Genomic DNA, 111,872 nt, shown 5'->3' with positions numbered 1-111,872 from the left:
CCGATGGAGGCGTAGGCGTTCTGCATGTCGACGACGATCAGCGCCGAGTCGCTCGCGTGCAGCGCCAGCGGTTCGGGCCGCGCGGGCAGTATCAGCGGCGCGGGTGCACCGGGCGCGCGCGGCGCGCCGACGGGCGTGTTCGAGGTGAGGGTGGTGTTGCGTGCGGGAGTGGTCACGTGGCGCTCCTTCCGCTCAGGCCGCGAGGCGCTCGGGTTCGACCTGCGAGGGCACGGGGCTGTGCACGTGCGCGCGGCTCTTCATCAGCGGCTGGATGCGCTCGCCGAAGGCCTCGACGCCCTGCACGAAGTCGTCGAAGGTCAGCAGCACGCCTTCGGTGCCGGGCACCTCGGCCACTTCGTCGAGCATGCGCGCGACGCTCGCGTAGGAGCCGACCAGCGTGCCCATGTTGATGTTCACGGCGGAGGTCGGGTCGGCCATCTGGCGCACGTTGGTGTCGGCGCCCGACTTGGTGTCGGCCGCGCCCTGCTGGCCCAGCCACGCGATGGCCTCGTGGTCGGCGCCGGCCTTGTAGTGCTCCCACTTGGCGCGCGCGGCTTCGTCGGTCTCGTCGGCGATCACCATCATCAGCACGTAGGTGGTGACCTTGCGGCCGGTCTTCGCGGTAGCCTCGATGAGCTTGTCGGCCGCGGGCGCGAAGGCCTTGGGCGTGTTCACACCCTTGCCGAAGCAGAAGTTGTAGTCGGCGTACCTGGCCGAGAAATCCATGCCTGCGTCGCTCTGGCCGGCGCAGATCACCTTCATGTCGGCCTGCGGGCGGGGGCTGAGGCGGCAGTCGTCCATCTTGAAGTGGTCGCCCTTGAAGTCGGACGAGCCCTTGCCCCAGAGGTCGCGCAGCACCTGGATGTATTCGGACAGGTATTGGTAGCGCGTGCCGAAGAACTGGTCGCCGGGCCACATGCCCATCTGCGAGTACTCGGGCCGCTGCCAGCCGGTGACGAGGTTCAGGCCGAAGCGGCCGTTGGAGATCGAGTCGATGGTGGAGGCCATGCGCGCCACGATGGCAGGGGGCATCACCAGCGAGGCGGCGGTGGCGAAGAGCTTGATCCTGCTGGTGACCGCGGCGAGGCCGGCCATGAGCGTGAAGGACTCCAGGTTGTGGTCCCAGAACTCCGTCTTGCCGCCGAAGCCGCGCAGCTTGATCATGGACAGCGCGAAGTCGACGCCGTAGCGCTCCGCCTTCAGCGTGATCTCCTTGTTGAGCTCGAAGCTGGGCTTGTACTGCGGTGCGTTCTCGGAAAGCAGCCAGCCGTTGTTGCCGATGGGGATGAAGATGCCGACGTTCATTGGAAGGGCTCCTGTTGCGGGTTCGGGAGGCTCCATGCATGCGGCGTGCCAGTTGGATAAATCCTTTCAAATCAAAGACTTGCGAAAAACAGGCGTTCCGGGTTTGACCATTTGGTCCAAAACGGAGCATGCGATCCGCCCGAAGTGCGGCCGACCGGTGCGGCAAGGACCAAAGCGGTGCAGTGCCCGCGTCACGGAGGGCGGGGCAAAATCACGCCATGCCCAAGACCCCACTCCGTGCCGCAGCGGCCATCGGCGGCACCGCCGACGACGTCGAGACGGCTTTCTACGAAGCGCTGCAGCGCGGCGACATCGATGCGCTGATGGCCTGCTGGGCCGACGAGGACGAGGTGTTCTGCGTGCACCCCGGCGGCCCGCGGCTGGTGGGGGCCGTGGCGATCCGCGCGGCCTTCGAGCAGATGTTCGGCAACGGCGCGATCCATGCGATGCCGGCGCGGGTGCGCAAGATCGAGTCGCTCGCGAGCGCCGTGCACAACGTGCTGGAGCGCATCGAGGTGCTCACCGCCGAGGGCCCGCGCCATGCCTTCGTGCTGGCCACCAACGTCTATCACAAGACCGCGCAGGGCTGGCGCATGGTGGCGCACCATGCGAGCCCCGGCACCGCGCGCGAGCCGGACGACGCGAACGATCCGCCCCAGGTCCTGCATTGATTGACGATCGATCGATGCTCTCCCCGGTCGCTTCCTTCTCCCCGGCCGCCGCGGCCGGAACTTCTTCCCTCGAGGCGATGGGCTACGCCGCGCCGCGCTGGCTGCCCGGCGGCAACCTGCAGACCATCTGGCCCGCGCTCTACGCCCGCCGCTTCGACGGGCCGGCGCCGGTCTACCGCCGAGAGCGCTGGTCGACCCCCGACGGCACCGACTTCATCGACGTCGATTTCGTCGACGCCGCGATGCCCGGGGCGAGGCCGCTGCTGGTGCTGTTCCACGGGCTCGAAGGCTCCTCGCGAAGCCACTACGCAGAGGCCTTCGCCGCCTTCGCGGCCTCGCGCGGCATGGCCTTCGCGGTGCCCCATTTCCGGGGCTGCAGCGGCGAGATGAACCTCGCGCCGCGCGCCTACCACTCCGGCGACTTCGAGGAGATCGGCTGGATCCTCGCGCGCATGCGCGAGCAGCACGCGAGCAAGGGCGGCGGGCCGGTGCTGGCGGCGGGCGTGTCGCTGGGCGGCAATGCGCTGATGCGATGGGCTTGCGAAGCGGGCGAGACCGCCTCCGGCGTGGTGAGTGCCGTCGCCTCGGTCTGCGCGCCGCTCGACCTCGCCGCGGGCGGCGAGGCCATCGGCAAGGGCTTCAACAGGCTGGTCTACACGCGCATGTTCCTCTCGACCATGAAGCCCAAGGCGCTGGCCAAGCTGGCGCAGTTTCCGGGCCTGTTCGACCGCGAGCGGCTGGTGTCGACGCGCAACCTCTACGAGTTCGACAACGTCTTCACCGCGCCGCTGCACGGCTTCCGCGATGCCGACGACTACTGGGCGCGGGGCTCGGCGAAGCCGCACCTTGCCTCGATCCGGGTGCCGGCCCTCGTGGTGAACGCGCGCAACGACCCCTTCATTCCGGCCTGCAGCCTGCCGAAGCCCGGCGAGGTCGGCTCGTACGTCACGCTGTGGCAGCCCGAACACGGCGGGCACGTCGGCTTTCCGATGGGGCTGCCGCCGGGTCATGTGCGGGGCATGCCGGAACAGGTCGGCGGCTGGCTGCAGCTGCACGGCGGCGCTTCCGCTGACGGTGGGGGCTTGCCGCCAGGAAGAGAATGACGCCATGGATGACATCGTCAAGCAAGCATTGGCCAAGTGGCCCAACGTGCCGCACTGCTACGGCTGGCTCGGCCTCGACGCGCGCGGCAACTGGTACATGCGCGACGACCGCACCCAGGCCCAGGGCCCGTTCCGCACCGCCAAGGGCTCGATGCTGCGGCACGACAAGCTGATCGAATTCATCCACCGCAACTACGAGCACGACGACGAGGGCCAGTGGTTCTTCCAGAACGGCCCGCAGCGCGTGTACGTGGAGCTGGAGGCCGCGCCCCTCGTGTGGCGCGTTGCCGAGGAGGCGGATGGTGGCGGCTTCAGCGTCACAGCCCACACGGGCACGGCAGCCAAGGTGTCGGGCTGCCTCCTCGACGAGGACGGCAGGCTCTATCTGGCATCGCCGATGGGGCTCGGGCTCGTGCACACGCAGGACGTGGGCATCGCCGCAGAGGCCGTCGAGCGGGGCATCTGGACGCCCGAGCCGGTGCAGGCAAGCGAACTGCCCCTGCGCTTCGGCCACGTGCTGAGCCCGGCCGAGCGCCACGCAGCCGCCTCGCACGCCTGAGGCCGAATGCAGAAAGAACAAAGCCGGCGCTGGGCCGGCTTTGTTCTTTCATGAGGAGATCAGGGAAAACGCTTACTTGGCTGGAGCGCTCGCCGCTGCAGATGCAGCAGGAGCCGCACCCGCAGCGCCTTCGGCAGGCGCTGCGCCGGAAGCACCTTCGGCCGGCGCCCCGGCCGCAGCAGCGGGGCGATCGGGCACCGGGAACTTGGCACCGCCGGCATTGGCCATGTAGACCACGGCACGGCCCACTTCGAGGTCTTCGAAGTCGCCGCCGCCCTGCGGAGGCATGGCGCCCTTGCCCTTCAGTGCATGTTCGAGGAGCGTCGGGTAGCCCTGGCCGATGCGCGGGCCCCAGGCTGCGGCGTCGTTCAGGTGGGGCGCGCCGGGAATGCCGGGAGCGCCGTGGCAGGCGACGCACTGGGCCTTGAACACGGCCTCGCCGGTGGCCAGCGGACGGTTGGCGTCACGGATCTCGATGGTGCCGACCTTCTTGAGGCGCTCGGCCACTTCGCGGTCGCGCGCTTCCTTGGTCACGCCGTAGAGCGCCATGTTGTCGCCTTGCGCGGTACCTGCGGGCTTGTTGCCCGAGGCCACGTAGGAGACAAGACCCATGATGATCAGGATCGGGGCAATGAAGGAAAAAAATACCGCGAGCAGCAGTTGCTTCGGGTTCTTGATCGGCCCGGTGTGGGCTTCTTCTGTGGCCTGGTAATGCGGGTCTGCGCTCATTCGCGTCCTCAATTATCGGGGGCTCGTCGGGGGGCTTTTCCTAACCAACCGGCGATTATAGAGAGAGCCCCCGCCGACAGGGGCAAGGGACCTCCCTTATGGGACGCCTAGGCGTCTCGACCCCTGCCGGGGCTTCGAGGACGCCCTCGAGGCTCAGCCCTTGCCGCCGTCGCCTTCGCGCGTGGCCCAGCCGCCGCCCAGCGTCTTGTAGAGCGTGACCTGGTTCTGCAGCTGCAGCAGGCGCGTCGTCACCGCCGACTGCTGCGCGGTGAACAGCGAGCGCTGCGCGTCGAGCAGGTCGAGCGCGCTGGCGATGCCGTTGCGATAGCGCAGGTCGGAGAGCTTGAAGCGCACCGCCTCCGCATCGGCCTGCGCACGCTGCGCGCGCACCTGCTCGCCGAGCGTGGCGCGGCCCGCGAGCGCGTCGGCCACTTCGCGGAATGCCGTCTGGATCGACTTCTCGTACTGCGCCACCGCGATCTCGCGCCCGGCCTTGGCCGAGTCGAGCGTGGCGATGTTGCGGCCAGCATCGAAGATCGGCAGCGTCACCGTGGGCGCGAAGGACCATGCCTTGGAGCCGCGGTCGAACAGGCCCGAGAACTCGCTGCTCGCGGTGCCGATCGAGCTGGTCAGCGACACGCGCGGGAAGAAGTTCGCGCGCGCCGCGCCGATGTTGGCATTGGCCGCGATCAGCTGCTGCTCCGCCGAGCGGATGTCGGGCCGCTCGGCCAGCAGGTCGGAGGGCAGGCCGGCCGGCACGTCGGGCATCGGCTTGATGCCGTCGAGGCCCCTGGCGCCACCCGCCAGTGCATCTGCAGGCACCGGCGCGCCCAGCAGCAGGGCGAGGGCGTTCTCGTCCTGCGAGCGGGTGCGCTGCTGCTGCGCATAGGAGGCGCGCGCCGTTTCCAGCAGCGAGTTCGCGGCCTGGAAGTCGAGCTCAGAAGACACGCCGTTGTCGAAGCGCATCTTCGTGAGGCGCACCGATTCCTCGCGCGTGACCATCGTCTGCCGCGTGATCTCCAGCAGCTCGTCGTCGGCCAGCAGCGTGAGCCAGCCGTTGGCGACCGACGCGATCAGGCTGATCTGCACCGCCTTGCGGGTCTCGTCCGTGGCGAGGTACTGCGCCAGCGCCTGGTCCTTCAGCGCGCGGATGCGGCCGAAGAAGTCGATCTCCCACGAGGTGAAGCCGAAGTTGACGCTGTATTGCGAGGCCACGCTGCCCTGGCTCGGGTCGATCGCCTGGTAGGCGTTGGGGCTCGAGCGCGAGCCCGCGCCCGTCAGGCCGAGCGCGGGGAACAGGTTCGAGCGCTCGATCTGGAACTGCGCGCGCGCCTGCTCGATGTTGAGCACCGACACGCGCAGGTCGCGGTTGTTCGCGAGCGCCGTGCGGATCAGGCCCGCCAGGCGCGGGTCGGTGAAGAAGTCCTGCCACGGCAGGTTGGCCGCGGCCTGGCCCGGCGGCTGCGACGGGTCGCCCGGGTAGGTGGTCGGCACCGGCGCCGCAGGGCGCTCGTAGGTCGGGATCAGCGAGCAGCCGGCCAGCAGCATCGCCGCCGCCAGGGCTGTGGGAATGAATTTCGTCATTGTCATTGCGACTCCATGGCCGTTCGCGCTGCACGCACTGCGCGGCCTGTTCGGGAAACACCGCGGAACCGGCCATGCCGGGCCGCAGGTGTCGCCCCCTGCAAGGGGGTTGGCGAAGCGACACGCAGTGCGCGAAGCCTGGGGGTGTGCCCGAGTTCAGTCATGCTTGGTTTCCTCCGGGCCGATCCCGGCGGCTTCGGCATGCCGCTTGTCGGCTTCTTGCTGGCGCTTGCTGCCCTTGAACAGGCTGCGAACCACCACGAAGAACACCGGCACGAAGATCACGGCGAGCGCGGTGCCCGTCAGCATGCCGCCGAGCACGCCGGTGCCGATGGCACGCTGGCTGGCGGAGCCGGCGCCCGAGGCGATCGCCAGCGGCACCACGCCCAGGCCGAAGGCCAGCGAGGTCATGATGATCGGGCGGAAGCGCAGGTGGGCGGCGGCCAGGGCCGACTCGATGACGCCCTTGCCCTGCGCCTGCAGGTCCTTCGCGAACTCGATGATCAGGATCGCGTTCTTCGCCGACAGGCCGATGATCGTGATCAGGCCCACCTGGAAGTACACGTCGTTCGAATACGCACGCAGCATCGTCGCCAGCAGCACGCCCAGCACGCCCAGGGGCACCACCAGGATCACCGACAGCGGGATCGACCAGCTCTCGTACAGCGCGGCCAGGCAGAGGAACACCGCCAGGATCGCGAAGCCGTACAGGATGATGGCCTGCGAGCCGGCGAGCTTTTCCTCGCGCGACTGGCCGGTCCATTCGTAGCCGAAGCCGGCGGGCAGCTGCGATGCGAGCTTCTCCATCTCGGCCATCGCCGCGCCGGTGCTGTAGCCCGGTGCCGCGTCGCCGCTGATGCGGATGGCCGGATAGCCGTTGTAGCGCACCGTCTGCGTGGCGCCCGTGACCCACTTGGTGGTCGCGAAGGCCGACAGCGGCACCGGCTGGCCCTGCGTGTTGCTGGCGTTCAGCTTGAGCAGGTCGTCGGGCTGCATCCGCGCCGGAGCGTCGGCCTGCACCACCACGCGCTGCAGGCGGCCGCGGTTCGGGAAGTCGTTGATGTAGCTCGAACCCAGAGCGGTCGACAGCGTCGCGTTGATCGCGTCGAAGCTCACGCCCAGCGCGTTGGCCTTGTCGCGGTCGATGTCGATCTGCAGCTGCGGCGCGTCTTCCAGGCCGTCGGGACGGACCTGCGCCAGCACCTTGCTCTGCGAGGCCATGCCCAGCAGCTGGTTGCGTGCGGCGATCAGCGCGTCGTGGCCGGCGCCGGCACGGTCCTGCAGGCGGAAGCTGAAGCCGCTGGCGTTGCCCAGTTCGGGAATGGGCGGCGGGCTCAGCGGGTAGATGAAGGCGTCGCGGATGCCCGAGAGCGCACCGAAGGCACGGCCGGCGAGCGCGCTGGCCGAGTGGGCCGGGTCCTTGCGCTCTTCCCAGTCCTTCAGCGTCACGAAGGCGAGGCCCGCGTTCTGGCCCTGGCCCGAGAAGCTGAAGCCCATCACGCCCACCATGCTCTGCACCTCGGGCTGCTTCAGGATGAAGCCCTCGACCTGCTGCATGACCGACAGCGCACGCTCCTGCGTCGCACCCGGCGGCAGCTGCACGTTCACGATGATGTTGCCCTGGTCTTCCTGAGGCAGGAACGAGCTCGGCAGGCGGGTGTAGGTGAACACCACCGCGGCGATGATCGCCACGTAGATCACGAGGTAGCGTGCGGCGCGGCGCAGGATGCGCGCGACGAAGCCTTCGTAGCCCTTGGCGGTGCGTGCGAAGCCGCGGTTGAACCAGCCGAAGAAGCCGGTCTTCTCATGGTGATGGCCCGCCTCCACCGGCTTGAGCAGCGTGGCGCACAGCGCCGGCGTGAGCGACAGCGCCATGAAGGCCGAGAAGGCGATCGAGGCCACCATCACCGCCGAGAACTGGCGGTAGATGTTGCCGGTGGAGCCCGCGAAGAAGGCCAGCGGCACGAACACCGAGACCAGCACCACGGTCACGCCGATGATGGCGCCCGAGATCTGGCGCATCGCCTTGCGCGTGGCCTCAAGTGGAGAGAGCCCCTCTTCGCTCATGATGCGCTCGACGTTCTCCACCACCACGATGGCGTCGTCCACCACGATGCCGATCACCAGCACCATGCCGAACATGGTCAGCACGTTGATCGAGAAGCCCAGCGCCAGCAGCGAGGCGAAGGTACCCAGCAGCGCCACCGGCACCACGATGGTCGGGATGATCGTGTAGCGCCAGTTCTGCAGGAACAGGAACATCACGAGGAACACCAGCGCCACGGCTTCCAGCAGGGTCTTGACCACTTCGCTGATCGAGATCTGCACGAAGCGCGAGCTGTCGTACGGAATGGCCCACTTCACGCCCTGCGGGAAGTAGCGCTCGAGCTCGGCCATCTTGGCGCGGATCGCCTTGGCCGACTGCAGCGCGTTGCCGTTGGGCGTGGGCTGGACGCCGACGCCGACCGCGGGCACGCCGTTCAGGCGCGCCGAGGTGGCGTACGACTGGCCGCCGAGTTCCACGCGCGCCACGTCCTTCAGCCGCACGGTCGAACCGTCGGTGTTGGCGCGCAGCACGATGTTCTTGAACTGCTCGACGTTGACCAGCTGGCCGTTCACCGTCACCGTGGCCGCGATGGCCTGGCCGGGAATGTTGGGCAGGTCGCCCAGCGTGCCCGAGGACACCTGCGCGTTCTGCGCGCGGATGGCGTTGTTGACGTCGGTGGCCGACAGGTTGAAGCCCTGCAGCTTGGCCGGGTCGATCCACACGCGCATCGCGTTCTCGGAGCCGAAGAGCTGCGCCTGACCCACGCCGACCACGCGCTGCAGCTCGGGCACGACGTTGCGCGCGGCATAGTCGCCGAGCGCAACCGGGTCGAAGTTCGGGTTGTCCGAGGACAGCATCACGAACATCAGGAAGTTGTTGCGCGACTTGTCCACGCGCACGCCCTGCTGCGTCACGGCGGAGGGCAGGCGCGGCGTCGCGCGCGACAGCCGGTTCTGCACGTCCACCTGCGCGAGGTCGTCGTTGGTGCCGGGCTCGAAGCTGATCGTGATGGAGCCGGTGCCGTCGGCCTGGGCCACCGATTCCATGTAGATCAGGCCCGGCGAGCCGTTCATCTCGCGCTCGATGACGGACAGCACGCTGTCCTCGAGCGTCTGCGCCGAGGCGCCGGGGTAGGCGACGTTGATCACGATGGCGGGCGGCGCCACCGGCGGGTACTGCGAGATCGGCAGCTGGGTGATTGACACGCCGCCCACCACCAGGATGAACAGTGCGATCACCCAGGCGAAGATCGGTCGGTCGATAAAGAATTTGGCCATTTGCGGGCGCGCTCCTGATTACTTCTTCTCGGCCGGGGCCTTGTCGGCCGGAGCCTTCTCGGCGGAGGCGGCTGCCGCGGGCGCGGCTGCCTCGGCGGCGGGCTTGGCTGCGCCGCCGTTGGGGTTCGGCTTGGTCCACGGGACGGCCTTCACGGGCGTGCCCGGCGGCATCATCTGCAGCTTCTGGAAGCCGTCGACCATCACCTGTTCGCCGGCCTTCAGGCCGTCGAGCACCACCCACTGGTTGTCCTTGGCGGCGCTGATCTTGACGGTGCGCTTGCTGATCTTGCCGTCCTTGTCGACCACCGACACCGTGTCGCCCTGCTGCGTGCGCGTGACGGCCTGCTGCGGCACCGTGATCGCGTTGGTGGCCTGGGCCTGCTCGAGCTTCACGCGCACGTACAGGCCGGGCAGCAGCTCGCCCTTGGGATTGGGCACTTCGGCGCGCAGCGTGACCTGGCCGGTGGTGGAGTCGACCGTGAGGTCGGAGAAGAGCAGCTTGCCTTCGAGCGGGTAGTCGGTGCCGTCTTCGAGCACCACGCGGATGGTCGCGGCTTCCTCGCCGCTCGCGCGCTTGTACTGGCCGGCGGCCACGGCGCGGCGCAGCTTCATCGCGTCGGAGGCCGACTGCGTGAAGTTCACGTACAGCGGATTGATCTGCTGCACCACGGCGAGCTCGGTGGCGTCGCCCTGGCCCACCAGCGCGCCTTCGGTCACGAGGGCGCGGCCGATGCGGCCCGCGATGGGCGAGGTCACGTCGGCATAGCTCTGGTTGATCTTGGCGGTCTGCAGCGCCGCGCGGCCCGATGCCACGTCGGCCTCAGCCTGCTTGGCGGAGGCCACGGCGGTCGCGTATTCCTGCTTGCTCACGGCATTGGCCTCGACCAGCGGCTTGTAGCGCTCGGCCAGGGCCCTGGCCTGCACCGCGTTGGCTTCGGCGCGCGCCAGCGTGGCCTGCGCGTTCTGGGTCGCGGCCACCAGCGGTGCCGGGTCGATGCGGAACAGCAGCTGGCCGGCCTTCACGTCGCTGCCTTCGCGGAATTCGCGCTTCAGCAGGATGCCCGATGCGCGGGCGCGGACCTGGGCGACGCGGGAGGCCTCGAGGCGGCCGGGCAGTTCGGTGACGAGGCCGACGTCGGTCGGCGTGGCAACGATCACGCCGACTTCGGGAGCCGGATGACCGCCGCCGCCTCCGGCGCCCGCGCCTGCGGGCGCATCGCTCTTGCCACAGCCCGCAAGGACCAGCAGGACGACGGCCGCCACGGTCGCGAGGCGCGGCGAAAAGGACGATGGGCGCGAAACATGCAGGAGGGGCATGCGATTCCTTTGAAGCGAAGACGGGAGATGGCGCGTTCGCGGCGTGAACCGGAAACCTGTACAGCCAGGGAGGCCATCGGGGAAGCCGGCTAGTTTACATACATTCATGGATGTATAGTGACAGGCCGAGCAATGGCCCCACGATACATAGAGGGCGTTGTCTTTACAAATCAGGAGACTTGGTGGCACGTCGTACGAAGGAAGAAGCATTGGCCACGCGGCATCGGTTGCTCGATGCCGCGGAGCTGCTGTTTCAGGCGCAAGGTGTTTCGCAGACCACGCTGCAGCAGATCGCGCAGCAGGCCGGCGCGACGCGCGGCGCGATCTACTGGCACTTCAAGGACAAGGCCGACCTCTTCAACGCGATGATGGAGCGCGTCATCCTGCCGCTGGAGGCCGCGCCGAGGGCGGCCGCCGCGCCTGGCGTCGACGATCCGCTGGCCGAGATCGAGGAGGGCATGGTCCACGCGCTCACCCTCATGACCACCGACCCGCAGGTGCGCCGCGTGTTCGACGTCGCCACCCACAAGGTCGAGTACACGCACGACATGGCCTCGGTGCAGCAGCGCCACCTGGACGCGCGCAACGCCTGCGTGACCGATTTCGAGAAGGCGCTGCGCCTGGCCGCGCGACGTGGCCGCATCAAGCTGCCGGTGCCGGGCCACGTGGCGGCGCAGGGGCTGCATGCGCTGATCAGCGGCCTCATCCAGAACTGGCTGCTCGACCCCGAGGCCTTCGACCTCGTGCCCACCGGAAGGCGCACCTTCAGGGTCTATCTGGCGGGTCTCGGGTTCGCCCGGCCGCAGCCGGCTGCCCCCGTCGCGGCCGAGGCGGAAGCAGCCGCCGCCTGATAGGCGATAATGTCGGACTCCGGTGCAAACCGGACCCGATTCCTCGCTGTATTTCAACGGATAGAATTCGGCCCTCCGAAGGCTGAGATCCAGGTTCGATTCCTGGCGGCGGGACCAGACACCAAGCCGGACACATTCCCATGTGTCCGGCTTTTTTGTTTTCCGGCTCCTCGTTAGCGCGGCCTGCGCGATCCGGGCGATGGGCGCCGCCGACAGAAAACCTGGGGACAGTCCCGGCACAAGTCATGCGTTATCCACAGTCGCAGCCGCTTGCCGGATGTTGTTCCCTATTCCGATGCAGCACCGAAGCACGTGCGCTCACAGCGGTACGGGGACTGCAAGTCCTTGTCGCGCAAGGAAAAAGCGGTACTTTCCACAGACAGGGTTTACCCTTATCTACTACTACTATCTTTAAATAAGAAAGAAAGTAGAGAAGAAAGGCGAGACAGGCGAAGCCGAGTCGCCGTGTTCAACGGCGACGGTGTCCGGCGCTCAGCCCGCCGCGCGCTTCATGCGCCGCGCGGTCTCGACCACCGCGGCGCGCAGCGATTGCACGGTCGGGTGCGCTTCCAGTTCCTTCAGCGTGAAGAAACTCACCGGCGGCAGGTTCCAGCTCAGGCGATGGGGCAGCGCCGCCAGGTGACCCGCGCCTTCCATTCCGGCGACCACGTCGCGCGCGAAGATGGTGATCGCGTTGGGCTCCTGGCGCAGCGCCGTCTCGATGCTGCGGATCGAGGTGGTCTCCAGGATCGGCAGCGGCGGCTGCACGCCCGCGCCGACGAAGATCGCGTTGTAGGTCCTGCGCATCGGCGTGTTCGGCGGCGGCAGGATCCAGTCGAGCTGCGCGAGCCGGGCCCAGTCCAGCGGGCCGCGCGAGAGACGCCGCACGTTCTTCGCGCCGACCACGAGGCAGGGCTCCTGCTCGTGGATCGCCTCCTGCACCAGCCCGGTCGCGTCGCCGTCGTAGGAGCGGCCGATGGCGCAGTCGAGCTCGCGCGCGATGAGGCTTGCGACCAGCTCGTCGGTGGTGCCTTCGCGCGCCATCACCGAAATGCGCGGCGTGCGGTCGAGCAGGTGCGTGAGCGCGGCCGACATCAATTGCTGGGGCACCTGCTGCGTGAAGCCCAGCCGAAGGCGGCCGGCGCGCCCCGCCTCGAGCGAGGTGAGCACGCGCGCGGTCGCCTCGAGTTCGGCGAGCCAGCGCCGCGCATAGCGCAGCACCGCCTCGCCCGCGGCCGTGGGCACCAGCCCCCTGCTGGTCCGCTCGAAAAGCGTGCTGCCGAAGATGTCTTCCACCTCGTGCAGCGCCTTGGTGATCGCCGGCTGGCTCAGCTGCATCTCGGCGGCGACGCGGCCGAGCGTGCGGTGCCGGTCGATGGCCTGCAGCAGCGAAAGCTGGCGCAGCTTGAGGCGGGAGAGCAGCGCGCGCTGCAGTTCGGCGGCGGGGTCGCGGGCGGTGGGCAAGGCCATAACTCCACGGTTATCGAGCTATCAGAAATTATTTCACTTTGGTGAATCGAGGGTCCTAGACTTTTCCCATGGACCCGACCACTGCACTGAAAACAACCTCCACCGTCGCTGCCGGCACCGCCATCACGGCCGCCTTCCTGGACTCGCTGGCCGAGGCGCAGGACGCCGGCGAGGCGATGCGGCTGATCGACCAGCGCCGGCTGCAGGTCGCGCCCGGCAGCATCTTCAGCATCCAGCAGAACGTGACGACCGATGGCGACGCCGCGGGCCAGGTCCTGCTGCGCCGCTTCTATTCGTCGGAGGCGTCGAGCTTTCCGGTGAACGGCGCGAAGCGCAAGACGCTCACGCCGTGGAGCGAATGCCTCTTCGTGCGCGGCCGCGTGTTCGTCGGCGAGGGCGAGCACGTGCTCGCGAGCAACTTCGACGACTTCGAGCAGATGCGCGAATACCGCCTGCGCAGCGTGGTCAACGTGCCGCTGATGCAGGGGCGGACCTGCTTCGCCACCTTCAACGTCTTCGGCACGCGCGAGCACTGGCTGCCGCAGGAGGTGCTGGGCATCCGCATGCTGGCGCTCGCCGCCGCGCGCTGGGTGCCCGTCGCGCCCCGACTGGCCTACAGCTTCGAGGAAACGCCATGCCTGTGACCGCCCTGCACCACTTCACGATCCGCTGCGCGCCGCACGAGCTGCCGCCGCTGCTGGACTTCTACACCCGCGTGATTCGCCTCACCGTCGGCGCGCGGCCGGAGATTCCCGCGCCCGGCGCCTGGCTGTACGCGGACGGCCAGCCGATCGTGCACCTCTACGCGCATCTCTCGACGCCCGACGAGCCTGTCGAGCCCGTCACCGGCCACGTCGACCACATCTCGTTCCGCTCCCATGGGCTTGCCGAGATGCGCGCGCACCTTCATGCACAGGGCGTCGCGTTCGCCGAGGCGCCGATCCCGGGCTGGGCGATCCACCAGCTCTTTCTGCACGACCCGCGCGGCCTGAAGATCGAGATGACTTTCTGGATGGACCAGGAAGAACGCCAAGGCGAGGAAGGGGGCGCGGCATGACCGGCTTCGTGCAGGCCGGCGAACTGCGCGTCGCCTTCGAGCGCGAGGGCGAAGGCCCGCCGCTGCTGCTCATGCATGGCGCCGAAGCTTCGCGCCAGATGTTCTCGGCGCTGGTGCCGCATCTGTCGAAGCACTTCACCGTGATCGCCTACGACCAGCGCGACTGCGGCGAGACCGAGGGGCCGCAGCGCCCTTCGACCCTGGCCGATCTTGCCGACGACGCACAGCGGCTCATCAAGGCGCTGGGCTTCAAGCGCGCGCACGTGTTCGGCTCGTCCTTCGGCGGGCGCGTCGCGCAGGCACTGGCGCTGCTTCATCCGCGCTCGGTAGACCACCTCGTGCTCGGCAGCACCTGGCCGCTGCCGAGGCCCTACGAAGAACTGTGCCCCGACGCGAAGCGCCTGGCCGAGCTGCGCAGCGGGCTGCCGGCCACCGCGGAAGAACTGGCGACACGGTTCTTTCCCGAAGTCTTCCTGCAGCAGCGGCCCGAACTGCGGCGCATCTTCGCGAGCGCGCGGCCCGGCTCGGCGCGTTCCGCTCGGCGGATGGCGACCGCGCTGACCGCCATCGAGAGGGGCGTGGCCGACATCGTCGCGCCCACGCTGGTGCTGGCCGGCGAGCTCGACCGCGTGGTGCCCGCAAGCGTGACGCTCTCGATGGCCGGCCGCATCCGCGGCGCCGATGCGGTGCTGCTGCCCGGCATCGGCCACGTCACCGCGATGCAGGCGCCGCAGATGCTGGCGCAGCACATCGTGCGCTTCCTCAAGAACTGAAACCCGAAGGAGCCAGGCCATGAGCCCGAACCACGACCGCGCGCGCGGCCGCGCCGACTACATCCGCATCGAAGGGCTGTCCAAGCACTTCGGCGACGGCGGCGAAGGCGTGCTCGCGCTGAAGGACATCGACTGCAGCATCGAGCAGGGCAGCTTCGTGACCATCGTCGGCCCCAGCGGCTGCGGCAAGAGCACGCTGCTGCGCATCCTCGCGGGCCTGCTCGACTACGGCATCGGCCGCGTGCTGCTCGACGGCCAGCCGATCCACGGCACGCGGCGCGACGTGGGCGTGGTGTTCCAGAGTTCGATCCTGCTGCCGTGGCGAACCATCCTCGAGAACGTGATGCTGCCCGCCGAGGTGCTGGGCATTCCCGCGAAGCAGGCGCGCGAGCGGGCGATGCAGCTGCTGCAGATGGTCCGGCTCGAAGGCTTCGAGCACAAGCTGCCGCGCCAGCTCAGCGGCGGCATGCAGCAGCGCGCCTCCATCGCGCGGGCGCTGCTGCACGACCCCAAGATCCTGCTGATGGACGAGCCCTTCGGCGCGCTCGACGCGATGACGCGCGAGCGCATGAACCTGGAGCTGCAGCGCATCTGGATGGAAAGCGGCAAGACGGTGGTGCTGATCACGCACTCGATTCCCGAGGCGGTGTTCCTCGGCGACAGGGTGTTCGTGATGTCGCCGCGCCCCGGCACGCTCGAGCGCGTGCTGCCCGTGGACCTGCCGCGCCCGCGCTCGATGGACGTGATGTCGCATCCCGCCTTCGCTGCCGCATCCGCGTCGATCCGTGAGCGCTTCTCGCATGCGGCTTCGTTCGACTGATTCCGTTCGATTCAAAGAGGCCACCAGATGATCACCGCCATGCTCGCCAAGTCCGACTCTCCTGCGCTATCCGGCGACCGTGCGCCGGCCCCCGCCGCCAGCCCCAGGCCGCGCCGCCGCGCCAATCCGCTCGCCTCGACGCGGGTGCAGTCGATCCTGCTGCTCGCCGCGCTGCTCGGATCGTGGGAGGCGGGGGTGCGGCTCTTCAAGGTCCCGCAGCACCTCGTGCCGCCGGTGAGCGACATCCTGGTCGCGCTGTGGCGCGGCCTCGCCACCGGACCGCTCGCGAAGGATGGCTTCTGGTATCACGGCGGCGTGACCGTGACCGAGATACTGCTGGGCTTTCTCGTCGGCAGCGGCGTCGGCCTCGCGATCGGCATCGTGGTGTCGCAGATGCCGAGGGTCGAGGCGCTGCTGGAGCCCTACGTCGCCGCGCTGCAGAGCGTGCCCAAGGTGGCGGTCGCGCCGATCATCGTGGTGTGGCTGGGTTTCGGCATCGGCTCGAAGGTGATGATCATCTGCCTGCTCACCTTCTTCCCCGTGCTGGTGACCAGCATCGCGGGCTTCAAGGCGGTGGACCCCGACCGCATCGACCTGCTGCGCTCGCTCTCGGCGACGCAGTGGCAGATCTTCCGCAAGGCCAAGTTTCCGAGCGCGCTGCCCTACATCTTCGCGGGGCTGAACATGGCCGCTGCCTTCAGCGTGGTCGGCGCGGTGGTGGGCGAGTTCGTCGGCGCGCAGGCGGGGCTGGGCGTGCTCATCCTGCAGATGGAGGCGCAGGCCGACACCGGCGGCAGCTTCGCGGTGTGCGTGGTGCTCTCGGTGATCGGCATCGTGATGACCGACCTGCTGCGCCGCATCCAGCGCCGCGTGCTGCACTGGATGCCGGCGGACACCTCGCAGCGGACGGTGAACGTCTGAACGCCGCATTCCCGCGATCCCGCAATCCCGATTCCTGTTTTTCCGTATGAAGGAGCGAGCCATGTTGACGCGACGTGATTTCGGCCTGGGCCTCGGTGCCCTCGGCCTGGCCGGGAGCCTGCCGGCGCTGGCGCAGAGTGTGCGGGTGATGAAGGTGGCGAACACCGCGGCGGTGAACGACCCGCAGCAGTGCTTCTGCACCGCGGGCCAGCACCCGAAGCTGAACTTCTACAAGCCCGGCGGCGTGGACGTGGAGTACGTCAACATGTCCAGCATGACGCAGGCGCTGCAGAGCCTGCGCGCCGGCCACGTGGACTTCGGGCCGGCGGTGCCGGGCATCCTGCTGCCCGCGATGGCGAAGGACCCGTCGCTCGACCTGGTGAGCGTCTACAAGTGGCTGCCGCGCAATGCGAACGTCATCGTGGTGAAGCCCGGCAGCCCGATCAAGTCGGCCGCCGACCTCGCGGGCAAGCGCATCGGCGTGCGCAGCCAGGGCGACACCGGCATCGTCATCACCAGGACCATGCTGGCCGAGCTGGGCCTGAAGGACGACGGCTGCGAGTACATCGCCATCGGCGATGGCGCGCCCGCCGGCGCGGCGATCGACAACGACCGCGTGGACGCGATGGTGGCCTTCGACACGGCAGCAGCCCGCATCGAGCTGGTGGGGACGAAGCTGCGCTACGTGCCGCTCACGCCCAGGTTCGCGCAGGTGGGCTCGGGCTGGATGTGCGTGCCGCGCAAGATGCTCAAGGAGGACCGCAAGTCGCTGGTGGCTCTGTTCCAGGGCATCGCGAAGTCGACCCTGTTCTCGAACGCGAACCTCGAAGCCGCGATCGACCTGCACTGGGCGGTCTATCCCGAGAGCCGGCCCAAGGGCCGCAGCGAGGACGACGCACGCAAGGAGCTCGCCTTCATCCTCAAGGACCGCAAGAACAGCTGGATGCGCCGCCCCGACGATCCCGACCAGCGCATGGGCGCGTCGTCGCCGGCCGAATGGAAGGCCAACGTCGACATGGCCGCCGAAGCCAGCAAGAACCCGAAGCTCGCCAGCGAACTCGGCGACCCGAACCGGCTTTTCACCAACGAGCTGATCGACGAGATCAACGCCTTCGACAAGCAGGCGGTGATCCAGATGGCCCGGGAATTCAAGCTGTAGCCGCAGAAGGAGGATCAGCCCATGGACGTACTCGTTTCCGGCGCCAGCATGGCCGGCCTGTCGGCCGCCTATTGGTTCGCCAGCCTGGGCCACCGGGTCACCGTGGTCGAGCGCGCCGACGGGCTGCGCCCGGGCGGCGCGCCCATCGACGTTCGCGGCCGTGCGCTCGGCACCGCGCAGCGCATGGGCATCCTGCAGAGGATCGCCGAGGAGAAGGTCGCCACCATCGAGCCGGCGCCGGTGCTCGACGGCAGCGGAACGCAGGTCGCCACGCTCGACCTGCGCTGGTTCGCCAACGAGACCGACGAGGACATCGAGATCACCCGCGACCGCCTCAACCGGATCCTGCTGGACGCCATTCCGTCGGGCGTGGAGTTCCGCTTCAGGACTTCGATCGTGTCGCTCGATGATCGCGCGGGCGGAGTGGATGTCGGCTTCACCGATGGCGCGACGGGCCGCTACGACCTTGTGGTGGGCGCCGACGGCCTGCACTCCAACGTGCGCAGGCTGGCCTTCGGGCCGGAGAAGGACTACGTGCGGCACTTCGGCCACTACGTCGCGCTCGTCGATCTGCCGCCGGGCCGGCAATGGCGACGCGCGATGCTCAACGTGCCCGGCCTCACCATCGCCGTGCGCGACGCCGGCGACGGGCCGCAGGGGATGATGATCGTCGCCAGCCCCGAGATCGACTACGACTACCGCGACCTCGATGCACAGCGCAGGCTGCTCGACCAGTTCCTCTCCCGCGTGGATGCCTGGCAGGTGCCTGCGATGCGCGCGGCCTTCATCGACCCCGATGCCAAGGGCTTCTACTTCGACTCGGTGAGCCAGACGCGCATGCCGGGCTGGATCAAGGGCAAGGTCGCGGTCATCGGCGATGCGGGGCACTGCGCAGCGCTGCTGTCGGGCATGGGCACCACGCTGGCGATGGTCTCGGCGGAGCTCCTGGCGACCACGTGGACCGAGCACGGTGGCGACATGGCGGCGGCGTCGCCGGTCTATCACGAGAAGCTGCGGCCGTATGTCGAACAGTGCCAGGCATTCGCGAGCGAAGGCGCGCCGATCATGGTGCCCGCAACGCAGGAGGCGCTCGACGAGCGCAACGCGATGTTCCGCGCCTATGCGGACAGGTTCGCGAACGCGTGATGCGCATCGGCCGAAGCTCACGCGGCTTGTGAACATTCGACATCTGCGGGTCGGCGCAGGCAGAGGCACCGTCGCCGCTGCGCGCATTCGTTCACGGTTCCGCTGACGCATTCGCCGGCGTCGAACGAAAGACGCCGAGCGCTTGGATACTCCGACGAAACATGCCGCCGACCAGAGCGGCAATGAATGATTTCAGGGAGGATCCATGTCCATCTTCGATGGCACGCGCCGGCATGTTCGCCCGGTGCCGTGCGCCGTTGCGTGTGCGGCGGTGCGATGACGCGCCGGGTTTCCATTCAGACCCCCTTGGGGGAAGCGCTTCAGTTCCACCGGCTGACCGGCCGTGAGGCGCTGAGCCAGCTCCACGACTTCGAGGTGGAACTGCTCGGCAGCAGCAACGGCATTGATCCGAAGGCGCTGCTCGGCAAGACCGCCACCGTGGCAATGCAGACCGAGAGCGGCGGCACGCGCTACCTGGGCGGTGTCGTCGCGTCCTTCGGCCTGGCCGAAGAGGACGCACGGCACAGCTTCTACCGCATGAGGCTGCGCCCGTGGCTGTGGCTCGCGACGCGGCGAAGCGACTTCCGCATCTTCCAGGGCAGGACCGTTCCGGACATCGTCGCCGACGTGCTCGAAGCCTACGGCTACGCCATGGAGAAGCGGCTGGCCCGCGAGTACCGCACCTGGGACTACTGCGTGCAGTACGGCGAGAGCGACTTCTCCTTCGTCTCGCGGCTGTGCGAGCTGGAAGGCATCTACTACTACTTCCGGCACGAGGCGCAACGGCAGGTGCTGGTGTTCGCGGACGACGTGCTGAGCTCGCACGATCCGATGCCTGGAGGAGAGACGGTGCGGTTTCATCCGCTGGAGAAGGCGGGAATGACCGGGGGTGGGGTGACGGGGAACGAACGTGTCTACGAATGGCGCACGAGAGAAGAGGTCCGCTCCGGCCTGCACTTCACCAACGACTACGACCCTCTCAAGCAAAAGGCGGATCTCTCCAGCCGACGCGAGATGCGCTGCGGCCACGCGCACGACGACCTCGAGCTGTACGAATGGCCCGGTGGCTACAGGCACTACGACGATGGCGAAGCATATGCACGCACGCGCGTTGAAGAGCAACTGAGCGGCGGCAGCGTTGCCAGCGGTCGCTCCAACAGGCGAGAACTTGCGCCGGGCTGCATCTTCGAGCTGGCGGGCCACCCGAGGGACGATCAGAACCGCAAGCACCTCGTGGTTGCCGTCGACTACGTATTGCAGGAGAACCTCCGGGCCACCGAGGGCGCCGATGCCGGCGAAGGCTCCGTCCAGCGCTTCGGCTTCGATGCGCAGCCCGTGAGCCATGCGTGGCGCCCGCCGCGCATCACTCCGAAGCCCCGCACCCGCGGCCCCCAGACTGCCATCGTCGTCGGGCCGAAGAACGAGGAGATCTGGGTCGACCAGTACGGCCGCGTGAAGGTGCAGTTCCACTGGGACCGTGTCGGGCAGCGCAACGAGAACTCCAGCTGCTGGATCCGTGTGTCCATGGCCTGGGCTGGAGAGACTTTCGGGGCGGCTGCGCTGCCGCGCGTCGGCCAGGAAGCGGTCGTCGATTTCCTCGGCGGCGACCCGGACTGTCCCATCATCACCGGCCGTGTGTTCAATGCCGAGAACATGCCCGCATGGCGGCTGCCCGAGCAGAGCAACCTCTCGGGCTTCCGCAGCCGTGAATTGAACGCGGGCGCAGCAGGCGGATCGCGCGGCAACCACCTGGTGCTGGACGATCTGCCCGGAAAGATCCAGGCGCAGCTCAAGAGCGACCATCTCTGCAGCAGCCTGAGCCTCGGCCACATCGGGCGCATCGACGGCACGGCAGGCCGCAAGGACGACCGCGGCGAGGGCGCCGAGCTGCGTACCGATGGCCATGCCGCGGTGCGCGCCGCAAGGGGCTTGCTGCTCAGCACCGAGCCGAGGCCCGGAGCCGATGCGCACATCACCGAGCTTGGGGAAACGGTTGCACGACTGGCGGCCGCGCGCGACCTGCATGAACGCCAGAGCCAGACTGCGCAGGAGGCGAAGGCGCACGAGGCGGGCGACCAGGACGCGGTCACCGAGGCCCTCAGGGAACAGAACGATGCGATCAAGGGCCGCGCTTCGCGGCAGGGAGGTTTCCCTGAACTCTGCGAACCGCATCTCGTGCTTGCCAGTGCGGCCGGCATCCAGAGCACGGCGGCGGGTGCCACCCACATCGCAAGCATGACGCACAACGCGCTGAGCAGCGGCGCGCACACCAGCATCAGCGCCGGCAGGAGCTTTCTGGTGAGCGTGAAGGAGGCTGTGCGCCTCTTCGCATACAAGGCGATCCGCCTGACGGCAGCCACGGCAGGCATCGACATCGTCGCGCTGCAGAACAGCATCAACCTGCTGGCCAGGCTCGACATCAAGCTGGAGTCCGACAGGATCAGCATCACCGCCAGGGACGAGATCGTCGTCAACGGCGGTGGCAGCTTTTCCAGGTGGAGTGCCTCGGGCATCGTCCACGGCACCCAGGGCCTTTGGCGCGAGCACGCGGCCACCCACAGCTATGCAGGGCCGATGGACATGGCCAAGCGCCGGCGCATGGAAGGCGTGAGCCACGACGACAAGTACAGCGTGCGCTTCGCGCCCCTTGGCAGCGACGAGATATTCAAGCACGTCGGCATGTCGGGGCTGCCCTACAGGATCCTCGACGAGAAGCGCCGGACGCTGGCCGAAGGCGTCATTCCCGACGACGGGCGATTGCCCCGCGTCGCGTTCGAAACGCCGGACGAGGCAGTTCTGGTAGTGGGAGAGGAAGCGTGGGACTGGACGCCCGTTCCGACGATCCGCAGCGAGCCTGGCGGCGCGGAAGACGATGACCGAACAGATGACGACGGCGAGACCGGATCGCCGGGAGCGGAAGACGCCATGTATGCGTCTGCTGCGGGTGCTTTAGACCCCGGCCACTTTCTTTCCGAGTCCGCCGTCGAAGCCCATCTGAACGGATTGGCTTGAGCAAGGGAAACACCAGCATGCCCAGACTGATATCCGCCACCTACCACCCCAACATCGAAGTCGCCGAGTTCATCTGCGAAGACGGCCGCCACCTGCTGCGCTCGGGCGGAACGCTGCCCTGGCGCATCAACAACCCCGGCGACCTGACCGCTCGGAAGGTCGCCGGCGTGCCGGAGCCCAGGAAAGCAAAGGGCTACATCGGATTCGCCACCACCAGATCGGGCAGGATCTTCCTGATCTTTCCCGATGAAGGCGCCGGCCGGGAGGAACTGAAGGCGAACCTGAAGCGCCTGCATGGCGACAGGACGATCTCCGAAGCCGTTCCCGTCTACGCCCCGAAGAAGGAAAACGACACGGAGAAATACATACGCGATCTGCTCAAGACCAGCGGCATCCCGGCTGGCAGAAAGATCGGCGAGTGCAGTGACGCCGAACTCGAAAAGATCGTGAACAGCATCGCCGAGATCGAGGGCTACCACGCGAACGCCGACACGCGGAAGGAAACCTGGGTTGCCGTGAGCAGGATCAACGCGACCGATGGCAGCCAGCCGTTGCCAGGCACGGAGATCATTCTGCAAAGAGGCGACAGGGAGGAAGTCGTCAAGTCCGATGCCGCAGGGCGATTTCCTCCCGTGATTCACCCCGCCGACAAGTCGACCGTGCACGTCAAGGTGATGGATCCGAAGAGCAAGGAGGCCGTGTCGGTCGGAGCCATCCAGGGTGACCTCGGAAAGGATTTCAACCTTCTGGCGAAATTCAAGAGGTGGAAGGGCGTCGCCGGCTCGGAAAAGATCAACAGTTCGACCCATGGGCAGAGAAAGCCCATGAGCTATGTCGTGCAGCCGGGCGACAGTCTCTGGAAGATCGCGCAGCTGTATCGCACCAGCGTGGAAGCCATCAGGGATGACAACGAGCTGGAGCGCGACAGGATCTATCCGGGTGAGGTGCTGTTGATTGCGGGGAGCGGCAAGACCAAGCCGGACCCCAGGCCTTCGACTGCTCCTTCCACCACGGCTACTGCCACTGCCAAGCCACCGACTGCAAGCGCGACGGCAAACCCGGCAGCACCGTCGAGGCCAAGAGTGGTCTTTCCTCCACCACCACCTGTTCCATCCGGAATCAGGTCATCGGACTCGGAGCGGTCGAAAGAGGGCGAAGGGAAGGTTCTGGCGCTGATCAATCCGGTGCCGGGGCGGGCTCCTTGGATGTCTGTCGCCATCGCTGAAGCGAAGACCAGATATGGCAAGAGAGAAGAAGTGTTGGAGGCGGAGATCGACTATCACGTGGAGATAGGAGATGGATCGAAACTTCTTTCTCAAAGGGCGTGGTGCGCTGCCTTCGCCAACTGGTGCTTGTTGAAGGCTGGTTATCCGGTAGACAACGTGGGATTCAGAGAGCGGCGTGCCACGCTCGGTAGAGCTCATGGCTTTTATGAAATAGATGAGGGAAGGAAGATACGGAATCCGCTGTTCGTCGAGATGGATAAACCGATATATGGCGCGATCGCGGTTGCAACGCGCAGGAACGGGCATGGTTATCACGTTGGCTTTGCGTACGGGAAAGCGGGCGGAAAAAATCTGATCCTGCTCGGTGGAAATCAAGACGATCGCATCAAGTTCTCACCTTTCAACATGGATGCCGAAAGAGTGGTTGAGGTGGTGGAAAAGAGTGGAAGGAGGAATAAAAAAACAATCAAAAGCAAAAGCTATCTGAAGTATTTCGTTCCTGTTTCCTATTACGAACAAGCCAAAAGGGATCTTGCGAGTCCTGGCTTGGAATCACTGGACGTGGACGCGTTGAACAAAATAATCGGTGTTCCTCCCGAGAAGAAGGGGGAAAAGTCGGAACCGAGAACCAACTGAAAGAAATTAGATGAAGATGGCTATTTGGAGGAAGCGAATTGAGATTGTCGTTGCCTTGGCGTTTTGTATTCTGTTCTCGATGGATTCTTTCGCCGGGGCGCGAAGTGATCATTTCGTTGCATGGAGCAGTATTGGACCCGATCCTGGCAATCGAGAGTTGGCCGAAAAAATCAAGGAGTTTGCGAATGGTGATCGCATTGATTCCATTTGTGGAATTCAATGGAAAAACAATGATTCAATCCTGTACTTCAATAATCGCGTATTGAAAATTCCAGATGATTTGCTTCGGAAGGTTTTTATCGAGCACAACACGGAATCCTTCCCTGCGTTAAGCCGGGCATTGCGCTCCTTCAGGCATCCAGAGAGAAATGTGCGCGATGGATTGGATGGAATCATTTTCTATGACGGAGAAAGATCCTTCCGCATGATGAGCTTCACGGTTGGGGCGAGAAGCGTCAAAACTTACCCTCAAGCTTTGAAGGCGTCTGCCAAAACGAAAGAAATCGAGCGTGCCTTCTGCTCGCTTCTTCCTCCAATCACTCGAGCTCCTTGAGCGTGGGGACTTGAACTCCTACCTTGATCACGGAACGCCCGTGGTGCTGATGGCCAAGTCTGTTCCCGCACTGCGAAGCCCGTGATTGCCCCCGCTCCCCTCCCGTGCCACCATCGCCTGCATGCCCTACCAACTCCATTACTGGCCCACCATCCAGGGCCGAGGTGAATTCGTCCGGCTCGCGCTCGAAGCGACCGGCGCGGACTATGTCGACGTCGCGCGCTTGCCCGAGGGTGAGGGTGGTGGCGAATCCGCTCTGGGCGAGCGGCTGGGCGACCCGGAGGCCGCGCGTCCGGCCTTCGCGCCGCCGTTTCTCGTCGATGGCGACATCGTGGTCGGGCAGACGGCCGCGATCCTGCTCTATCTCGGGCCGCGGCTGGGTCTGTCGGGTGTGGGCGAATCCGACGGGTTGTGGACGCACCAGATCCAGCTCACGATCGCCGACGCGGTGGCGGAGGCGCATGACACGCATCATCCGATCTCTGTGGGCGCTTATTACGACGAGCAGCGCGATGCGGCGATGCTGCGCGCGCGGGCCTTCCGTGAAGAGCGCATTCCGAAATTCCTTCACTGGTTCGAGCGGGTGCTTCAGCGCAATCCCGCGGGTGCGCAGCATCTGGTGGGCGACACGCTGACCTATGCGGATCTGTCGCTGTTCCAGCTCGTGGACGGCCTGCGATATGCCTTTCCGAAGGCGGCGGCCCGTGCGCTCGCTGCCACGCCCGCGGTCGAGAAACTGCATGCCAATGTGCGGCGTCGCCAGCGCGTGCATGACTACCTGCAGAGCCCGCGCCGCATCGCGTTCAACGAGGACGGCATCTTCAGGCGCTACGCCGAGCTGGACGGCTAGCGACGCAGGCATTCGGCGCACCCGCTGGCCGATCGGTCAAGCGACGAGTGCGGCGGCGTCCTTCCACGCCGGCAGCAGCACGAGCCCATCCACCGTCACCGGCTTGCGCTGCGGACCGAACAGATACCGGTTCGGCACGATGCCCTCGAGGTGGCGCAGCACGTCGCTGCGGTCGTCGATGAAGTGGGTGATGCGCAGTTCACGGCAGTGGTCGGCCTTCTGCGGGCGCTGAAGGCAGAAGCGCAGGTTCGCGGGCGGCACGCCCGTGCGCTCGAAGAAGCGGTGATGCTGCAGCCAGGCACGGCTCTTGGCCTGCACGCTCGGCCCGCACTTCGACACCAGCCAGACGCGGCCTTCGAACCTGTCGACGAGCGGCGCGACCGCCTCGAACATGCCTTCGTACGGCGGTGTGTCCAGCGCGTCTTGCAGCGAGCCGCCGATGAATGAGGTGTCCGCGCCGTCGGTGCCTTCGGCCGCGATGAGCACGCGGCCGATGTCGATGCCGAGACGGGGGAGCTCCGATGCGGATGTGTTCTTCATTTCGTGTTCCTTCCTTGTTTTGTTGCTGTCGAGTCTTTCGTCGAGCAGGCGGATCGTAGGAACGAAGGTCATCATCAGGAACTACTGATACTGGATACGCTATCCATAAAATGGATAGCGACAGGCAACCAGATGGACATTCCCCGCACCAATCTCGACGCGCTGCAGTCGTTCGCCGTGTTCGCCGACACGCTGAACTTCAGCGAGTCGGCGCGCCTTCTGCACATCAGCCAGCCGGCGCTGCACGCCAAGGTGCGCAAGCTCTCGGAGCAGCTCGATGCGAAGCTCTATGTGCGGGTGGGCGGCGCTCTCGAACTCACCGCTACCGGCGAGCAGGTCGCGCGGCACGCGCGGGAGCTGCTCGCGTTGAACCAGCGCTTCGTGAAGGGCCTGGCGCAGGGAGATGACGCGGCGGTGGTCACCCTGGCGGCCGGCGAGGGCGCCTACCTCTACCTGCTCGGCAAGGCGCTCTCGCGCTTCTCCGGCGCGGGTGCCTCACCTCATCTGCAGCTGCTCACGCGCGATCGCGACGAATCCATCCAGGCGGTGCGCTCGGGGCAGGCGCACCTGGGCATCGCGCCGCTCGGCACCGTGCCCGCCGGCCTGAGCGCCATGCGGCTGACGACCGTGGGGCAGGTGCTGGTCGTGCCGCGCACGCATCCTCTGGCCGCGCGCAAGTCGGTGCACCTGCGCGACCTCAAGGGCGCGTCGCTGATCGTGCCGCCGGCAGGAAGACCACACCGTGAGTTGCTTGGCCGGCTGCTGCAGGCCGAGTCGGTGCAGTTGCAGCCGTCGCTCGAAGCCAATGGCTGGGAGCTGATGCTGCGCTTCGCCCAGCTGGGCTTCGGCCTGACGGTCGTGAATGCCTGCTGCCACATTCCCCATGGCCTGGTGGCGATTCCGCTGCAGGGCTATCCGTCGATCGACTATCACGTGTTCCACGCGGCCGACCGGCCGCCGGCCGCGCACGTGCAGCGGGTGATGGACGCGCTGCTGGCGCACGCAGATCACTGGAAGACCCGATGACGAGGCCCGAAGACACCAGCAAGTTCATCGCCTACGTATTGCGGCACGCGCCGGAGTCCATCGGACTGAGGCTCGATGCGCAGGGCTGGGCCGGAATCGATGCGTTGGTGGCGGGGGCGGTGGCCGCAGGGCGGGTGCTGACGGCGGCAGAGGTTGCACAGGTGGTCGATTCGGGCACGAAGAAGCGCTACGAGCTGTCGCCCGACGGGCTGCGCATCCGCGCGCTGCAGGGTCATTCCACGCCGCAGGTGAACCGCAGCTTCGAGCCGGTCGAGCCGCCGCCGATTCTTTTCCATGGCACGGCCACGCGCTTCCTGGCGTCCATCCGCGCCCGAGGCCTGCTGCCTGGCTCGCGGCAGCATGTGCACCTGTCCGCCGACGAAGCCACTGCCGTGCAGGTGGGGCAGCGCCACGGCAAGGCGCATGTGCTCACCGTCGATGCGGGCCGCATGCATGCGCTGGGCCGCGTCTTCCATTGCGCGGAGAACGGCGTCTGGCTGACGGCGGCTGTGCCGCCAGAGTTTCTTCTTCCGCCGGCGGGCTAGTCCTGCTGCTCCGCCTCGTCGCGGATGCGCAGGGCGGTGTCGTACAGCGTGTTGCGCGGGGCGCCGGTGATCTCGGCGGCAAGCTTCACGGCCGTCTTCACGGGCAGCTCCGCCAGCAGCAGGCGCAGCACGCGCTCGCCTTCGGCCCCGCCGTCGCCGCTCACGGCCACGGGATGCAGCACCAGTGCGAACTCGCCGCGCGTGCGGTCGCGGTCGGCGGCGAACCAGTCGGGCAGCGCGCCCGCGGCGACGGTGGCGATTTCCTCGAACTGCTTGGTGAGCTCGCGGCCCACGGTGATGCGGCGTTCGCCCAGCGTGGCGAGGGCGCGTGCGAGGTTCTCGATGCGGTGCGGGGCCTCCAGCAGCACGACCGCGCGCGGTTCCTGCGACAGCACCTGCACGGCCGCATCGCGCTCGCCGGCCTTGCTCGGCAGGAAGCCCGCGAAGACGAAAGCGCTGCTGGCGTTGCCGTCGTTTCCGCCCTCGGCCACCAGCCCCGCCGCGCCGACCAGCGTGGTCACGCTGCTGGCGCCCGGCAGCGGCAGCACGCGCTGTCCGGCGGCGCGCACCGCGGCCGCGAGCCGTGCGCCGGGGTCGCTCACGCCGGGCGTGCCGGCGTCGCTGACGTAGGCGATGCGCTCGCCCTGCGCGAGCCGCGCGACAACCGCCTGTGCCGCCTCGGCCTCGTTGTGCTGGTGCACCGCCAGCAGCTGCGAGCCGGGCCGGTCGATGCCGTAGGCGCGCAGCAGGCTCTGCGTATGGCGGGTGTCCTCGCAGGCGACGGCGTCGACCAGCTGCAGCACGTGCAGGGCGCGCAGCGTGATGTCGGCCAGGTTGCCGATGGGCGTGGCGACGACGTAGAGCGTGCCCTGCGGATAATGCTGCGCACCCGCGGCATCATGAGCGGCCGCGAGGGCTGCGCCGAAAGAAGCGGGAGCGAGTGAAGCCAAGGGGTTTCTCCGTCGGAACGAACAGGCAGCAGGAAAAAGAAGACTCTCGAGAGCCGGCCAGGGAGGGCCATGAAGACCGACACCACAACGAAGCATCGGGGCGATGCGGCGGAAGACGCCGCGCTCGACCACCTGCGGGACGCGGGCCTCGTGCTGCTCGCCCGCAATTATCGGACGCCCGGGCGCGGCGGCGGCGAGATCGACCTGATCATGCGCGATCCGCGCCCGTCTCCCACGGGCACGCTGGTGTTCGTGGAGGTGCGGCATCGCAGCCGCGGCACGCACGGCGGCGCGGGCGGCAGCATCACGGGGCTGAAGCAGCGGCGCATCGTGTTCGCCGCGCAGCACTACCTGAGCCGGCTGCGCACCGTGCCGCCGTGCCGCTTCGACGTGGTGCTGGTGGAGGACCGGATCACCTGGCTGCAGGCGGCCTTCGATGCCGGCTGATGCGCCGTCCGGGGGAATTGAAGCCGCAATGCAGGCTCCACACTCGAACGTCTTGTTTCACAGCCCCCAGTTATCATCCCGCCCCATGCTCGAGCAACGGATTCAGCAGCACTTCATCGACAGTGCCGACCTCAAGTACCAGACCGGGCCGGTACTCAGCAAACCCATCTCCCAAGCGATGCAGGCCTTGCTGGCCTGCGTGACCAGCGGCGGCAAGGTGCTCGCATGCGGCGCCGGCGTCTCCGGCCTGCTGGCGGCCCAGTTCGCCGCGCAGTTCGTGGGCCGCTTCGAACGCGAGCGGCCCGAGCTCGGCGCCATCGCGCTGCCCGGCGATGCCACCGACCCCGCCGCCGACGGCCCCGACGCTCCGGATGCCGACCGCTTCGCCCGCCAGGTGCGCGCGCTCGGCCAGGCCGGCGACGTGCTGCTCGCCCTGAGCATCAGCGGCCAGTCGGCATCGGTGCTCGCGGCAGTGGCCGCGGCGCACGAGCGCGACATGACCGTCGTCGCGCTGCTGGGCAACGCGGCATCGGGTGCAGGCAGCACCATCGGCCGCGCGCTGCGCGAGACGGACGTACAGATCAGCGTGCCGCACGAGCGTGCGGCGCGCATCCACGAGATCCACCAGATCGCACTGCACTGCCTTTGCGACGGCGTGGACGCCCAGCTACTCGGAGAACAGGAAGCTTCCTCATGACCTTCAAGACCATGACGACGACATCGACCCAACGTTTCGCACTCGCCCTGACACTGGGCGCCGCACTGGTCACGAGCCTTTCCGCCTGCGTGCCGCTCGTCGTGGGCGGCGCGGCCGTGGTGGGCGTGGGCATGGTGGCCACCGACCGCCGCAGCTCGGGCGCACAGCTCGACGACCAGGGCATCGAGCTGCGCGCCGCGGCCCGCGTGCGCGACATCGCCAACGACCAGATGTACGTGAGCGTCACCAGCTACAACCGTCAGGTGCTGCTGACCGGCGCCGTCGGCAGCGATGCCGACCGCCGCCGCGTCGAGGAAGAGGTGGGCCGCATCGCGAACGTGCGCTCGGTGGTCAACGAACTGACCGTCGGCTCCTCGAGCACCTTCCAGGACCGCTCGAACGACCTCTACATCACCGGCAAGGTGAAGGCCTCGCTGCTGGACGCCAAGGACATCTTCGCGAACTCCTTCAAGGTGGTGACCGAGCGCGGCGTGGTCTACCTGATGGGCATCGCCACGCGCCGCGAGACCGACCGCGCGACCGAGATCGCGCGCGGCGTCTCGGGCGTGGTCAAGGTGGTGCGCATGGTCGAGGTCGTGAGCGAGGCCGACTTGGCCGCCAGCCAGGCCGCGAACCAGGCCGCGGCGCAGCGCGTCGGCACGGGTCCGGCGCCGGTCACCTCGGCCACGCCGTCCGCGCCGTCGTCGTCCGGCTCGCGCGTGCCGCTGCCGCCGATGGACCCGCTGCCCCCGGCGGGCTCGTCGTCCACGCCGTCCTCGAACGGGGTGACGACTTCTCCGGTGCGCTGAGAAAGAGGCACCGTCCACCGCCCATGAAAAAGCCCGCATCCGCGGGCTTTTTTGCTTTCTTCAGGCGGTCACTTCAGCCGCGTGATGAGGCTCGACGTGTCCCAGCGTCGGCCGCCGGCCTGCTGCACGTCGGCATAGAACTGGTCGACCAGCGCCGTCACCGGCACGCGTGCGCCGTTGCGCTTGGCCTCGTCGAGCACCAGGCCCAGGTCCTTGCGCATCCAGTCGACCGCGAAGCCGTAGTCGAACTTGCCTTCGATCATGGTCTTGCCGCGGTTCTCCATCTGCCAGCTCTGGGCCGCGCCCTTGCTGATGACGCCGAGCACGGCTTCCATGTCGAGCCCCGCGCGCTGTCCGAAGGCGATGGCTTCCGACAGGCCCTGCACCAGGCCCGCGATGGCGATCTGGTTCACCATCTTTGCGAGCTGGCCGGCGCCGCTTTCGCCCAGCAGCGTGACCGCGCGCGAGAACGCCATGGCCACCGGCTTGATGCGCTCGAAGACTGCCGCGTCGCCGCCGCACATCACGGTGAGCGCACCGTTCTGCGCGCCGGCCTGGCCGCCCGAGACGGGGGCGTCGATGAAATGCAGGCCCAGCGCCTGCGCGGCCTTCGAGAGTTCACGCGCCACGTCGGCCGAGGCAGTGGTGTGGTCGACCAGTACAGCGCCCTTCTTCATGCCGGCGAAGGCGCCGTCGTCGCCCAGGACCACCGAGCGCAGGTCGTCGTCGTTGCCGACGCAGCAGAACACGATGTCGGCGCCGTCCGCCGCTTCGCGCGGGGTGGCTGCATGGCGGCCGGGCGGGCCGAATTCGTCGGCCCAGGCCTGCGCCTTGGCGGCGGTGCGGTTGTAGACCGTGACGCGGTGGCCGGCCTTGGCCAGGTGGCCGGCCATCGGGCCGCCCATGACGCCGAGGCCGAGGAAGGCCACTGTCTGCGCGGGGATGGATTCGTAGGTGCGGGGGTTGATGCTGCTCATGGGGCCACAGCTTAAAGCCATTCCACGAGAGGTGGGATCCCCGGCCAACCTGTACGTGAACGTACAGGTTTGGCTAGGATCGACCCATCATGACCGACCAGACCCCCGCCAGCAACATCACCGTGCGCGATGCCGCGGCGCGGCTCGGCGTCACGCCGCGTACGCTCAAGTACTACGAGGAGCTGGGTCTCGTGGTGCCGATGCGCAGCGAAGGCGGCTACCGCCTCTACGAGCAGGCCGACCTCGACAAGCTCGCGCGCGTGCTGCGCATGCGATCGCTGGGCTTCTCGCTCACGGCCATCACCGCGATGCTGCAGCAGCCGATGGAAGCGCCGGCCGAAGGCGGCCGCCCGCGGCTGTCCAACGCTTCGCTCAAGACGCTGCGCGAAACGCTCACGGGCCAGCTCGCGACGCTCGATGCGCGCGTGGCGCAGGTTCGGCGCGAGCTCAAGGAAGCCGCGGCGCTGCAGGCGCAGCTCAAGCGCGACCTGGACTACGTGGAGCGCCGCCTTGCGGGCGAGCCGCTCGAAGAGGCGCTCGAGCAGCGCCGCAGGGAGCGGCCCGCGTCATGAGCACCCCGGCCCTGGCGTGGCCTTCGCGCGGCAGCACCGCCGCGGTCGCGCTGCTGCCCTGGGCCATCGGCCTCGTCACGGCCATCGACTATTTCGACAACGCGCTCTTCGCCTTCTTCGCCAGCTACATCGCCGGGGGCGTGAATGCGTCGCCCGACGAGCTCGTGTGGGCCTCCAGCGCCTACGCGCTGGGCGCCGTGCTGGGCATCCTGCACCAGCATGCGTGGATCGAGCGGCTGGGCTACAGGCGCTACCTCGCCGTGTGCATGTTCGCCTTCGCTGCCGGCGGCGCGGCCGCGGCGCTGTGCGACAGCTCGATGCAGCTCACGCTCGCGCGTGCCCTGCAGGGTTACTTCGTCGGGCCGATGCTGGGCGCCTGCCGCATCCTGATCCAGATCGGCATTCCGGCCGCGCGCCGCGCCAAGGCGCTGAAGGCGTTCATGGTGCTGATCGTCTTCGGCGGCGCGCTGGCGCCCGTCGCGGGTGCCTTCCTGGTCGCCAACTTCGACTGGCGCTGGCTGTTCGCAAGCACTGCGCCGGCGGCAGCGCTCATCGGACTGCTCGTGCTGTGGACGCTGCCCGACATCGGCGACGTCGAGCCGCACGAGCGAACCGAGCCGCACTACCTCGCCTACCTGGTGTTCGCGCTCGCGCAGGCTGCGCTGCAGGTGGTGCTGACGCGCTCGCACTTCGAGCTCTTCGCCGGCTCGCCCGCTCTCGTCGGACTTGCCATCGCCGGCGTGGCGGGGCTCGCCTGGTTCGGCTGGCAGCAGTGGCGGCATCCGGCGCCGCTGGTGCGCCTGCATGCATTGCGCAACGCGTCATTCCGCGTGGGGCTGGCGCTCTACGTCGTCTATTACTACCTCTCGACCGGCTTCAGCTACCTGCTGCCGCGCATGATGGAGGGCGGGCTCGGCTTCGCCGTGGGCAACACCGGCTACTTCACCGGGGCGGCCTCGTTCGCGACGGGGCTGCTGGTCTTCGTCTACCTCAAGTACTCTGCGCGACTGGCTCGCAAGAAGTGGCTCATCGTCATCGGTTTCGGCATCGCGGCGCTGGCGGCGTGGATGCTCTCGCGCATCACGCCGCAGGCAGGGCGCGAGGCCCTGCTGGTGCCGCTGCTGCTGCGCGGGTTGCTGATGCTCTTCGTCGTGCTGCCCGTTGCCAACCTCACCTTCAGGCCCTTCGCCGCGGAGGAGTTCGCGCACGGCTATCGGCTGAAGAACCTGGTGCGCCAGCTCGCAATCTCGTTCGCGACCTCGACCGTGATCGCGCTCCAGCAGCACCGGCTGGCGCTTCACGAGGTGCGGCTGAGCGAATCGACCAATGCCGCGAACGCGAGCTTCATGCAGGCGCTCGATTCCCTGACCCACGGCTTCGCCGCGACGGGGCATTCGGCGGGCGAGGCCCACGCGATGGCGCTGGGCACGCTGTGGCGCACGCTGGAGCAGCAAGCCACCTTCATGGCCTCGCTGGACGGCTTCACCGCGATGGCGGTGATTGCGCTGGCGGCGGGGGTGTTCGCCGCGTGGCAGAAGACGATCGACTAGATTTCCATCGCCGCCGCTGGTGCGCTAGCGGCCACAACGATCTCGCCGACGCCGTACCCGGGGTTCGTCCCCGCGATGGATTCAGTGCTCGACGACAGCCTCGGCCGAGGCCCTTCGCCATTGCTGTTCGACGCGGGCGTTGCTTGCCCGGTATCCCAACGCGATGACCACGGGGATGACCGTCCCCCGGGGAAGACCGAGAAGATCGACGACCTTCGGGGCGGAGAACCCTTCCATGGGGCATGAATCGATGCCCTTGGCGGCGGCCGCGAGCATGAGTGTCTGTGCTGCGTACGCGGAATTCCGCGCGACCCAGCCGCGTCCCCCCAGGTGGCCCACGGGCAGCAGAGAAAGCGTCGGTCGAATCAGGGCGGCGAGCGACGTAAGAAGTGTCCAGGGAGCCCAGGAGCCCGTTCCGAGAACGCGGCGGAACATCCTCAATTGTTTTCGATGGTAGTCCTTCGCTCGCTCCGGCAACTCGCTGTCGGCCGAGACGTGGGCGAGTTGCTGTGAAGCCGTGCTGAGTGCAATCTGCGGGCTGGCGGCGACGACGATCAGCGCGGCAGCCGACGCTGCGGCGCGCTGGCCGTTGCACGCGGCGGCCAGGCGCGCCCTCATGTCCGGGTCTCGAACCCAGTGGAAGCGGTACGGCTGCAGATTGCCGCTCGAGGGCGCACGCGCAGCCTCCGTGAGGATCTCGCGGACTTCGTCATCGGCCAGGACCGCGGTTCTGTCGAAATCGCGGATGGCGCGACGGCGGTGGTTGATTTCAAGAAATGCCGTCCAGAGCGACGGACTGCTTTGCGTCTTCATGAGCAAATAGTAAGCTCATGCTTTGTTTTTCGATACTTGCATTCCGGAGCCGCGAGATGAGAGCCGCCCGCAAGGCCACCGAACCCAGGAAACTCCCGCGCCAGCAGCGCTCGCATCTGACCGTCGACGCCATTACGCAAGCGGCGGCTTACATTCTGGTGAATTTCGGATGGGAGAGACTGACCACGAACGCGGTCGCGGAACGTGCCGGCGTGAACATCAGCTCGCTCTACCAGTACTTCCCGAACAAGGAGGCGATCGTCGCGGAGCTGCAGCGGCGTCACATCCTCCAGACCCAGAGCAAGTTGGCGCAAGCCCTCGTGCAGCTACCCGCCCAGCGCACCTTGCGCGAAGCTCTCGTGTTGCTCGTTCAGGCCATGGTCGACGAACACCGGATCGCTCCCGCAGTGCATCGGGCCATCGCCGACGAGTTGCCGAGGTCGGTGCGATGTGAAATCGACAACGAAGACCGGGTCGAGCAACTGCGAAAGGCTCTGGAGCCGTACGCGCGCCACGTTCCCGATCTGCGCGTGGCGATCCGGATCGGGCTGGTCGCCGCGCATGCGGTCATCCATGAGGCGACGTCGCACGATCCCGCAGTACTCGAGCGACCCCAATTCGTCGATGAAGTGGTCGCCTTGCTCTACGGCTACCTGCGCCGTCCTCGGTTGGCGGCGCCGTGAACTGCACGCAGCCCTAGACGATCGCGAAGTGCTCCGTGCCCGCAGCCAGGTCGGTGCTGCGTGCACGCTGGCTGTTGAGCTTGATCTGCAGGCGCAGGTCGTTGGCCGAGTCGGCGTTGCGGATGGCGTCCTCGAAGCTGATCGAGTGGCTCTCGAACAGGTCGAACAGCGCCTGGTCGAAGGTCTGCATGCCGAGGTTGCGGCTCTTGCGCATGATCTCCTTGATCTCGCCCACTTCGCCCTTGAAGATCAGGTCGGAAATCAACGGCGTGTTCAGCAGCACCTCCACCGCGGCCACGCGGCCCAGGCCGTCTTCGGTCGGCACCAGGCGCTGCGAGATCAGCGAGCGCAGGTTCAGCGACAGGTCCATCAGCAGCTGGGCGCGGCGCTCTTCGGGGAAGAAGTTGATGATCCGGTCCAGCGCCTGGTTGGCGCTGTTGGCGTGCAGCGTGGCCATGCACAGGTGGCCGGTCTCGGCGAAGGCCACCGCGTGCTCCATGGTCTCGCGGTCGCGGATTTCGCCCATCAGGATCACGTCGGGCGCCTGGCGCAGCGTGTTCTTCAGCGCGGCTTCCCAGCTGTCGGTGTCGATGCCCACCTCGCGCTGCGTCACCACGCAGTTCTTGTGCGGATGCACGAACTCGACCGGGTCCTCCACCGTCACGATGTGGCCGAAGGAGTTCTCGTTGCGCCAGTCGATCATGGCCGCCAGCGTGGTCGACTTGCCCGAGCCCGTGGCGCCCACCAGGATGCACAGGCCGCGCTTGGTCATCGACACGTCCTTCAGCACCTGCGGCATGCCCAGGCCGTCGATGGTCGGCAGCTTCGCGGGAATGGTCCGCAGCACCATGCCGACCTTGCCCTGCTGCACGAACGCGTTCACGCGGAAGCGGCCGATGCCGGTGGGCGAGATCGCGAAGTTGCATTCCTTGGTGCGCTCGAACTCGGCCGTCTGGCGGTCGTTCATGATCGAGCGGGTCAGCGCCAGCGTGTGCGGCGCGCCCAGCGCCTGCTGCGAGACCTTGGTGACCTTGCCGTCGACCTTGATGGCTGGCGGAAAGTCGGCCGTGATGAACAGGTCGCTGCCGTTGCGGCTCACCATGAGCTTGAGCAGGTCGTTGATGAACTGGCTGGCTTGATCGCGTTCCATGAGAGCGCTCCTTGATCTGTTTAGATAGAACCTGCTGGCGGCCGACCGCCGGGCCTTCCCAAGGCGGCCGCGCCTTCCCCAAGGGAGGAGGCGGTGCGCGCAGCGCAGCGAAGTGAAAAGCCGTGGCGCCCCATGGCTAGCCGGGGAAGTTCTCGGGAATCTTCGCCTTGCTGCGGGCTTCCGCTGCCGAGATGGTATTGCGGCGCACCAGTTCCGTCAGGTTCTGGTCGAGCGTCTGCATGCCCGAGCCCTGGCCGGTCTGGATGGTGGAGTACATCTGCGCCACCTTCGCCTCGCGGATCAGGTTGCGGATGGCCGGGGTGCCCAGCATGATCTCGTGCGCCGCCACGCGGCTCTGGCCGTCCTTGGTCTTGCACAGCGTCTGCGAGATCACGGCCTGCAGCGACTCCGAGAGCATGGCGCGGATCATTTCCTTCTCCTCGCCCGGGAACACGTCGATGATCCGGTCGATGGTCTTGGCGGCCGACGAGGTGTGCAGCGTGCCGAACACCAGGTGGCCCGTCTCCGCTGCGGTCATCGCCAGGCGGATGGTCTCCAGGTCGCGCAGCTCGCCCACCAGGATGGCGTCGGGGTCTTCGCGCAGGGCGGAGCGCAGGGCGTTGGAGAACGACAGCGTCATCGGCCCGACCTCGCGCTGGTTGATCAGGCACTTCTTCGACTCGTGCACGAATTCGATCGGGTCTTCCACCGTGAGGATGTGGCCGTACTCGTTCTCGTTGAGGTAGTTGATCATCGCCGCCAGCGTGGTCGACTTGCCCGAACCCGTGGGGCCCGTCACCAGCACCAGCCCGCGTGGCTTGAGCGCCAGTTCGCCGAAAATCTTGGGCGCGTTGAGCTGCTCGAGCGTGAGGATCTTCGAGGGAATGGTCCGGAACACGGCGGCCGCGCCGCGCGCCTGGTTGAAGGCGTTCACGCGGAAGCGCGCGAGGCCGTCGATCTCGAAGGAGAAGTCGACCTCCAGGAACTCTTCATAGTGCTTGCGGTGCGTGTCGCTCATGATGTCGTACACCATGGCGTGCACGCCCTTGTGGTCGAGCGCATCGACGTTGATGCGGCGCACGTCGCCGTTGACGCGGATCATCGGCGGCAGGCCCGCGGAAAGGTGCAGGTCGGAGGCTTTGTTCTTGACGCTGAACGCCAGCAGTTGGGTGATGTCCACGGGGCTCCTCGGCTCGGGTTTCGTGACGTTTTGATACGATTTTGGACGATTATGACGATGATTGGCGACGACCTCCAGCAAGTAAACGACCGGATCGCGAAGGCATGTGTAACGGCCGGCCGCGACCCGGCCGGCGTGCGCCTGCTGGCGGTGTCCAAGACCTTCGGACCGGATGCGGTGCGCGAGGCGCACGCGGCGGGCCAGTCGGCCTTCGGCGAGAACTACGTGCAGGAAGGGCTGGACAAGATCGAAGCCCTCGCCGACCTGCGTTCCTCCCTCGAATGGCACTGCATCGGGCCCCTGCAGAGCAACAAGACGCGGCCGGTGGCCGAGCACTTCGACTGGGTCCACAGCATCGACAGATTGAAGATCGCCGAGCGTCTTTCGGCCCAGCGCCCGGCGCACCTGCCGCCGCTGGATGTATGCCTTCAGGTTAATGTGGACGGCGGCGCGAACAAGTCCGGCGTGCCTCCTGAAGAGGCGCTGGCGCTGGCGCGCGCTGTGGCGGCTTTGCCACAACTCCGGCTGCGCGGGCTCATGGCGATTCCCGAGCCGGCCACCGGCTTCGAAGCGCAGCGCGAGCTGTGCCTGCGCGCGCATGCGGTGTACCAGTCGATCCGCGACGCGGGCATCGCGCTCGATACCCTGTCGCTGGGCATGAGCGCGGACCTCGAGGCAGCCATCAGCGCCGGCAGCACGATGGTGCGCGTGGGCACGGCGATCTTCGGCGGCCGCAACTATGCCAAGCCGGCCTGACGGGCTTGCCTCAGACCCCCAGCGGCAGCCGCGCGCTGTTCTTCACTTCTTCCATCACCGCATAGGTCCGCGTCTCGCGCACGCCGGGCAACTGCCACAGCACGGTGCCGGCGAACTCGCGGTAGGCGGCCATGTCGGCCATGCGGGTCTTGAGCAGGTAGTCGAAGCCGCCGGCGACCATGTGGCATTCCATGATCTCGTCGCGCACCTGCACGGCGGCCTTGAACTGGTCGAACACGTTGGGGGTGGTGCGGTCGAGTAGCACCTCGACGAAGACGGTGAAGCCGCGGCCCAGCTTGTGCGGATCGAGCCGCGCCTCGTAGCCCTGGATGAAGCCGTCGCGCGTGAGCCGCTGCACGCGCGCGAGCACGGCAGTGGGCGAGAGCGCCACCGCTTCGGCCAGCTTGAGGTTGGTGATGCGGCCGTCCTCCTGAAGGATTTTCAGCAGGCGGAGATCAATGCGGTCCAGGTCGAGCATCGGAGGATTATCCGGCTCGCGCATCGAATCGTGGCAAAAGATGCGGCCTATGACATCAGGTCGTAGGAGATAGAACCAAGGAACTGCCGTCGGCCTACCCTTGCTTGCCCCCAGGCAGCGCAAGGGGGGCCGGCGCGTTCCTTTCGGTCAGCGAAGCCGTGTCTGCGGCTGGGCGGCGGCCTGCTGGTTCCTGAACTGGTCGACCAGCGCGCCGTAGGCGGGGCTCGCGCGCAGCCGTGCGTACTCGGCCGCGGCCTCGCGGTAGCCGGGCTTCATCGTGTCGGCGCCGGCCTCGCTGTTCTGCTGGGCCGCCAGGCCCGAGCGGATCCACAGCTGCGTGTCGGCCGCCACTGCGGCGCGGGAGTTGGCCGAGACCGCCACCGCCTGCTGTTCGTAGCTGCTGCTGTAGCCCTGCGTGGGCGCGGTCTTCAGCCATTGCATCGCATCGGCGGCCACGGCAGCGCGCGTGGTCGACGAAACCAGCGGCACGGGACGCGGATCGCCCTCGGCGTAGTTGCCGGCGAAGCTGGGCGCTGCGATGGTGCCCAGCAGCGCGGCGAGGGCGGCGGTGCCGATGAAGCGGGTGGCGGATGCTTGCTTGCTCATTGCTCGGTGACTCCTTGATATGTGACGTTGGTTGTTTGCCTGGTGATCCGACTCTAAGAAGCGGACCTGTGAGGGCGATAACCCGTCGATGACGTTTCTGTCATCTCCGGTGAAGAGGCGCGCACCTATCGCTCGCCCGAGGGGATCGCTCCCGCCCGCATCGCCTTGATGGCATCGGCCTCCACCGCGTCGCGCGTGGATAGCTGGCCGGTGCGTGCCGCGGGCCAGGGCGCGCCGCGGCTCACGCTGTTCCATGCGGGTTGCTTCTGCGCCGTCTCCAGCTCGGCCACGACCCTGTCGCGCGACGGGTCCTGCCTCGCGTGATCGGGGTGGCGCGTGACGCCGGCCTCTGTAGGCGCGAAGTGGTACTCGCCGGCGGCGGACGCTGCCAAAGGAATCAGCGCGGCTGCGAGAAGAGCGGAAGAAACAAGAAGCGTGCGATGCGGCATGGTCGGTATCTCCTGATCGGTTGTTCGCCGTCGCCGGAAATGGCGCCGACCCAGCCAATCTAGGAAGCGAAACAGTCAGCCCGCGCTCGCCGCGATGACATCGACGCAATGTCGGCATCGCAGGCCTGCCAACCTCTCTTGCATAACCGCCTCCGCGGCGCGCATAAGCCATGGCGCAACGTGCGGCGGAGGTCTATCGTTGCGGCCACCCTCACAAACCAACAAGGGAACCCCTATGAGCGAACAACTCTCCTTCGTCAGTCCTACAGCCAACAGCCCGTGGGGCACCTATCTCTCGCAGGTCGATCGCGTCGTGCCGTACCTCGGCCCGCTGGCCCGCTGGGTCGAAACCCTCAAGCGCCCCAAGCGCGCGCTCATCGTCGACGTGCCGATCGAAATGGACGACGGCAGCATCGCCCACTTCGAGGGCTACCGCGTGCAGCACAACATGAGCCGCGGCCCGGGCAAGGGCGGCATCCGCTTCCACCCCGACGTCACCCTCGAGGAAGTCATGGCCCTGTCGGCCTGGATGACCATCAAGACGGCCGCCGTGAACCTGCCGTACGGCGGCGCCAAGGGCGGCATCCGCGTCGACCCGAAGAAGCTCTCGCCGCAGGAACTCGAGAAAGTCACTCGCCGCTACACCAGCGAGATCGGCATCATCATCGGCCCGCACACCGACATCCCCGCGCCCGACGTCAACACCAACGCTCAGATCATGGCGTGGATGATGGACACCTACTCGATGAACGTCGGCGGCACCGCCACCGGCGTCGTCACCGGCAAGCCCCTGCACCTGGGCGGCTCGCTGGGCCGCGTGAAGGCCACCGGCCGCGGCGTGTTCGTCACCGGCCGCGAAGCCGCGCGACGCCTCGGCATCGACCTGCGCGGTGCGCGCATCGCCGTGCAGGGCTTCGGCAACGTGGGCTCCGTCGCGGCCGAACTCTTCGCCGAAGCCGGCGCCAAGATCGTCGCCGTGCAGGACCACACCGGCACCATCGTCAACACCAACGGCCTCGACCTCGCCAAGCTCGTGCCCATCTCGCGCACCGACGGCGTGGTCGGCTTCAAGGCCGGCGGCGACATCGTGCCGAACGAGGATTTCTGGAACACGCCCTGCGACATCCTCATTCCGGCCGCCCTCGAAGGCCAGCTCACCGCCGAGCGCGCGCAGAAGACCACCGCCAAGCTGGTGCTCGAAGGCGCCAACGGCCCCACCGTGCCGCAGGCCGACGACATCCTCGCCGAGCGCGGCGTGCTGGTGGTGCCCGACGTGATCTGCAACGCCGGCGGCGTGACCGTGAGCTACTTCGAATGGGTGCAGGACTTCTCGTCCTTCTTCTGGGACGAGGACGAGATCAACGTGCGCCTCGACCGCATCATGATGAACGCGCTCAACCAGATCTGGGACACGGCCGACAAGCACAAGATCACGCTGCGCACCGCGACGTACGCGGTGGCCTGCGAGCGCATCCTGATGGCTCGCCAGGAACGCGGCCTGTACCCCTGATGCTTTTTTGACCCAAGGAAAAGCTACGCTCGGGGGATGACCACCACCCCCGCGCAGACCTTTCCTCCGCTTCCTCCACTCCCGCCCGAAAGCGCGGCCCGCCTGCAGGCCTTGATGGCCAGCGGGCAGCGCAGGCTGCTGGGGCTCGTCGGTGCGCCCGGCGCGGGCAAGTCGACGCTCGCGGCTGCGCTGCTGCAGGCGGTGGGGGCGCAGCGTGCCCAGGTGGTCCCGATGGACGGCTTCCACCTTGCCAACGTCGAGCTGCAACGGCTCGGCCGCGCCGCACGCAAGGGCGCGCCCGACACCTTCGACAGCGCCGGCTACGTCGCGCTGCTGCAGCGGCTGCGCGAGCAGCGGCCCGACGGCGGAATCGTCTACGCGCCCGAGTTCCGCCGCGAGATCGAGGAGCCGATCGCCGGCGCGATCGCGGTGCTGCCGTCGACGCAGCTCGTCATCACCGAAGGCAACTACCTGCTGCACGACGTCGGCCCATGGGCCGGCGCGGCGGCGATGCTCGATGAGGTCTGGTACGTGGACATCGACGACGCGGTGCGCGAGGAGCGGCTGGTTCGCCGCCACCAGCAGTTCGGCCGCAGCGCCGAGGAGGCGCGCGCCTGGGTGGAGAGCACCGATGCGCCGAACGCGCGGCTGATCGCGCAGACGCGGGTGCGCGCCCATCACGTGCTGCCCTGGTCCTGAAAATTTCGGCATCGCGGCGGGAACGCCGCTGCACGGGCGCGCTCGAAGGCTTGCCGGCAAGGCCGCCGGTTAGCATTCGCCGCTTCATGCCGTCCATGCACTCCAATTCCCTGTTCGCCGTCCCTGCCTCGGTCCGTACATCGGTTCTCGCCGCGGGCCTGTTGTCCGCCGCTCTCCTGCTCGCCGGCTGCGGCAGCGCCTCCCGACAGGTCAGCTACGAGCCCGAGGCCTTCAGTTCCACCAACACCCATACCCGCGACTACGAGGCCACCGAGGCCGAGACCTGCGAGGCCGCGCGTCGTGCCCTGTTGAGCCAGGGCTACATGATCACGGCGGCCAACGCCGACCTCGTGACCGGGCGCAAGAGCTTCCAGCCGGCCGCCGAGGTGCATGTGGAGGTCGAGTTCCGCGTGGTCTGCGCGCGCGAAAGCACCCGCAGCGGCAAGGCGGGCAGGAGCACCGTGGCCTTCGCCACCGCCCTGCAGGACCGCTACGGGCTCAAGAAGGTGAACAACTCGGCGAGCCTCGGCGTGGGCGCGATCGGCTCTCTCTCGCTGCCTTTCGCCAGCAGCGACGACGCGATGGTGAAGGTGGCCAGCGAGACGCTGACCGACGAGCGCTTCTACGACCGCTTCTTCGCGCTGCTCGACCGCTTCCTCGAAGGCCCGGAAGCGCAGGACGAGGCGGCCGCGGCGAAGCCCGAGCAGTCGCCGGTCGCATCGCCGATCGCCTCTCCGGCCGCGGCGCCCGCGCCATTGACGGCCCCGGCAACGGCACCTGCCTCCGACCCGGCACCGGCCGTCACCTATCCCGTGACTTCGTCCCCCAACCGGGGCTGAAGCCCCAGATACCAAGACGCGTCTTACAATTCCGGGCATGGCTTCCACCATCCCGGACCCGGCGCAATGCGCCTCTCGCCTTCGCAGCGCGGTGTCGCTGCTCGCCCGCCAGCTGCGAAGCGGCAGCGCCGTGGCGGACAGCCCCAGCGTGGCCAAGCTCAGCGTGCTGGGCCAGCTCCATCAGCACGGCCCTTGCACGCCCACGACGCTGGCTGGACTGGAGCGCGTCAAGCTCCAGTCGCTGACAAGGCTGCTGGCCGAACTGGAGGCCGAGGGCTGGATCGGCCGCGCGCCGCATCCGGGCGACGGGCGGCAGTGGCTGCTGTCGCTCACCGCCGATGGCACCCGCCGGCTGAAGGCGATCATGCGCACGCGCGAGGCGGCGCTGGCCGAGGCCATCGGCGCCTCGCTCGATGAACGTCAGCGCGCCCTGCTGCTCGAAGCCTGCGGGCTGATCGACGGCATCGCCGCCCGACTCGATGGTGTCGACGGCAGCGCGAAGCTGTCCGGATCATGAGCGGCTCGCGCGCGCTGCAACGCTTGGCCGAGCCCTGGCGCCACGGGCGCTGGCGCCCAGGGGCGCAACTCGCGGCGGCGGTGGCCATCGCCTGGGGCCTGGCCACGGCGATGCAACTGCCCGAGAGCTTCTGGGCCGTGATGAGCGTGCTGATCGTCATGCGCCCGAGCGCCGGCTCCACGCTCGATGCAGGCTGGGACCGCGTGCGCGGCACCGCCGCCGGCGCGCTGGCCGGCATGGCAGGCGTCTATCTGCAGCATCACGGGGCACCGCCGATCGCGACCACGCTGGCCTTCGTCGTGCTGCTCGCGTTTGCCAGCGCCTCGGTGCCGGGCATGCGCAGCGCGCCGGTGGCGGCGCTGATCATCCTGTCTGCCGGCGGCATTCCCGGCCATTCGCCGCTGCAGGTGGCGATGCTGCGCATGGTGCAGATCGGCATCGGCGTGGGGGTGGCGCTGGCGGTCGCGACGGTGATGTCGGAGTACCACGCAGGCATGCGCTTCGACGAGGGCTGTGCGGCGCTACTGCGCGGCATCGGCAGGCGCATGTCCGCATCGCGGCGGCCGAGCGACGCTGCGGAGATCGAGCGCGTCCAGGCAGGCACGCGCGCGTCGCTGGGCCGCCTGAGTGCGCTGGCCGGCAGCGCCGACCTGGAGGCCCGGTGGTGGCGTCGCGGCGCCACCGGCGGCCGCTATCGCGACAAGGCCAGGCTGGCGGCGCGCATCTTCCAGGACGCCACGGTGCTCGACCGCGTGTTGCGGCTCGCCCCCGCGGCGCAAGCTGAAGCGGCCCAGGCAGCAGGTGCGGCCATCGCCGGCATGGCCGACGCGCTCGCGGGCCAGTCCGCCCCGCCCGACCTGGGCGAGCTGGCCCGCTGCGCCGCGCAGGCTTCATCGCGGCACGAGGCGTCGAACGCGCTGCTGGCCGCGCCGCTGAACCTGCTGCTCGACGACCTGCGGCGCCTGCAGGCGGTCATCGCCGCACGCCAGCCGACGTAGTCCGCCGGCCGGCGCCGACATCGAAGGTCCTAGAATCTTCCGAAAATTCATTCGTTTCGGAGAGGGACGGGCATGGAAGATCAGTCGCAGGACGCGCGCTACGCGCCTCCGCAATCCCATGTGGAAGACGTGGTGCAGCCGGGCGGAGGCCAGTCGGGTGAACTCGCATCGCGTGGCACGCGCTTCCTCTCGGCGATGCTCGATGCGGGCATCTCCATCGCGGCGATCTGGCTCCTGGCGACATTCACGCCCATCAACCTCTGGGAAGACGACGGCCTCGGCATATGGGAGCCGCGCATCTCCAGCGCGGCTTCCGGCGTCGTCCTCTACCTCGTGCTGCACGGCTACCTGCTGGCCACCCGCGGCCAGACCATCGGCAAGGCACTTTTCAAGATCCGCATCGCGCGGCCCGACGGCTCGCGTGCGCAGATCGGCCGCATCCTCGCGCTGCGCGACGGCCCGTTGTTCTTCACCAGCATCTGGCCGCTGCTCGGCCCGATCTACGTGCTGATCGACTGCCTCTTCATCTTCCGCGCGTCGCGCCGCTGCCTGCACGACCAGATCGCCGACACCGTCGTGCTGCAAGCCTGAGCCGGCGCGACCACAGTGCGCCTCGACACGCTCTACACCGCCGAGACCCCCGAAGGCATCGCGCTCTCGCTTCGCCCGGCCGGGCTGGTCGCGCGCGGGCTGGCCTACCTGATCGACTTCGCGATCCGGCTCGGCATCTTCGTCGCGATCTCCATCGCCGTCGGCATGCTCGGCAAGATGGGCTTCGGCATCCTGCTGATCGCCTACTTCTGCCTGGAGTGGTTCTACCCGGTGGTCTTCGAGCTCACGCGCGCGGCGGCCACGCCCGGCAAGCGCGTGATGGGCCTGCGCGTGGTGATGGATTCGGGCCTGCCCGTCACGCCCGCCGCCGCGCTCACGCGCAACCTGCTGCGCGCGGCCGACTTCGTTCCTTCCTTCTACGGCGCGGGCATCGTGTCGATGCTGTGGCGCCACGACAGCAAGCGCCTGGGCGACCTGGCCGCCGGCACGCTGGTGGTGTTCAGCGACCAGGTGAGCCTGCATGGCAGCCTGCCGCCGGCCGAGCCGCAGGCGCCCGCGCGGCCGCTGTCGGCGCGCGAGCAGATGGCCATCGTCTCGTGGGCCGGGCGCGCCACGCGCCTCACGCCCGAGCGCTTCGACGAACTCGCCCGCATCGCGGAGCCGGTGCTGGGCCCCGACACCACGGGCGCCCCGGCCTCGCAGCGCCTGCTCGGCGTGGCGCAGTGGGTGCTGGGCCGGCGCGCCGGTGCCGCCGCAGGTGGCAATGTCGATGCGCAGGAAAGGGCGGTGCGATGACGCCGCTCGATTTCGAAGCCGCCTACGCGCCACTGTGGGCCGAGCTCGAGGCCGTCATCCGTACGGCCGAGACCAGGCGCAAGTTCGACGGAGCCCGGCTCGCCACGCTTTACCGCCGCGTGTGCGAGCACCTCGCGCTGGCGCAGGCGCGCGCCTATCCGATCCACCTCACGCAACGCCTCGAGGGCCTCACGCAAAGCGCGCACCGGCTGATCTACCGCCGCCACGACTACGGCCTCGCGCGTTTCGCACGGCTCGCGCTGGTCGACTTTCCCGAGGCGGTGCGCGCGCACCGCTTCTACCTGCTGGTGTCGGCGCTGATGTTCGTGCTGCCGCTGCTGATGGCGGGCTGGGCGGCCTGGCGCGACCCGGGCTTCATCCTGCACCTGCTCGACGCCAGCTCGGTGCAGCAGTTCGATTCCATGTACGGCGACGGTGCCGAGTCGCTCGGCCGCACGCGCAGCGCGGGCGACGACTGGCAGATGTTCGGCTACTACATCATGAACAACATCGGCATCGGGTTCCGCTGCTTCGCGGCCGGCATCTTCGCCGGCATCGGCAGCGCCGCGGTGGTGCTGTTCAACGGTGTGCAGATCGGGGCGGTGGGCGGCTACCTCATTGCGGCGGGGCATGCCGAGAACTTCCTGTCCTTCGTCGTCACGCACTCGGCCTTCGAGCTCACCGCGATCGTGCTGGCAGGCGCGGCGGGCCTGCGGCTGGGCTATTCGTGGGTGGCGCCCGGACGGCACACGCGGCTGGAGGCGCTGCGGCTGGCGGCGCGGCATGCGGTGGTGATCGTCTACGGGGTGGTCGGGCTGCTGCTGATCGCCGCGGCCATCGAGGCCTTCTGGTCGTCGGCGCGCTGGATCGCGCCGGCCGTGAAGTACGGCGTGGGCGGCGCCTGCTGGCTGCTGGTGCTGGCCTACCTGGGCTGGCAGGGCAGGCCGCGTGCCAGCGACGAGGCGGGAGAAGCGCATGCAGGTTGACGGCCTCGCGATCGCGCTGAGGCCGCGGCCGATGGCCGAGGCCGCCGACCTCGGCGCGCAGCTGGTGCGCTGCCATGCGCGATCGGTGTGGCGCACCTTCCTGCCGGTTTACGTCGTCACGGTGCTGCTGGCCCTCTGCACGGTCGAGATCGCAGGCTGGCTGCCCGGCCTGCTGATCTTCTGGCTGAAGCCCTGGCTCGACCGCAGCCTGCTGTTCGTCCATTCGCGCGCCGTGTTCGGGCAGGAGACGCGCTGGTCCGACCTCTGGGCCAATCGCCGCGCCGTGTGGGGCGGACAGCTGCTGCGCACATTGCTGTGGCGGCGCTTCTCGCCCTGGCGCTCGTTCACCCAGGCCATCGAGCAGCTCGAAGGCCAGCGCGGCAGCGCCCGGAGCAAGCGGCGCACGCAGCTGCTGTACGGACGGCGCGGCGCCGCCACCGGCATGCAGCTGGTGTTCGCCAACGTCGAGATGGCGCTCGACATCTGCCTGCTGTCGCTGCTGTTCTGGTTCGCGCCCGAAGGCAGCGCCAGCGACCTCTTCGCGTGGTTCACGCAGTCCGATTCGCTGGCGCAGAGCCTGCTTGCGGCCGGCGCCTACGCGCTGGTCGTCGGCGTGCTGGAGCCGTTCTACGTGGCGGCGGGTTTCGCGATGTACCTCAACCGCCGGGTCGAGCTCGAAGCCTGGGACATCGAGCAGGAGTTCCGTCGTGGATTTCGATGACACCCCCAGGCTTCGCGCACTTCGTGTCGCTGCGCCAACCCCCTTGCAGGGGGCGATACCGGCGGCCCGGCGAAGCCGGTTCCGCGTGGGCTTGGAGCTCACCCCCAGGCTTCGCGCACTTCGTGTCGCTTCGCCAACCCCCTTGCAGGGGGCGATACCGGCGGCCCGGCGAAGCCGGTTCCGCGGTATCCCTGGAATGAGGGTGCTGGTTGCTCTGCTCCTGGCCTGGTGCGTGGTGTCGTTGCCTGTTGCCGCGGCCGAGACACCATTGACGCGCGAGCAGGTGAAGGCCGCGGCCGACAAGGTCCGCGCCGATCCGAACATGCCCGGCACCAGGACCGAGAAGAAGCTGCGCTTCAAGGAGCGTGACGACGAAGAGGAAGAGCCCGAGCACAAGGCCGACAGCCTCGGCTGGCTGCGCGACTTCGTGCGCGCGGTGGCCGAGGGTGCGCGCTGGCTGATCTGGGGGCTGGCCGCGCTGGCGCTGGCCTGGCTGGTCGTGCGCCTGCATCGCTGGGTGCGCGTGCGCGCCGGCGGCACGCGGCCCGGCAAGGCTCAGCTGCCGAGCCACGTGGGCAGCCTCGACATCCGCCCCGAAAGCCTGCCCGACGACATCGGCAATGCCGCCGCCGCCCTCTGGCAGCGCGGCCAGCACCGGCCCGCGCTGTCGCTGCTGTACCGCGGGGCGCTGTCGCGGCTCGTGCATGCGCATGCGGTGCCGGTGCGCGCCGCGAGCACCGAGGGCGAATGCGTGGCGCTCGCCGCGACCCGGCTGTCGCCGCAGGCGCAGGCCTTCTTCGTGCGGCTGGTCGAGGCCTGGCAACTGGCGGCCTACGGCGGCCGGCTGCCGTCCACCGCGCAGGTGCTCGCGCTGTGCGGCGAGTTCGACGCGCAACTGCCCGCCAGGCCAGCTGTTGCCGGGCAGGACGACGGCCTGATGAAGGGCGCGGCCGCATGAACGCCTGGGTGGTCCGCATCCTCGTGGTGCTCGTGCTGGCGCTGGCCGGCTTCTGGCTGGTCAACGCCACCGAATGGGCCGACACCGAGGTGTCGACCCCCGCGAGCGGCGAGGCCAAGACCAACCGCTTCTACGGCGCGCAGGTGCTGCTGCGCGAGCTCGGCATGAAGGTGGTCAAGCGCGACGGCCTCGACGCCATGCCGCCCGCGCAGGCGCGGCTGGTGCTCGGCTCCAGCCACTGGGACATGTTCCCCGAGCGCGGCAAGCGCCTGCGCCAGTGGGTCGAGCAGGGCGGGCACCTCGTGATGCCGGGCTACCTCGTCGGCGGAGACCAGCTCGAGGACTGGCTGCCATTGGTGCGCGAGAAGCCGCCCGCGTCCGACGAGAAGAACGATGCGAAGAACGACGAGGCGTCCGAGCCGAAGAAGAAAAAGAGATCCGGCCTCCCGCGCATCCCCGATCCGTCCGCCAAGGACGCGGACTGCCGCATCGTGACCGAACCCGCGACCGTGCCTGCGAGCTTCGCGGGCGGGCGCGGCTACCGGCTGTGCACCTGGTGGTCGCCCTCGCGCTACCGGCCCGCCGACAGGCAGCCCCCCGCGCTGTGGACGGTGGCCGGCTCGCGCGGCACCGAGGCGATCCGCGTGGCCGTCGGCCGCGGCTCCGTCACCGTGCTGCCCTGGGGCGTGTGGCACAACGACGGCATCCTGCGCGGCGACAACGCACTGTTCGCCGCCGCTGCCGTGCAGGCGCGCGGCGGCGCCGAGATCTGGTTCGTCGCCGACGAGGCGCGCGAGCCCTTCCTGCTGTGGCTCTGGCAGAAAGGCTGGGTGGCGCTGGTGCTCGGCCTGCTGGCACTGGCGGCTGCGCTGTGGCGCGCGGCGGTGCGCTTCGGGCCGCTCGCGCCTTCGGCCGGAACGCACCGGCGCTCCATGGCCGAGCAGGTGCGCGGCACCGCCGGCTTCCTGCACGCGCACGGCGCGGCTGCGCTGCACGTGGCGCAACTGCGCGCGCTCGACGAATCCGCCCGCCGCCAGCTGCGCGGCTACGCGCGTCGCGACGCGGCGGCGCGAGCAGCCGCCATCGCGCAGGCGACGGGGCTGGAGGCGGCGATGCTCGCCCGCGCGATGGACGAGGCCCGCTCCCGCCATGCCGGCGCCATGGCGATCGACCTGGAAGTGCTCGAGACCGCGCGCCGCCGGCTCGACGCGAACGGGCCGTTCACGCCCCGGCCTGCCTCTTCTTCGCCACCTTCTTCTTCCTCCTCATCCTGAACCGAGAGACACCCATGCAAGCCATCCAACCCGAAGAACTGACGCGTGCGGCCCAGTGGCTGCAGACGCTGCGCGCCGAGGTCGGCCAGGCCGTGGTCGGCCAGCTCGAGGCGGTCGACCAGACGCTGGTGGCGCTGGTGGCCTCGGGCCACGTGCTGATCGAGGGCGTGCCGGGGCTCGGCAAGACCCTGCTCGCACGGGCGCTGGCGCAGGCCATGACGCTGCGCTATTCGCGTGTGCAGTTCACGCCCGACCTGATGCCCTCGGACGTCACCGGCCACGCCGTGCTCGACATCGCCTCGCGCGGCGACGGCAGCCTCGGCACCCTGCGCGTGCACCAGGGCCCGGTGTTCACCAACCTGCTGCTGGCCGACGAGATCAACCGCGCGCCGGCCAAGACGCAGAGCGCGCTGCTCGAAGTCATGCAGGAGTACCAGGTCACGCTCGAAGGCAAGGCCATGGCGCTGCCGCGGCCCTTCATGGTGATGGCCACGCAGAACCCGATCGACACCGAGGGCACCTATCCGCTGCCCGAGGCGCAGCTCGACCGCTTCCTGCTGAAGATCGACATCGGCTTTCCGAGCCACAGCGAGGAGAACGCCATCGTGCAGCTCACCACGCGGCAGCGCGCGGGCAACCAGTTCCCGCTGGAGGCGGTGCGCCCCTGCCTCGACGAGGCGCAGGTGCTCGAACTGCAGCGGCTGGCCTGCCTGGTGCAGGCCGACGAGCGCGTGATCGACTACGCGGTGCGCATCGCGCGCGCCACGCGCGACTGGCCGGGGCTGTCGTCGGGCGCCGGCCCGCGCGGCACCATGGCGCTGGTGCGCGCCGCCCGCGCCGCCGCGCTGATGGCGGGGCGCGACTTCATCACGCCCGACGACGTGGCGCGCCAGGCGCTGCCCGCGCTGCGGCACCGCGTGATGATCTCGCCCGACGCGCAGCTCGAAGGCCTGAGCGTCGACACCCTGCTGCGCGCCGCGCGCGACAGCGTCGAAGCACCACGGCTATGACGTTCGCCCCCGGGCTTCACGCACTTCTTGCCGCTGCGCCAACCCCATGCCGGCGGCGACACCCGCGGCCCGGCGAAGCCGGTTCCGCGGTGTTTCCCGAAGGGACGGTGCTCTGTTGATGCGTCTGCTGCCAATTCCTGCGCGGGCGCCCGTGCTGGCGCTGGCTGGCCTGAGCACTGCCGCCGCGGCGGCGCTGCTGCTGGGCGCGCCGCTGGAATACGTCGCCCTCGCGGCGGGCGTGCTGCTGGCGCTGGGCCTCGTGCTGGCGGGCTTCGATCTCTGGCAGAGCCTGCGGCTGTGGCGCGCCGCGCCGCTGCGCATCGAGCGCAACCTGCCCGGCGCGTTCTCGCTGGGTGTGCCCACGGTGCTCACCCTCACGCTGGTGAACGAAGGTGCGCAGGCCTGGCGGGTGTCGGTGTTCGACGAGCTCGACACGCACTTCGCCTTCGAGGGCCTGCCGCAGGAGCACACGGTGCCGGCGCTCTCGCGCATCGCGATCCGCTACACGGCCACCGCCACGCAGCGCGGCGTGGCTCGGTTCGGGGCCACCCAGCTGCGCTGGCGCACCCGCCTCGGCTGCTTCGAGGTGCGGCAGACGCTCGGCGAGCCGCGCCGGCTGCGGGTGTATCCCAACTTCGCGGCGCTGGCACGCTACGCGTGGCTCTCGGGCGACCGGCGGCTCGCGCAGATCGGCATCAAGACCTATGCGCAGCGCGGGCTGGGCACCGACTTCCGCCAGCTCGCCGACTACAAGACCGGCGACTCGCTGCGCCACATCGACTGGAAGGCCACCCAGCGCCAGCGCCGGCCCATCGTGCGCGAGTTCCAGGACGACCGCGACCAGTGCGTGCTGTTCCTGCTCGACTGCGGCCGCCGCATGCGCGCCGACGAGGGCGCGCCGGCGCAGCAGGCCGACGGCAACGTCGGCACCAGCCACTTCGACGAGGCCCTCAACGCGCTGATGCTGCTGAGCTACGTCGCGCTGAAGGAGGGCGACGAGGTCGGCGCCATGACCTTCGGCTGCCCGCCGCAAGAGCGGCGCGACTTCGCCCCTCGCAAGGGCAGCGCCACGCTCAACGCGCTGATGAACCGGCTGCACGACATCCAGCCCGGTGCCACCCATTCCGACTACCTCCTGGCCGCGCAGGAACTGCTGCGCGTGCAGAAGCGGCGCGCACTGGTCATCGTGCTGACCAACTTCCGCGACGAAGACGCCGCCGAGCTGCGCCCTGCCATCAAGCTGCTGCGCCGCAAGCACCTCGTGCTGGTCGCGAGCCTGCGCGAGCGGGTGATCGGGCGCATCGCCAGCCAGCCGCTGGTGCATGCACGCGACGCGGTCGACGTGGCCGCGGCGCACCTGTTCGATCAGTCGCGCCGCGACGCCTTCGCGCGCGTGGTGGGCAACGATCCGCTGTCGGTCGACGTGGAGCCGGCCGACCTCGCGGTGGCGCTGGTGAATCGCTACCACGCCGTCAAAAGGGCTGGCCTTTTGTAAAGGTCTTTGCCCACAATGGGCGCTTCACAAATCAAAGCAGAGGAGAGAGAGAAACACATGACGACAGATTTCACCAACCCCAATCCTTACGCCGCGCCGCGCTCCGCGGTGGCCGACGTGTACGAGGGCGAATCCGGCGCCGTGCAGCCCGTCAAGCTGTGGTCCGCCAAGGGCCGCATCGGCCGGGCGCGCTTCCTGGCGTACACGCTTTATTCGTACATCATCTTCATCATCGCGGCAGCCGTGATGGGTGGCGTGCTCGGCTTCACCGGCCTTGCGCGCTCCGAGGGCGTGATCGGCGGGCTGACCTTCGTGCTCGCCATCCCGTACCTGGTCTTCTACGTGCTGACCGGCATCCAGCGTTCGCACGACATGGACTGGTCGGGCTGGATGCTGTTCCTGGCGCTGATCCCCTTCGTCGCGCTGATCTGGGTCTTCAAGCCCGGCACCAAGGGCCGCAACCGCTTCGGCGCGCCGCCGCCGCCCAACGGCATCGGCGTGCTGATCGGCGCGTGGCTGCTGCCGGTGATCACCGTGCTCGGCATCCTCGCGGCCATCGCGCTGCCGGCCTACCAGGGCTACAGCACGCGCGCCAAGGCGGCGCAGGTCGAGCGGCCCTGATCGATTCCCCTGGGCTCGGGAGAGCCCGTTAGCGAGACACCGCGCAACCGGTTCTGCCGGTCCGCGGGTGTCGCCCCCAGCGAGGGGGAAGGACAAACGACACGAAGTGCGCGAAGCCTGGGGGAGTTCTTCTTACCTCGCCAGCGTCGACTTGCCGAACAGGCTCTCGATGAGTTCCACGGCCACCTCGGCGGTCTGGTTGCGCACGTCGAGCGCCGGGTTCAGCTCCACCACGTCGAGCGAGCCGAGCCGGCGGGTGTCGGCGATCATTTCCATGCACAGCTGCATCTCGCGGTAGGTGGGGCCGCCGCGCACGCCGGTGCCCACGCCGGGCGCGTCGGCGGGGTCGAGGCAGTCGAGGTCGAAGCTCACGTGCAGGTGGGTGTCTTCGTCGACATCCTGCAGCGCCTCGGTCATGGTGGTGCGCATGCCGTGCTCGTCGATGTGGCGCATGTCGAACACGTTCAGGCCCAGCGTGCGGATGGCTTCCTTCTCGTCGCCATCCACGCTGCGGATGCCGATGAAGCGGATCGCGTCGTGCTGCAGCGCCGCGCGCTCGCCGCTCCAGCCGGTGAGCGCCGAGGGCCCGTGCCCCAGCAGGCACGACACCGGCATGCCGTGCAGGTTGCCGCTGGGGCTGGAGGCCTCGGTGTTGACGTCGGAGTGCGCATCGAGCCACAGCACGCGCAGCTTCTTGCCCCGCTTGCGCGCATGCCATGCCACCGCGCTGATCGAGCCGATGGCCAGGCAGTGGTCGCCGCCCATCATCAGCGGCACGCGGCCGGCACCCAGCGCCGTGTCGATGGCCTCGTAGACCGAGCGGTTCCAGGCGATCACCTCGTCGAGATGGCGCAGCCCGCTCGGCGGCTGCGTCCAGGGCGTGGCCGGCCCCGCGAGGTTGCCCCGGTCGACGACCGCATAGCCCTGCCGCGCGAGCGCCTCCGGCAGCCCCGCCACGCGCAGCGCGTCGGGGCCCATGCCCGCGCCGCGGACGCTGGCGCCGACGTCGGTGGGTGCGCCGATCAGTTCGAGGGTGACGTTGGCATTGCTCATCTCAACTCCTCAGGTGCCGCCACAGGTAGGCGTAGCCCAGCGCATCCATGAAGGCCGACTCCCTGTTGTCGGTGGCCGCGCTGTGGCCGCCTTCCAGGTTCTCGTAGAAGCTGCTGTCGTAGCCCAGTGCCTTCATCTTCGCGTGCATCTTGCGCGCATGCACCGGCCCCACGCGGTCGTCGCGGGTGGAGGTGGTGAAGAGCACGGGCGGACAGGCCAGCCCCGGCTTCGCGTTCTCGTAGGGCGAGAAGGTGCGGATGAACTCCCACTCCTGCGGCTGGTCGGGGTCGCCGTATTCCGCGATCCACGAGGCGCCGGCCGACAGGTGCGTGTAGCGGCGCATGTCCAGCAGCGCGACCTCGCTCACGATGGCGCCGTACAGGTGCGGGTACAGCGTGAGCATGTTGCCCATCAGCAGCCCGCCGTTGCTGCCGCCCATGGCGCCCAGGTGAGCGGGCGAGGTGAGCTTGCGCGCGATCAGGTCCTCGGAGACCGCCGCGAAGTCCTCGCAGGTGCGCAGCCGGTTCTCCTGCAGCGCGGCCTGGTGCCAGCGCGGACCGTACTCGCCGCCGCCGCGGATGTTGGCGACGACGTACACGCCGCCCTGGTCCAGCCATGCGCGGCCGATGCTGCCGCTGTAGGCAGGCTGCAGGGGCACCTCGAAGCCGCCGTAGGCGTACTGCAGCGTGGGGTTGGTGCCGTCGGCTTTCAGGTCCTTGGGGGCGATCTCGAAGTAGGGCACGCGCGTGCCGTCCTTCGAGGTGGCGAAGTGCTGGCTCACGCGATGGCGCGAGGCGTCGAAGAACGAGGGGCTGTCCTTCAGCACCTGTGGCTCTCCCTGCCCGATGGTGCCGATGTAGAGCGTGGTCGGCTGCAGGAAGCCGCTCACCGTGAGGAAGTAGTCGTCGTTCTCGTCCTCGTCGATGCCGCCGGCCGCGATGGTCGAGAGCTCGGGCGCGCCGCCCAGGCCCTCGCGCTTCCATGGGCCCTTGCCGTCGGCGGGCGGCGTGAGCACCTCGAGGCGGTTCACCACGTCGTGCATCACGTTGACGATCAGGTGGTTGCGCGTCCACGAGTAGTCGTCGAGCGCGGTGGTGTCGTCGGGCTCGAACAGCACCGTGAGCGTGCGGCTGCCGGCCATGTAGTCGTCGAACTTCGCGGCCAGCAGCGAGCCCGCCGTGTAGGTGGTGCCGCCCACGGTCCAGTCCTCGCGCGGCTCGACGAGCAGCCACTCGCGCGTGATGTCGGTGTCGCAGTCGTCGGGCACGTCGATCTTCACCAGCTTGCCGTCGGCGCCGCGCAGCCAGGTCTCGCTCTCGTAGAAGTCCATCTGCCGCGAGACGAAGTCACGCTCGAAGCCGGGCGTGTTGTCGCGCCAGGCGCTCACGGACATGTCCTCGTGCAGGCCCTCGTACACCGTCACCGCACTCTCCAGCGGCTTGCCGCGCCGCCACTGCTTGACGATGCGCGGGTAGCTGGAGCTGGTCATGGAGCCGGGGCCGAAGTCGGTGGCCACGTAGAGGTGGTCGATGTCCTTCCAGCCCACGTGGTTCTTTGCCTCCGGAAGCGAGAAGCCGCCCTCGACGAACTGCTTCGTCTCCAGGTCGAACTCGCGCACCACGTCGGCGTCGGCGCCGCCGCGCGACAGCGAGATCAGGCAGCGCCTGTACTCGGGCTGCAGGCAGTCGGCGCCGTGCCAGACCCAGTTCTCGCCGTCGGCCGCGGCCAGCGCGTCGAGGTCGAGCACGGTCTCCCATTCGGGCCGCGGCTTGCGGTACTCGTCGAGCGTGGTGCGCCGCCAGACGCCCTTCGGATGCGCCTTGTCGCGCCAGAAGTTGTAGAAGAAGCGCGGGCCGATCTTGTAGACCATCGGAATGCGCTCGTCGGAGTCGAGCACCTCGAGGATGCCCTGCTGGAGCGCCTCGAACGCGGGCGACTGCGCGTACGCCTGCACGGTGACGGCGTTCTCGGCGCGCGCCCAGGCCAGTTGTTTCTCTCCGTCGATGTCCTCTAGCCAGAGGTTGTCGTCGTCCTGTTGCATGGGGAGGCTGGATGTCATGGCCCCAGTGTACGGAGGCCCCATGAAAGACATGGAAGGACATGGCGCCATGTGAGCAGTTGTTGCGGGGGCTTTGGGATGCCGCACTTTCGGATTACTGGGGCAAACCCCTGTCGCGCCGGCGCCCTGCCTCGGTGGAAACACTGAATAAGCGAGGGCCCGGGAACGCGATGCCCACGGTATCCTGCCAGACGGCTCATGCCCCCACCGAGGAGACACTACACATGAAACACCTGAGCGGTCTTGATGCCACCTTCCTGCACCTGGAAACGCCGGAAATGCCGATGCACGTGGGTTCGCTCAACGTGCTCGACCTTCCGAAGGGCTACGCGGGCGACTTCTACGAGGACGCCAAGAAGTTCATGGCCAGCCGCATCCACCTAGCCGACGTGTTCACGCGCAAGCTCGCGCTGATGCCCTTCGACATGACCAACCCGGTCTGGGTGGAAGACAACGACATCGACCTCGACTACCACGTGCGACACATCACGCTGCCCAAGCCCGGAACCAACCGGCAGTTGCAGCAGTACGTGGCGCGGCTGCATTCGTCGCTGATCGACCGCAGCCGCCCGATGTGGGAGTTCTACATCATCGACGGCCTCAAGAGCGGCCAGGTGGCGCTCTACACCAAGGTGCACCACGCGGGCATCGACGGGCAGGCCGGGGTGGAAGTGGGCAAGGCCATCTTCGACCTGGAGCCCACCGGCCGCGTGGTGAAGCCGCCGCGCTCGCGCCCGCGCGGCAACAACTACCAGCTGGGCATGGCCGAGCTTGCGACGGCGGCGCTGCGCAACACCGCGCAGCAGTACGTGAAGCTCTTCAAGATGGCGCCGGCCATTGCGCGGGCCATCAGCGGCATCGCCAAGCCCGACGAGAAGGCGGCCGAGAAGGACGCGGCCGCCGCGCCGAAGAAGTTCAACCTCTTCGCGCCGCGCACCTCGCTCAACGTGTCGATCACCAACCAGCGCACCTTCGCCGGGCGCACCATCTCGCTGGCCGAGACCAAGTACATCGCCAAGCACTTCGGCGTGTCGCTCAACGACGTGGTGCTGGCCACCGTGTCGGGCGCGCTGCGCCACTACCTGGCCGACAACAACGAGCTGCCGGCCAAGCCCCTGGTGGCCGGCGTGCCGGTGAGCCTGCGCGAGGCGGGCGACGACACGGCGAACAACCAGGCCAGCATGATCCTCGTGAGCCTGGCCAGCGACATCACCGACCCGGTCCAGCGGCTGAAGGCCATCAACGCCTCGTCGACCAGCTCCAAGTCGACGATGAACCGCTTCAAGGCGGTGATCCTCGACGACTTCCCGACTTTCGCGGCGCCCTGGCTGGTGTCGGGCATCGCCTCGATGGTGGGGCGCTCGGGCATCGTCAACCTGCTGCCGCCGGCGGCCAACGTCGCCATCTCCAACGTGGCGGGCGCGCCCTTCCCGATGTACTTTGCCGGCGCGCTCGTCACCTGCTACTACCCGGTGTCGATCGCCAGCCACGGCACGGCGCTGAACGTGACGGTGCAGAGCTACAACGGCCGCATGGACTACGGCCTGATCGCCTGCCGCCGCGCCGTGCCCGACATCACCGAGATCGGCGACTACATGCTGGCCGAGCACAAGCTGCTGATGGAGCTGACGCAGAAGCATCCGGCCGTCGCTGGCGCCGCACCCGCTCCGGTGCCGCCGAAGACGGTGGCGGAGCCTTCGGACGAGGCCGAAGCCGAAACCGAAACCGAAGCGAAGCCTGCGGCAGCCGCGAGGAAGAATCCGGCAGCGCGCAAGAAGGCTCCGGTCAAGGTCGCCGCGAAGAAGGCTCCAGCGAAAGCGCCGGTGAAGGCCGCCGCGAAGGTGGCGGCCAAGGCACCCGCGAAAACCGCCGCAAGGAAAGCCGCGTCGAAGGCCCCGGCCCGCAAGGCCGCCCCGGCCAAGCGGTCCTCGAGCGCCTCGCCCAGGGCCGCGGCGGCGTGAGCGGCACAAGGGGGCGGGCCCGGAAAGAAAATTGGGGCAGTTGGACTAGTTTTCCGACCGTTCTAGTTTTCCAGGCCTAGGCCCCCTGGAAGAAGATAGGCCCATCGCGACTGATCCAGCTCCTGTTTCCTTCGCGAAGCCCATCAACTTCAAGGAAATCTCCATCATGTCCACGCAAACCTCCATCGCTTCCGCAGCCGTCCACGTCGTCGGCCAGTACAACGACGCGGGCAAGACCCTGGTCGGCGCCTACCGCGCCGGCGTGCACCGCCTGCTGGGCGGCGCCGCTTCGCGCTACAGCGACTTCCTCGGCAGCCGCAAGCTCCCGCTGGTGAGCGAGCAGGTCAAGGCCAACCTGATCGGCGCGCAGGAGAAGATCAACGGCTTCCTGGCCAACCGCGTGGATATCGACACCGGCCGCATCGTCTCGGTGATGGACCGCGTCGCCGCCGGCACCACCAGCGGCATCGAAGCCGTCGCCGACCGCGTGGCCCGCGTCGAATCGCCGGTCGCCACCTCGGTGATCAACGCCCTGGGTGCCCTGAACCAGCCGCTGGCCACCGTGTCGGTGCAGATCGCCGACCGCATCGCCGCCGGCACGAAGCAGATCGAAGCCCGCGTGAGCGGCAGCGAAGAAGAAGCCGCCAAGCCGGTGCGCACGGTGAAGGCCAAGGCCGCCGCCACCGCCAAGAAGCCGGTTCGCCGCGCTGCCGCCCGCAAGGCGGTCTGATCCCCGGGGCGCGTCGCGCCCCTTTTCATTTCTCTTCCGGCATCTGGAGCACCACCGAATGGCCACCCGTCCTGACGAAACCGCAAAGTCGAAGAAGAGGGCGGCGCCTGCAGCAAAGAAATCCGGGGCTCCCGCAGCCGCGAAGAAGACTGCGGCCCGCAAGGCCGCGCCCAGGGGGCAGCACGAACCCGGGGAGCGGACCGGCAAGGCCGAAGGCCTGCTGCGCGCCGGCCTCAAGGCGCTGGACAACGTGCGCAACGACGTCGCCAAGCGCCAGGCCAACGTGATCGAAGGCCTGCTCGGCATCGGCCAGGGCAAGGTGCCGGGCCTGGGCCTCGACAGCTTCGGCATCCGCAAGTTCGAGGACGTGTTCGACCAGCGCGTCGCCACCGCGCTGCAGCGCCTGGGCATGCCCGACGCCGCCGAGGTGCAGGCCCTGCGCGACGAAGTGGCGCAGCTGCGCGAGCGCGTGGCGCAGCTCGAAGCCGGTGCTGGTGTCGGCGCAGGCACATCCCGCGGGCGCGGCAAGCGCTGAACGGCAGGCAACGCAGCAAGCCGCTTGTGGCCAGCTCCAACACCACGCGCGACCGCATCCTGCAGGCCAGCCTCGCGCTGTTCAACGCGCAAGGCCTCGCGGCCGTGTCGACCCACAAGATTGCCGCGGAACTGGGGATCAGCCCGGGCAACCTGCACTACCACTTCAAGGCCAAGCAGCTGATCGTCGAATGGCTGTTCAGGCGCTTCGAGCAGCGGCTGGAGGCGCTGAACGGCTCATCGGCCTCCATCGCTGCCATCGACGACCTCTGGCTGGCGCTGCACCTGCGCTTCGAGGCCATCGACGAATATCGATTCATCTACCGCGACATGGCCTTCCTGGCCAGCGAGTACCCCTCGCTGGGACAGCGTGCGCAGGCCCTCACCGCGCAGAATCTTTTGGCCGCGCAGACCCTGTGCGAGAGCCTCGTGGCCTCGGGCGTGATCGAGACCAGCGCCGAGCAGGCCCGCATCCTGGCGCTGCAGATGGTCTTCACCACCACCTGCTGGCTCTCTTTCGAGCGGCTGGTGCCGGGGCGCGAGGCGCTGGCGCAGGCCGACCCCGGCCTTGCGGCCTTCTACACGCTCACGCTGGTTTCCCCCTATGTTTCCGGCGAATCGAGGGCTTACCTCGATTACCTGCGGGCCAAATACCTCGGATAAATGCCGGTGACGTCCGACGGGGCATTCGCCCTGCAGGCCTCACCCTCGTTCTGAAGCAGATACAAGAAGCACAAAGGAGCCATCCGACATGACCAGCGCAACCGCCACCTACGCCAAGGAAGACCTCACCCCGCCGTCGCGCCTGCTGCTGCTGGCCGAGGGCCGCGCGCTGTGGGAGACGGGCGCAGGCATCGCCATGTGGCCGCTGCTGCAGCTCACGCCGCGCGGCGACGGGCACCCGGTGCTCGTGCTGCCGGGCCTGGTGGCCGGCGACGGCTCCACGCTGCTGCTGCGCCGCTACCTGTGCAGCCGCGGCTACGACGCCCACGGATGGGGCCAGGGACGCAACTTCGGCCCGCGCGACGGCGTGGAGCAGGGCATGGTCGAGCTGCTGAAGAAGCTGCACGACGAGAGCGGCCAGAAGGTCAGCATCATCGGCTGGAGCCTCGGCGGCGTGTATGCACGCATGCTGGCCTCGTCCTACTCGCACATGATCCGCGACGTCATCACCCTGGGCAGCCCCTTCTCGGGCAGCCCGCGCGCCACCAACGCATGGCGCGTGTACGAAGGCGTGAGCGGCCAGAGTTCGCACGACCCGCGCCGCATGAAGTTCGTGCAGCCCACGCCGCCCGTGCCCACCACCTCGATCTTCAGCCGCACCGACGGCGTCGTCGCATGGCGCTGCAGCATCGAGAAGACCGGCCCGCAGTCGGAGAACATCGAAGTCATCGCCAGCCACCTGGGGCTGGGCGCGCATCCGGCGGTGCTCTATGCGGTGGCGGACCGGCTGGCGCAGCCGGAGGGGCAGTGGAAGCCGTTCAATCGCGGGGTGCTGGGGCCGCTGGTCTATCCGGATCCGGACAGGAGTGCCTGAGGCCGTCCGGATTGTTCAGCCCACTCTCCAGGGGGCCAGTCGTCGAAGCTTGTGAGCGGCTGCGCATCTAGCAGGAGCGTGTACATCGGCTCTTCCGGAAAATCGCTCAGCCGGACGGTCAATTTTCGTCGTCCGGACCAGTCGCCAAGAAGCGGAACTCCGCGTCGATCGTTTTCGTCCAGGAAAGCTGGAGCGGCAAGTAGTCTGCGCGCAATTGCCTACCAGACTCTCGAATCTCGACTCGCGCTCAAAAGCGAAGCTGTCGGCCGAGCCAGCCTCAAGTGCGAGCATCTACTGTCCATTCTGGGGGTGGCGAGGAAAGAGCGGTGCCGTCGGGCCCGAACTCGAAGTTGCCGCTGCCGGAAACCACAAGATCATCGGTCAGCCGCACGTTGGTGAAGGTGCACTGTGTGAAGCGGGTCCGAATCATGGCCGCCTGCGAAAAATCGACGTCGATGAGATGGCAAGCCGAGAACACCGTGCCCGAGAGATCGACCCTGAACAGGCGAGGCGATTTAAGGAAGCAGTTTTCGAACTCGCAGTCCAGCAATTCGGCCTTCGTCATGTCGACGGACTCGAAACGGCAGTTCTCCAAGCGATCACCGATCCAAGTGCAGCCATTCAGCGCCTGGGGCGCTGCAAAGCGGGCGCCCCGAAACAGAGACATCGCTATGGTCGCGCCCGAAGCATCGAGGCCCTCCCACGTGATGGCTGACAGATCTGAATGACTTAGATCAACGCTCTCGCCTTCTGCCTGGGCGGCCAGGTTCGCGATGACTTCCGCTTGGGAGACTTTCTCTTGCATGATTAGTGGAAGATAACTCGATTGTTGAGGCCTGCATTACCCACCGCAGTCTGCAGTTCGCCGATGTGTTGTGGTGACATCTTCAGCGTGTCGACGATGACGTTCTCGCCGACGCCCATTTCTTTCTGGATCAGCGCCATCGCATCGGGTGTGTTGTAGCCACGCGGGGCGTATTGGGAGTTCCAGCCCTTCACATCCCACTTTTGGCCCGTGGCGTCGATGAACTCCGATGCCCCGGTGGGGTCGCGCGTGATGGGGCCTGGCAGCTTGCCTTGCTCTTCCATTGAAAGTCCAACCTCCGCTTCCCGGCGTGTCTTGGCTGTGGCCTTGCCTCCTTGTGCGGGGTCCTTGGCCAGCTCTTCCAGTCTTTGTGCGCGCTCCTGCGGAGACATGGGACGACGCGTGACCACTGTGCCTTCGCGCGCGCCCGAGGTCTTGCTCGGCACGGGCTCTTGCACGGGCCCGCGCGGCTTGCCCTCCACAGTTCGGCTGACCGGCTCCAGCGGCGCCCCGCGCATCGATTCGCCAGGCCGCGGGAGTGGCTCGGGCGCGCGCTTGCCACCGCCGAGGCCCACATGCGCGGTAGCCATGTCGAACGCGCTGGCCCCGAACTGATTGGCCGCTGCAACCTGCTGTTCCGACCCGCCGAGCACACGCGTGGCGGCGCCAGGGGCACCGAAGAGAGGGCCCAACAAGGCGATGCCCAGCGAGTTGCCGAAGCGCAGGTTCTGTTCGCTCAGCCAGGCGCTCTCTGCGCCGGAAGTGCCGTTCTCCCAGCGCGGCCCGGGCGTATACACATCCTGCAAGAAGGATGTCCTTCTTTTCAGCTCCAGAGACTGTTCGGGCGGCAGGGGATTCTTGCCGCTGTAGTGGTCGTTCAATTGCTGGAGCTTCTCGTCCAGTGCCGACTTCGGGATCTCGTCGGGCATCTGTTCGCATGCCCGCTGGAACGTCTTGGCCGATTGCAGTGCGTCGGTCGGCTCCAGGCGCGCGTCGCGGCCGGTGCCGATCCACATCCGCTCGTACCACGGAATCTTTTCGAACTCCGCCTTTTCCCGTTCGTACCGCTCGCTGCAGATGCCGGGCTTGCGCCGCAGCATCGGCCCCTTGGGCACCTCGAAGGTCAGCACCCTGCCGAGCGTGCCGTTGCTGTTGAAGGACGATGATGATGGTGAAGAAGACGTGGACAGCACCTGCCCCAGCGTCTTCTTGTCGTCAGGCATCGAACCCATCAGGCCGCTCCGTTCATCTCGCAGAGATCGCCGTGGCGGGCCACGGGGCGGCTCTCGACGAAGACCGTCTGCGAGCCCGAGACGATCTTCACGTTGCCCGCGCCGAGCGAGACGCCCGAGCGCACGCCACTGCCCGCATTGCCTGCCACGCCCTTGACGATGCTGTCGACCATGAGCACCTTTTCGCTGCGCGCGAACACTGTGTGCGAGTAGGCGGCCTTCTCCGGAGGGAGGATCGACACGATATCGAAGGGAACGACCTGCTTGCCGACGATGCAGAAGTCGGGCACGACGTTGACCACCATGAAGCCCGACTCGGCGTCGGCGATGTGTTTTTCGGTGCTCATGCCGACACCTCTTCCTGGCGGGCATTGCCATCGGTTGCGATGACTTCGGCAAGCTGCCGGTGGAAGAGGTCGACCGCTACCGTATCGAGCGCCTGGTCCAGCGTGAGCCGCCAGGTCAGGTGCACGAGCATCTCGTCGAGGTCGACGTGGACCGTGTCGAGATGCATGGCCTCGCTGCGCTCGGTGCCGCCGCCGTCCCTGCACAGCGCCTCGATCCACAGCTGCGGCAGCTGGAACTCGATATGCGGCGCGGAGGCGAAGAAGCCGCTCATGCGCACCGACTCGTCGCCTCGCAGGCCGGCGGCCACGACCTGGTCGGCGGGCGCGTACTGGAAGAAGCGCTCGTCGAAATCGTCGGCGTAGTCCATGTACGGCTGTCCGGCATGACGCTGGCGCCAGGCGTCGTCGTAGGTGCCGGCCAGCGCGACGCGCGGCTGCCAGAAGCGTGCGACAGGGCTGAAGCCGGCGGGCTGCGCGTCCTCCTGGTTGGCGTGCTGCAGCGGTGCACCGGCGTATTCGATCTGCGGACCGAAGAACGGCTGCCCGGTGGCGTGGCGGCCTCCGGGGTGGTCTTCGCGGGCTGCGCTGCCGAACCATCCGGTGCCGCAGGGGTTGGCTGCGTGCGTGCGGGGCTGGGCTGCTTCATCGTCTCCCTGGTCGAAGCCCCATCCGCCATAGGCGAGTTCATAGCGCAGCGGCACGGCGAGCGTGGGTTGCGGATCGGACAGGCCGCGCTGTGCGGTGTCCTCGTGCCAGTTCCAGTGCCGCGGGCCCGTCAGGCGCAGCGCCTTGTGCAGCAGCGTTTCCTCCTGCCGGCGCACCAGCAGCTGCGCATGCCACTCGCTCGACGGCGTCCAGCCGGGGGCGCGCGCGGTGCCCGTCACGTAGACGTCGGCACCGGGCTTGCGCAGCAGGAGGTCGGTCGCGGCGCGCAGGCTCGACAGCGTGGCATGGTCGGCGTCCCACGGCTCGTCGGCGAAGACCGGCCCGCGGTGGAACGCTGCCGACTCCAGGCGCCCGGGCGCGAGAACGAAGCTCGCGCACACCACCACCACGTCGTGGAAGCGCCGGCCCTTGCCCATCTTGTCGAACTGGAAGTGAGGAAAGGGCGTCGCGTTGCGCAGTTGCGCGAGGCGCGGCTCGGGAATCGGCGGCGCGGGCTCAGCCATGACTGTCGTCCTTGTCCGCCGCCATCTTCCCGACGCCGGCAGAAACGGCCGTGGAGACGGTGCCCAGCACCTGTGTCACCTGGCCAGCTGCTTCGCCGCCACCACCAGCGCTTCCGGCCACCTGCTGCGCGATAGACGCGAGCTGCCCCGCCTTGCCCAGCAGGTCGGCCGGGTTGCCTCCCATCAGCGCGCCCAGGCTCGCGAGCGGGCTGCCCGGAGGCTCGGCCGGCGGCGGGGTGGGCACCGCATCCGGCTGCAGCGCCGCGACACCGCCTTTCGGGTTGAGCCAGATGTGTTCGCCGTTGACGGTCACGTCGTCGCCCTGCGCGGTGATGTTGATCTTCCTGCCGGTGACCGCGATGGAGCCGTCGGCCTTGAGCTGCACCACCGATGCGCCCACGCGCAGCGAGATGGTCTTGCCGTCCATCTCGATGTGGCTGCCCTTGTCGCCGCCCACGGACAGCAGGTACTTCTCGCCGACCTTGGTGGTCTGCGTCTTGCCGACCACGGTGTTGTCCATCATGCCGACCACGGTGTTGCGCAGCATGCCGACGTTGAAGGAGTAGGCCAGGCCGATGTTCACCATCTTGGCCAGCCCCACGTTGTGCATGTAGGCCATGCCGATGGTGGCCATCTGGTTGCGGCCCACCTTCTTGCTGCGGTCGCGACCCACTGAATGGGTCTCGTCGTGCTCGACCTCGATGTCCTGGTTGCGCTCCGCGTGCAGCCACACCTGCTCGGCACCCTTCTTGTCCTCGAAGCGCAAGGCATTGGCGTTGGCCTCGCTGCCGCCCTCGGAGCTGCGCGTGAGCAGGCCGCTCTGCGTGGCGTTGTCGGGCAGCGTCCACGGCGGCATGTTGTCGGCGTTGTAGACGCGGCCGGTGACGATGGGCCGGTCGGGGTCGCCGTTCTCGAAATCGACGATCACCTCCTGCCCGATGCGCGGGATCTGGATGCCGCCGAAGTTGGTGCCGGCCCAGGGCGATGACACGCGCACCCAGCAGGAACTGTTCTCGTCCTTCGTGCAGTAGCGGTTCCAGTGGAAGCTGAGCTTCACGCGGCCGTACTCGTCGGTCCAGATCTCGCGGCCCGCAGGGCCGGTGACGATGGCGGTCTGCGGACCCGTGGTGCGCGGCCGGGGTACGGACGGTGCCGGCGGGCGGAACACCTTGCTCGCGGGTATCACGTCGAAGTCGACGCGGCATTCGAACTCCTGCTGCGAACTCGCATCGCCCACGTCCTGCAGCCGCAGATGGGCATGCGTGACCAGGTACTGCCGGTTCGATTCGTTCTGCGGATGGCGCTCCAGCGTCAGCAGGCAGCCGGGCACCACCGCACGCAGGTTGCCCGAGCCGCTGGCGAGTTCGCCCTGGCTGCCGGTCTCTTCCATGCGCGTGCGCACCAGCTGCTCGCCTTCGGACTCGACGACGTAGTCGCCCGGCCAGCCGTAGCGCTCCCAGGTGTTCTGCGCGGTCTTGCGCGGCATGGCGCTGATCTGCTGGAGCTCGGCCTTGGGGCGCGTGAAGTCGAAGTCGTCCGTCACCCAGCGGCCGCTCTGCAGTTCCTCGCAGGCATTGAAGCGGTCGCAGTGCTCCTCGCGCACCGTCGCGTCTACCGGATGGAAGGGGATGGTCTGGTAGCCCTCGTGGGCGAAGGGCTGGTGCGAGGTCATCTCGTCCACGATGACCAGCCTGTGGCTGTTCTCCTCGTGCTCGAAGCAGTAGTAGAGCCCCCATTCGTGCAGCAGCCGGGCGATGAAGTCGTGATCGCTCTCGCCGTACTGCACCTGGAATTCGCGCGGCGGATAGCTGCGCGTGGCACGGACGTCGAAGGGCAGGCCGTACTTGCCGAGCACCGTCTTGACGATGTCCAGCACGTTCTGGTTCTGGAAGATGCGGTAGTCGCTCGTGCGCGTGGCCAGCGTGAGCCAGGGCTCGATCACGGCCTCGTAGAGCGCGCGCCGGTTCTCCAGCCGAAGGAATCGCACGCGCGTGACCAGCCCGGAGATGTGCCGCTGCTGCGGCCCCGAACCCGGGCGGCCGTCGAGCACGATGTGCGCCGTGAGCGTCTCGCCCACGAGCTGCTTGATGGCGACGTTGGCCGCCTGGCGCTCGTTGTAGCCCGGCTGCTCGGGCGTGGCCAGCGTCAGGGTGTAGCGAAACAGGCTGCTGAGGCCCTCGTCGCCCACAATGGCGATGGGCTCCAGCGCCGGCGCATCGCCGAGCGTGGGCATCGCGGACGAGGAAGCAGTGAGGACACGCGCGAGCTGGGCTGCGCCGACAGGCATGAAATCTCCCTGGTGTTCTTGGGTTCCTGGCTGACGAAGCAAATCGTAGCAATTCGAGGCTGAAACACCAGTAAGACGATAGATTGCGATAGATCGGACATTTCCGACATCACCGCGGCTCGCAGCGAAACCATCGCGATGGCATGACTTCCGTCACTTGCGGCTCCTCCCACGCGCCCCGAACAATGGCGGCACCATGCACAGCCTTCCGCCCGTCTACCCTCGCATCAGGCGTGCCGGCCTGCTCGAGGAAGCGATGCGGCCGGTGCTCGACCTGATCGAGTCGCTCGGCGGCAGCCGCGAGGCGCACGAGGCCGTGGCCTTTCCCCTTGCCGAGGGTTCCGACCTGATCGTGAGCTTCGTGGTCGACACGTCGGCCCGGTTCGCCACGCTGACGCGCGAAGGCCTGCTGGAGACGGGGCTCGATACACAGTCGATGTACGAGCTGGCCATCGACAACATGCTGCGGCTCGTGGCGCCCAATGTCCGCACGCGCGTCTTCGGCGGCTACAAGGCGCTGGTCGCGGGAGATGGCTTCGAGGCCTGCATGCTCCTGTTGCCCGACCTGTGGGAGCAGCTCGCGCAGGACTTCGAGGGCGAACTGATCGCGGTGGTGCCGAGCCGCGACGTCGTCTACTTCACCGACAGCCGGGGCGCCGCCGAGGCGCTGGGCCGCATGTGCGCCGCCGCCGAAAAGCTCAGGGCGGCTGCCGGGTCCGAAGGGCTCTCCGAAAGGGTGATGGCGCTGACCGCCGACGGCTGGTGCGTGCGCGGCACGCTGCACGCCTTCGCGCCTGCGCTGCAGGCCTGAGCTTCCGCTGCCGCTTCAGCTTCCCGCCCACACGTCCAGCACGTAGCGCTGGTCCGCGATCATCCTGTCCATCCACGCTGCGCTGTCGTGCCCGTGCTCGCGCGCGAGGTCGCTGAGCGTGCGACGCACGTCGGGCTCCATGCGCGAGCCGTCGCCGCAGACATAGACCACCGCGCCGGCCTCCAGCAGCTTCCACACGTGGGCAGCCTGCTCGCGGATCAGGTCCTGCACGTAGACCTTGCGCTCGCCGGCGCGCGAGAAGGCGGTGTGCAGCGTCATCAGGCCGCGATGCGCCCAGGCCTCGAGTTCGTCGGCGTAGATGAAGTCCTGCTCGGGATGGCGGCAGCCGAAGAAGAGCAGCGCTTCGCCGAGGGCGGTGCCCGCCTCGGCCTGCGCGGCGCGTTCCTGCAGGAAGCCGCGGAACGGCGCGAGGCCGGTGCCGGGGCCCACCATGATGATGGGCCGGCTTGCATCCTCCGGCAGCCTGAAGCCCTCGGCCGTGGTCTCGCGCACCACGCCGTGCACCGTGTCGCCGGCCTCGGCGCGCGCCAGGAAGTTCGAGCACACGCCCTCGAAGGTGCCGATGCCCGACTTCGCAGGCCCGCTCACCACGCCCACCGTCACGCTGCAGCGGCCCGGCGTCATGGTGGGGGAGGACGAGATCGAGTAGTAGCGAGGCGACAGCGGCGACAGCATCTCGAGGAACACCGCGAACGGCACCTGGCAGGCGCGGTGCTCCTCCAGCAGGTCGAGCAGCGACTTGCGCTTGTGCAGCACCTCGGCCTTGTACTTCGCCTGCGAGGTGTCGTCGCTGCCCGAGAGGGCCTCCAGCTTGGGTTTCGTGAACGGGCACTCGGTGTACGCCGCCAGCGTGGCGATCTGCTTGCGCGTGGCCACGTCCTGCAGCTCGACGTAGTCACCCAGCAGCCGGTCGACCGCGATCACCTGTTCCACCGGCAGTGATGCCTTGCGGCCCGCGGCCGCGTGCAGGCGCACGTGGGCCGTCCGGTCGAAGCCGAAGCGCGCCATCGCGCGTTCGACCTGTGCCGGGCCGTTGCGCGGCACCACGCTCAGGTGGTCTCCGGCGCGGTAGACCAGGCCCTCGGGCAGCATCAGTTCGACGTGGCGCGTGGAGCGTCCGGCTTCAGCGTTGCCGCCGCGTTGCAGCTCGCGGTTCTCGATCACCCGCAGCGCCACCGCGCCCAGCGCATCGACGATCGCGTTCTTCTGCGGCGGCGGCAGCTCCTCCAGCGTGTAGAGCGGCTCGCCCTGCGCTGGGGTGTCGGCGCCCGTCTGGATGCCGAAGGCCTTCGAGAGCGCGGGCCACAGCGCATCGCTCCAGTCCTGGAAGGCGCCGTCCATGTCCTCGCGCGCATCGCCTTCGCCGCGCGAATGCACGCGATCGGCGCCCAGTGCTTCCAGCCGCTCGTCGATGCGGCGCGGCACGGCCTGGTAGGTGGAGGCCCAGTCGGTGTTGCCGCAGCCGAAGACGCTGAAGCGCACGCCGTTGAGCGAGTCGTCGGCCTTGTCGAGCCAGCGGTGGAACTCGGCCGCGTTGTCGGGCGCCGCGCCGTTGTACGAGGCACAGACGATGGCGATCGCGCCGCTGGCCGGCAGCCGCTCGGCATAGTCGTCGAGCGAGGCCAGCTGCGTGGAGAAGCCGCGCATCTCGCCGGCCTCCGCGAGCTGCCGCGCGAGGTCTTCGGCGGTGCCGAGGTTGGAGCCCTGAAGCACCAGCAGCGAGGTGCCGTGGCGCGCCGCCTGCGGCTTGCGCTCGGCGGCCTTCGCGGGCTGCACCGGCGCCGCGGCTGCATCGCTCATGTTCCCGCGGGGGCGCGTGGCCGGGTCGCGCAGCAGCGCCTTGATCCTGAAGCCCTCGGGCTTGATCGTGAGCGCTTCCTTGATCTTCAGCTTGTAGCCCGTGTGGTCCACCAGGTTGAAGCGCTGCAGGATCATGCCCAGCGTGAGCACCGCCTCCTGCAGCGCGAACTGCCGCCCGATGCAGGCGCGCTGCCCGTTGCCGAAGGGCTTGAAGGCGTTCACCGGACGCTCGCGCTCGGCCTCGCGGCTGAAGTGCTCGGGGTTGAACTCGTCCGCGTCCTCGCCCCAGATGCCCTTGTCACGATGCAGCGCCAGCGCATGCATGATGACCATGTTGTTCTTCTTGATCGTGTACTGGCCGCCGATCTTCGTCTCTTCCTTGGCGCGCATCGAGATCGCAGGCGCGGTGGGGTAGAGGCGCAGCGACTCCTTCAGAACCTGCATCACGTACTGCAGGCGGTTGACCTGCGCATAGGTGGGCTTCTGCGTGGTGTCGGGGCCGAACACGTTGTCGACCTCGGCCTGCGCCTTGGCCATGGCCTCGGGGTTCTGCAGCAGGAAGTAGATGGCGAAGGACAGCAGCCCGCTGGTGGTCTCGTGCCCCGCGATGAGGAATTCGATGCACTCGTCGCGGATCATCTTGTCGGTGAGCTTCTCGCCGCTCTTCTTGTCCACGCCCGCGATCATGTAGCTCAGCAGGTCGGGCTTGGTGGCGATGTCGGCCCCGCTCGCGCGCCGCTCCTCGATGATGTCCTCCACCATCTTGTGCATGTAGCGGATGTCCTTGCGCTGCTGCGCGAGCTCCTTCTTCAGCATCAGCTCTTCCAGCGGCAGGCCGCGGCGGTTCTGCACCGTCTCCAGCGTGCGCACCATCGCGTCGACGAAGGGATGGAAGCCCTCGCGGTAGAAGGAATTGAAGCGGTAGCCGAAACCGCACAGGCCGATGGTGTCGAGCGTGAGCGCGGTCATGTCGCGAACCACGTCCACCTCCTCGTCGAAGTTCAGGCGCTCCCACTTGGTGACCAGCTGCCCGGCGATGTCCAGCATCATCGGGTGGTAGGCCTGCATCGCGCGCTGGCTGAAGTTGGCCAGCAGGATGTTGTGCGGCTTCGACCAGGTCTCCTCGTGCGTGTCGGAAGTGAAGAGGCCATGGGAAGCGGCGCGCAGCCGGCGCAGGGCGCCGCGCGTGCTCTTGTCGAAGCGCTCCTCCTCGCAGAGCTCGTCCACCAGCGCGGGCGACGACACCACGATCACCGGCATGCCCGGCATGTCCAGCCAGTAGATGCCGCCCAGGTCCTGCGCGATCTTCCACATGTCGAGCACGGGGGAGTCGGAGCCGATGGACAGCAGGTTGCCGACGAAGGGCTTCTTCGCCGGATGCGGGATCGGGTGGAGCGAGTTTTTGCCTGCCATGGTCTTGTTGTGCCTTTGGAATGGACCCGCCTCTGATATCCGGGCTTCGAAGCCGGAGTATCCCGACGGCACAGGCGGCAGGCAGGACGGGGTTTCCCTTACAAACCTCCGCCCTCTTCAGCAGTCGTGAAGAAATCGCTCAGGGCCGGACCATCTTGCATTCCGTGCCCTGCGCGAGCTCGTTGCCGGTATAGACCGCATCGGTGCGGAAGCCGTAGTTGGTGCCTTCCCAGCCGGTCTTCACCGTCTTGCCGTCCACCGGCACGATGGTGTTGACCACCTGCGGCAGCAGCAGCTGGTGGTCTTCGGCGCGCATGCGCACCGGGCCGACCACCGAGTCGAAGTTCAGGTCTTCAAGGGCATGCCCGACCTTCACCGTGTCGGTGGAGCCGGCCTTGTTGATGGCCGCGGCCAGCAGGCGCGGCGTCATGTCGATGCGTGGCGCGAGGAAGTCCTTGCCCGTCTTGGCCTTGTAGGCCTTGGCCAGTGCGTCCACCTTGGGCGTATCGGCCTCGCCCGGGTGCCATTCGGCCACCCAGGTCAGCTGGCCGAGCCTGGCCTGCGACACGGCCGTGACCGTGCCCGGCACCGAGCCCGCGCTGTGGTTGAAGTAGCGCAGGTCGTAGCCCGCGTCGCCCGCCGCCTTCAGCAGCAGCGTCATGTCCTGGCCCCAGTTGCCGGTGATGACCGAGTCCGCGCCGCTTTGCTTCACGTTGGCGATGTAGGGTGCGAAGTCCTTCACCCGGCCGATCGGGTGCAGCGTTTCGCCCACGAACTGGATGTCGGGCCGAGCCAGGCCCACCAGCTGGCGGCCGTAGCTGGCCCATTGCTTGCCGTGTGCGTAGTCCTGGTTGAGCAGGTACACCTTCTTCACGTCGGGCGTCTTCTTGATGTAGTTGGCCAGCGCCTTCATCTTCATCGCGGTGTTGGCCTCGGTCTGGAAGTGCCAGAAGCTGCAGGCCTTGCCCGTCATCTCGGGATCGATGGAGGAGTGGTTCAGCACGATCAGCTCCTTGCCCGGGTTGCGCTGGTTCCAGCGCGTCACCGACTGCACCAGCGCCGTGACCACCGAGGAGCCCGAGCCGCCGGTCACGATGGCCTTCGCGCCCTGGTCGATGGCCGCCTGCAGCGCGCTCTGGCTCTCCTGGGCCGAGAGCTTGCTGTCGAACTGCAGCAGCTGCAGCTTCGTGCCGCCGAGCACGCCGCCCTTGGCGTTGATGTCCTCGATGGCGTACTGCGTGTGCATCAGCATCAGCTCGCCGACGTTGGCGAACGGGCCCGAGAGCGGGTCGATGTAGGCGATCTTGTAGGTTGCCTGCTGGGCATGCGATGCGCCAGCAGCGGCCAGCAGGCAGGCGAGGGCGATCCGCGCCAGTGGCGCTTTCCTGAACTTCATGGTGCTTTGTCTCCGGAGGTGTTGTCTTCAGTTCTTCGTTCGCAGCCCGATCACGCGGCTTGCCAGCCTGGTGAGCTCGGCCACGACCTCGTCGGGCGAGAGGCGCCCGCCCGGGCGATACCAGCTGTAGAGGAAGCCCGGCAGGCTGCAGGCCGCGAGCGCGGTGATCTTGGTCTCGGTGAAGTCGAGGTCGCCGTCGGCGCGCGCCTCCTCGAGCAGCGGGCACAGCCGCTCGTAGAAGTGATGCGCGAGCTTCTTCTGCGCGGCGATGTACTCGGGCCGGTACACCTGCGGCTCGCGGTACGGGAAGAAGGCCACCGGGTGGTGCGAGATGGTCGCGCGGATCAGCCGCTCCAGGCCTTCGAGCACCTTCTCGCTCGCGCGGCGCGGGTCGGTGGCTGCGAAGTCGAGCGCGGTGAAGCAGTCGACCGCGGGGCGCCACGACAGCGTCTCGAAGATCTCCTGCTTGTCGCGGAAGTAGTAGTACACGAAGGGCTTGGTCATGCCCAGCTCGCGCACGATCTGCGCCATGGTGGTGTTGGCGTAGCCCTGTGCCGCGAAGAGCTGCGCGGCCGCCTGCAGGATGCGCTCGCGCTGCAGGTCGGTGCCCTGCGTGGCCGCGCGCTGCCGGCCCGTGCCCTGCGGAAGGTGCGGCTGCGCCGTGACGCTGCTCTGGTCTGCAGAGCCAGAGGGTTTTTGCCGTGTCGCGGAAGTTATACCCATGGGTAGGATTGTTCGTGCACCATGCACCATTGGCAAGCGCCAGCCCCTCGCGGGCTGCTATCGATAACCCTGAGAAAGTGACGCCATGGAGACATTGCCCGACCGCCCGCAGCAGCCCCTGCACGAGTACCTGCGCACCCACGCGCGAGAGCGCGGCGACAGCCCCGCCTGCATCTGGTACGGCCACACCACGAGCTGGAGCGCGCTCGACCGCGCCAGCGACGCCTTCGCCGCGCGGCTGCAGGCGCTGGGGGTGAAAAAGGGCGAGCCGGTGGTGCTCTTCCTCAACAACTGCCCGCAGTACCTGGTGGCGCACTTCGGCATCCAGAAGATCGGCGCCATCGTCTGCCCGAGCGGGCCGCTCAACAAGGAGCACGAGCTGGCCTACCAGGTCAACGACCTGAAGGCGCGTGTGATCGTCGCGGCCGCGCCGCTGCTGCCGGTGGTGCGCAAGGTGCAGCCCGGAAGTTCGCTGGAGCACGTGTTCGTGGTGCACTACGCCGACCTGCTGCCGGCCGAACCCACGCTCGACCTGCCGGCGGAGCTGGCCGCCGAACGCAAGACGGAACGCAGCGTGCCCGAAGGCTGCGAAGACTTCCTCGCCGTGATGCGCGCCGACGCGAAACCGCAGCCGGTGGCCATCGACATGGACGACGTGGCGCTCATGACCTACACATCGGGCACCACCGGCCTGCCCAAGGGGGCGATGCTGAGCTACGGCAACGCGCTCTTCAAGACACGCGCGGCAGCCGACTGCAACGGCGTGGGGCCCGCCGACGTGCTGCTGTCCATCGCGCCGCTCTATCACATCGCCGGCATGCTGATGGGCGTCAACGTGCCGGTGCTCAGCGGTGCCGCCTCGGTGCTGCTGCACCGCTTCGACCCGCGTGCCGCGCTGCAGGCCATCGCGGCGTACAAGGTGAGCTGGTGGTACAGCATCGCGCCGATGAACGTGGCCTGCATGCAGGTGCCGGACATCGCCGGCTTCGACCTGCGCAGCCTGAAGATGAACCCGGTGACCAGCTTCGGCATCGCCTTCACCGAGCCGCTGGCGCTGCAGTGGCGCTCGCATGCGCCCAACTGCACTTCCTTCGAGGCCGCCTACGGCCTGAGCGAGACCCACACCTGCGACACCTACACGCCGCACCATGCGCCGCGCTGGGGCACGCAGGGCGTCGCGGTGCCGGGCGTGAAGATCCGCATCGTCGATGCGGACACGCAGGCCGACCTGCCTGCGGGCGAGGTCGGCGAGATCGTGCTCACCAGCCCCGGCACCTTCAAGGGCTACTGGAACAAGCCCGAGGCCACCGCCGCCACGCTGCGCAACGGCTGGGTGCACACGGGCGACATGGGCAGGATCGACGCCGACGGCTACCTCACCTTCATCGGCCGCTTCAAGGAGATGATCAAGGTCTCGGGCTACAGCGTGTTCCCCGAGGAGGTCGAGACCATCCTCATCAAGCATCCGGCGGTGGCGCAGGCGGCGGTGATCGGCCAGCCCGACGCGGAGAAGGGCGAGGTGGTGAAGGCCTTCATCGTGCGCAAGCCCGGCGCCGCGCTCGAAGCCGATGCGCTCGTCGCCTGGGCGCGCGACAACATGGCGAGCTACAAGGCGCCGCGCGCGGTGAGCTTCATCGACGCGCTGCCCACCACCGGTGCGGGCAAGGTGCTGCGCCGCCTGCTCAAAGACAAAAGCTGAGAGGTTCCGTTTGCTGTTCTCCAAAGTTCTGATTGCCAACCGCGGCGAGATCGCGGTGCGCCTGGTGCGTGCGCTGCGCGACCTGGGCATCGCCAGCGTGGCGGTGCATGCGCGCGACGATGCCGCCGCACTGCATGTGCAGCTAGCCGATACCGCGGTGGCGCTCGATGCCACCGGCCCCTCCGCATACCTCGATGCCGCCGCGCTGATCGAGGTGGCGAAGGCGCAGGGCTGCGATGCGGTGCATCCCGGCTACGGCTTCCTCAGCGAGCGCGCCGATTTCGCGCAGGCCTGCGCGGATGCGGGCCTGGTCTTCATCGGCCCCACGCCCGAACAGCTCGGCCTGTTCGGCGACAAGGCACGCGCGCGCGAACTCGCCACGCAATGCGACGTTCCGGTGATGCCCGGCAGCGCCGGCGCCGTGACGCTCGCGCAGGCGCAGGCCTTCTTCGCCGGGCAGCAGGCGCAGGGCGCGGGCGTGATGGTCAAGGCCATCGGCGGCGGCGGCGGGCGCGGCATGCGCGCGGTGCTGAACGCGCAGGAGCTGCCCGAGGCGCATGCGCGCTGCATGTCCGAGGCGAAGGCGGCGTTCGGTATCGAGGGGGTGTACGTCGAGCGGCTGATGCTGAACGCGAGGCACATCGAGGTGCAGGTGATCGGCGACGGCAAGTCCGTGGCCAGCCTCGGCGAGCGCGAATGCACGCTGCAGCGGCGCTTCCAGAAGCTGGTGGAGATCGCGCCCAGTCCCTCGCTGCCCGAGGCCTTGCGCGCGCAGGTCACGCAGGCCGCACTGCGCATGGCCAAGGCGGTGGGCTACCGCGGCCTCGGCACCTTCGAGTTCCTGGTCGACGCGGCATCGGCGACGCTGCCCTTCGTGTTCATCGAAGCCAATCCGCGCCTGCAGGTCGAGCACACCGTGACGGAGGCGGTGACGGGGCTGGACCTGGTGCAGCTGCAGATCGCCGTGGCCGCTGGCCAGCCGCTCGGCGAACTCGGCGTGGAGGCAGATCGCACGGCGCCGCAGCGCGGCTTCGCGATGCAGTGGCGCATCAACGCCGAGACGCTCGACGTGCAGGGCAATGCGCGGCCCTCGGGCGGCACGCTCGCGCGCTTCGACTTGCCGGCGGGACCCGGCGTACGCGTGGACACGCACGGCTACGCGGGCCTCGCGCCTTCGCCGCACTACGACACGCTGCTGGCCAAGCTCATCGTGCATTCGCCCTCGCCGCGCTTCGAGGACGCGCTGCGCCGCTCGCTGCGCGCACTCGACGAATGCCACATCGAGGGCATCGCCACCAACCTGCCGCTGCTGCGCGCCATCGCTGCGCGGCCCGAGTTCGCCGCGCAGGCGGTGCACACGCGCTTCGTGGAGGCGCACCTGGGCGATCTGCTCGCCGCTGCCTCGGCCTTCGAGAAACAGGTGCGAAAGACCGCGGCTGCGTCCGCGGAGCCGCTGCCCGTTGCCGCCGACGACGGATCGGACGAATTGACCGTCAAGGCCCCGATGCCCGCGCGCCTCGTGCAGTTCGAGGCCGAGGTGGGCGACGTGCTGCCGGTGGGCGCGCAGCTCGGCGTGCTCGAGGCGATGAAGATGGAGCACCTGCTGCATGCGCCGGTGGCCGGCCGCGTGGTGGCGCTGCTGGCGGCGCCCGGCGACTATCTCGTCGAAGGGCAGTCGCTGGTGCAGCTCGAGGCCGTCGATGCGCAGGCCGTGCAGGCGGAAGCCCGCGCGGAGCAAGACCTGGACACGATCCGCCCCGACCTTCGGAAGGTGATCGACCGCCATGCCTACACGCTCGACGTCAATCGCAAGGCGGCCGTCGACAAGCGCCATGCGCAGGGCGGGCGCACCGCGCGCGAGAACATCGCGGACCTGTGCGATACCGCGTCCGACCCGGCCAACTTCATCGAGTACGGCGCGCTCGCCATCGCCGCGCAGACGCGCCGCCGCACGCTGGAAGACCTCATCGCCAACACGCCCGCAGACGGCATGGTCACCGGGCTGGGCAGCGTCAACGCGAAGCAGTTCGGGCCCGAGGCTTCGCGCTGCGCGGTGCTGGCCTACGACTACACCGTGCTGGCCGGCACGCAGGGCATGCGCAACCACCACAAGACCGACCGGCTGCTGGCGGTGGCGCATCAGCTGAAGCTGCCGGTGGTGCTGTTCGCCGAAGGCGGCGGCGGACGGCCTGGCGACACCGACATGCCCATCGTGGCCGGTCTCAACAACCACACCTTCAGCCAGTTCGCGGCGCTGTCGGGCAAGGTGCCCGTGGTGGGCATCGTGCATGGGCGCTGCTTTGCGGGCAATGCGGCGCTGCTGGGCTGCGCCGACGTGATCATCGCCACCAGGGGCAGCAACATCGGCATGAGCGGCCCCGCGATGATCGAGGGCGGCGGGCTCGGCACCTTCGCGCCGGAGCAGATCGGGCCGAGCGGCGTGCAGTCGCGCAACGGCGTGATCGACATCCTCGTGGAGGACGAGGCCGCCGCGGTGGCCGCGGCGAAGCAGTACCTCTCGTACTTCCAGGGCGCGACCTCCGACTGGCAGTGCGCCGACCCGCGCACGCTGCGTCATGTGGTGCCCGAGAACCGGCTGCGCGTGTACGACGTGCGCGCCGCGATGCGCGGCGTGGCCGACACCGGCTCGCTGCTCGAACTGCGCGCGGGCTTCGGCGCGGGCATCGTCACCGCGCTCGCGCGCATCGAGGGCAGGCCGGTCGGGCTGATGGCCAACAACCCGCATCACCTGGGCGGCGCGATCGACGTGGAGGCGGCCGACAAGTCCGCACGCTTCATGCAGCTGTGCAACGCGCACGGCCTGCCAATTGTTTCGTTGTGCGACACGCCGGGCTTCATGGTCGGGCCCGAGATCGAGGCGCAGGCGCAGGTGCGCCACGTGTGCCGCATGTTCATGGTGGCCTCGCACCTGCGCGTGCCATTCTTCGCGGTGGTGCTGCGCAAGGGCTATGGCCTCGGTGCGCAGGCGATGACGGCGGGCGGCTTCGATGCGCCGGTCTTCACCGTGGCATGGCCCACGGGCGAGTTCGGGGCGATGGGCCTCGAAGGCGCCGTGCGGCTGGGTTTCCGCAAGGAGCTGGCCGCCGCATCCGAGGGCGCCGAGCGCGATGCGCTCTTCAAGAAGCTGGTGGCGCAGCAGTACGAGAACGGCGAGGCCATCCACATGGCGCAGACGCTGGAGATCGACGCGGTGATCGATCCGGCCGATACGCGCACCTGGCTGGTGCGTGGGCTGTCGTCGGCCACGAAGGCGCAAGGGCCGGCGGTTGCGTACGTAGACACCTGGTAACCGGGCTTTAGACCTCGTCACGCGCGGGGGAACAGTGGCTCCGTACACTGGGCCGCTTTGCGCGCATGAATCTGGTCTCCCGATGGGCAGGCCGCCTCCGCGACGCGGCCGTCGCGCACTGGGTGGCTGCCTTCCTCCTTGCCCTGCTTGCCGTCGGCGTCCAGGCCGTCACGCCCGACGGGCGTCCGCGCCAGCCTGCGGAGGCGCATTGGGTCGCGAGCTGGGCCGTGGCGCCCGTCGATTTCAGCGAGATGGCCGCGAGCCCTGGAGGCGCCAGCTTCTCTTCGCCCGCGGGCAACGACCTGCGCGGACAAACGCTGCGCCAGAAGGTGGAACTGTCGCTCGACGGGGAGCGCATCCGCATCCGCTTTTCCAATCGCTTCGGCAAGACGCCGCTGCGCATCGCGGCAGCGAGTGTCGCGCGTGGCACCGGTGCCGAGGCGTTCTCGCCGGCCACGCTGCGCGCGCTGCGTTTCGGCGGCCGTGGCAGCCTCACCATCGCCCCGGGGGCGGATGCATGGAGCGACGGCGTCGATCTTCCGGTGCAGGCAGGGCAGACCGTGGTCGTGAGCGCCTTCTTCGATCGCACCACGCCGTTCGCCACGGCATCGATGCTGGAATCGGGCTCGACCTGGGTGACCCCCGGCAACGCGGTGATGACGCCCAAGCTGCGGAACCCGTCGGCGCTGGTGCTGAACCAGATCGTGACCGGGCTCGACGTGCTCACCACCAGGTCCATTCGCACTGTCGTGGCGTTCGGCGATTCGATCACGGCCGGCAGCACGGAAGCCACCAGCGGCGCCTATCCCGACATGCTCGCCACCCGCCTGCGCGACACCCAGCCCGGCGGGCAGGACGTCGCGGTGCTCAACCTTGGCATCGGCGGCAACCGCCTGCTGGCCGACGGCATCGGGCCCAGCGGGCTCTCGCGCTTCGAGCTCGACGTGCTCAAGCAGAGCGGCGTGACGCACGCGATCATCCTGCTGGGCACCAACGACATCGGCCGCGCGATGTTCGCCAAGGTGCCGGGCGCAGAGCTGAAGCCGCGCGACATGCCGACGGCCGAGCGCATCACCGAGGGGCTGCAGCAGCTCGTGAAGCAGGCGCGGGCCAAGGGCGTGAAGGTGCTGATCGGCACCGTGCCGCCCTTCAGGAACACGCCCTACTGGAGCGAATCGAGCGAGGCCATGCGCGAGGCCGTCAACCGCTGGATTCGCGGCAAGCAGGACATCGACGGCGTGATCGACTTCGATGCCGCGCTGCGCGACCCGGCCGATCCGCAGGCGCTGAACCCGCTGTTCGATTCGGGCGACCACCTGCATCCCAACAAGGCCGGCCATGCGGCCATGGCCTCGGTCATCGACCTGCACGAGCTGCAGGAATGAGCTTTCAACGGTTCTTGCGCACGAGTGAGTGAGCGCTAGCAAGAGCCGAAAAGGCCCCAAACGCGCGTCACAGCTTTACACAAGACTTCGCGCGCGGCTTACAGGAGGTTCACAACGGCTCGGCAGCATGAAGGCTCCTCCAACAACTCATGAGGAGTCCTTCATGAAAAAACTCGCATTGGCTCTTTCCGTCGGCGCTGCATCGCTTCTCTCGGTGGGCGCACTGACCGTTCCGACGGCTGCGCAGGCACAACCGGTGGTCACCATCCAGGTGCCTCCGCCCCCGCCGCGCTATGAACGCGTTCCGCCGCCGCGCCGCGGCTACGTGTGGGCGCCGGGGCACTACGAGTGGCGCGGCGGCCGCCATGTGTGGATCCGCGGCGGCTGGGTCCGTGCCCGCCCGGGCTACGCCTACCGTCCGCCGGAGTGGCGCCAGGACGGCGGCCGCTGGGTCTACAACGCAGGCCGCTGGGACCGTGACGGCGATGGCGTGCCGAACCGCTACGACCGCCGGCCGAACAATCCGTATCGCAACTGACGCCACCGGCGCGCGGGGCTGCCTTGCGAGGCAGCCCCGCCGCATCAAGCTTTCTAGCGGATGCTGACCAGCTCGAGGGTTTCGCGTACCTGGAATGCGGCCGGCCCCGCGCCGCCGCGTGTTTCCGCCTCGAAACGCACCACGCGCTTGAGTTCCGGCGAGAACCAGACGTTCGCAAGATAGCGGCCATACTGGTTGCCGACCACGGCGCCCGCGTTCGGGAAGCGTTGCGTATATCCCTTGTATTCGATGCGCACGACCTTGAATTCCCTGCCGCCGATGGTCAGCGCCGTGTCTTCCATCACGGTCGCGTTCAGGTCCATGTTGGAGCGCGAGCCGCCCAGCGTGGAGTTGTAGCGGGCTCTCCAGGCGGCTTCTTCCTTGAGGTTCTCCCTGGTCCAGCCGCCCGGGGGCATGACCGAATCGAATTCGCCTGCGATGGCCGACGTGACGCTGACGACTTCGCCGCTCGGCTTTTCCACCCAGCCACCGTTGTTGAAGCTGATCTGCTCGTCGGTCGATGGGTCGATCCTGTAGACCACCTTGCGGTAGGTGTTGGTGAGGCGGTCGTGCAGCTGATATTCGATGACGCTTGGCCGGCCCGCCACGGCACCTGCCTGGCTGGCGACAGTGGCCGCAGTGCCGGCGTTGCCCGAGGCTGTGGCCGGCAGCGACGCCAGCCGCTCGATCGCCTGCTTGCCGCGCTCTGGCAGCTGCGCAATCCAGGACGCCGGCATGGCGAGGTTCGCGACTGCCGTGCCGGCTGCCGAGGCCGGCAGCAAGCCCACGAGGCGGCCTTGTGCGTCGAAGACCCCCGCGCCGCCAAGCCCTGACTCGGCTGCCGCGGTCAACTGCAGGGCTTCGAGTTCGCCCGCTGCGTTCCGGCGGATGCCGCCCAGCATGCCGATGCCCAGCGTCAGTTCCTTGCCTCTCGGGGCGCCGATCACGTACAGCGGCATGCCAACCTGCAGTGCATTCGCCGGTGCCACTTCGGCGACGGCAGCGGGCAGGTTCGGAATGCGCAGCTGGCACAGATCGCGCTCCACATCGGGCAGCGCCAGCGCTGCGCCGTAGCTCACGTTGTCGCGCTTCAGCGTCACCGAGCCGGCCTTCGCGAGCAACTGGCAGCTGGTGACCGCGGTGCCCGCGCCGGTGGCGACCGCGCTGCCGGTGGCGAGCACCTTGCCTTGTGCGTCGCTGGCCTGCACCACCCAGACGCTGGGCGAGACGCGGGCGAAGAGTGCATCGGGCGGGAGTGCTGCGCCGCTGCGCGAATCCTGTGCGTGTGCCGTCAGGATGGGCAGCGCGATGGCGAGCGCTGCAAGCGCGGGGGAGGACAGGTATTTCATCGCGCGCATCTCAGCGGTTGGCCTGCAGGAGCAACCGCAGATCGTTCAAGGAGGTCTTGGCAAAGGGCGTGGCTTCGGGCGCTGCCGGAGCAGGGGGGCGAGCGGCGGGCGATGGCGCTGGCGCGGCTGCCGCTGGCGGTGGCGGTGGCGGTGGCGGTGGCGGTGGCGGTGGCGGTGGGGCGGATGCGAGAGGCGCGGCGGCCACAGTTGCTGCGGGGGACACGGGCTTGCTCACTGCCGCGGGGGATGGGGGCGTTGAGGCCGCCGCATTGCCTGCGGACGGCACGGAGGTCGAAGCCTTGGCCGTCCGTGCGGAAGCAAAGGCATCGTCATAGGCCAGGGACTGAAGTTCCTTTCGGCCCTCGGCCTCGGAAACACGTTGGAACTCCGGTCGTCCGACGAGCAGGCCCATGCTGATGCTCATCAAGACATAGGCTGTCTGCTTCGGCCGCAGCACGACGTCGATCGTGCCTTCGGCTTCGGTCCGGGCACTGGCCCGATAGGTACCGGCCGGCCGGTCGATGTAGAAGAAGCTGTTGGGTCGCGACGTGCCCACCACCTGGCCGTTGACCGCGACATCGGGCTGGATTGCCGCACCCATGATGGAGTTGCGATAGAAGTAGATCCGCCCTTCGTTCTCGCCCAGCGACGGCATGCTGCCCGCCATCTCCGAGAACCGGGGCCCGCTGGCCGAGCACCCGAACAGGCCGGCCGCAAGCACGGCCAGCAACACCCTACCGATCCAACGTCCCATCGCGCCTTCTCCTCTTTTTCTGGCGCGAGGATGCTACACCCGCCTGACGGCGGGTCTTCCCGGATGGAAGTTCAGCGGAACACCACCGTCCGGTGCCCGTTCAGCAGCACGCGGTGTTCGCTGTGCCACTTCACCGCGCGGGCCAGCACCTGGCTCTCGGTGTCGCGGCCGCGGGCCGTGAGGTCCTCCACCGTGTCGGTGTGGTCCGCGCGGGCCACGTCCTGCTCGATGATCGGGCCTTCGTCGAGGTCGGCCGTCACGTAGTGGGCGGTCGCGCCGATCAGCTTCACGCCGCGGTCGTGGGCCTGGTAGTAGGGCTTGGCGCCCTTGAAGCTGGGCAGGAACGAGTGATGGATGTTGATCGCGCGGCCCGAGAGGTTGCGGCACAGGTTGTCGCTCAGGATCTGCATGTAGCGCGCGAGCACCACGAGCTCGGCACCCTCGGCCTCGATGATCTCCAGCTGCTTCGCTTCGGCCTGCGCCTTGGTCGCAGCCGTCACCGGGATGTGGTGGAAGGGCACGTTGTAGCTGGCGGCCAGCTGGTAGAAGTCGCGGTGGTTCGAGATGATGGCGCGCACGTCGATGGCCAGCAGCCCGCTCTTCCAGCGGAACAGCAGGTCGTTGAGGCAGTGGCCTTCCTTGCTGACCATGATCACCGTCTTCATCGGCTCGGCGGCCGCGTGCAGCTGCAGCGTCATGCCGAAGCCCGTGGCGAAGGCCTTGAGCTCCTCGCGCAGCACGCTCTCGCTGTGCGCGCCGCAGGCGAAGCGCACGCGCATGAAGAACAAGCCAGTGTCGTGGTCGTTGTACTGGGCCGCCTCCTCGATGTTGGCCCCCCGCTCGAGCAGGAAGCCCGAAACGGCGTGCACGATGCCCGTGCGGTCGGGGCAGTAGAGGTTCAGGATGTAGGCGGGCGTATTCGTTGTCATATCAGTTCGGTTGCTCGATCACTCCGCAGGCGGCCATGCTGCCTGCATCGGTCTTCTTTCCAGGGATACCGCATGTCCGGCTTGGCCGGGCCGCGCTCCCGTTGAGGGGACTGTCGGCCGCATGGGGTCGGCAAGCCTGGGGTTATCCGGATCCAGGGGTGGGATTGTCGCAGGGGTGCCAGAATCGCGATTTTCCCCTCCCAGATCCCCCAACCGCAGGAGCGAGACATGGCCTACCAGGACTTCAACATGGACAACCAGTGGTTGCCCTTCACCCCCAACCGTCATTTCCGCAAGGACCCGCGCGTGTTCGTCGCGGCCGACGGCATGGAGTTCACCACCCACGACGGCCGCAAGGTGATCGACGGCATCTCGTCGCTGTGGTGCGTGGGCGCGGGCCACAACCGCAAGCCGATCAACGAGGCGATCAAGAAGCAGCTCGACACGCTCGACTACGCCACCGCCTTCCAGGTGAGCAACGACAAGGCCTTCAAGGCGGCCGAGATGATCGCCTCGCTCGCCCCCGGCGACCTCAACAAGGTGCTGTTCTGCAACTCGGGCTCCGAGGCCGCCGACACCTCGATGAAGGTGGCGCTGGCCTACCACCGCGCGCGCGGCGAGGGCCACCGCAACGTGTTCATCGGCCGCGAGAAGGGATACCACGGCGTGGGCTTCGGCGGCATGTCGGTGGGCGGCATCCCGGGCAACCGCAAGGTGTTCGGCTCGGCCTTCCTGCCGCGGGTGGACCACATGCGCTTCATCCACGACCCGGTGAACCACGCCTACATCCACAACGAGGAGCCGGTGTGGGCCGAAGACCCGCTGGTCGAGCTCGAGACGCGCATCCTGCCGCTGCACGACCCGAGCAACGTGGCCGCGATCATCGTGGAGCCGGTGGCGGGCTCGGCCGGCTGGTACCTCCCGCCCAAGGGCTACCTCAAGCGCCTGCGCGAGATCTGCGACAAGCACGGCATCCTGCTGATCTTCGACGAGGTCATCACCGGCTTCGGCCGCATGGGCACCAACTTCGCGTCCGACTACTTCGGCGTGGTGCCCGACATGCTGAACTTCGCCAAGTGCGTGACCAACGGCGTCATCCCGCTGGGCGGCGTGATCTGCCGCGACAAGCTCTACGACGCGATGATGAAGACCGACGCACCCGAGCACGTGGTCGAGTTCTTCCACGGCTACACCTACTCGGGCCACCCCGTGGCATGCGCCGCGGCCATCGCCACGCTCGATCTGTTCAAGCAGGAGAACCTCTTCGCGCGCGCCGGCGAAATGGGCAAGGTGCTGGGTGACGCATTCCACGGCACGCTCAAGGGCCTGCCCAACGTCATCAGCATCCGCAGCCTCGGCCTCGCCGCGGCGGTGGAGCTCGCGCCCATCGCGGGCACGCCGGGCAAGCGCGCCTACGAGATCTTCCTCGACTGCTTCCACAAGGGCGCGCTGGTGCGGCCCGCGGGCGACGTGCTGGTGATCGCGCCGCCGTACATCGTCGAGAAGTCGCACATCGACACGCTGGTGAACACGCTGGCCGACTCGATCAAGGCGCACGCCTGAACGAACGCTGAAAGGCCTCGCGGCGGAAGCCGCAGATCGATGTCCGGATACGGCCGGTGAAGGCGGCGGGGAACGCGCAGCATGTGGATGTTCGCGGCCCCACCGCCTTTGTCTTTGCCTTTGCTTTTGAAGGACACGATCATGCTGAAGCTGCAACTCAGCCGCCTGGCCTCGCCGCTGGGCGAGCTTCTTCTCGTCACCGACGACACCGGCGCGATCCATGCGCTGGACTTCGCGGACCATCGCGCCCGCCTGCACCGTCTCCTGCGCCAGCTGCACGAAGACCCGATTGAACTGGCCGAAGGCATCGTCGCGCCGCATGCGGTGGCCGATGCCCTGCGCCGCTACTTCGAAGGCGACTTCGCCGCCATCGACGCGCTGCCCGTCGCCACGCTCGGCGATGCACTGCAGCGCAAGGTGTGGGCCGCGCTGCGCCGCATTCCGGCGGGCCGCACCACCAGCTATGGCGAGCTCGCGAGACATCTGGGCTTCGACGATCCGCGCGCGGCCATCGACATCGGCGCGGCCAACGGATCGAACCCCGTCAGCATCGTCGTGCCGTGCCATCGCGTGATCGGCAGGAACGGCCAGCTCAAGGGCTACGCGGGCGGGGTCCTGCGCAAGCAGCGCCTGCTGGAGCATGAAGGCGCGCTGCCGGCGGCCGATGCGCGCGTCGACGAAAAGGCCGGGTGGCCGGAAACGATGCAGCTGTCTTTCTGAATCCTTCGACTGCCTGATCGAGTGCGCAAGATGGCAAGAAGTATTTCTGCTGCTTTGACAAAAGCGCGCGATTGCATCACGCTGCGCCCCCATTCCAAGACCGGGGGACGAGGATGTCGAAAAACATCGAACGCTGGATGGACAGGCCGTTGCCCACGACCGGAGAGGTCGTGCTGATGACGGTGGTTCTTGGTTCGGTCAGCGTCTGGCTGCTGCTCTGGTTCGGCGACTAGCCAGCCCGTGCCGCGTGAATGAGCGCGCCGTCGTGCGCGCTGCCTGCCTGCGTGTTCCGCGGCGATCGCACGGCCTTTCCCTTCTTCGTTATTTCTACCGGTTCGCGGGATGCCGCCTACCGGTTCCAGGGATACCGGCCACGGCAGCCGGTCCCTAGCATCCCTTCGCGAAACGCAGCACCCGTGAATCCAGCGGGGGCGTTTTCGAGAAAAGGGATCGTCATGCAACGCGTATTTCTTTGGGCACTGCTGTGCGTGCCTCTGGCTGCGCACGCCAACAACGTCGGCGAGAACGCCGCATGGCAATTCCAGACCAGCACCGACAAGGTCAACCAGGCCGCGATCCAGGACATGATCCGCAAGCAGAAGAGCGGCTACTACTCGGCACCGGTCTACAACACGAACAACTACATCGGCCGCCAGTACAACTGCAACGTCTCGGCCAGCTCCACCGGCAACGACGGCAACAACAGCACGGTCGCGAATTCGCCGAGCACGGCAGGCGCCACATCGAACGCATCGGGCAACGACAGCCGCACCGCGGTGGGCACGCTGGGCGGTGCGACGGTGGGCACCTCGCAGGCCAATTCGGGCGCGGTCGCATCGGGCATCGTCGGCGGCACCAGCTCGCAGGTGCAGGGCGCGGCCAACCAGGCGCTGAACTCGGCGCAGGGCAACACCGGTGCGCAGACCGCGAGCGTGGGCGGCAGCTTAGCCTGCGCCTTCGGCGTGCTCAACTGAGCGGGAGCGAGTCATGCAGCATCGCATCCCCCGCGCATTTGTTCTTGCAGCCGCCGTCGCCACGCTGGCGCTCGCGGGCTGCGTCTCCGCGCCGCAGCAGCGCTTCGCACCGAACGAGGCACCGGTGGTGCTCGGGCCCTCGGTGCGGGACAACGTCACGCCGATGGAGGCGGTGCTCGCCTGCTACGCCGACCACATCGCCGCCACGCGGCGCCCGCCGGTGATCATCGGCGTGGGCGACGTGAAGGACTACACCGGCAAGTACAGCATCAACGAAGGCAACGCCATCACGCAGGGCGGCGCGCTGATGGTGTATTCGGCACTCGGCAAGCTCGGCGGCGCGGTGAGCATCGCCGAGCGCTTCGACCCGGTGATCGCAGAGCGCGAGCTCGCGTACGCCGACCGGCGCCAGCTCGGTGACGGCCGCACGCACCAGCTCGGCGGACCCAACGGCGGGCAGAACGTGCCGTGGCTGCCGTACTTCGGCGGCACCATCAACAAGTCCGACTACTTCATCGTGGGCGGCATCACCGAGCTCAACTACAACATCAACTCCGGCGGCGCGGAGTTCGGCGTGAACCAGGTGGGCGTGAAGGCGCGCACCTTCAGCCAGTCGGTGAGCATCGACCTGCGCATCGTCGACACCAAGTCGCTGATGGTGGTGCGCACGGTGAGCCTCACCAAGCAGTTCAACGGCTACGAAGTGGGCCTGAACGTGTTCCGCTTCTTCGGCAGCAAGCTGTACGACGTGGACATCGGCGCCAAGGGCCAGGAGCCCGTGCAGATGGGCGTGCGCGCCGCATTGGAAGAGGGCGTGGTGCGCCTCATGGCCGCCGTCACGCAGGTCGATCACCGGCCCTGCATGACGATGCGCCCCGGAGGCGGCGAGCCCATTCCGCTCACGCCCGCGGCCGAGCTGCGCAAGGTCGACAACCCGGGCGATGCCGCGACGGGCGGCGCGGCCGTCACCTCGCCGGTGGCGCAGGGCAGCGTGGCGGTCAATGCCGGCGGTGTGGTCGGTGCGCGCCTCACGGGCACGGCGACGCAGGTGCCCTTCGACTTCGGCGCGACCACGCTGGGCGGCGCCTCGCTCGCGCTCATCGACCAGATCGCGGGTGCGGCCAAGAAGGGCACCACCGACATCGTGCTGGTGGCGCGCGACACCGAGAACTGGGACGCCCGCAAGCGCGACGAACTCACCGACCAGCGCATCGCGGCCGTCACCTCGGCGCTGGCCAATCGCGGCGTGGCGCCCGGCGCGATCAGCATCACCTGGCGGCCCGACGCGGCCGACACCTCGATCCACCGCGACGGCCCGGGCCTGCAGGAGATCGCCAAGCTGCGCATCGGCAGTCCGGTCGTCGGCGGGGCAGCGCCTTCGTCCCCTTCAGCTTCTTCCGCTTCTTCTTCTGCCGACGGCGCCGTCAAGGGCGACTGACCGGCTCCCGGCGCGATCCACGCATCGCGCATCCACCCGTTTTCCAAGCCAGACGCATCCAACATCCGAGGAGTCACGACATGAAAGCACGCAAGATCCAGAGCCGGGCCGCACGCGCGCCCATGTTCAGCCGCAGCAGCATCGGCACCGCAGTCGCGATGGCGCTGATCGCCGCGGCCTCCGGCGCGCAGGCCGCGGAGACTTCGGTGGACGCCGCCTACAACGGCACCGCCACCGGCACGCCCTCGGTGAATGCGGGCACCACCAACTCGGCCAACGTCAATGCCACCATCACCGGCGCCACGGTGGGCACGACCTCCACCGGCACGCCGTCGAATCCGAACCCGGTGGCGGTGAGCACCAGCGGCAACCTGATCGGCGCGACCGCCACCGGCAACAGCTTTGGCAACGGCATCCAGGCCGCACCCGGCCTGCCGGTGAACAACGCGGCCACGCTCGGCGTGGCGACCAACACCGGCGTCATCGGCAGCAGCGTGACCGGCAGCAAGCTGGCCTCCGAGTCGAGCACGCTGCAGTCGGGCAGCGTGGTCAACGCAGACAACACCATCTCGGCCACGACCACGCTCAACAGCGGCAGCTCGGTGATCTCGGGCGCGGCGGCCGTCGCCGCGCCGGCGCAGGCCGGCACCTCGGTGCTGACCTACCCGGCGGGTGCGCCGCTCTTCGACGCCAAGGGCAACATCGTCGTCACCTCGCTGCAGTCGGCCACCGGCACGGGCTCCAGCGCGACGGTGCTGGGCAACACGGTCGACCTGATGCTGACCGCGAACGCGGGCAACACGCTGACCACCGCCGCGTCGCTGGAGCGCAATTCGATCTCCGCCGTGCTCAAGGCCAACAGCGCCAGCAGCACGGCCGAGATCCAGTCGGGCGGCGCGCCGACCTTCGCCGGCTCGGCGGTGGTCGCGAACCTGCAGGCGAACGGCAACGGCATCCTGGCGACGCGCTCGGCCACCAACATCGGCTCGGTGGTCGTGGGCATCGTCAGCGGCGCGCCCGCGGGGGGCTCGAACGTGCTGCAGGGGTCGCTGTCGGTGCAGGGCAACGCGATCTCCAGCGCGGCCACGGGCAACGAGGCGCTGGGCGCCACGGCCGGCGTGGCGGGCAACCGCATCGTGGTCGACGACGTGAGCGTCGCGGGCAGCGGCACCGCGGCCACGGCGGCCAACAACAGCATCCACAACGGCGCGGGCGTGACCAGCAACGTCAACAGCGACCTGGCCATCGTCAACAGCCAGGGCAACCTCGGCGTGACGACCGTGGCGCAGACCATGGGTGCGCAGATCCTGGCCGGCGTGCAGTCGAGCAAGAACAGCGCGGTCACGCTGGCGGACAACAGCATCACGGCCACCGTCGCCGGCAACACGGCCTCCAGCAGCATCGCCACCGGAAAGAACGCGGCCTCGTTCACCGGCACCACCGCGGTGTCGAACCAGCAGGCCAACTTGAATGCACCGGTCAGCGCGCTGCTGCTGCCTTCGGTCATCGCGGCGCAGACGGGCGAGTCGCCCGGCACGGGCCAGACCACGGGCAGCTCGGTCAGTGTTTCCGACAACACCTCGGCGGCCAGCGCGCAGGGCAACCAGATCACCCAGAGCCTGGCGCTGCAGGCCGGCACGGTGGCGCTGGGCACCGGCAACGCCAGGCTCACGGGCGGCACCAACTCCGACGGACGCGTGTCCGCCAGCGGCTCGGCCACGCTCACCAACCTGCAGGGCAACTATGCAGGCGGCATCGGTGGCGTCGCGGCCGCGAACATCGGCTCGCAGATCTGGCTGACCGCCAACGGCGGCGGTGCGGCGGTGGGCAACAGCACGCTGTCGCTGGACGGCAACCGGCAGGAAGCCGTGGCGCTGGGCAGCGGCGCCACCAACACGCTCACGCTCTCGGGCAACTCGGTGGGCACGGGCGCGGGCATCGCGAGCGTGCAGATGAACGACGCGAACTCCGCCGTCGGCGCGGGGCTCTCGAACCCCGAGGCGCGGCTGACGGTGAACGGCAACCTCGCGGGCGGCTCGGCCTCGCTCACCGACAACCTGCAGCGTGCCATCTCCTACGGCAATTCGGCCGCCAACACCCTCGGGGTGAACGCGGGCAACGTGGCGGCTGCGCCCGGCCTGGGCATCACGCCGGCATCCAGCGTCACGGTCGATGCGCTCAGCGGCCTGCCCTTCAGCAACGCGGCCGGCGCGCTGCCGACGGTGAGCGCCGCCTACGGCGTGCTGAACGACCAGTCGGTGCAGGCGAACGTCAATTCCACAGCCGCCGGGCCCAACACCTTTGCGGCCGCGGTGGCCGGCAACGTCTCCGCCGCGAGCGTCGCGAACAGCGGCAACGCCTTCGTCGCCGCCGCCTACGGCAACGACGCGGCCAGCGGCGTGACGCTGAACCTCAACAACGTCAGCGGCGCGAATGCCTCGGTGGCCAACGTCACCAACACGCAGGCGGTGGCGGGCGCGGGCACCGGCGTCTCGGCCATCGCGGCCGGCGGCGTCGTGGCGCGCACCACGGTCACGGGCACGCTGGCCGACAGCTCGGTCACCAGCTCGGGCAACACGGCCGAGGCGCTGGCCTACGGCAGCCGCGCCACCGGCAACACGGTGAAGGTGACGGGCAACAACATCGACACCTCCGGCGTGTCGCTGTCGGGCGCGACGCTCACCGGCAACACGCTCGCCACCAACGCGGCCTTCAGCGTGCAGAACGCGCAGTCGGGCCAGGGCTCCGTGTCGGCGCAGCGCAGCGGCGGGCCCGAGGTCAACATCTCGGTCGGCGGCGCGGTCAGCGACTCGAAGATCGCCGCCACCGGCAACGCGACGCTGGCCGGTGCGACCAGCAACAGCGCGAACAACGGCGTGGCCGTCGATGCTGTCGGCGTCGCCACCACCACTGCGGTGCAGAACCTGCAGCTGACCAGCGCGGCAGTGAGCTCGCTCACCGGCCAGGAAGGCGCGCTGCTGACCAACAAGGACGGCGTGCAGGTCGTGCTGGGCGGCGCGAGCATCGTGGGCTCGCAGGTCACCGTGGACGGCAACTCCGCCGGCGGCTCTGCCACCGGCAACGCCGCGGCCAACCGCATCGACGTGAAGGGCAACACCATCGCGCTGGCCAACGGACTGCCGCTGGCCGGCGCGACCAGCGTCGGGGGTATCGCGGGCGCGGTGGCCGACCATGCGCTCTCGAACATCCAGCTGGTGACCAGCCCGACCATCTCTTCCAAGGTGGCGGCCGCCTTCGGCGTGGACACGGCGCCGGGTGCGGTCATCGCGGGTTCGACGCTGAGCGCTTCGAACAACACGCAGAGCGCGAAGGCCGTCGCCAACACCGGCAGCAACGCCATCGCGCTCGCGGCCACCGACGTGTCGGCCCGCTCCGCGCTGATGTCCTCGCAGGGCAGCGCGGCGGCGGTGGAGGCGCGCTCCTTCATGCAGGCCTTCGCGCCGGCCTCGGTGTCGGGCTCTTCGGTGAAGCTGTCGAACAACGCCAACACGGCGCTGGGCGTGATCAACGACGTGGACAACAAGCTCGGCGTCGCGGGTGGTACGTCGAGCGCGCTGCCGGCGCCGGCGCTCATCGGCCAGGGACCGCTGCCGGGCAACACCATCGCGGCGGGCGACCAGGTCCTGGTGAACCGCCAATCGGCCGGCGCTTCGGTCACCAGCACCGCCGACACCGCGATCTACAACGAGGACCGCCTGGTGCTCGGCAACGCAGGCCTGGCCAGCAGCAGCTTCACCGCTTCGGGCAACACCACGTATTCTGAAGCGGCGGCCAACCGCGCGACCAACGCAGCCTCGCTGGCCGGCGGCGCATCGCAGTCGGCCAAGACTGCGGTGCTGAACGCGCAGGACAGCAGCGCGGCCGTGACCGCCAATGCCAACAACGCGACCAAGCTCACGCTGACCGGGCCGACCGCGCTGGCCGGCAGCAGCGCCACGCTGGACGGCAACGTCACCACCGCGGCAGCCACCGGCAGCGCCGCGACCAACAGCATCGACGTGAAGGGCGGCGCCATCGTCGGAGGGCTGCCGGCATCGGCGACCGCTATCGGCGGGACGGCTTCGTCCGTGGCGGCCTCGGCCGACCATGCGCTGGCCAACGTGCAGGTCGGCGCCGGTGCGGTGTCGGCCACCGCCACCGGCAGCATTGGCATCGACTCCGCGCCGCTGTCCAGCGTCAATGCCTCGACGCTCGGCGTGACGAACAACAGCCAGAGCGCCAAGGCCGTGGGCAACACCGCGCTCAACAGCGTGACGCTGGCGGGCTCGAACGTGGGCGCGCGCAGTGCGCTGCAGTCGAGCCAGTCGGGCACCGCCGGGGTGACCGCCTCGTCCACGCTCGAGGTCTTCGCGCCGGCCGGCTCCACCGGCTCGACCGTGCGGCTCTCGGGCAACGGCAACGCCGCGCTGGGCGTGATGAACGACGCGGCCAACACGCTGAGCGTGAGCGCGGTCAACACCCAGCCGGCGGGCGCTACGGGCTCGGCGACGCTCGGCGAGATCGGCGGCTCCGGCAACATCACGGCCAGCGGCGACCATGTGCTGTCGAACCGCCAGACAGCCGCATCGACCGTGAGCAGCACGGCCGCCACCTCGATCCACAACGACGACAACGCCGCGCCCACGACCACGCTGGCCAACGGCGCGCTCGCGATCTCGGGCAACAGCACCTTCGCAGAAGCGACCGCCAATCGCGCGACCAACACGGCCACTGTTGCGAGCAGCGCCACGCAGGGCGCGAGCGCCGGCATCCTCAACGTGCAGGGCAGCACCGCGGGCGTGACGGCGACGTCGAACACGGTGGCCAACGCCACGCTGTCGGGCGTGATGCCGCTCAACGGCAGCAGCGTCTCGCTCGACGGCAACACCACGGCGGCGCTGGCGCGCGGCAACGCGGCGACCAACGTGCTGGAATCGGGCGCGGGCAGCAGCTACGGCGGCGCGGCCGCGGCGGGCACGTCGAGCCTGGTCGGCGCTCCGCTGGCGCTGAATGTCGGCGCCAGCGCTGCGATCCTCAACAGCCAGAACAACGCGGGCACGGTGACGGCCGCCAGCACGGGCACCAGCTACCAGGTGGCGCTCAACGGCACCGTCGGGGGCGTGCCGAACAGCACGGCCGGCGTCACCGGCAACACGCTGGCCGCCCAGGCCTTCGGCAACAGCGCGACCAACCGCGTGACGCAGACGGCGCTGAACACCGGTGCGCCGAGCGCCGCCATCGGCAACTACCAGGTCAACACCGGCGCGGTGACGGCCACGGTGACCAGCGTGAACTTCGGCGTCGGCATCTCCGGCCCGGTGGGCAACAGCACGCTGCGCACCACCGGCAACCAGATCACCGCCTCGGCGACGGGCAACTCGGCGGTCTCGACGATCAGCTCACGCTGAGCTGCGCCGTTCCCAGGGCGACAGAAAACGCCGCGGGCCTTCGGGCCGGCGGCGTTTTTCTTTTCAGCTCGGCTCAGGTCCTGGGCTGCGGTCTGGCCTGGCGCTTGAACTCGGCGCAGTAGTCCTTCTCGGGCAGCGGCGGCGTGCGCCAGATGCGGTCGTAGTCGCCGGTCTGGGGGCCGGCGGCAGAGGCCGGCGCAGCCAGCAGCCGCACGGTGGCGATCCTCACGTCGTCGGGCAGGTGCTGCGGCACGCCGAGCGTGCGCACCACGTGGCCGGCGCCGGCGATCAGCACCACGGTCTGGCCCGGCTTCCGCGCCTTGACGATGGCCTGCGCCATCGCGCGGTCGCGGCCCACCTGGATGCGCGTCATGGGAACGATCTGGGATTCGGGAAGCATCCGGCAATGGCCCTCGCGCACCGCCTCCTGCTGTGCGCTGAAGGCCTCGCCGTTGAGCTGCACGTCGAGCGAGACGTCGGCCATCGCGTTCTTCATGCGCGAGCGCGGCAGGTTGGCGCCGACCACCGGCACGCCGGCGCGCACGGCGGCCATCACGGCGGGGCCGTAGCTGGCCCAGGGCCAGGCCTTGTCGCTCCAGTCGAGCGCGGCCTGCACCTGCGCCTCGGTGGCGGCGGGGCCGAGCTGAGCGGTGCTGCGCCCTTCCTCGGCCATCTCCAGCGCCAGCGCGGCGAGGTGGCCGCGCGCGGCCAGCGCCTCGACCGTCTCGCGCTCGATGACATGGTGCTCCGGCGCATCGTGCTGCTCGCCGATCAGCAGGGCATCGAGCGGCTGCAGGGCGGCCACGCGGCGCGCGACGGGGGCGTCGGGCGCATCGGCACCCGTTGCCGTGAGTGACGAGAACGCCGAGCAGCCCGCGAGCGCGACGGCGGCCAGGAGAGGGAGCAGCAGCGGGAGCCGGTAAGCCAGGGCGGGCCGGTACGGAAGAGGCATCGCGCCATACTATGCCCTCGGCACACGCATGCGGTGCCGTCCTTCGCCGCTTTTCCCTGTCGTCCCTTCTTCCGGTCCGTGCTTTCCCGATATCCCGTTCGCGTGCTGGTCACGCTGCTGCTCGCGCTCGCTGCCGCGGGCGTCTGCCTCGCGCTGCGCACCCCGCTGCCCTGGATGATCGGCCCGCTGCTGGCGGTGTCGCTGGCCTCGATCGCGGGCGCGCCCACCGCGAGCTTCACGCCGCTGCGCAACCTGGGGCAGTGGACCATCGGCACGGCGCTGGGGCTCTACTTCACGCCGCACGTCGTCGGGCTGGTGGCCAGCGTGTGGTGGGCGATCGTGCTGGCGATCGCCTGGGCGCTGCTGCTGGGCGTGGGCTTCGGCCGCTGGCTGCACGCGATGCATGCGAAGCGCATGCCGCATGTGCCGGCGAAGTCCATGAGAGCCACGACTTACTTCTCGGGCGCCATCGGCGGCGCGTCGGAGATGACGCTGATGGCCGAATCGGCCGGCGCGCGCACCGACCTCGTGGCCGCGGCGCACAGCCTGCGGCTGGTGGTGGTGACGGTGACCATCCCTTTCGCGATGCAGTGGAGCGGGCTGCACGGGCTGGAGATCAACCCGCCCGGCGTGCGCGAGGTGAACCCCGGCGGCCTCGCGCTGCTGGCGGCGGCGACCGGCATCGGCGCCCTGGCGATGCGCGCGCTGAAGCGCACGAACCCGTGGTTCATCGGGCCGCTGCTGGTGGCGATGGGCTTCACCATCGCCGGCCAGTCGCTGTCGGCCGTGCCCGCCTGGATGTCGAACACGGCGCAGCTGGTCATCGCCGTGAGCCTGGGCGTGCGCTTCAGCCGCGAATTCCTGCACACGGCGCCGCGCTGGCTGGGATCGGTGGTGCTGGGCACGTTCGGCATGCTGGTGCTCTGCGCCGCGGTGGCTTGGCTCCTGGCGTGGGCGACCGGGCTGCATCCGGCCACGATGATCCTGGGCACCTCGCCGGGCGGCATCGCGGAGATGTCGATCACCGCCAAGGTGCTGCAGCTGGGCGTGCCGGTGGTCACGGCCTTCCAGGTCTGCCGGCTGGTGGCGGTGCTGCTGATCGTGGGGCCGATGTTCCGGTGGATCTACCGCCAGGACGCAGCAAGGCCGGCGCGGCCATGAAAAAAGCGCCCGCGGGGGCGCTTTCTGTCGCTCCGAAGGGAGCTTGGCGGGCCGGAAGCGGCTTCAGTGCACCAGAACGGGCGTGTGCGCCAGTTCGGCGTAGCCTTCGAGGGTGTCCTCGACTTCTTCCTGCGTGGGGGTGTTGAGCTGCCATGCGGCGATCTGCTGCTGGAACAGTTCGGCCCAGGAGCCGTCGAGGTAGACCTCCTTGCCCGAGCGCTTGTCCACGATCTCGAAGCCGTGGCGCTCCAGGACCGGCATGTTCGGCTGTGCGGGCGTTTCGCCTTCGTTCGGCTGCACGTGGACGACGACGAAAGACTCCGAGTCATAAAGCATGTTCATGGCGGGCCCTGTGAGAATGTCGATGGCGTTCATGGGGGTTAGATAGCAATCAACGCGCCAGTTTCAAGATAGGTTGTCTATCTGTAAAACCAACTGGCTAATTGGCCTATCCCTGGCTCCTTTCGCTTCGTTAGCGTGACTTTCTCCTCAATTTGGCGGGCCCGAAGGCAGGGGTTTGCGCAACTGCGCGTCAGCGAAGTCCCCGTTGGGCTCGGTTTGCCTGATCCGCACGGGTAGATACCCGTACTCCGGAGCCAGCCACAGTTCCAGTTTCCGGTCGAAGGACTTGCGCGGGTCGCGCGTGAGCTTGCGGGCGGTGAATTCGCCGGCCGGCAGGCTGAGCTTTTCCTCGTCGCCGACCACGAAGACCCAGACTTCGGCGTCCCGGGTACCCACCGTCTGCACCGAGATCCTGGTGCCGGCGGGATAGCGCTGCGGGCTGGCCGCCAGCAGGCCGCCGAGCTGCATCATCACGCTCATGCGGTCCTGCGCGCCGGGCAGCAGCGGTACCGGGGGCGCGTTGTTGCTGAACACGATCTGGTTCTGGTCGCGCACGAAATGCGAGGCCACCTCCGACTTGCGGCTTTCGGAATACCGCTCCGGCTCCAGGCCGGAGGGGCCGATGCGCCCGGTGCTGTGCCAGTTGAGCAGCGTGAAGAACACCGCCTTGAGCGTCAGCCGGCCGTCGTAGCGGGTGCCGTCCTGCAGCCAGACCAGCTCGCCGAAGACGCCGCGCTGCGGCGAGGCGCCCGATTGGCCGGTGGCCTCGAAGTCCAGCGTGACCGAGCCCGGGATCTTCATCGCCTGGGTGCCGGCGATGGTGCCCGAGGCCTCGCCGCCGGCCGCCGCCTGGGTGCCGGTTCCGCTGCCGCCGGAAGGCGATGTCGCCCCTGCCGGCGCGCTGGCCGCAGCTTCGGGCGGTGCGGCTGCTCCTGAATCGGTAGCGGCCTGGGCCGTCAGGTCGGGCGTTTCCGGCGCAGGCGTCGCGACTGTCTCAGGTTCTGGCGAGGGTTCGGCGGGGGCGGGCTTCGGTGCCGGCTTCGGCCTGGGCACCGAGGCTTCGCGCGGCCGCTTGGGCTTCGGTGGCGGCGCGGGCTTCGCTTCTGCGGGCGCGGCTGCCGGTGCGGGCGCCTCGGCGGCCGGCGGCGCGATCACGATGGTGCGCGTGCTGAACTTGTTCGCCAGCGGCGAGGGCTCCGGCCCGATGGCCATCGGCGCCAGCCCGAGCAGCAGCAGGTGGACCAGCCCCACCAGCAGCGTCAGCCCGATCAGCGCCCGCCACGACGGACGCCCCGGCAACCCGGGAGGCAGCGACGGCGAGGAAGAGGGGGCGACGAGCGTCGGCATCGGTATGTGGAGTGGGGCGCCGGCCCGGAGGTTCACCAAAGACCACCTCGGTAAACTGCCGCCCGTTCAACCAGTTTAAGTGGGAGCGGCGACCGGTCCGTGCCGGCGGTCCGCTCCAGTCCACACGCACGCACCGCATCATGAAACTCGCCACCCTGAAGGACGGCTCGCGCGACGGCCAGCTCGTCGTCGTCTCGCGCGACCTCACGCTCGCCCACTACGCCACCGGCATCGCCAACCGGCTGCAGCAGGTGCTGGACGACTGGGGCTTCATGAGCCCGCAGCTGCAGGACCTGTACGCCAACCTCAATGCCGGCCGCGCGCGCCACGCCTTTCCCTTCGACCCCTCGATGTGCATGGCCCCGCTGCCGCGCGCCTACCAGTGGGCCGACGGCTCGGCCTACATCAACCACGTCGAGCTGGTGCGCAAGGCGCGCAACGCCGAGGTGCCGGAGAGCTTCTACACCGACCCGCTGATGTACCAGGGCGGCAGCGACGACTTCCTCGGCCCGACCGACGACGTGATCGTGCCCAGCGAGGCCATGGGCATCGACTTCGAGGCCGAGATCGCCGTCATCACCGGCGACGTGCGCATGGGCGCCACGCCCGACCAGGCGCTCGACGGCATCCGCCTCGTGATGCTGGCCAACGACGTGAGCCTGCGCAACCTCATCCCGGCCGAGCTGGCCAAGGGCTTCGGCTTCTTCCAAAGCAAGCCCGCCACCGCCTTCAGCCCCGTGGCCGTGACGCTCGACGAACTCGGCGAGGCCTGGCAGCACGGCCGCGTGCACCTCGCGCTGCAAAGCAGCTGGAACGGCCGCAAGGTCGGCATGTGCGACGCCGGCCCGGAGATGACCTTCCACTTCGGCCAGCTCATCGCCCACATCGCCAAGACGCGCAACGTGCGCGCCGGCAGCATCGTCGGCAGCGGCACCGTGAGCAACAAGGGCGTCGAGAAGAAGGACGGCCAGACGGAGTGGCCCAAGGGCTACTCGTGCATCGCCGAGAAGCGCTGCATCGAGACCATCCAGACCGGCCAGCCCTACACCGACTTCATGAAGTTCGGCGACACCATCCGCATCGAGATGAAGGGGTTGGACGGGCGCTCGATCTTCGGCGCGATCGACCAGGAGATCGTGTCCACCGCCGGCCGTCAGAAGGATGCGCCGGTGTCGCTCGTCAAGCCGCAGGCCGGCGACGAGGCGCCGCAGGTCGAAGAGGAAACCCCGGAAGACTGAGGCTGCCCGCTCAGTGCGGCCCCGCGCCGCGCAGCAGCTCCTTCTGCGACCGTATCCCCAGCCGCCGGAACGCCCGGTACTGGTGGGTGCGCACGGTCGTCAGCTCCACGCCGATCTCGCGCGCCGCCTCCTTGGCGGTGCGGCCGGCCATCAGGTGGCCGATGACCTCGCGCTCGCGCAGGCTCAGGCGCAGCAGCCGTTCGGCGAGGGCGGGTTCCACCGCCTTGCGGGCGCCGACCGCGCTGCGGCCATGCGCCGCGGTGGCATCGGCCAGCAGCGTGGCATGGGCCTCGATGAGCGCGAAGTCGGCCGTGCCGAACTCCGGCTGCGCCAAGCTGCGATAGAAGCTCACCGCCACCCGCTGCCCCGTGGGCTGCAGCAACAGCACCGACGCGCGCTCGCGGATGCCCACGTCGCCATAGCAGGCGGCGCGGTACACCGGGTCGGCCACCTCGTCGGCACGCTGGTGGCCCATCCACAGCTGTGCGCGCCCGGGCAGCTTGCGCGCTGCGAGCCAGGCCATGTTCGGGTCGAGCAGGTCGAATCGCTGCGCCACGTAGCGTTCCGATGTGCGCTCCGCCGTGCTGCCGTAGCTGCTGGCGGCCGACACCAGCTCGATGCGCCCGGCCGCATCGACCACGAACACGGTGCAGAAGGTCACCGGCATCACGCGCTGCATGGCCTTGAGGTAGCTGGTCGCGAGCAGCGGCGTGCCCACGCCCGAGAGCACGTCGCCGACCACGGCCGCGGCCAGCGCGGCGTCCTCGGAAGGTTGGATGCGCCAGCGTCTCATGGCCGGGGACGGAGGAAGAAAGGGAAGACGAAGAGGGCGCGCATGGGGGTAAACACCTCGTACGAAGTTATGACATTGCCGCTCGTCGCGCATCGGGACAATCCCGCCGCATGACGAACTCCCCCGCTGCCACCCTGGGCGATGCCGCCAGCGGCCCCGTGCCGCCGAAGCCCGGCGCCGATGCCGGATTGCCGCCTTCGGTCGGCGCCTTCCACTACACGCGCTACGACCCGCGCACGCCCGAACTCGGCCCCGACGGCGTCGAAGCCGCCAGCCATCCGGTGGTGATCGCGGGCGGCGGTCCGGTCGGCATGGCGCTCGCGCTGGGGCTCGCGAACCACGGCGTGCGCAGCGTGATCCTCGAAGCCGACGACACCGTGTGCGTCGGCAGCCGGGCGGCCTGCATCTCGCGGCGCAGCCTGGAGATCATGGAGCGGCTCGGCGTGTTGAGCGCCTTCATGGACAAGGGCCTGCCCTGGACCGGCGGGCGCAGCTTCTACAAGACCGCCGAGGTGTTCCGCTTCGAGATGCCGCACGACGAGCGGCAGAAGCTGCCGCCGATGATCAACCTCGAGCAGTACTACGCCGAGCACTACCTGCTGGAGGAGATCCTGCGCCGCAACGAGCGCACGCCGGGGCTCGTCGACATCCGCTGGGGCACCGAGCTCAGCGGCCTTTCGCAGGACGACGAAGGCGTGACGCTCGACGTGCGCAACGCCGAAGGCGCCTACCGCCTGCGCGGCCGGTGGCTCGCGGCCTGCGACGGCGGCCAGAGCTTCGTGCGCAAGCAGATGGGACTCGCGCTCGAAGGCACGGGCTACGAAGGCCGCTACGTGATCATCGACATCGAGCTCAAGAGCGGCCACCCCACCGAGCGCCGCGCCTGGTTCGACCCGCCCTGGAACCCCGGCTCGACCGTGCTCATGCACCGGCAGCCCGACGACATCTGGCGCATCGACTACCAGCTGCGTCCCGGCCAGAGCACCGAGGAGGCATTGCAGCCGGCAGCCGTCGCCGAGTTCGTGCAGCGTCACCTCGACGCCATCGGCGAAGGCCACCTGCCGTGGAAGACGGTGTGGACCTCGGTCTATCGCGCCGGCGCGATGACGCTTGAGAGCTACCGCCACGGCCGTGTCGTGTTCGCGGGCAACGCGGCGCATGCCATGCCGATCTTCGGCGTGCGCGGGCTCAACTCCGGCTTCGACGACGCGGACAACCTCGCATGGAAGCTGGCCTTCGTCGCGAAGGGGCTGTCCGACGCGGCGCTGCTCGATTCGTACTCGCAGGAGCGCATCGAGGCCTTCCACGTCAACGCCGAGAACGCGATGCGCAGCACCGAGTTCATGTCGCCGCCCTCGCGCGGATTCGACCTGCTGCGCGAGGCGGCGCTGTCGCTTTCGGAGGCGCATCGCGGCATCGCGCAACTCATCAACCCGCGCCAGACGCAGGCGGTGCGCTATGCCGCATCGCCGCTATCGAGCGAGGGAGATGCGCTGCCCGCCGGCCCGTTGCCGGGCGAGGCGATGCCCGAGCAGCAGCTCGAGCGCGGCCATCTCACCGACTGGATCGCGCCCACCTTCACGCTGCTGGTGCTGCGGCCCGACCTCGTCGCGCTGCCTGCCGCCGACATCGAACGGGCGCGCAAGGGCGCGCTGCCCTTCGTCGTGCGCAGCGTCGCGAGCCCGGGTGTCGACGGCGCCGACGCGCAAGCATCGCCCGCCGTGTTCGACGCGCTCGGCGCAAGGGACGGCGCGGTCTACCTGCTGCGCCCCGACGGCCACGTGGCCGCGCGCTGGCATCGCCTGCCGGCCGGCGCCCTGCAACCCGCACTGGCCCGCGCGGCCCGGGAGATTTCCGCATGACGACGACCACACCGCAGCTCCAACCCGACGCCCGCGACCGCCTCTATGCCGAATGCGCGCGCGCCATCACCGAAGCCGGTGCCGAGCGGGAATCGCTGTTCCTCGCGCGGCTCGCGCTGCTGCTGTTCGAGCAGGTCGGCGACGAGGCGCGCTGCCGCACCGCACTGGCCGACGCGCTGCGGGCTCTGCCCGTACCATCGCTGTCCGCTTCCTGATTTCCGGAACGACATACATACAACCAGCAGATTGGAGACTGATTCCATGGATCGCCGCACCCTTCTCGCCACGCTCGCCTCCGGCGCCGCAATGGCCGCATCGCCCTTCGCCCGCGCGCAGGAGTACCCCGCACAGCTCATCAAGTGGGTCGTGCCCTATCCGGCGGGCGGCGGCACCGACGTGATCGCGCGCGTGCTGGCCGAGGCGATGCGCCAGACGCTGGGCCAGCAGATCGTGGTGGACAACCGCCCCGGCGCCTCGACCAACATCGGCGCCGACATCGTCGCCAAGAGCAAGCCCGACGGCTACACGATCCTGTCGGCCGACAACGCGGTGCTGGCCTTCAACGAGCACCTGTTCAGCAAGCTGCCCTTCAGCCCCGAGAAAGACTTCACCTACATCGGCGCCATCGGCAAGTTCCCGCTGGCCCTGGTGGTGCATCCCGACTTCCCGGCGAAGGACTTCAAGGAGTTCCTCGCCTACGTGAAGGCCAACCCCGGCAAGGTCAACTACGCCTCGCCGGGCAACGGCTCGCCGCACCACCTGGCCATGGAGATGTTCAAGGTGCGCACCGGCACCTTCATCACCCACATCCCGTACCGCGGCGCCGCGCCGGCCATGGCCGACGTGATGGGCGGCCAGGTGCCCTGCATGTTCCTCGACCTGGCCTCGGGCCTGCCGATCATGCAGACCAACAAGGTGCGCGTGCTGGCCATCGGCTCGGGCGCGCGCAGCAAGCCGCTGCCCAACGTGCCCACGCTGGCCGAGGTGGGCGTGCCCAACACGGAGGTGTTCGCGTTCCAGGGCATCCTGGGCCCGGCCAACCTGCCGGCAGCGGTGGTCAGCAAGCTCAACGGCGACCTGAACAAGGCCTTCGGCACGCCGGCCGTGCAGAAGCGCTTCGACGACTTCGGCATGGAAGCGATGCCGGGCACGCCGGCCCAGTTCGCGGCGCTGTCGCGCGCCGAGTCGAAGCGCTGGGGCCCGATCATCAAGCAGGCAGGAATCAAGCTGGACTGAGCTCGCCAAGGAGCAGCTCTTTTCTTTTCGCGAAACACCGCGGAACCGGCTTGGCCGGGCTGCAGGTGTTGCCCCCGGTAGGGGGTGGAGGAGCGACACGAAGTGCGCGGAGCCTGGGGGCGTTACCTTGTATATGCCTTGCGCGAGCCGTCTTCGAAGACTTCGTCGTCGCGCTGCAGGTCGCCGTTCTCGTCCCAGACGCGCTCGCGCGTGACGCGGCCCTTGGCGTCGAAGCTCGATTCGGCCAGAAGCGTGCCCTTCTCGCTGAAGCGCTGGTGGGTGCCGACCGGGATCTGCCGGTTCCGGCCCTGGATCTCGTAGCGGCCCTGCGCGGCGCGCTGGCCGCTGTCGTAGAACTCGGTGATCTCGACGCTGCGCGCGTCGCCGCTGCCGCTGTAGGCCGACTTGCTGCGCGGCTGGCCGTTGAGGTAGTAGGCGTCGTCGACGATGGGTTCGCCCGCGCTGTTCCAGCGCTGGTCGCGCACCAGCGTCCCCTTCTCGGAGAAGGCCTGCTCGCGCACGCGGATGCTCGTGCGTTCCACCAGCAGGAAGGCGGTCTCGCGGCGCTTGATGCCTTCCGATGAAAAGCTCTGCTCGGTGCGCTGGTTGCCCACGGTCTCGTCGAGCGACGAGGGCTTGCCGTTGTCGTAGAAGCTCTGCGCCCGCACCCGCTTGCCCGACACGAACGACAGGCGCGAGCGCAGGATGCCGCTCGCGTCGAACAGGTCGACCTGCGACGGGCCTGTGCCCGAGAAGCCGCAGAGCCTGGCGTCGTCGACCACCGGCGCCAGCGTGGGCGCGTCGGCGCAGCGCAGGGCCGAGAGCTGGCCGTGCTCGGTGAACTCGACCGAGGCGCGCTCGCTGCCGCCGCCGGTGTCGGAGGTGGGATAGAAGATCGCTCGCCGCAGCTTGCCGTCTGGGTAGAAGCTGCGCACCAGGCCGCGCTCCTGGCCGTCGTCGTAGGTGGCGTCGCGCAGCACGCGGCCGGTGGGGGAGAACTCGCGCGCGCGGCCCTGCAGGTTGCCCTTGGCGTTGACGCTCTGCTCCTTGGCGAGCCGGCCCTTCTCGTAGATGCGCACGAGGCCCATCGCCACGCCGTTCTGTATCTGCGATTCGCGCTGCAGCTCGCCGCTCGAGCGGTCCTTGCAACGCAGCAGGCCGGTCTTGCCCGCGATGCTGCTGCCGTTGTCGGGGTTCACGCCGTGGCCGTTGAGCTCGCAGTCGAGCTGGGCGTGCGCGAGCGTGGCGCACAGCAGCGCGAGGGGAGCGACGACGGCTGCCGGGCGCGGGATCATCTGCTTACTTGTCGTAGAGGGAGTCCAGGGAACGGAAACCCTTGACCTCGATCGGATTGCCGAACGGGTCGTGGAAGAACATCGTCCACTGCTCGCCCGGCTGACCTTCGAAGCGCACCTGCGGCTTCAGCACGAACTCGGTGCCGGCGGCCTCCAGCCGCTGCGCCATCGCCTGCCAGTCGGGCAGCGCGAGCGCGAGGCCGAAGTGCGGCATGGGCACCATCACGTCGCCGACGCGGCCCGTGCGTGCGGTGGCGAAGGGTTCTCCCAGGTGAAGGGAAATCTGGTGGCCGAAGAAGTCGAAGTCGACCCAGGTGTCGGTGCTGCGGCCCTCGGGGCAGCCGAGCACGCCGCCGTAGAAGCTGCGGGCGACGTCGAGGTCGCGAACGTGAAAGGCAAGGTGGAAGATGCTCTGCATGGTTTCGGATTATGGGCAGCGGTGCTGTGAGAATGCCGGACTTTCTTTCATCGTGGAGCAAGCCTTGCGGATACTCCGGATCCTCGCCGCGCCCCTGTGCGGCATCGCTTTCCTCTTCACCTTCGGGACGGCCCAGGCCGCCTGCCCGCCCTCCGCCATCGCGAGCCTCGAGAAGCCCGGTGTCGGCCTGCGCAACGGCGTCGACCGCGGCGTGCTCTGGCGCATCGAGCGCGACGGGCGCACCTCGTGGCTCTACGGCACCATCCACATCGGCCGCGGCGACTGGGTGCGGCCCGGCCCCACCATCCAGAAGGCGCTGGCGCAGAGCGACACCGTCGCGCTCGAACTCGACATGCGCGACGAAGCCACCGCCCGCGCCATGGCCCGGCCCGCCGACCCCGAACTGCTGGCCCGCATGCTCAGCGGCGAGCGCGCCCGCCGGCTCGAGCGTCAGAACAGCGAGGCCTGCGTGCCGCCGGGCTCGCTGTCGAAGCTGCAGCCGATCCTGCAGGTCACGGCGCTGGCCGGGCTGGTGGGGCGCGTCGACGGCCTCTATCCCGAATTCGGCGTGGATGAGACGCTCGCCGTCGCGGCGCGCAACGGCAACAAGCCCATCGTGGCGCTCGAGAATGCGGAAGACCAGCTCAAGGTGCTGACGGGCAGTTCCGAAGCCGAGGAGGCCGAGCAGGTCGACGCGGCGCTCGACGAGCTCGAGTCGGGCAAGCTGCGCGGCCAGATCAAGGAGCTGGCCGAGGTCTGGGCCCGCAGCGACGCGGCCCGGTTGTCCCGCTATTCCGAGTGGTGCGACTGCCTCAACACGCCCGCCGAGCAGCGGCTGCTCAAGCGTCTGCTCGACGACCGCAACCCGAACCTCGCCGACGGCATCGAGCGCCTGCATGCCGGCGGCAAGGGGGTGTTCGCCGCGGTCGGTGCGCTGCACATGATCGGTCCGCAGGGGCTGCCCACGCTGATGGCGGCGCGGGGCTTCACCGTGACGCCGGTGCTCACCAGCGCACAGGAGCAGACCGCGCAGCCGATGCCCGCGCTCGCAGCGCCGTCGCCGGCGCCCAGGGCCGTGCGCGGCGGCAAGGCGGTCAAGGGCCAGCGCGGAAAGGCGGCGCCCGCGGCTGCCGCAAGGGGCGGAAAGTCCGCCAAGGCGGCACCCGCCGCATCCAGGGGCGGGGCCCGCGCGCCGGCCAAGGCCACCGGCAAGGCTGCGCCCTCCAAGGCCGCTGCCCCTGCCGCCAAGGGCAAAGTGCGCCGATAATCGCGGCCGCCATGCACGCCCTGCACCGATCCACCCGCTCCATCGTCCTTGCCGGTCGATGGGTGCTGCTGTGGTTCGTGATGTCGCTGGGCGTGGCGGTGGCGTCGCCGCTGGTGAACCCGCAGGCCATGGAGCTCGTGTGCTCCGCCGCGGGCTCCATCAAGGTGGTGGTCCACACCGAGGACGGCGTCAAGGAAATGGGCGCCTCTCACATGGACTGCCCGCTGTGCGTGCTGACAGGCGCTCCGCCGCCGGCCATGGCAGCCCCGACCTTCGATCTTCCCCTGCCGCTGGGCCGCGTGGTCCAGCCCATCCCCGCCGCGCGCCTTGCCGCGGCCACCGCGGCGCCGCTGCCGGCGCGCGGGCCTCCGACCTTCTCCTGACGCTCTCGAAACCGTAGCCGTGCACGCGCGCCCGAAGCGCGTGCGCGGCTTGTCCGGCCCGTCCGGCTTGAAGCTCCGTGGAGAAGGTTCCTCTTGAAAAAGCATTCCCGCGCCCTGGCGATCGCCATGGCATTTCCCCTTGGCGCGCCCGCGCTGGCGCAACAGGCGCAGCCGGCCGACACGGCCGAAGGCGGCCCCGGCGGCCGCACGCTGAACACCATCACAGTGACCGGCGGGCGGCCGACCTCGCTGCCCGCGCAGATCCCCACCACCATCGAAGGCGTGACGCACGAGCAGATCGTCGAGACCGTCAACGCCACCGACAGCGAGGACGCGCTGAAGTACCTGCCGAGCCTGGTCGTGCGCAAGCGCTACATCGGTGACTTCAACCACGCCGTGCTGGCCACGCGCGCCTCGGGCACCGGCAACAGTGCGCGTTCGATGGTGTATGCCGACGGCATCATGCTGTCGAACCCGCTGGGCAACGGCGCCACCTACGCGCCGCGCTGGGGCATGGTGTCGCCGGAAGAGATCGAGCGCGTCGACGTGCTCTACGGGCCGTTCTCGGCCGCGTACCCGGGCAACTCGGTGGGCGCGGTGGTCGACTACGTCACGCGCATGCCCACCAAGTTCGAGGCGCACGTCAAGCTCAGCGGCTTCGTCTCGAACTTCGACCTGTACAACAGCCACTCCTCGCCGGCCGGCCAGCAGCTCGACCTGTCGCTGGGCAGCCGCAGCGGCGACTGGTCGTGGTGGCTCAGCGCATCGCGCACGCACAGCAAGGGGCAGGCGCTGGTGTTCGGCAACCGGCTCGTCAGCGCCGGCACGATCGGCAACGCGGGCACGCCGGTGACCGGCGCGGTGGGCGGGCTGAACCCGTCGAACCAGCCCTGGTGGCTGGTCGGCGGCTCCACCATCTACGACACCACGCAGGAGCAGGCCAAGCTCAAGCTGGCCTACGACTTCTCGTCCACGGTGCGCGCCACCTACACGCTCGGCGCGTGGAACAACACCACGCACGGCGGCGTCGACACCTGGCTGCGCGACGCCCTCGGCCGGCCGGTGTACGGCGGGCGGGTGAACATCGGCGGGCGCGCCTACAACCTTGATTCGCCCAGCGCTGCGCTCGCGCCCACCGAAACCGCGCTCACGCACTACATGCACGGCCTCTCGGTGAAGAGCCACACCGGCGGCGTGTTCGACTGGGAGGTTGCCGCGAGCCTGTACGACTATTCGCGAGACACCTCGCGCACGCCCACCACGCCGCTGCCCGGCGCCTTCAGCGGCGGCCCGGGCCGCACCACCGACATGGGCGGCACCGGCTGGAGCACCTTCAAGGCCGCCGGCACCTGGCGGCCCACCGGCTCGGCCGAGGGCGTGGGCGCGCACGTGGTCGACTTCGGCTTCCAGCAGGACACGGCGCGGCTTCGCACCAGCGTCGGCAACACGCTCGACTGGATCGGCGGCTCGCCCGTCTCGCCGTTCTCGGCCTTCAACGGCAACACCCGGCTGCAGTCGCTCTACGTGCAGGACACCTGGCGCTTCGCGAAAGACTGGAAGACCACGCTCGGCCTGCGCCATGAGCGCTGGGAGGCTTACGGCGGCCAGCTCGGCAACGCCAGCACGCTGCTGAACTTTTCGCCGCGCAAGAACAGCTACGACTCGCCAAAGGCGGCAGTCGCCTGGCAGGCCACCTCCGGCTGGCTGCTCAAGGCCTCGACCGGCCGCGCGGTGCGCATGCCCACCGTGAGCGAGCTCTACCAGGGCTCCATCGACGGCAACCGCATCGTCAACACCAACCCCAACCTGCGGCCCGAGCGCTCGTGGACCACCGAGCTCACCGCCGAGCGCGATCTCAAGGGCTGGGGGCTCGACGGCGTGCTGCGCACCACGCTCTTCTTCGAGAACACGAAGGACGCGCTCTACACCCAGGCGCTCAACAACCTGGTGAGCACGGTGCAGAACGTCGACGCCATCCGCACGCGCGGGCTGGAGGTGGCGCTGAACGCGTCCGACGTGGGCGTGCGCGGGCTGGACTTGAGCGGCAGCCTCACGCTCACCCGCTCGAAGATCACCGCCAACGGCGGCTTCCCCGCCAGCGTCGGCCACGACCAGCCGCGCGTGCCCAGGGTGCGCGCCACGCTGCTGGCCACCTACCGGCCGGACGACCGCTGGAGCTACACCGTGGGCGCGCGCTACAGCGGCAGGCAGTACGGCACCCTCGACAACAGCGACCCCAACGGCTTCGCGTACATGGGCTTCTCGAAGTTCTTCGTGGTCGATGCGCGCATACGCTACCGGATCGACCGTCAGTGGAGCGCCTCCTTCGGCATCGACAACCTGAACAACAACAAGTACTGGGCCTTCCACCCGTACCCGCAGCGCACCTACGTGGCCGAGCTCAAGTTCGACCTTTGACTTTTCCATTCCAACTGCAAGGACCAAACGACATGACGAACAAGATTCCGCTGGCCATCCTCAGGACCACCGCTGCTGCCTGCGCCATGCTGGCCGGCATGGGCGCCGCGGTGGCGCACGTCACGCTGCGTCCGGGCGGCGTGACCATCGGCAGCGACTACGACGCCGCCTTCCGCGTCGGCCACGCCTGCGAAGGCGCCAAGGCCACCACCGGCCTGGCCGTGCGCCTGCCCAAGGGCTTCATCCTGAGCGACGCGCAGGCGCGCAAGGGCTGGAAGCTCGACGTGCAGAAGGGCGCGAAGGATGGCGAAGGCGAAGTCCGCTGGACCGCCGAGACGCCCGGGAACGCGCTGCCCGGCAGCGAGCGCGCCGAGTTCGTGCTGCGCGGCAAGGTGCCGTCCACGCCGGGCACGCTGTGGTTCAAGGTGCTGCAGACCTGCGACGTGGGCGCAGCCGACTGGGCCGAGGTGCCGGCCTCGGGCAGTTCCACCGCCGGCCTGAAGAGCCCGGCCGCGAAGCTCGACGTGGTGGCGCAGGGCGTGGCCACGGTCGACGTGCGCGACGGCTGGGTGCGCCAGTCGGTGCCGGGCCAGAGCGGCACCGGCGCCTTCATGAAGCTGACCTCGCCCACCGGCGCGAAGCTGGTGGGCATCTCCACGCCGGCCGCCGGCGTCGCCGAAGTGCACGAGATGAAGATGGAGGGCGACACCATGAAGATGCGCGAGCTCTCGAGCGGCCTCGACCTGCCCGCGGGCCAGACCGTCGAGCTCAAGCCCGGCGGCTACCACGTGATGATGATGGACCTGAAGGGCGCGCTGGCGAAGGGCGCGACCGTGCCGATGACGCTGAGCTTCCAGGACGCCAAGGGCGCCAAGACCACGCTGGACGTGACGCTGCCGGTGGGCGCGCCCGAAGGCGCGGATGCCGGCGGCGCTGCGCACCAGCACAAGCACTGACCGGCGCCGCTTCCGCTTTCAGAGCAGCTGGTCGGGTGCCAGCGGCCCGAAGAGCTTGAGCATCAGCCGCAGCATGGCGCCGGCGTCGGGCTCGGTGATGGCGTCCTTCAGGCCGCTGCCCTGGGGGGCGCGCCACACCAGCGAGCCGTCGACCAGCTCGACGTGCCACGAGCGCTCGCGCATGCCGCGCTCGATCTGCTCCGACGCGGCGCGCGAGAGCTCGTTGCTTCGGATCAGCAGTGCGATCTCGGTGTTCTGCAGCTGCGATCGCAGGTCGAGGTTCATCGAGCCCACCACCAGCAGACGTCCGTCCATCACCAGCACCTTGGAGTGCAGCATCGCACGCGATTCGCCCGAGATGCCCGTGCTCCCGCCGCTGCCGCCGCTGCTTCCCGTGGAGCCGCCGAACACGGTGCCGAAGCTCGCCTGCTCGCTGCGCAGCTCGTAGAGCTCGATGCCCATCTTCAGCAGTTCCTCGCGGTGGCGCGCATAGCCCACGTGTGCCACCGGGGCGTCGTTGGAGGCCAGCGAGTTGGTCAGCACGCGAATGCGCACGCCGCGGCTGCGGGCGGCCGAGAAGGCCTGGAGCATGTCCTTCCCGGGTACGAAGTAGGGCGAGATGATGGTCAGGTCGGTTCGCGCCTGGCCGATGAGGTGCAGCAGCCCCTCGACCACGGTGTCGCCGTTGGCGGCGATGTCGGAGGCGGCTTCCAGCGAGGCCGCGCCGCGGGAGGTGCCGGGCTTGTCGTCGAGCCGGCTCACGACGAGGCCGGGCGCCTTGGTGCTGCCGGGGCCGGAGTCGGCGGGAATCTTTCCGGGCTTGTCGGCCAGCATCACCGCCGGCGCCCAGACGAAGGTGGCGGTGCGCAGGTCCAGCGGCTTCTCGTCCCAGGCGCGGGCGCGCTGCTCGGCGGTGGGCGGGCCTTCGCCTTCCTGCCGGCGGGTCGATTCGTCGGCCAGCTCCTGGTCGGCCGCTCGCGCGCGGTCGCGCATGGCCTGGAATTCCTCCCGCGTGACCAGCGACTGCACCGGGTAGGCGCGCTCGTTGTTCCAGTAGCTGTCGAAACTGCGCGAGAGGTCCTGCACGATGGGGCCGGCGGCCAGCACGTCGACATCGACGAAGTTGCCGTTGGTCGCGTTGCCGAAGTAGGCGTCGCCCAGGTTGCGCCCGCCCGTCACGCCCAGCACGTTGTCGGCCAGGAACAGCTTGTTGTGCATGCGCTGCTGGATGCGCGAGGCGTCGTCGATCGAGTTGAGCAGCCGGCTGAAGGAGGAGTCGCGCGAGCCCGCCAGCGGGTTGAACAGCCGCATCTGGATGTTGGGGACGAAGGCCAGGCCCAGCACCAGCGCATCGCGGCCGGTGGAGTGGAAGTCGTCGAGCAGCACGCGTACGCGCACGCCGCGCTCGGCGGCCGCCCTCAGGCCGCGCACCAGTCGGCCGGTGCTGGCGTCGGCGTGGATGGCGTAGTACTGCAGGTCCAGCGTCTTCTGCGCGCCCTCGATCAGCGCGAGGCGGCTGCCGTAGGCGGCCTGCGGACCGCCCAGCAGCAGGAAGCCCGATTCGTAGCCGGCCTTGTCGGCCTGCCGGCGCTGCTGCACCAGGTCGGCCAGCGCGGTGCCGGTGGCGGGCGCGGCGATGGCTGTCGAAACCGGGCGGTCGACGTTCTGCGGCAGTTGCGCGCAGGCGCCGAGGATCATCAGCGCGAGCAGGGCCGAGGATCGGCGGAGGAACGTCTGGAAGGAGGAGGACATGCGGCTGCTTTCCCGGGGCTCGGAGAGAGGGTGCCGCATATATAGCCTAGTCCGGGCCCGCCGGGCGTCGGACGGCCGGCTCGGGCGGATGTCAGCGGCCGGCTGCGAGTTCTTCCTGGCGCTCCATCGCGGCGAGAAGCTCGTCGTCGATCTGGGCGTGGCGCTGCGCCAGCTCCGCCGCGCGCGAGGAGTCGGTGGCATAGATGGCGCCGCCGTCGAGCTCCAGCATCTCGGTGATGCGCTTCTGCTCAGCTTCGAGGGCCTCGATCTGGGCCGGCAGGGCGTCGAGCTCGCGCTGCTCCTTGTACGAGAGCTTCCTGCGCACGCCGGTCGCCGCCGCCTTCGGGGCGGCCGGTTCGGCGGCAGGAGCGGGCGCAGGAGCCGGCGGCGGCGCGGCGGCAGCCAGGCGCTGCGCCGCGATCTCGCGGGCGCGCTTCGACTGGGTCAGCCAGTCCTGCACGCTGCCTTCGTACTCGCGCCAGCTGCCGTCGCCTTCGTACGCGATGGTGCTGGTGACCACGTTGTCGAGGAAGGTGCGGTCGTGGCTCACGAGGAACACGGTGCCGTCGTAGTCCTGAAGCAGGTTCTCGAGCAGCTCGAGCGTGTCGATGTCCAGGTCGTTGGTCGGCTCGTCGAGCACCAGCACGTTGGCCGGACGGGCGAACAGGCGCGCCAGCAGCAGCCGGTTGCGCTCGCCGCCGCTGAGCGAACGCACGGGGGAGTTGGCGCGCGCGGGGGAGAAGAGGAAGTCGGAGAGGTAGCTCTTGACGTGCTTTCTCTGCGAGCCGATCTCGATCCACTCGCTGCCCGGGCTGATGAAGTCTTCCAGCGTGGCGTCGAGGTCGAGCTTGTCGCGCATCTGGTCGAAGTACGCCACCTGCAGGTTGGTGCCGCGGCGGATCTTGCCGCTGTCGGGCTCGATCTCGCCGAGGATCAGCTTCAGCAGGGTGGTCTTGCCCGCGCCGTTGGGACCGAGCAGGCCGACCTTGTCGCCGCGCAGGATGGTGCCGCTGAACTTGCGGATCACGGTCTTCTCGCCGAAGGACTTGGTGGCGTCCGTCAGCTCGGCCACGATCTTGCCGCTGGCCTGGCCCGAGGCCACGTCCATGTTGACGCTGCCTTGCACGTTCCGGCGGGCGGCGTGGCTGGCACGCAGTTCCTGCAGGCGCGTGATGCGGCTCTGGCTGCGGGTTCGGCGCGCCTCGACGCCCTTGCGGATCCAGATTTCCTCCTGGGCCAGGAGCTTGTCGGCCTTGGCGTTGATCACCGCCTCCTGGGCGAGCTGCTCTTCCTTCTGGGCGAGGTACTGCTCGAAGTTGCCGGGATACGAGCCGAGCTTGCCCCGGTCCAGCTCAACGATGCGGGTCGCCACGCGGTTCAGGAAGCTGCGGTCATGGGTGACGGTGACGACGCTGCCCTTGAAGTCGATCAGCAGCTGCTCGAGCCACTCGATGGAGTCGAGGTCCAGGTGGTTGGTGGGTTCGTCCAGCAGGAGGACGTCCGGAGCCGCCACCAGTGCCTGGGCGAGGGCCACGCGCTTGCGGGTGCCGCCGGAGAGCGAGCCGACGCGCGCGTCGCGATCGAGGTGCAGGCGATGCAGCGTTTCCTCCACGCGCTGCTCCCAGTTCCAGGCGTCGAAGGCTTCGATCTGCGACTGGAGCGCGTCGAGGTCCAGGCCTTCGGCACCGGACAGATAGAGATCGCGCAGGGCGATGACGGGGGCCAGGCCCTGGCTGGCGGCGGTGAAGACGTCCGAGTCCATGTCGAGCGCTGGCTCCTGGGCGACGTAGGCCACGCGCAGGTTCTGCTGCAGCTGGAGCGTGCCGTCGTCCGTCTTCTCCAGGCCGCCCAGTATCTTGAGCAGGGAAGACTTGCCTGCGCCATTGCGGCCGATCAGGCCGACGCGCTCCGATTCGAGAAGAGAGAAGTCCGCATGATCCAGCAGCGGGACGTGACCGAACGCGAGTTGCGCGTCGAGGAGTGTGATGAGTGCCATGTGGCGCGGATTATCGGAGCAGGGGATGTCGGGGCTCTTGGGGACACTGGCCCTCCCCTATATATGTAGATATGTAGATATGTAGAGAAGGCCCGTGGTGACGGTGATCCAAGATTCTTTCACGAGCATCTTGCGCGCGCCCGAAAATGTCATATACTCGAGGGCTTCGCTACTGACGGCCTTGTGTTGTTGAAGCGGCTGGTGTCCTGGGATGCTGGTTGTATGTGGTGAAGAAAGTCTTC

99 protein-coding genes and 1 tRNA gene (1 of these 100 running past the window's edge) are annotated in these 111,872 nt (G+C 68.7%); 63 read left to right on the top strand and 37 right to left on the bottom strand.

Going from position 1 to position 111,872, the window contains the following annotated elements; all coding sequences use genetic code 11:
- Positions 1–176 carry the start of a pyrimidine utilization protein B gene (gene rutB / locus FHY06_RS30830; RefSeq protein WP_019657600.1) on the bottom strand. The gene continues 634 nt to the left of window position 1, outside the view, so the window shows 176 of its 810 coding nt (coding positions 1–176); it begins with the start codon at positions 174–176; its stop codon lies off the left edge, out of view.
- 16 nt (positions 177–192) lie between these two features.
- A complete protein-coding gene (rutA, locus tag FHY06_RS30825) occupies positions 193–1,305 on the bottom strand; it encodes a pyrimidine utilization protein A (protein WP_145761579.1) in 1,113 nt (370 codons plus the stop codon).
- Between the two features lie 218 nt (positions 1,306–1,523).
- Between rutA and FHY06_RS30820 the strand changes: the two genes are divergently transcribed.
- The 3 genes from FHY06_RS30820 to FHY06_RS30810 all read left to right on the top strand — a co-directional run bounded on the left by FHY06_RS30820 (position 1,524) and on the right by FHY06_RS30810 (position 3,638).
- On the top strand, positions 1,524–1,976 hold the full coding sequence (locus tag FHY06_RS30820) for a YybH family protein (RefSeq protein ID WP_019657598.1): 453 nt from the start codon (positions 1,524–1,526) through the stop codon (positions 1,974–1,976).
- 77 nt (positions 1,977–2,053) lie between these two features.
- Complete coding sequence (locus FHY06_RS30815; protein ID WP_132755310.1) at positions 2,054–3,079, top strand: YheT family hydrolase; 1,026 nt, start codon at positions 2,054–2,056, stop codon at positions 3,077–3,079.
- A 4-nt stretch (positions 3,080–3,083) separates the two neighbouring features.
- Entirely contained in the window at positions 3,084–3,638 is a 555-nt protein-coding gene (locus tag FHY06_RS30810; RefSeq protein ID WP_145761580.1) for a DUF2946 family protein, read from the top strand.
- A gap of 72 nt (positions 3,639–3,710) precedes the next feature.
- Here the strand turns inward: FHY06_RS30810 and FHY06_RS30805 are convergent, their stop codons facing one another.
- From FHY06_RS30805 to FHY06_RS30790, 4 genes are all read right to left on the bottom strand, one after another.
- Positions 3,711–4,367, bottom strand: a complete 657-nt coding sequence (locus FHY06_RS30805) for a c-type cytochrome (RefSeq protein WP_184607332.1) — start codon at positions 4,365–4,367, stop codon at positions 3,711–3,713.
- 153 nt (positions 4,368–4,520) lie between these two features.
- Complete coding sequence (locus tag FHY06_RS30800; protein ID WP_184607364.1) at positions 4,521–5,951, bottom strand: efflux transporter outer membrane subunit; 1,431 nt, start codon at positions 5,949–5,951, stop codon at positions 4,521–4,523.
- A gap of 156 nt (positions 5,952–6,107) precedes the next feature.
- Positions 6,108–9,275, bottom strand: a complete 3,168-nt coding sequence (locus FHY06_RS30795; protein ID WP_019657593.1) for an efflux RND transporter permease subunit — start codon at positions 9,273–9,275, stop codon at positions 6,108–6,110.
- A gap of 18 nt (positions 9,276–9,293) precedes the next feature.
- Entirely contained in the window at positions 9,294–10,592 is a 1,299-nt protein-coding gene (locus FHY06_RS30790; RefSeq protein WP_019657592.1) for an efflux RND transporter periplasmic adaptor subunit, read from the bottom strand.
- Between the two features lie 179 nt (positions 10,593–10,771).
- On the opposite strand from FHY06_RS30790, the gene FHY06_RS30785 reads away from it, so the two are divergent.
- Both FHY06_RS30785 and FHY06_RS30780 read left to right on the top strand, forming a co-directional pair.
- Positions 10,772–11,443 (top strand): TetR family transcriptional regulator, encoded by a 672-nt coding sequence (locus FHY06_RS30785; RefSeq protein ID WP_019657591.1) that lies wholly within the window; start codon positions 10,772–10,774, stop codon positions 11,441–11,443.
- A gap of 42 nt (positions 11,444–11,485) precedes the next feature.
- Positions 11,486–11,560, top strand: a tRNA-Arg gene (locus FHY06_RS30780).
- Between the two features lie 375 nt (positions 11,561–11,935).
- On the opposite strand, the gene FHY06_RS30775 is transcribed toward FHY06_RS30780, so the two are convergent.
- The gene (locus tag FHY06_RS30775; RefSeq protein ID WP_165924626.1) at positions 11,936–12,907 is read right to left on the bottom strand and encodes a LysR family transcriptional regulator; all 972 of its coding nucleotides are present in this window, start codon (positions 12,905–12,907) and stop codon (positions 11,936–11,938) included.
- 74 nt (positions 12,908–12,981) lie between these two features.
- On the opposite strand from FHY06_RS30775, the gene FHY06_RS30770 reads away from it, so the two are divergent.
- The 11 genes from FHY06_RS30770 (at position 12,982) to FHY06_RS30720 (ending at position 25,066) form a co-directional block, all read left to right on the top strand.
- On the top strand, positions 12,982–13,557 hold the full coding sequence (locus tag FHY06_RS30770) for a GAF domain-containing protein (protein WP_126185915.1): 576 nt from the start codon (positions 12,982–12,984) through the stop codon (positions 13,555–13,557).
- A complete protein-coding gene (locus FHY06_RS30765) occupies positions 13,548–13,970 on the top strand; it encodes a VOC family protein (protein WP_126185914.1) in 423 nt (140 codons plus the stop codon). Before FHY06_RS30770 ends, FHY06_RS30765 begins: the two co-directional genes overlap by 10 nt.
- Positions 13,967–14,743: an alpha/beta fold hydrolase gene (locus tag FHY06_RS30760; protein ID WP_184607330.1), complete on the top strand. Its 777-nt coding sequence runs from the start codon at positions 13,967–13,969 to the stop codon at positions 14,741–14,743. The genes FHY06_RS30765 and FHY06_RS30760 overlap by 4 nt, the downstream gene beginning before the upstream one ends.
- A 19-nt stretch (positions 14,744–14,762) precedes the next feature.
- Positions 14,763–15,563, top strand: a complete 801-nt coding sequence (locus tag FHY06_RS30755; protein WP_184607329.1) for an ABC transporter ATP-binding protein — start codon at positions 14,763–14,765, stop codon at positions 15,561–15,563.
- A 27-nt stretch (positions 15,564–15,590) separates the two neighbouring features.
- Positions 15,591–16,484, top strand: coding sequence for an ABC transporter permease (locus FHY06_RS30750; RefSeq protein ID WP_184607328.1), 894 nt, complete (start codon positions 15,591–15,593; stop codon positions 16,482–16,484).
- A gap of 61 nt (positions 16,485–16,545) precedes the next feature.
- A complete protein-coding gene (locus FHY06_RS30745) occupies positions 16,546–17,643 on the top strand; it encodes an ABC transporter substrate-binding protein (protein WP_184607327.1) in 1,098 nt (365 codons plus the stop codon).
- A 21-nt stretch (positions 17,644–17,664) separates the two neighbouring features.
- Entirely contained in the window at positions 17,665–18,789 is a 1,125-nt protein-coding gene (locus tag FHY06_RS30740; protein ID WP_184607326.1) for an FAD-dependent monooxygenase, read from the top strand.
- 276 nt (positions 18,790–19,065) lie between these two features.
- Positions 19,066–21,801 (top strand): type VI secretion system Vgr family protein, encoded by a 2,736-nt coding sequence (locus tag FHY06_RS30735; protein WP_184607325.1) that lies wholly within the window; start codon positions 19,066–19,068, stop codon positions 21,799–21,801.
- Positions 21,802–21,818: 17 nt separating this feature from the next.
- A complete protein-coding gene (locus FHY06_RS30730; protein ID WP_184607324.1) occupies positions 21,819–23,663 on the top strand; it encodes a LysM peptidoglycan-binding domain-containing protein in 1,845 nt (614 codons plus the stop codon).
- A 10-nt stretch (positions 23,664–23,673) separates the two neighbouring features.
- On the top strand, positions 23,674–24,216 hold the full coding sequence (locus tag FHY06_RS30725; RefSeq protein WP_184607323.1) for a hypothetical protein: 543 nt from the start codon (positions 23,674–23,676) through the stop codon (positions 24,214–24,216).
- 121 nt (positions 24,217–24,337) lie between these two features.
- Positions 24,338–25,066, top strand: coding sequence for a glutathione S-transferase (locus tag FHY06_RS30720; RefSeq protein ID WP_184607322.1), 729 nt, complete (start codon positions 24,338–24,340; stop codon positions 25,064–25,066).
- 36 nt (positions 25,067–25,102) lie between these two features.
- Here the strand turns inward: FHY06_RS30720 and FHY06_RS30715 are convergent, their stop codons facing one another.
- A complete protein-coding gene (locus FHY06_RS30715) occupies positions 25,103–25,606 on the bottom strand; it encodes a hypothetical protein (protein ID WP_184607321.1) in 504 nt (167 codons plus the stop codon).
- A 132-nt stretch (positions 25,607–25,738) separates the two neighbouring features.
- On the opposite strand from FHY06_RS30715, the gene FHY06_RS30710 reads away from it, so the two are divergent.
- Both FHY06_RS30710 and FHY06_RS30705 read left to right on the top strand, forming a co-directional pair.
- The gene (locus FHY06_RS30710; protein WP_184607320.1) at positions 25,739–26,632 is read left to right on the top strand and encodes a LysR family transcriptional regulator; all 894 of its coding nucleotides are present in this window, start codon (positions 25,739–25,741) and stop codon (positions 26,630–26,632) included.
- The gene (locus FHY06_RS30705; protein WP_184607319.1) at positions 26,629–27,177 is read left to right on the top strand and encodes an RNA 2'-phosphotransferase; all 549 of its coding nucleotides are present in this window, start codon (positions 26,629–26,631) and stop codon (positions 27,175–27,177) included. The genes FHY06_RS30710 and FHY06_RS30705 overlap by 4 nt, the downstream gene beginning before the upstream one ends.
- On the opposite strand, the gene rsmI is transcribed toward FHY06_RS30705, so the two are convergent.
- Entirely contained in the window at positions 27,174–28,127 is a 954-nt protein-coding gene (gene rsmI, locus FHY06_RS30700; RefSeq protein ID WP_184607318.1) for a 16S rRNA (cytidine(1402)-2'-O)-methyltransferase, read from the bottom strand. The genes FHY06_RS30705 and rsmI overlap by 4 nt on opposite strands.
- Before the next feature lie 69 nt (positions 28,128–28,196).
- On the opposite strand from rsmI, the gene FHY06_RS30695 reads away from it, so the two are divergent.
- The 3 genes from FHY06_RS30695 to FHY06_RS30685 all read left to right on the top strand — a co-directional run bounded on the left by FHY06_RS30695 (position 28,197) and on the right by FHY06_RS30685 (position 30,080).
- Complete coding sequence (locus tag FHY06_RS30695; RefSeq protein ID WP_126185900.1) at positions 28,197–28,574, top strand: YraN family protein; 378 nt, start codon at positions 28,197–28,199, stop codon at positions 28,572–28,574.
- Between the two features lie 85 nt (positions 28,575–28,659).
- Entirely contained in the window at positions 28,660–29,271 is a 612-nt protein-coding gene (locus FHY06_RS30690; protein ID WP_019657574.1) for an SIS domain-containing protein, read from the top strand.
- Entirely contained in the window at positions 29,268–30,080 is an 813-nt protein-coding gene (locus tag FHY06_RS30685) for a BON domain-containing protein (RefSeq protein WP_184607317.1), read from the top strand. The genes FHY06_RS30690 and FHY06_RS30685 overlap by 4 nt, the downstream gene beginning before the upstream one ends.
- 68 nt (positions 30,081–30,148) lie before the next feature.
- Here the strand turns inward: FHY06_RS30685 and FHY06_RS30680 are convergent, their stop codons facing one another.
- On the bottom strand, positions 30,149–31,057 hold the full coding sequence (locus tag FHY06_RS30680) for an NAD(P)-dependent oxidoreductase (RefSeq protein WP_145761592.1): 909 nt from the start codon (positions 31,055–31,057) through the stop codon (positions 30,149–30,151).
- A gap of 89 nt (positions 31,058–31,146) precedes the next feature.
- Here FHY06_RS30680 and FHY06_RS30675 point away from each other — a divergent pair, with 89 nt between their 5' ends.
- Together FHY06_RS30675 and FHY06_RS30670 are read left to right on the top strand one after the other, a co-directional pair.
- Positions 31,147–31,629 carry a MerR family transcriptional regulator gene (locus FHY06_RS30675; protein ID WP_184607316.1) on the top strand — a complete coding sequence of 161 codons (483 nt, stop codon included), beginning with the start codon at positions 31,147–31,149 and terminating at the stop codon, positions 31,627–31,629.
- A complete protein-coding gene (locus FHY06_RS30670; RefSeq protein WP_184607315.1) occupies positions 31,626–33,179 on the top strand; it encodes an MFS transporter in 1,554 nt (517 codons plus the stop codon). The genes FHY06_RS30675 and FHY06_RS30670 overlap by 4 nt, the downstream gene beginning before the upstream one ends.
- An 81-nt stretch (positions 33,180–33,260) precedes the next feature.
- On the opposite strand, the gene FHY06_RS30665 is transcribed toward FHY06_RS30670, so the two are convergent.
- Positions 33,261–33,992, bottom strand: coding sequence for a nitroreductase family protein (locus FHY06_RS30665; RefSeq protein WP_184607314.1), 732 nt, complete (start codon positions 33,990–33,992; stop codon positions 33,261–33,263).
- 56 nt (positions 33,993–34,048) lie between these two features.
- On the opposite strand from FHY06_RS30665, the gene FHY06_RS30660 reads away from it, so the two are divergent.
- Positions 34,049–34,675: a TetR/AcrR family transcriptional regulator gene (locus FHY06_RS30660; protein ID WP_240650190.1), complete on the top strand. Its 627-nt coding sequence runs from the start codon at positions 34,049–34,051 to the stop codon at positions 34,673–34,675.
- Positions 34,676–34,688: 13 nt separating this feature from the next.
- On the opposite strand, the gene FHY06_RS30655 is transcribed toward FHY06_RS30660, so the two are convergent.
- Together FHY06_RS30655 and FHY06_RS30650 are read right to left on the bottom strand one after the other, a co-directional pair.
- Complete coding sequence (locus FHY06_RS30655; RefSeq protein ID WP_019657567.1) at positions 34,689–35,825, bottom strand: PilT/PilU family type 4a pilus ATPase; 1,137 nt, start codon at positions 35,823–35,825, stop codon at positions 34,689–34,691.
- A gap of 136 nt (positions 35,826–35,961) precedes the next feature.
- Positions 35,962–37,005, bottom strand: coding sequence for a type IV pilus twitching motility protein PilT (locus FHY06_RS30650; RefSeq protein ID WP_019657566.1), 1,044 nt, complete (start codon positions 37,003–37,005; stop codon positions 35,962–35,964).
- A gap of 51 nt (positions 37,006–37,056) precedes the next feature.
- Between FHY06_RS30650 and FHY06_RS30645 the strand changes: the two genes are divergently transcribed.
- Positions 37,057–37,761 (top strand): YggS family pyridoxal phosphate-dependent enzyme, encoded by a 705-nt coding sequence (locus FHY06_RS30645; RefSeq protein ID WP_132755224.1) that lies wholly within the window; start codon positions 37,057–37,059, stop codon positions 37,759–37,761.
- A gap of 10 nt (positions 37,762–37,771) precedes the next feature.
- On the opposite strand, the gene FHY06_RS30640 is transcribed toward FHY06_RS30645, so the two are convergent.
- The 3 genes from FHY06_RS30640 to FHY06_RS30630 all read right to left on the bottom strand — a co-directional run bounded on the left by FHY06_RS30640 (position 37,772) and on the right by FHY06_RS30630 (position 39,294).
- Entirely contained in the window at positions 37,772–38,239 is a 468-nt protein-coding gene (locus tag FHY06_RS30640) for an Lrp/AsnC ligand binding domain-containing protein (protein ID WP_019657564.1), read from the bottom strand.
- A gap of 147 nt (positions 38,240–38,386) precedes the next feature.
- Positions 38,387–38,845, bottom strand: a complete 459-nt coding sequence (locus FHY06_RS30635; RefSeq protein ID WP_126185892.1) for a hypothetical protein — start codon at positions 38,843–38,845, stop codon at positions 38,387–38,389.
- 125 nt (positions 38,846–38,970) lie between these two features.
- Complete coding sequence (locus FHY06_RS30630; RefSeq protein WP_184607312.1) at positions 38,971–39,294, bottom strand: DUF4148 domain-containing protein; 324 nt, start codon at positions 39,292–39,294, stop codon at positions 38,971–38,973.
- 235 nt (positions 39,295–39,529) lie between these two features.
- Here FHY06_RS30630 and FHY06_RS30625 point away from each other — a divergent pair, with 235 nt between their 5' ends.
- The 14 genes from FHY06_RS30625 to FHY06_RS30560 all read left to right on the top strand — a co-directional run bounded on the left by FHY06_RS30625 (position 39,530) and on the right by FHY06_RS30560 (position 52,269).
- On the top strand, positions 39,530–40,804 hold the full coding sequence (locus tag FHY06_RS30625) for a Glu/Leu/Phe/Val family dehydrogenase (protein ID WP_019657561.1): 1,275 nt from the start codon (positions 39,530–39,532) through the stop codon (positions 40,802–40,804).
- A gap of 36 nt (positions 40,805–40,840) precedes the next feature.
- Positions 40,841–41,503 (top strand): nucleoside/nucleotide kinase family protein, encoded by a 663-nt coding sequence (locus tag FHY06_RS30620; protein ID WP_019657559.1) that lies wholly within the window; start codon positions 40,841–40,843, stop codon positions 41,501–41,503.
- An 86-nt stretch (positions 41,504–41,589) separates the two neighbouring features.
- Positions 41,590–42,342, top strand: a complete 753-nt coding sequence (locus tag FHY06_RS30615; protein ID WP_184607311.1) for a DUF2242 domain-containing protein — start codon at positions 41,590–41,592, stop codon at positions 42,340–42,342.
- Positions 42,343–42,379: 37 nt separating this feature from the next.
- Entirely contained in the window at positions 42,380–42,859 is a 480-nt protein-coding gene (locus FHY06_RS30610) for a MarR family winged helix-turn-helix transcriptional regulator (RefSeq protein WP_184607310.1), read from the top strand.
- Positions 42,856–43,857, top strand: coding sequence for an FUSC family protein (locus FHY06_RS30605; protein ID WP_184607309.1), 1,002 nt, complete (start codon positions 42,856–42,858; stop codon positions 43,855–43,857). Before FHY06_RS30610 ends, FHY06_RS30605 begins: the two co-directional genes overlap by 4 nt.
- Positions 43,858–43,929: 72 nt before the next feature.
- Complete coding sequence (locus FHY06_RS30600; protein ID WP_019657555.1) at positions 43,930–44,448, top strand: RDD family protein; 519 nt, start codon at positions 43,930–43,932, stop codon at positions 44,446–44,448.
- Positions 44,449–44,463: 15 nt separating this feature from the next.
- Positions 44,464–45,204: an RDD family protein gene (locus FHY06_RS30595; protein ID WP_126185890.1), complete on the top strand. Its 741-nt coding sequence runs from the start codon at positions 44,464–44,466 to the stop codon at positions 45,202–45,204.
- Entirely contained in the window at positions 45,201–46,190 is a 990-nt protein-coding gene (locus FHY06_RS30590) for a stage II sporulation protein M (RefSeq protein ID WP_132755233.1), read from the top strand. Before FHY06_RS30595 ends, FHY06_RS30590 begins: the two co-directional genes overlap by 4 nt.
- The gene (locus FHY06_RS30585; protein ID WP_184607308.1) at positions 46,180–46,911 is read left to right on the top strand and encodes a hypothetical protein; all 732 of its coding nucleotides are present in this window, start codon (positions 46,180–46,182) and stop codon (positions 46,909–46,911) included. The genes FHY06_RS30590 and FHY06_RS30585 overlap by 11 nt, the downstream gene beginning before the upstream one ends.
- A 196-nt stretch (positions 46,912–47,107) precedes the next feature.
- On the top strand, positions 47,108–47,869 hold the full coding sequence (locus FHY06_RS30580; protein ID WP_260310787.1) for a DUF4129 domain-containing protein: 762 nt from the start codon (positions 47,108–47,110) through the stop codon (positions 47,867–47,869).
- The gene (locus FHY06_RS30575; protein WP_184607307.1) at positions 47,866–49,143 is read left to right on the top strand and encodes a DUF4350 domain-containing protein; all 1,278 of its coding nucleotides are present in this window, start codon (positions 47,866–47,868) and stop codon (positions 49,141–49,143) included. Before FHY06_RS30580 ends, FHY06_RS30575 begins: the two co-directional genes overlap by 4 nt.
- A 14-nt stretch (positions 49,144–49,157) precedes the next feature.
- A complete protein-coding gene (locus FHY06_RS30570; protein WP_019657549.1) occupies positions 49,158–50,153 on the top strand; it encodes an AAA family ATPase in 996 nt (331 codons plus the stop codon).
- 118 nt (positions 50,154–50,271) lie between these two features.
- Entirely contained in the window at positions 50,272–51,648 is a 1,377-nt protein-coding gene (locus tag FHY06_RS30565) for a DUF58 domain-containing protein (protein WP_184607306.1), read from the top strand.
- A gap of 57 nt (positions 51,649–51,705) precedes the next feature.
- Positions 51,706–52,269 (top strand): DUF805 domain-containing protein, encoded by a 564-nt coding sequence (locus FHY06_RS30560; RefSeq protein ID WP_019657547.1) that lies wholly within the window; start codon positions 51,706–51,708, stop codon positions 52,267–52,269.
- A gap of 132 nt (positions 52,270–52,401) precedes the next feature.
- On the opposite strand, the gene rocF is transcribed toward FHY06_RS30560, so the two are convergent.
- Entirely contained in the window at positions 52,402–53,322 is a 921-nt protein-coding gene (gene rocF / locus FHY06_RS30555; protein WP_019657546.1) for an arginase, read from the bottom strand.
- 1 nt (position 53,323) lies between these two features.
- On the bottom strand, positions 53,324–55,381 hold the full coding sequence (locus FHY06_RS30550; protein ID WP_184607305.1) for a prolyl oligopeptidase family serine peptidase: 2,058 nt from the start codon (positions 55,379–55,381) through the stop codon (positions 53,324–53,326).
- 224 nt (positions 55,382–55,605) lie between these two features.
- On the opposite strand from FHY06_RS30550, the gene FHY06_RS30545 reads away from it, so the two are divergent.
- The 5 genes from FHY06_RS30545 to FHY06_RS30525 all read left to right on the top strand — a co-directional run bounded on the left by FHY06_RS30545 (position 55,606) and on the right by FHY06_RS30525 (position 60,143).
- Positions 55,606–57,342 carry a WS/DGAT/MGAT family O-acyltransferase gene (locus FHY06_RS30545; RefSeq protein ID WP_184607304.1) on the top strand — a complete coding sequence of 579 codons (1,737 nt, stop codon included), beginning with the start codon at positions 55,606–55,608 and terminating at the stop codon, positions 57,340–57,342.
- A 166-nt stretch (positions 57,343–57,508) separates the two neighbouring features.
- Positions 57,509–58,072, top strand: a complete 564-nt coding sequence (locus tag FHY06_RS30540) for a hypothetical protein (protein WP_184607303.1) — start codon at positions 57,509–57,511, stop codon at positions 58,070–58,072.
- 58 nt (positions 58,073–58,130) lie between these two features.
- A complete protein-coding gene (locus FHY06_RS30535; RefSeq protein WP_184607302.1) occupies positions 58,131–58,607 on the top strand; it encodes a phasin family protein in 477 nt (158 codons plus the stop codon).
- A gap of 26 nt (positions 58,608–58,633) precedes the next feature.
- Positions 58,634–59,269 (top strand): TetR/AcrR family transcriptional regulator, encoded by a 636-nt coding sequence (locus FHY06_RS30530; protein WP_126185881.1) that lies wholly within the window; start codon positions 58,634–58,636, stop codon positions 59,267–59,269.
- Between the two features lie 88 nt (positions 59,270–59,357).
- Positions 59,358–60,143 (top strand): esterase/lipase family protein, encoded by a 786-nt coding sequence (locus tag FHY06_RS30525; protein WP_126185880.1) that lies wholly within the window; start codon positions 59,358–59,360, stop codon positions 60,141–60,143.
- 277 nt (positions 60,144–60,420) lie between these two features.
- On the opposite strand, the gene FHY06_RS30520 is transcribed toward FHY06_RS30525, so the two are convergent.
- From FHY06_RS30520 to FHY06_RS30500, 5 genes are read right to left on the bottom strand one after another with little or no spacing between them, the layout of a single operon-like run.
- Entirely contained in the window at positions 60,421–60,948 is a 528-nt protein-coding gene (locus FHY06_RS30520) for a pentapeptide repeat-containing protein (RefSeq protein WP_019657539.1), read from the bottom strand.
- A gap of 2 nt (positions 60,949–60,950) precedes the next feature.
- On the bottom strand, positions 60,951–62,180 hold the full coding sequence (locus FHY06_RS30515; RefSeq protein ID WP_221404454.1) for a hypothetical protein: 1,230 nt from the start codon (positions 62,178–62,180) through the stop codon (positions 60,951–60,953).
- The gene (locus FHY06_RS30510) at positions 62,180–62,527 is read right to left on the bottom strand and encodes a PAAR-like domain-containing protein (protein ID WP_184607300.1); all 348 of its coding nucleotides are present in this window, start codon (positions 62,525–62,527) and stop codon (positions 62,180–62,182) included. Before FHY06_RS30510 ends, FHY06_RS30515 begins: the two co-directional genes overlap by 1 nt.
- The gene (locus FHY06_RS30505; RefSeq protein WP_184607299.1) at positions 62,524–63,696 is read right to left on the bottom strand and encodes a DUF2169 family type VI secretion system accessory protein; all 1,173 of its coding nucleotides are present in this window, start codon (positions 63,694–63,696) and stop codon (positions 62,524–62,526) included. The genes FHY06_RS30510 and FHY06_RS30505 overlap by 4 nt, the downstream gene beginning before the upstream one ends.
- The gene (locus FHY06_RS30500) at positions 63,689–65,983 is read right to left on the bottom strand and encodes a type VI secretion system Vgr family protein (RefSeq protein ID WP_184607298.1); all 2,295 of its coding nucleotides are present in this window, start codon (positions 65,981–65,983) and stop codon (positions 63,689–63,691) included. Before FHY06_RS30500 ends, FHY06_RS30505 begins: the two co-directional genes overlap by 8 nt.
- A gap of 196 nt (positions 65,984–66,179) precedes the next feature.
- Here FHY06_RS30500 and FHY06_RS30495 point away from each other — a divergent pair, with 196 nt between their 5' ends.
- Complete coding sequence (locus tag FHY06_RS30495; RefSeq protein ID WP_184607297.1) at positions 66,180–66,794, top strand: DUF1444 family protein; 615 nt, start codon at positions 66,180–66,182, stop codon at positions 66,792–66,794.
- A gap of 15 nt (positions 66,795–66,809) precedes the next feature.
- Here FHY06_RS30495 and FHY06_RS30490 read toward each other — a convergent pair whose 3' ends face one another.
- From FHY06_RS30490 to FHY06_RS30480, 3 genes are all read right to left on the bottom strand, one after another.
- Complete coding sequence (locus FHY06_RS30490) at positions 66,810–70,028, bottom strand: bifunctional cytochrome P450/NADPH--P450 reductase (RefSeq protein WP_184607296.1); 3,219 nt, start codon at positions 70,026–70,028, stop codon at positions 66,810–66,812.
- Positions 70,029–70,167: 139 nt separating this feature from the next.
- The gene (locus tag FHY06_RS30485) at positions 70,168–71,424 is read right to left on the bottom strand and encodes a branched-chain amino acid ABC transporter substrate-binding protein (RefSeq protein ID WP_184607295.1); all 1,257 of its coding nucleotides are present in this window, start codon (positions 71,422–71,424) and stop codon (positions 70,168–70,170) included.
- A gap of 27 nt (positions 71,425–71,451) precedes the next feature.
- Positions 71,452–72,147, bottom strand: a complete 696-nt coding sequence (locus tag FHY06_RS30480; RefSeq protein WP_126185873.1) for a TetR/AcrR family transcriptional regulator — start codon at positions 72,145–72,147, stop codon at positions 71,452–71,454.
- A gap of 85 nt (positions 72,148–72,232) precedes the next feature.
- On the opposite strand from FHY06_RS30480, the gene FHY06_RS30475 reads away from it, so the two are divergent.
- From FHY06_RS30475 to FHY06_RS30460, 4 genes are all read left to right on the top strand, one after another.
- Positions 72,233–73,846: an AMP-binding protein gene (locus FHY06_RS30475; RefSeq protein WP_145761617.1), complete on the top strand. Its 1,614-nt coding sequence runs from the start codon at positions 72,233–72,235 to the stop codon at positions 73,844–73,846.
- 13 nt (positions 73,847–73,859) lie between these two features.
- Positions 73,860–77,156 (top strand): carboxyl transferase domain-containing protein, encoded by a 3,297-nt coding sequence (locus FHY06_RS30470; protein ID WP_184607362.1) that lies wholly within the window; start codon positions 73,860–73,862, stop codon positions 77,154–77,156.
- A 65-nt stretch (positions 77,157–77,221) separates the two neighbouring features.
- Positions 77,222–78,541 carry an SGNH/GDSL hydrolase family protein gene (locus FHY06_RS30465; RefSeq protein WP_184607294.1) on the top strand — a complete coding sequence of 440 codons (1,320 nt, stop codon included), beginning with the start codon at positions 77,222–77,224 and terminating at the stop codon, positions 78,539–78,541.
- A 163-nt stretch (positions 78,542–78,704) separates the two neighbouring features.
- Positions 78,705–79,079 (top strand): YXWGXW repeat-containing protein, encoded by a 375-nt coding sequence (locus tag FHY06_RS30460; protein ID WP_019657527.1) that lies wholly within the window; start codon positions 78,705–78,707, stop codon positions 79,077–79,079.
- A gap of 53 nt (positions 79,080–79,132) precedes the next feature.
- Here FHY06_RS30460 and FHY06_RS30455 read toward each other — a convergent pair whose 3' ends face one another.
- The 3 genes from FHY06_RS30455 to purU all read right to left on the bottom strand — a co-directional run bounded on the left by FHY06_RS30455 (position 79,133) and on the right by purU (position 82,111).
- The gene (locus FHY06_RS30455; protein ID WP_260310786.1) at positions 79,133–80,428 is read right to left on the bottom strand and encodes a S1 family peptidase; all 1,296 of its coding nucleotides are present in this window, start codon (positions 80,426–80,428) and stop codon (positions 79,133–79,135) included.
- A 10-nt stretch (positions 80,429–80,438) separates the two neighbouring features.
- On the bottom strand, positions 80,439–81,182 hold the full coding sequence (locus tag FHY06_RS30450) for a DUF2846 domain-containing protein (RefSeq protein WP_184607292.1): 744 nt from the start codon (positions 81,180–81,182) through the stop codon (positions 80,439–80,441).
- A gap of 71 nt (positions 81,183–81,253) precedes the next feature.
- Positions 81,254–82,111, bottom strand: a complete 858-nt coding sequence (gene purU / locus FHY06_RS30445) for a formyltetrahydrofolate deformylase (protein ID WP_019657524.1) — start codon at positions 82,109–82,111, stop codon at positions 81,254–81,256.
- A gap of 228 nt (positions 82,112–82,339) precedes the next feature.
- On the opposite strand from purU, the gene FHY06_RS30440 reads away from it, so the two are divergent.
- From FHY06_RS30440 to FHY06_RS30420, 5 genes are all read left to right on the top strand, one after another.
- Positions 82,340–83,674, top strand: coding sequence for an omega-aminotransferase AptA (locus tag FHY06_RS30440; RefSeq protein ID WP_126185868.1), 1,335 nt, complete (start codon positions 82,340–82,342; stop codon positions 83,672–83,674).
- A gap of 141 nt (positions 83,675–83,815) precedes the next feature.
- The gene (locus FHY06_RS30435; protein WP_184607291.1) at positions 83,816–84,394 is read left to right on the top strand and encodes a methylated-DNA--[protein]-cysteine S-methyltransferase; all 579 of its coding nucleotides are present in this window, start codon (positions 83,816–83,818) and stop codon (positions 84,392–84,394) included.
- Positions 84,395–84,849: 455 nt separating this feature from the next.
- Complete coding sequence (locus FHY06_RS30430) at positions 84,850–85,368, top strand: hypothetical protein (RefSeq protein WP_221404453.1); 519 nt, start codon at positions 84,850–84,852, stop codon at positions 85,366–85,368.
- Between the two features lie 13 nt (positions 85,369–85,381).
- Positions 85,382–86,806, top strand: coding sequence for a CsgG/HfaB family protein (locus tag FHY06_RS30425; protein WP_184607290.1), 1,425 nt, complete (start codon positions 85,382–85,384; stop codon positions 86,804–86,806).
- Positions 86,807–86,886: 80 nt separating this feature from the next.
- Positions 86,887–92,214: a beta strand repeat-containing protein gene (locus tag FHY06_RS30420; RefSeq protein WP_184607289.1), complete on the top strand. Its 5,328-nt coding sequence runs from the start codon at positions 86,887–86,889 to the stop codon at positions 92,212–92,214.
- A 73-nt stretch (positions 92,215–92,287) separates the two neighbouring features.
- Here the strand turns inward: FHY06_RS30420 and FHY06_RS30415 are convergent, their stop codons facing one another.
- Positions 92,288–93,166, bottom strand: a complete 879-nt coding sequence (locus FHY06_RS30415) for a ChaN family lipoprotein (protein ID WP_184607288.1) — start codon at positions 93,164–93,166, stop codon at positions 92,288–92,290.
- Between the two features lie 78 nt (positions 93,167–93,244).
- Here FHY06_RS30415 and FHY06_RS30410 point away from each other — a divergent pair, with 78 nt between their 5' ends.
- Positions 93,245–94,327 (top strand): AbrB family protein, encoded by a 1,083-nt coding sequence (locus FHY06_RS30410; RefSeq protein ID WP_184607287.1) that lies wholly within the window; start codon positions 93,245–93,247, stop codon positions 94,325–94,327.
- 63 nt (positions 94,328–94,390) lie between these two features.
- On the opposite strand, the gene FHY06_RS30405 is transcribed toward FHY06_RS30410, so the two are convergent.
- Positions 94,391–94,669, bottom strand: a complete 279-nt coding sequence (locus tag FHY06_RS30405; protein WP_026346723.1) for a BTH_I0359 family protein — start codon at positions 94,667–94,669, stop codon at positions 94,391–94,393.
- A 147-nt stretch (positions 94,670–94,816) separates the two neighbouring features.
- Entirely contained in the window at positions 94,817–96,016 is a 1,200-nt protein-coding gene (locus tag FHY06_RS30400; protein ID WP_019657515.1) for a DUF3108 domain-containing protein, read from the bottom strand.
- Between the two features lie 140 nt (positions 96,017–96,156).
- Between FHY06_RS30400 and FHY06_RS30395 the strand changes: the two genes are divergently transcribed.
- Positions 96,157–97,254 (top strand): fumarylacetoacetate hydrolase family protein, encoded by a 1,098-nt coding sequence (locus tag FHY06_RS30395; RefSeq protein ID WP_184607286.1) that lies wholly within the window; start codon positions 96,157–96,159, stop codon positions 97,252–97,254.
- Between the two features lie 10 nt (positions 97,255–97,264).
- On the opposite strand, the gene FHY06_RS30390 is transcribed toward FHY06_RS30395, so the two are convergent.
- On the bottom strand, positions 97,265–98,047 hold the full coding sequence (locus tag FHY06_RS30390) for a helix-turn-helix transcriptional regulator (RefSeq protein ID WP_019657513.1): 783 nt from the start codon (positions 98,045–98,047) through the stop codon (positions 97,265–97,267).
- A 110-nt stretch (positions 98,048–98,157) separates the two neighbouring features.
- Between FHY06_RS30390 and FHY06_RS30385 the strand changes: the two genes are divergently transcribed.
- The 3 genes from FHY06_RS30385 to FHY06_RS30375 are packed head-to-tail and all read left to right on the top strand — an operon-like array spanning position 98,158 to position 101,145.
- The gene (locus FHY06_RS30385; protein ID WP_184607285.1) at positions 98,158–99,909 is read left to right on the top strand and encodes an FAD-dependent monooxygenase; all 1,752 of its coding nucleotides are present in this window, start codon (positions 98,158–98,160) and stop codon (positions 99,907–99,909) included.
- The gene (locus FHY06_RS30380; protein ID WP_184607284.1) at positions 99,906–100,124 is read left to right on the top strand and encodes a hypothetical protein; all 219 of its coding nucleotides are present in this window, start codon (positions 99,906–99,908) and stop codon (positions 100,122–100,124) included. The genes FHY06_RS30385 and FHY06_RS30380 overlap by 4 nt, the downstream gene beginning before the upstream one ends.
- A gap of 46 nt (positions 100,125–100,170) precedes the next feature.
- Positions 100,171–101,145 (top strand): Bug family tripartite tricarboxylate transporter substrate binding protein, encoded by a 975-nt coding sequence (locus tag FHY06_RS30375; protein WP_126185860.1) that lies wholly within the window; start codon positions 100,171–100,173, stop codon positions 101,143–101,145.
- Between the two features lie 122 nt (positions 101,146–101,267).
- On the opposite strand, the gene FHY06_RS30370 is transcribed toward FHY06_RS30375, so the two are convergent.
- Complete coding sequence (locus FHY06_RS30370) at positions 101,268–102,440, bottom strand: toxin-antitoxin system YwqK family antitoxin (protein ID WP_184607283.1); 1,173 nt, start codon at positions 102,438–102,440, stop codon at positions 101,268–101,270.
- 4 nt (positions 102,441–102,444) lie between these two features.
- On the bottom strand, positions 102,445–102,858 hold the full coding sequence (locus tag FHY06_RS30365; RefSeq protein WP_019657508.1) for a VOC family protein: 414 nt from the start codon (positions 102,856–102,858) through the stop codon (positions 102,445–102,447).
- A gap of 64 nt (positions 102,859–102,922) precedes the next feature.
- Between FHY06_RS30365 and FHY06_RS30360 the strand changes: the two genes are divergently transcribed.
- From FHY06_RS30360 to FHY06_RS35195, 4 genes are all read left to right on the top strand, one after another.
- Positions 102,923–104,125: a TraB/GumN family protein gene (locus FHY06_RS30360; protein WP_184607282.1), complete on the top strand. Its 1,203-nt coding sequence runs from the start codon at positions 102,923–102,925 to the stop codon at positions 104,123–104,125.
- A gap of 11 nt (positions 104,126–104,136) precedes the next feature.
- A complete protein-coding gene (locus FHY06_RS30355; RefSeq protein WP_019657506.1) occupies positions 104,137–104,508 on the top strand; it encodes a DUF2946 family protein in 372 nt (123 codons plus the stop codon).
- Positions 104,509–104,634: 126 nt separating this feature from the next.
- Complete coding sequence (locus FHY06_RS30350) at positions 104,635–106,926, top strand: TonB-dependent receptor (RefSeq protein ID WP_184607281.1); 2,292 nt, start codon at positions 104,635–104,637, stop codon at positions 106,924–106,926.
- A 32-nt stretch (positions 106,927–106,958) separates the two neighbouring features.
- Positions 106,959–107,882, top strand: coding sequence for a copper chaperone PCu(A)C domain-containing protein (locus FHY06_RS35195; protein ID WP_145761628.1), 924 nt, complete (start codon positions 106,959–106,961; stop codon positions 107,880–107,882).
- Positions 107,883–107,900: 18 nt separating this feature from the next.
- Here the strand turns inward: FHY06_RS35195 and FHY06_RS30340 are convergent, their stop codons facing one another.
- Together FHY06_RS30340 and FHY06_RS30335 are read right to left on the bottom strand one after the other, a co-directional pair.
- Positions 107,901–109,634 carry a phospholipase D family protein gene (locus tag FHY06_RS30340; protein WP_184607280.1) on the bottom strand — a complete coding sequence of 578 codons (1,734 nt, stop codon included), beginning with the start codon at positions 109,632–109,634 and terminating at the stop codon, positions 107,901–107,903.
- A gap of 91 nt (positions 109,635–109,725) precedes the next feature.
- A complete protein-coding gene (locus tag FHY06_RS30335) occupies positions 109,726–111,630 on the bottom strand; it encodes an ATP-binding cassette domain-containing protein (RefSeq protein WP_126185854.1) in 1,905 nt (634 codons plus the stop codon).
- Positions 111,631–111,872 lie beyond the last annotated feature (242 nt).

It is taken from the genome of Variovorax atrisoli (genome assembly GCF_014195185.1).
In the GTDB taxonomy this organism is placed as follows: Bacteria; Pseudomonadota; Gammaproteobacteria; order Burkholderiales; family Burkholderiaceae_C; genus Variovorax; species Variovorax atrisoli.
This window is presented reverse-complemented; position numbering and strand designations above follow the sequence as displayed.

What these genes read in the sequence shown, in the direction of transcription:
- rutA (WP_145761579.1), bottom strand. Translation starts at nt 1,305, where the DNA reads ATGAACGTCGGCATCTTCATCCCCATCGGCAACAACGGCTGGCTGCTT.
- FHY06_RS30820 (WP_019657598.1), top strand. Translation starts at nt 1,524, where the DNA reads ATGCCCAAGACCCCACTCCGTGCCGCAGCGGCCATCGGCGGCACCGCC.
- FHY06_RS30815 (WP_132755310.1), top strand. Translation starts at nt 2,054, where the DNA reads ATGGGCTACGCCGCGCCGCGCTGGCTGCCCGGCGGCAACCTGCAGACC.
- FHY06_RS30810 (WP_145761580.1), top strand. Translation starts at nt 3,084, where the DNA reads ATGGATGACATCGTCAAGCAAGCATTGGCCAAGTGGCCCAACGTGCCG.
- FHY06_RS30805 (WP_184607332.1), bottom strand. Translation starts at nt 4,367, where the DNA reads ATGAGCGCAGACCCGCATTACCAGGCCACAGAAGAAGCCCACACCGGG.
- FHY06_RS30800 (WP_184607364.1), bottom strand. Translation starts at nt 5,951, where the DNA reads ATGACGAAATTCATTCCCACAGCCCTGGCGGCGGCGATGCTGCTGGCC.
- FHY06_RS30795 (WP_019657593.1), bottom strand. Translation starts at nt 9,275, where the DNA reads ATGGCCAAATTCTTTATCGACCGACCGATCTTCGCCTGGGTGATCGCA.
- FHY06_RS30790 (WP_019657592.1), bottom strand. Translation starts at nt 10,592, where the DNA reads ATGCCCCTCCTGCATGTTTCGCGCCCATCGTCCTTTTCGCCGCGCCTC.
- FHY06_RS30770 (WP_126185915.1), top strand. Translation starts at nt 12,982, where the DNA reads ATGGACCCGACCACTGCACTGAAAACAACCTCCACCGTCGCTGCCGGC.
- FHY06_RS30765 (WP_126185914.1), top strand. Translation starts at nt 13,548, where the DNA reads ATGCCTGTGACCGCCCTGCACCACTTCACGATCCGCTGCGCGCCGCAC.
- FHY06_RS30760 (WP_184607330.1), top strand. Translation starts at nt 13,967, where the DNA reads ATGACCGGCTTCGTGCAGGCCGGCGAACTGCGCGTCGCCTTCGAGCGC.
- FHY06_RS30755 (WP_184607329.1), top strand. Translation starts at nt 14,763, where the DNA reads ATGAGCCCGAACCACGACCGCGCGCGCGGCCGCGCCGACTACATCCGC.
- FHY06_RS30750 (WP_184607328.1), top strand. Translation starts at nt 15,591, where the DNA reads ATGATCACCGCCATGCTCGCCAAGTCCGACTCTCCTGCGCTATCCGGC.
- FHY06_RS30745 (WP_184607327.1), top strand. Translation starts at nt 16,546, where the DNA reads ATGTTGACGCGACGTGATTTCGGCCTGGGCCTCGGTGCCCTCGGCCTG.
- FHY06_RS30740 (WP_184607326.1), top strand. Translation starts at nt 17,665, where the DNA reads ATGGACGTACTCGTTTCCGGCGCCAGCATGGCCGGCCTGTCGGCCGCC.
- FHY06_RS30735 (WP_184607325.1), top strand. Translation starts at nt 19,066, where the DNA reads ATGACGCGCCGGGTTTCCATTCAGACCCCCTTGGGGGAAGCGCTTCAG.
- FHY06_RS30730 (WP_184607324.1), top strand. Translation starts at nt 21,819, where the DNA reads ATGCCCAGACTGATATCCGCCACCTACCACCCCAACATCGAAGTCGCC.
- FHY06_RS30725 (WP_184607323.1), top strand. Translation starts at nt 23,674, where the DNA reads ATGAAGATGGCTATTTGGAGGAAGCGAATTGAGATTGTCGTTGCCTTG.
- FHY06_RS30720 (WP_184607322.1), top strand. Translation starts at nt 24,338, where the DNA reads ATGCCCTACCAACTCCATTACTGGCCCACCATCCAGGGCCGAGGTGAA.
- FHY06_RS30715 (WP_184607321.1), bottom strand. Translation starts at nt 25,606, where the DNA reads ATGAAGAACACATCCGCATCGGAGCTCCCCCGTCTCGGCATCGACATC.
- FHY06_RS30710 (WP_184607320.1), top strand. Translation starts at nt 25,739, where the DNA reads ATGGACATTCCCCGCACCAATCTCGACGCGCTGCAGTCGTTCGCCGTG.
- FHY06_RS30705 (WP_184607319.1), top strand. Translation starts at nt 26,629, where the DNA reads ATGACGAGGCCCGAAGACACCAGCAAGTTCATCGCCTACGTATTGCGG.
- FHY06_RS30695 (WP_126185900.1), top strand. Translation starts at nt 28,197, where the DNA reads ATGAAGACCGACACCACAACGAAGCATCGGGGCGATGCGGCGGAAGAC.
- FHY06_RS30690 (WP_019657574.1), top strand. Translation starts at nt 28,660, where the DNA reads ATGCTCGAGCAACGGATTCAGCAGCACTTCATCGACAGTGCCGACCTC.
- FHY06_RS30685 (WP_184607317.1), top strand. Translation starts at nt 29,268, where the DNA reads ATGACCTTCAAGACCATGACGACGACATCGACCCAACGTTTCGCACTC.
- FHY06_RS30680 (WP_145761592.1), bottom strand. Translation starts at nt 31,057, where the DNA reads ATGAGCAGCATCAACCCCCGCACCTACGAATCCATCCCCGCGCAGACA.
- FHY06_RS30675 (WP_184607316.1), top strand. Translation starts at nt 31,147, where the DNA reads ATGACCGACCAGACCCCCGCCAGCAACATCACCGTGCGCGATGCCGCG.
- FHY06_RS30670 (WP_184607315.1), top strand. Translation starts at nt 31,626, where the DNA reads ATGAGCACCCCGGCCCTGGCGTGGCCTTCGCGCGGCAGCACCGCCGCG.
- FHY06_RS30665 (WP_184607314.1), bottom strand. Translation starts at nt 33,992, where the DNA reads ATGAAGACGCAAAGCAGTCCGTCGCTCTGGACGGCATTTCTTGAAATC.
- FHY06_RS30660 (WP_240650190.1), top strand. Translation starts at nt 34,049, where the DNA reads ATGAGAGCCGCCCGCAAGGCCACCGAACCCAGGAAACTCCCGCGCCAG.
- FHY06_RS30655 (WP_019657567.1), bottom strand. Translation starts at nt 35,825, where the DNA reads ATGGAACGCGATCAAGCCAGCCAGTTCATCAACGACCTGCTCAAGCTC.
- FHY06_RS30645 (WP_132755224.1), top strand. Translation starts at nt 37,057, where the DNA reads ATGACGATGATTGGCGACGACCTCCAGCAAGTAAACGACCGGATCGCG.
- FHY06_RS30640 (WP_019657564.1), bottom strand. Translation starts at nt 38,239, where the DNA reads ATGCTCGACCTGGACCGCATTGATCTCCGCCTGCTGAAAATCCTTCAG.
- FHY06_RS30635 (WP_126185892.1), bottom strand. Translation starts at nt 38,845, where the DNA reads ATGAGCAAGCAAGCATCCGCCACCCGCTTCATCGGCACCGCCGCCCTC.
- FHY06_RS30630 (WP_184607312.1), bottom strand. Translation starts at nt 39,294, where the DNA reads ATGCCGCATCGCACGCTTCTTGTTTCTTCCGCTCTTCTCGCAGCCGCG.
- FHY06_RS30625 (WP_019657561.1), top strand. Translation starts at nt 39,530, where the DNA reads ATGAGCGAACAACTCTCCTTCGTCAGTCCTACAGCCAACAGCCCGTGG.
- FHY06_RS30620 (WP_019657559.1), top strand. Translation starts at nt 40,841, where the DNA reads ATGACCACCACCCCCGCGCAGACCTTTCCTCCGCTTCCTCCACTCCCG.
- FHY06_RS30615 (WP_184607311.1), top strand. Translation starts at nt 41,590, where the DNA reads ATGCCGTCCATGCACTCCAATTCCCTGTTCGCCGTCCCTGCCTCGGTC.
- FHY06_RS30610 (WP_184607310.1), top strand. Translation starts at nt 42,380, where the DNA reads ATGGCTTCCACCATCCCGGACCCGGCGCAATGCGCCTCTCGCCTTCGC.
- FHY06_RS30605 (WP_184607309.1), top strand. Translation starts at nt 42,856, where the DNA reads ATGAGCGGCTCGCGCGCGCTGCAACGCTTGGCCGAGCCCTGGCGCCAC.
- FHY06_RS30600 (WP_019657555.1), top strand. Translation starts at nt 43,930, where the DNA reads ATGGAAGATCAGTCGCAGGACGCGCGCTACGCGCCTCCGCAATCCCAT.
- FHY06_RS30590 (WP_132755233.1), top strand. Translation starts at nt 45,201, where the DNA reads ATGACGCCGCTCGATTTCGAAGCCGCCTACGCGCCACTGTGGGCCGAG.
- FHY06_RS30585 (WP_184607308.1), top strand. Translation starts at nt 46,180, where the DNA reads ATGCAGGTTGACGGCCTCGCGATCGCGCTGAGGCCGCGGCCGATGGCC.
- FHY06_RS30580 (WP_260310787.1), top strand. Translation starts at nt 47,108, where the DNA reads ATGAGGGTGCTGGTTGCTCTGCTCCTGGCCTGGTGCGTGGTGTCGTTG.
- FHY06_RS30575 (WP_184607307.1), top strand. Translation starts at nt 47,866, where the DNA reads ATGAACGCCTGGGTGGTCCGCATCCTCGTGGTGCTCGTGCTGGCGCTG.
- FHY06_RS30570 (WP_019657549.1), top strand. Translation starts at nt 49,158, where the DNA reads ATGCAAGCCATCCAACCCGAAGAACTGACGCGTGCGGCCCAGTGGCTG.
- FHY06_RS30565 (WP_184607306.1), top strand. Translation starts at nt 50,272, where the DNA reads ATGCGTCTGCTGCCAATTCCTGCGCGGGCGCCCGTGCTGGCGCTGGCT.
- FHY06_RS30560 (WP_019657547.1), top strand. Translation starts at nt 51,706, where the DNA reads ATGACGACAGATTTCACCAACCCCAATCCTTACGCCGCGCCGCGCTCC.
- rocF (WP_019657546.1), bottom strand. Translation starts at nt 53,322, where the DNA reads ATGAGCAATGCCAACGTCACCCTCGAACTGATCGGCGCACCCACCGAC.
- FHY06_RS30550 (WP_184607305.1), bottom strand. Translation starts at nt 55,381, where the DNA reads ATGACATCCAGCCTCCCCATGCAACAGGACGACGACAACCTCTGGCTA.
- FHY06_RS30545 (WP_184607304.1), top strand. Translation starts at nt 55,606, where the DNA reads ATGAAACACCTGAGCGGTCTTGATGCCACCTTCCTGCACCTGGAAACG.
- FHY06_RS30540 (WP_184607303.1), top strand. Translation starts at nt 57,509, where the DNA reads ATGTCCACGCAAACCTCCATCGCTTCCGCAGCCGTCCACGTCGTCGGC.
- FHY06_RS30535 (WP_184607302.1), top strand. Translation starts at nt 58,131, where the DNA reads ATGGCCACCCGTCCTGACGAAACCGCAAAGTCGAAGAAGAGGGCGGCG.
- FHY06_RS30525 (WP_126185880.1), top strand. Translation starts at nt 59,358, where the DNA reads ATGACCAGCGCAACCGCCACCTACGCCAAGGAAGACCTCACCCCGCCG.
- FHY06_RS30520 (WP_019657539.1), bottom strand. Translation starts at nt 60,948, where the DNA reads ATGCAAGAGAAAGTCTCCCAAGCGGAAGTCATCGCGAACCTGGCCGCC.
- FHY06_RS30515 (WP_221404454.1), bottom strand. Translation starts at nt 62,180, where the DNA reads ATGGGTTCGATGCCTGACGACAAGAAGACGCTGGGGCAGGTGCTGTCC.
- FHY06_RS30510 (WP_184607300.1), bottom strand. Translation starts at nt 62,527, where the DNA reads ATGAGCACCGAAAAACACATCGCCGACGCCGAGTCGGGCTTCATGGTG.
- FHY06_RS30505 (WP_184607299.1), bottom strand. Translation starts at nt 63,696, where the DNA reads ATGGCTGAGCCCGCGCCGCCGATTCCCGAGCCGCGCCTCGCGCAACTG.
- FHY06_RS30500 (WP_184607298.1), bottom strand. Translation starts at nt 65,983, where the DNA reads ATGCCTGTCGGCGCAGCCCAGCTCGCGCGTGTCCTCACTGCTTCCTCG.
- FHY06_RS30495 (WP_184607297.1), top strand. Translation starts at nt 66,180, where the DNA reads ATGCACAGCCTTCCGCCCGTCTACCCTCGCATCAGGCGTGCCGGCCTG.
- FHY06_RS30490 (WP_184607296.1), bottom strand. Translation starts at nt 70,028, where the DNA reads ATGGCAGGCAAAAACTCGCTCCACCCGATCCCGCATCCGGCGAAGAAG.
- FHY06_RS30485 (WP_184607295.1), bottom strand. Translation starts at nt 71,424, where the DNA reads ATGAAGTTCAGGAAAGCGCCACTGGCGCGGATCGCCCTCGCCTGCCTG.
- FHY06_RS30480 (WP_126185873.1), bottom strand. Translation starts at nt 72,147, where the DNA reads ATGGGTATAACTTCCGCGACACGGCAAAAACCCTCTGGCTCTGCAGAC.
- FHY06_RS30475 (WP_145761617.1), top strand. Translation starts at nt 72,233, where the DNA reads ATGGAGACATTGCCCGACCGCCCGCAGCAGCCCCTGCACGAGTACCTG.
- FHY06_RS30465 (WP_184607294.1), top strand. Translation starts at nt 77,222, where the DNA reads ATGAATCTGGTCTCCCGATGGGCAGGCCGCCTCCGCGACGCGGCCGTC.
- FHY06_RS30460 (WP_019657527.1), top strand. Translation starts at nt 78,705, where the DNA reads ATGAAAAAACTCGCATTGGCTCTTTCCGTCGGCGCTGCATCGCTTCTC.
- FHY06_RS30455 (WP_260310786.1), bottom strand. Translation starts at nt 80,428, where the DNA reads ATGAAATACCTGTCCTCCCCCGCGCTTGCAGCGCTCGCCATCGCGCTG.
- FHY06_RS30450 (WP_184607292.1), bottom strand. Translation starts at nt 81,182, where the DNA reads ATGGGACGTTGGATCGGTAGGGTGTTGCTGGCCGTGCTTGCGGCCGGC.
- purU (WP_019657524.1), bottom strand. Translation starts at nt 82,111, where the DNA reads ATGACAACGAATACGCCCGCCTACATCCTGAACCTCTACTGCCCCGAC.
- FHY06_RS30440 (WP_126185868.1), top strand. Translation starts at nt 82,340, where the DNA reads ATGGCCTACCAGGACTTCAACATGGACAACCAGTGGTTGCCCTTCACC.
- FHY06_RS30435 (WP_184607291.1), top strand. Translation starts at nt 83,816, where the DNA reads ATGCTGAAGCTGCAACTCAGCCGCCTGGCCTCGCCGCTGGGCGAGCTT.
- FHY06_RS30430 (WP_221404453.1), top strand. Translation starts at nt 84,850, where the DNA reads ATGCAACGCGTATTTCTTTGGGCACTGCTGTGCGTGCCTCTGGCTGCG.
- FHY06_RS30425 (WP_184607290.1), top strand. Translation starts at nt 85,382, where the DNA reads ATGCAGCATCGCATCCCCCGCGCATTTGTTCTTGCAGCCGCCGTCGCC.
- FHY06_RS30420 (WP_184607289.1), top strand. Translation starts at nt 86,887, where the DNA reads ATGAAAGCACGCAAGATCCAGAGCCGGGCCGCACGCGCGCCCATGTTC.
- FHY06_RS30415 (WP_184607288.1), bottom strand. Translation starts at nt 93,166, where the DNA reads ATGCCTCTTCCGTACCGGCCCGCCCTGGCTTACCGGCTCCCGCTGCTG.
- FHY06_RS30405 (WP_026346723.1), bottom strand. Translation starts at nt 94,669, where the DNA reads ATGAACATGCTTTATGACTCGGAGTCTTTCGTCGTCGTCCACGTGCAG.
- FHY06_RS30400 (WP_019657515.1), bottom strand. Translation starts at nt 96,016, where the DNA reads ATGCCGACGCTCGTCGCCCCCTCTTCCTCGCCGTCGCTGCCTCCCGGG.
- FHY06_RS30395 (WP_184607286.1), top strand. Translation starts at nt 96,157, where the DNA reads ATGAAACTCGCCACCCTGAAGGACGGCTCGCGCGACGGCCAGCTCGTC.
- FHY06_RS30390 (WP_019657513.1), bottom strand. Translation starts at nt 98,047, where the DNA reads ATGAGACGCTGGCGCATCCAACCTTCCGAGGACGCCGCGCTGGCCGCG.
- FHY06_RS30385 (WP_184607285.1), top strand. Translation starts at nt 98,158, where the DNA reads ATGACGAACTCCCCCGCTGCCACCCTGGGCGATGCCGCCAGCGGCCCC.
- FHY06_RS30380 (WP_184607284.1), top strand. Translation starts at nt 99,906, where the DNA reads ATGACGACGACCACACCGCAGCTCCAACCCGACGCCCGCGACCGCCTC.
- FHY06_RS30375 (WP_126185860.1), top strand. Translation starts at nt 100,171, where the DNA reads ATGGATCGCCGCACCCTTCTCGCCACGCTCGCCTCCGGCGCCGCAATG.
- FHY06_RS30370 (WP_184607283.1), bottom strand. Translation starts at nt 102,440, where the DNA reads ATGATCCCGCGCCCGGCAGCCGTCGTCGCTCCCCTCGCGCTGCTGTGC.
- FHY06_RS30365 (WP_019657508.1), bottom strand. Translation starts at nt 102,858, where the DNA reads ATGCAGAGCATCTTCCACCTTGCCTTTCACGTTCGCGACCTCGACGTC.
- FHY06_RS30355 (WP_019657506.1), top strand. Translation starts at nt 104,137, where the DNA reads ATGCACGCCCTGCACCGATCCACCCGCTCCATCGTCCTTGCCGGTCGA.
- FHY06_RS30350 (WP_184607281.1), top strand. Translation starts at nt 104,635, where the DNA reads ATGGCATTTCCCCTTGGCGCGCCCGCGCTGGCGCAACAGGCGCAGCCG.
- FHY06_RS35195 (WP_145761628.1), top strand. Translation starts at nt 106,959, where the DNA reads ATGACGAACAAGATTCCGCTGGCCATCCTCAGGACCACCGCTGCTGCC.
- FHY06_RS30340 (WP_184607280.1), bottom strand. Translation starts at nt 109,634, where the DNA reads ATGTCCTCCTCCTTCCAGACGTTCCTCCGCCGATCCTCGGCCCTGCTC.
- FHY06_RS30335 (WP_126185854.1), bottom strand. Translation starts at nt 111,630, where the DNA reads ATGGCACTCATCACACTCCTCGACGCGCAACTCGCGTTCGGTCACGTC.